At 29.8% G+C, this 115343-nt stretch carries 95 protein-coding genes, 4 tRNA genes, 1 other RNA gene and 2 riboswitches (2 of these 102 running past the window's edge); of the genes, 28 read left to right on the forward strand and 72 right to left on the reverse strand.

The window, feature by feature from the left end; translation table 11 throughout:
- The 14 genes from BUA86_RS11175 to mfd form a co-directional block, all read right to left on the reverse strand.
- A protein-coding gene (locus tag BUA86_RS11175) for a complex I subunit 4 family protein (protein ID WP_072932687.1) crosses the window boundary here: on the reverse strand, nt 1-806 show its 5' portion. The gene continues 613 nt to the left of window position 1, outside the view; 806 of the gene's 1419 nt are visible here — the first part of the coding sequence; the start codon lies at nt 804-806; its stop codon lies off the left edge, out of view.
- A 7-nt stretch (nt 807-813) separates the two neighbouring features.
- Complete coding sequence (nuoL, locus tag BUA86_RS11180; protein WP_072932689.1) at nt 814-2706, reverse strand: NADH-quinone oxidoreductase subunit L; 1893 nt, start codon at nt 2704-2706, stop codon at nt 814-816.
- Nucleotides 2707-2708: 2 nt separating this feature from the next.
- On the reverse strand, nt 2709-3035 hold the full coding sequence (gene nuoK / locus BUA86_RS11185; protein ID WP_072932691.1) for an NADH-quinone oxidoreductase subunit NuoK: 327 nt from the start codon (nt 3033-3035) through the stop codon (nt 2709-2711).
- Between the two features lie 15 nt (nt 3036-3050).
- On the reverse strand, nt 3051-3569 hold the full coding sequence (locus BUA86_RS11190) for an NADH-quinone oxidoreductase subunit J family protein (protein WP_072932693.1): 519 nt from the start codon (nt 3567-3569) through the stop codon (nt 3051-3053).
- Nucleotides 3569-4069, reverse strand: coding sequence for an NADH-quinone oxidoreductase subunit NuoI (gene nuoI / locus BUA86_RS11195; RefSeq protein WP_072932695.1), 501 nt, complete (start codon nt 4067-4069; stop codon nt 3569-3571). The genes BUA86_RS11190 and nuoI overlap by 1 nt, the downstream gene beginning before the upstream one ends.
- Nucleotides 4070-4091: 22 nt before the next feature.
- On the reverse strand, nt 4092-5141 hold the full coding sequence (gene nuoH / locus BUA86_RS11200; RefSeq protein ID WP_072932697.1) for an NADH-quinone oxidoreductase subunit NuoH: 1050 nt from the start codon (nt 5139-5141) through the stop codon (nt 4092-4094).
- A gap of 25 nt (nt 5142-5166) precedes the next feature.
- Nucleotides 5167-6249 carry an NADH-quinone oxidoreductase subunit G gene (locus BUA86_RS11205; protein ID WP_072932699.1) on the reverse strand — a complete coding sequence of 361 codons (1083 nt, stop codon included), beginning with the start codon at nt 6247-6249 and terminating at the stop codon, nt 5167-5169.
- A gap of 7 nt (nt 6250-6256) precedes the next feature.
- Nucleotides 6257-7615 carry an NADH-quinone oxidoreductase subunit NuoF gene (gene nuoF, locus BUA86_RS11210; protein ID WP_072932701.1) on the reverse strand — a complete coding sequence of 453 codons (1359 nt, stop codon included), beginning with the start codon at nt 7613-7615 and terminating at the stop codon, nt 6257-6259.
- Nucleotides 7615-8106 (reverse strand): NADH-quinone oxidoreductase subunit NuoE family protein, encoded by a 492-nt coding sequence (locus BUA86_RS11215; RefSeq protein ID WP_072932859.1) that lies wholly within the window; start codon nt 8104-8106, stop codon nt 7615-7617. Before BUA86_RS11215 ends, nuoF begins: the two co-directional genes overlap by 1 nt.
- A gap of 16 nt (nt 8107-8122) precedes the next feature.
- A complete protein-coding gene (locus BUA86_RS11220) occupies nt 8123-9364 on the reverse strand; it encodes an NADH-quinone oxidoreductase subunit D (RefSeq protein WP_072932703.1) in 1242 nt (413 codons plus the stop codon).
- 2 nt (nt 9365-9366) lie between these two features.
- On the reverse strand, nt 9367-9906 hold the full coding sequence (locus BUA86_RS11225; RefSeq protein WP_072932704.1) for an NADH-quinone oxidoreductase subunit C: 540 nt from the start codon (nt 9904-9906) through the stop codon (nt 9367-9369).
- 9 nt (nt 9907-9915) lie between these two features.
- The gene (locus BUA86_RS11230) at nt 9916-10488 is read right to left on the reverse strand and encodes an NADH-quinone oxidoreductase subunit B (protein ID WP_072932706.1); all 573 of its coding nucleotides are present in this window, start codon (nt 10486-10488) and stop codon (nt 9916-9918) included.
- A gap of 26 nt (nt 10489-10514) precedes the next feature.
- A complete protein-coding gene (locus BUA86_RS11235) occupies nt 10515-10880 on the reverse strand; it encodes an NADH-quinone oxidoreductase subunit A (protein WP_072932708.1) in 366 nt (121 codons plus the stop codon).
- A gap of 230 nt (nt 10881-11110) precedes the next feature.
- Nucleotides 11111-14476: a transcription-repair coupling factor gene (gene mfd, locus BUA86_RS11240; protein WP_072932710.1), complete on the reverse strand. Its 3366-nt coding sequence runs from the start codon at nt 14474-14476 to the stop codon at nt 11111-11113.
- A gap of 467 nt (nt 14477-14943) precedes the next feature.
- Here mfd and ilvD point away from each other — a divergent pair, with 467 nt between their 5' ends.
- From ilvD to thrC, 10 genes are all read left to right on the forward strand, one after another.
- Entirely contained in the window at nt 14944-16635 is a 1692-nt protein-coding gene (ilvD, locus tag BUA86_RS11245) for a dihydroxy-acid dehydratase (protein WP_178300417.1), read from the forward strand.
- The gene (ilvB, locus tag BUA86_RS11250) at nt 16568-18328 is read left to right on the forward strand and encodes a biosynthetic-type acetolactate synthase large subunit (RefSeq protein ID WP_072932714.1); all 1761 of its coding nucleotides are present in this window, start codon (nt 16568-16570) and stop codon (nt 18326-18328) included. The genes ilvD and ilvB overlap by 68 nt, the downstream gene beginning before the upstream one ends.
- 6 nt (nt 18329-18334) lie before the next feature.
- Nucleotides 18335-18928, forward strand: coding sequence for an acetolactate synthase small subunit (ilvN, locus tag BUA86_RS11255; RefSeq protein WP_072932715.1), 594 nt, complete (start codon nt 18335-18337; stop codon nt 18926-18928).
- A gap of 39 nt (nt 18929-18967) precedes the next feature.
- Nucleotides 18968-20449, forward strand: coding sequence for a ketol-acid reductoisomerase (ilvC, locus tag BUA86_RS11260; RefSeq protein WP_072932717.1), 1482 nt, complete (start codon nt 18968-18970; stop codon nt 20447-20449).
- 50 nt (nt 20450-20499) lie between these two features.
- Nucleotides 20500-21960: an ATP-binding cassette domain-containing protein gene (locus BUA86_RS11265; RefSeq protein ID WP_072932718.1), complete on the forward strand. Its 1461-nt coding sequence runs from the start codon at nt 20500-20502 to the stop codon at nt 21958-21960.
- 1 nt (nt 21961) lies between these two features.
- Nucleotides 21962-23227 carry a threonine ammonia-lyase IlvA gene (ilvA, locus tag BUA86_RS11270; protein ID WP_072932720.1) on the forward strand — a complete coding sequence of 422 codons (1266 nt, stop codon included), beginning with the start codon at nt 21962-21964 and terminating at the stop codon, nt 23225-23227.
- 102 nt (nt 23228-23329) lie between these two features.
- On the forward strand, nt 23330-23767 hold the full coding sequence (locus BUA86_RS11275) for a hypothetical protein (protein ID WP_072932721.1): 438 nt from the start codon (nt 23330-23332) through the stop codon (nt 23765-23767).
- A 211-nt stretch (nt 23768-23978) separates the two neighbouring features.
- Complete coding sequence (thrA, locus tag BUA86_RS11280) at nt 23979-26432, forward strand: bifunctional aspartate kinase/homoserine dehydrogenase I (protein WP_072932723.1); 2454 nt, start codon at nt 23979-23981, stop codon at nt 26430-26432.
- 5 nt (nt 26433-26437) lie between these two features.
- The gene (locus BUA86_RS11285) at nt 26438-27421 is read left to right on the forward strand and encodes a homoserine kinase (protein WP_072932725.1); all 984 of its coding nucleotides are present in this window, start codon (nt 26438-26440) and stop codon (nt 27419-27421) included.
- 4 nt (nt 27422-27425) lie between these two features.
- A complete protein-coding gene (gene thrC / locus BUA86_RS11290; protein ID WP_072932726.1) occupies nt 27426-28736 on the forward strand; it encodes a threonine synthase in 1311 nt (436 codons plus the stop codon).
- A gap of 307 nt (nt 28737-29043) precedes the next feature.
- Here the strand turns inward: thrC and BUA86_RS11295 are convergent, their stop codons facing one another.
- Together BUA86_RS11295 and BUA86_RS11300 are read right to left on the reverse strand one after the other, a co-directional pair.
- Nucleotides 29044-29415 carry a DUF779 domain-containing protein gene (locus BUA86_RS11295; RefSeq protein WP_072932728.1) on the reverse strand — a complete coding sequence of 124 codons (372 nt, stop codon included), beginning with the start codon at nt 29413-29415 and terminating at the stop codon, nt 29044-29046.
- 37 nt (nt 29416-29452) lie between these two features.
- Nucleotides 29453-30958: an aldehyde dehydrogenase family protein gene (locus BUA86_RS11300; RefSeq protein ID WP_072932730.1), complete on the reverse strand. Its 1506-nt coding sequence runs from the start codon at nt 30956-30958 to the stop codon at nt 29453-29455.
- A gap of 139 nt (nt 30959-31097) precedes the next feature.
- On the opposite strand from BUA86_RS11300, the gene ssrA reads away from it, so the two are divergent.
- The 7 genes from ssrA (at nt 31098) to BUA86_RS11335 (ending at nt 42041) form a co-directional block, all read left to right on the forward strand.
- Nucleotides 31098-31496: a transfer-messenger RNA gene (gene ssrA / locus BUA86_RS11305) on the forward strand.
- 360 nt (nt 31497-31856) lie between these two features.
- On the forward strand, nt 31857-33095 hold the full coding sequence (locus BUA86_RS11310) for a DNA cytosine methyltransferase (RefSeq protein ID WP_072932731.1): 1239 nt from the start codon (nt 31857-31859) through the stop codon (nt 33093-33095).
- A gap of 103 nt (nt 33096-33198) precedes the next feature.
- Entirely contained in the window at nt 33199-34653 is a 1455-nt protein-coding gene (locus BUA86_RS11315; protein WP_072932733.1) for an ATP-binding protein, read from the forward strand.
- Nucleotides 34654-34733: 80 nt separating this feature from the next.
- Complete coding sequence (locus BUA86_RS11320) at nt 34734-37481, forward strand: Z1 domain-containing protein (RefSeq protein WP_178300418.1); 2748 nt, start codon at nt 34734-34736, stop codon at nt 37479-37481.
- Nucleotides 37482-37484: 3 nt separating this feature from the next.
- Nucleotides 37485-38456: a PD-(D/E)XK motif protein gene (locus BUA86_RS11325; protein WP_072932737.1), complete on the forward strand. Its 972-nt coding sequence runs from the start codon at nt 37485-37487 to the stop codon at nt 38454-38456.
- A gap of 3 nt (nt 38457-38459) precedes the next feature.
- Nucleotides 38460-40835: an AIPR family protein gene (locus BUA86_RS11330; protein WP_072932738.1), complete on the forward strand. Its 2376-nt coding sequence runs from the start codon at nt 38460-38462 to the stop codon at nt 40833-40835.
- A gap of 513 nt (nt 40836-41348) precedes the next feature.
- On the forward strand, nt 41349-42041 hold the full coding sequence (locus BUA86_RS11335) for a hypothetical protein (protein ID WP_072932740.1): 693 nt from the start codon (nt 41349-41351) through the stop codon (nt 42039-42041).
- An 85-nt stretch (nt 42042-42126) separates the two neighbouring features.
- On the opposite strand, the gene BUA86_RS11340 is transcribed toward BUA86_RS11335, so the two are convergent.
- Complete coding sequence (locus BUA86_RS11340) at nt 42127-43548, reverse strand: hemolysin family protein (RefSeq protein WP_072932742.1); 1422 nt, start codon at nt 43546-43548, stop codon at nt 42127-42129.
- A gap of 209 nt (nt 43549-43757) precedes the next feature.
- Here BUA86_RS11340 and BUA86_RS11345 point away from each other — a divergent pair, with 209 nt between their 5' ends.
- Nucleotides 43758-45461, forward strand: a complete 1704-nt coding sequence (locus BUA86_RS11345) for an ABC transporter ATP-binding protein (RefSeq protein ID WP_072932861.1) — start codon at nt 43758-43760, stop codon at nt 45459-45461.
- 128 nt (nt 45462-45589) lie between these two features.
- Here BUA86_RS11345 and BUA86_RS11350 read toward each other — a convergent pair.
- From BUA86_RS11350 to BUA86_RS11370, 5 genes are all read right to left on the reverse strand, one after another.
- Nucleotides 45590-45661, reverse strand: a tRNA-Glu gene (locus BUA86_RS11350).
- Between the two features lie 88 nt (nt 45662-45749).
- Nucleotides 45750-45821, reverse strand: a tRNA-Glu gene (locus tag BUA86_RS11355).
- Between the two features lie 286 nt (nt 45822-46107).
- Nucleotides 46108-46179, reverse strand: a tRNA-Glu gene (locus tag BUA86_RS11360).
- A gap of 14 nt (nt 46180-46193) precedes the next feature.
- The gene (gene rpsT, locus BUA86_RS11365) at nt 46194-46448 is read right to left on the reverse strand and encodes a 30S ribosomal protein S20 (protein WP_072932744.1); all 255 of its coding nucleotides are present in this window, start codon (nt 46446-46448) and stop codon (nt 46194-46196) included.
- Nucleotides 46449-46543: 95 nt separating this feature from the next.
- A tRNA-Glu gene (locus tag BUA86_RS11370) sits at nt 46544-46615 on the reverse strand.
- A 216-nt stretch (nt 46616-46831) separates the two neighbouring features.
- On the opposite strand from BUA86_RS11370, the gene BUA86_RS11375 reads away from it, so the two are divergent.
- On the forward strand, nt 46832-47464 hold the full coding sequence (locus BUA86_RS11375) for a C40 family peptidase (protein WP_072932746.1): 633 nt from the start codon (nt 46832-46834) through the stop codon (nt 47462-47464).
- 211 nt (nt 47465-47675) lie between these two features.
- On the opposite strand, the gene BUA86_RS11380 is transcribed toward BUA86_RS11375, so the two are convergent.
- Genes BUA86_RS11380 through BUA86_RS11395 form a run of 4 tightly spaced genes read right to left on the reverse strand, consistent with a single transcriptional unit; the run spans nt 47676 to nt 53354 of the window.
- The gene (locus BUA86_RS11380; protein WP_072932748.1) at nt 47676-48389 is read right to left on the reverse strand and encodes a rhomboid family intramembrane serine protease; all 714 of its coding nucleotides are present in this window, start codon (nt 48387-48389) and stop codon (nt 47676-47678) included.
- On the reverse strand, nt 48389-50959 hold the full coding sequence (locus BUA86_RS11385) for a DNA gyrase/topoisomerase IV subunit A (RefSeq protein ID WP_072932750.1): 2571 nt from the start codon (nt 50957-50959) through the stop codon (nt 48389-48391). Before BUA86_RS11385 ends, BUA86_RS11380 begins: the two co-directional genes overlap by 1 nt.
- 1 nt (nt 50960) lies before the next feature.
- Entirely contained in the window at nt 50961-51464 is a 504-nt protein-coding gene (locus BUA86_RS11390) for a hypothetical protein (protein WP_072932752.1), read from the reverse strand.
- A 39-nt stretch (nt 51465-51503) separates the two neighbouring features.
- Nucleotides 51504-53354: a DNA topoisomerase IV subunit B gene (locus tag BUA86_RS11395; RefSeq protein ID WP_072932754.1), complete on the reverse strand. Its 1851-nt coding sequence runs from the start codon at nt 53352-53354 to the stop codon at nt 51504-51506.
- 108 nt (nt 53355-53462) lie between these two features.
- Between BUA86_RS11395 and BUA86_RS11400 the strand changes: the two genes are divergently transcribed.
- Complete coding sequence (locus tag BUA86_RS11400; protein WP_072932755.1) at nt 53463-54602, forward strand: methionine aminotransferase; 1140 nt, start codon at nt 53463-53465, stop codon at nt 54600-54602.
- Between the two features lie 58 nt (nt 54603-54660).
- Here the strand turns inward: BUA86_RS11400 and BUA86_RS11405 are convergent, their stop codons facing one another.
- From BUA86_RS11405 to BUA86_RS11420, 4 genes are all read right to left on the reverse strand, one after another.
- Entirely contained in the window at nt 54661-55947 is a 1287-nt protein-coding gene (locus tag BUA86_RS11405; RefSeq protein ID WP_072932757.1) for a dicarboxylate/amino acid:cation symporter, read from the reverse strand.
- Nucleotides 55948-56082: 135 nt separating this feature from the next.
- On the reverse strand, nt 56083-58581 hold the full coding sequence (locus BUA86_RS11410; RefSeq protein ID WP_072932758.1) for a TonB-dependent siderophore receptor: 2499 nt from the start codon (nt 58579-58581) through the stop codon (nt 56083-56085).
- A gap of 192 nt (nt 58582-58773) precedes the next feature.
- Nucleotides 58774-59865, reverse strand: a complete 1092-nt coding sequence (gene ychF / locus BUA86_RS11415; RefSeq protein ID WP_072932760.1) for a redox-regulated ATPase YchF — start codon at nt 59863-59865, stop codon at nt 58774-58776.
- 84 nt (nt 59866-59949) lie between these two features.
- Entirely contained in the window at nt 59950-60351 is a 402-nt protein-coding gene (locus tag BUA86_RS11420; RefSeq protein WP_072932762.1) for a hypothetical protein, read from the reverse strand.
- A 70-nt stretch (nt 60352-60421) separates the two neighbouring features.
- Between BUA86_RS11420 and BUA86_RS11425 the strand changes: the two genes are divergently transcribed.
- Nucleotides 60422-60931, forward strand: coding sequence for a thioredoxin family protein (locus tag BUA86_RS11425; protein ID WP_072932763.1), 510 nt, complete (start codon nt 60422-60424; stop codon nt 60929-60931).
- A 94-nt stretch (nt 60932-61025) separates the two neighbouring features.
- On the opposite strand, the gene BUA86_RS11430 is transcribed toward BUA86_RS11425, so the two are convergent.
- The 4 genes from BUA86_RS11430 to BUA86_RS11445 all read right to left on the reverse strand — a co-directional run bounded on the left by BUA86_RS11430 (nt 61026) and on the right by BUA86_RS11445 (nt 63725).
- Nucleotides 61026-61523 carry a hemerythrin domain-containing protein gene (locus BUA86_RS11430; protein ID WP_083580355.1) on the reverse strand — a complete coding sequence of 166 codons (498 nt, stop codon included), beginning with the start codon at nt 61521-61523 and terminating at the stop codon, nt 61026-61028.
- A 61-nt stretch (nt 61524-61584) separates the two neighbouring features.
- A complete protein-coding gene (locus BUA86_RS11435; protein WP_072932765.1) occupies nt 61585-62019 on the reverse strand; it encodes an RrF2 family transcriptional regulator in 435 nt (144 codons plus the stop codon).
- A 142-nt stretch (nt 62020-62161) separates the two neighbouring features.
- Nucleotides 62162-62746, reverse strand: coding sequence for a 50S ribosomal protein L25/general stress protein Ctc (locus BUA86_RS11440; protein WP_072932766.1), 585 nt, complete (start codon nt 62744-62746; stop codon nt 62162-62164).
- Between the two features lie 43 nt (nt 62747-62789).
- On the reverse strand, nt 62790-63725 hold the full coding sequence (locus BUA86_RS11445) for a ribose-phosphate pyrophosphokinase (protein ID WP_072932768.1): 936 nt from the start codon (nt 63723-63725) through the stop codon (nt 62790-62792).
- A 204-nt stretch (nt 63726-63929) separates the two neighbouring features.
- On the opposite strand from BUA86_RS11445, the gene BUA86_RS11450 reads away from it, so the two are divergent.
- The 4 genes from BUA86_RS11450 to BUA86_RS11465 all read left to right on the forward strand — a co-directional run bounded on the left by BUA86_RS11450 (nt 63930) and on the right by BUA86_RS11465 (nt 70377).
- Entirely contained in the window at nt 63930-65195 is a 1266-nt protein-coding gene (locus BUA86_RS11450) for an OmpA family protein (protein WP_072932770.1), read from the forward strand.
- 98 nt (nt 65196-65293) lie between these two features.
- Nucleotides 65294-67234, forward strand: a complete 1941-nt coding sequence (locus BUA86_RS11455; RefSeq protein WP_262891204.1) for a polysaccharide biosynthesis protein — start codon at nt 65294-65296, stop codon at nt 67232-67234.
- Nucleotides 67224-67997: a polysaccharide biosynthesis/export family protein gene (locus BUA86_RS11460; protein ID WP_072932774.1), complete on the forward strand. Its 774-nt coding sequence runs from the start codon at nt 67224-67226 to the stop codon at nt 67995-67997. The genes BUA86_RS11455 and BUA86_RS11460 overlap by 11 nt, the downstream gene beginning before the upstream one ends.
- Before the next feature lies 1 nt (nt 67998).
- Nucleotides 67999-70377 carry a GumC family protein gene (locus tag BUA86_RS11465; protein WP_072932776.1) on the forward strand — a complete coding sequence of 793 codons (2379 nt, stop codon included), beginning with the start codon at nt 67999-68001 and terminating at the stop codon, nt 70375-70377.
- A gap of 64 nt (nt 70378-70441) precedes the next feature.
- Here BUA86_RS11465 and BUA86_RS11470 read toward each other — a convergent pair whose 3' ends face one another.
- From BUA86_RS11470 to BUA86_RS11590, 25 genes are all read right to left on the reverse strand, one after another.
- Nucleotides 70442-71575 (reverse strand): DegT/DnrJ/EryC1/StrS family aminotransferase, encoded by a 1134-nt coding sequence (locus BUA86_RS11470; RefSeq protein ID WP_072932778.1) that lies wholly within the window; start codon nt 71573-71575, stop codon nt 70442-70444.
- 65 nt (nt 71576-71640) lie between these two features.
- Nucleotides 71641-72192 carry a sugar transferase gene (locus BUA86_RS11475; RefSeq protein ID WP_072932780.1) on the reverse strand — a complete coding sequence of 184 codons (552 nt, stop codon included), beginning with the start codon at nt 72190-72192 and terminating at the stop codon, nt 71641-71643.
- 2 nt (nt 72193-72194) lie between these two features.
- On the reverse strand, nt 72195-73097 hold the full coding sequence (locus BUA86_RS11480; protein ID WP_072932781.1) for an NAD-dependent epimerase/dehydratase family protein: 903 nt from the start codon (nt 73095-73097) through the stop codon (nt 72195-72197).
- Entirely contained in the window at nt 73094-74206 is a 1113-nt protein-coding gene (locus BUA86_RS11485; protein WP_072932783.1) for a glycosyltransferase, read from the reverse strand. The genes BUA86_RS11480 and BUA86_RS11485 overlap by 4 nt, the downstream gene beginning before the upstream one ends.
- Nucleotides 74207-74215: 9 nt before the next feature.
- A complete protein-coding gene (locus BUA86_RS11490) occupies nt 74216-75400 on the reverse strand; it encodes a right-handed parallel beta-helix repeat-containing protein (protein ID WP_072932785.1) in 1185 nt (394 codons plus the stop codon).
- Nucleotides 75397-76116, reverse strand: coding sequence for a glycosyltransferase family 2 protein (locus BUA86_RS11495; protein ID WP_072932786.1), 720 nt, complete (start codon nt 76114-76116; stop codon nt 75397-75399). Before BUA86_RS11495 ends, BUA86_RS11490 begins: the two co-directional genes overlap by 4 nt.
- Entirely contained in the window at nt 76110-76958 is an 849-nt protein-coding gene (locus BUA86_RS11500; RefSeq protein WP_072932788.1) for a glycosyltransferase family protein, read from the reverse strand. The genes BUA86_RS11495 and BUA86_RS11500 overlap by 7 nt, the downstream gene beginning before the upstream one ends.
- Entirely contained in the window at nt 76946-78016 is a 1071-nt protein-coding gene (locus BUA86_RS11505) for an EpsG family protein (protein ID WP_072932790.1), read from the reverse strand. Before BUA86_RS11505 ends, BUA86_RS11500 begins: the two co-directional genes overlap by 13 nt.
- A 35-nt stretch (nt 78017-78051) precedes the next feature.
- Entirely contained in the window at nt 78052-79113 is a 1062-nt protein-coding gene (locus tag BUA86_RS11510) for a glycosyltransferase (RefSeq protein ID WP_072932792.1), read from the reverse strand.
- 7 nt (nt 79114-79120) lie between these two features.
- Nucleotides 79121-80032, reverse strand: coding sequence for a glycosyltransferase family 2 protein (locus BUA86_RS11515; protein ID WP_072932793.1), 912 nt, complete (start codon nt 80030-80032; stop codon nt 79121-79123).
- A 68-nt stretch (nt 80033-80100) separates the two neighbouring features.
- Nucleotides 80101-80763, reverse strand: coding sequence for a CatB-related O-acetyltransferase (locus tag BUA86_RS16365; RefSeq protein ID WP_072932795.1), 663 nt, complete (start codon nt 80761-80763; stop codon nt 80101-80103).
- Complete coding sequence (locus BUA86_RS11525; protein ID WP_072932797.1) at nt 80760-82001, reverse strand: glycosyltransferase; 1242 nt, start codon at nt 81999-82001, stop codon at nt 80760-80762. Before BUA86_RS11525 ends, BUA86_RS16365 begins: the two co-directional genes overlap by 4 nt.
- Before the next feature lies 1 nt (nt 82002).
- Entirely contained in the window at nt 82003-83106 is a 1104-nt protein-coding gene (gene glf, locus BUA86_RS11530) for a UDP-galactopyranose mutase (protein WP_072932798.1), read from the reverse strand.
- A gap of 2 nt (nt 83107-83108) precedes the next feature.
- Nucleotides 83109-84413 (reverse strand): flippase, encoded by a 1305-nt coding sequence (locus BUA86_RS11535; RefSeq protein WP_072932800.1) that lies wholly within the window; start codon nt 84411-84413, stop codon nt 83109-83111.
- A 30-nt stretch (nt 84414-84443) separates the two neighbouring features.
- Nucleotides 84444-84785: a phosphomannose isomerase type II C-terminal cupin domain gene (locus BUA86_RS11540; RefSeq protein WP_072932801.1), complete on the reverse strand. Its 342-nt coding sequence runs from the start codon at nt 84783-84785 to the stop codon at nt 84444-84446.
- A 44-nt stretch (nt 84786-84829) separates the two neighbouring features.
- Nucleotides 84830-85996 carry a nucleotide sugar dehydrogenase gene (locus BUA86_RS11545; RefSeq protein WP_072932803.1) on the reverse strand — a complete coding sequence of 389 codons (1167 nt, stop codon included), beginning with the start codon at nt 85994-85996 and terminating at the stop codon, nt 84830-84832.
- 13 nt (nt 85997-86009) lie between these two features.
- Nucleotides 86010-86555: a dTDP-4-dehydrorhamnose 3,5-epimerase gene (gene rfbC, locus BUA86_RS11550; RefSeq protein WP_072932805.1), complete on the reverse strand. Its 546-nt coding sequence runs from the start codon at nt 86553-86555 to the stop codon at nt 86010-86012.
- Nucleotides 86555-87853 carry a nucleotide sugar dehydrogenase gene (locus BUA86_RS11555; protein WP_072932806.1) on the reverse strand — a complete coding sequence of 433 codons (1299 nt, stop codon included), beginning with the start codon at nt 87851-87853 and terminating at the stop codon, nt 86555-86557. Before BUA86_RS11555 ends, rfbC begins: the two co-directional genes overlap by 1 nt.
- 96 nt (nt 87854-87949) lie before the next feature.
- Nucleotides 87950-88369, reverse strand: coding sequence for an adenylyltransferase/cytidyltransferase family protein (locus BUA86_RS11560; protein ID WP_072932808.1), 420 nt, complete (start codon nt 88367-88369; stop codon nt 87950-87952).
- Between the two features lie 99 nt (nt 88370-88468).
- A complete protein-coding gene (locus tag BUA86_RS11565) occupies nt 88469-89461 on the reverse strand; it encodes a mannose-1-phosphate guanylyltransferase (RefSeq protein ID WP_072932809.1) in 993 nt (330 codons plus the stop codon).
- 143 nt (nt 89462-89604) lie between these two features.
- Nucleotides 89605-91047 (reverse strand): pyruvate kinase, encoded by a 1443-nt coding sequence (gene pyk, locus BUA86_RS11570; RefSeq protein WP_072932811.1) that lies wholly within the window; start codon nt 91045-91047, stop codon nt 89605-89607.
- A gap of 33 nt (nt 91048-91080) precedes the next feature.
- A complete protein-coding gene (locus BUA86_RS11575; RefSeq protein WP_072932813.1) occupies nt 91081-91539 on the reverse strand; it encodes an IPExxxVDY family protein in 459 nt (152 codons plus the stop codon).
- Nucleotides 91540-91542: 3 nt separating this feature from the next.
- Nucleotides 91543-92217, reverse strand: coding sequence for a ribonuclease III (rnc, locus tag BUA86_RS11580; RefSeq protein ID WP_229731946.1), 675 nt, complete (start codon nt 92215-92217; stop codon nt 91543-91545).
- A gap of 80 nt (nt 92218-92297) precedes the next feature.
- A complete protein-coding gene (gene fabF, locus BUA86_RS11585) occupies nt 92298-93551 on the reverse strand; it encodes a beta-ketoacyl-ACP synthase II (protein ID WP_072932816.1) in 1254 nt (417 codons plus the stop codon).
- A 15-nt stretch (nt 93552-93566) separates the two neighbouring features.
- On the reverse strand, nt 93567-93803 hold the full coding sequence (locus tag BUA86_RS11590) for an acyl carrier protein (protein ID WP_072932818.1): 237 nt from the start codon (nt 93801-93803) through the stop codon (nt 93567-93569).
- A 229-nt stretch (nt 93804-94032) separates the two neighbouring features.
- Between BUA86_RS11590 and pckA the strand changes: the two genes are divergently transcribed.
- Nucleotides 94033-95604: a phosphoenolpyruvate carboxykinase (ATP) gene (gene pckA, locus BUA86_RS11595; RefSeq protein ID WP_072932820.1), complete on the forward strand. Its 1572-nt coding sequence runs from the start codon at nt 94033-94035 to the stop codon at nt 95602-95604.
- A gap of 230 nt (nt 95605-95834) precedes the next feature.
- Here the strand turns inward: pckA and BUA86_RS11600 are convergent, their stop codons facing one another.
- The 4 genes from BUA86_RS11600 to BUA86_RS11615 all read right to left on the reverse strand — a co-directional run bounded on the left by BUA86_RS11600 (nt 95835) and on the right by BUA86_RS11615 (nt 101206).
- Nucleotides 95835-98174 carry a transglycosylase domain-containing protein gene (locus BUA86_RS11600; RefSeq protein ID WP_072932822.1) on the reverse strand — a complete coding sequence of 780 codons (2340 nt, stop codon included), beginning with the start codon at nt 98172-98174 and terminating at the stop codon, nt 95835-95837.
- Nucleotides 98175-98180: 6 nt separating this feature from the next.
- Entirely contained in the window at nt 98181-98624 is a 444-nt protein-coding gene (locus tag BUA86_RS11605; RefSeq protein WP_229731945.1) for a gliding motility lipoprotein GldH, read from the reverse strand.
- A gap of 1 nt (nt 98625) precedes the next feature.
- Complete coding sequence (locus tag BUA86_RS11610) at nt 98626-100251, reverse strand: PSP1 domain-containing protein (RefSeq protein WP_072932826.1); 1626 nt, start codon at nt 100249-100251, stop codon at nt 98626-98628.
- Between the two features lie 85 nt (nt 100252-100336).
- Entirely contained in the window at nt 100337-101206 is an 870-nt protein-coding gene (locus tag BUA86_RS11615; protein WP_072932828.1) for an MBL fold metallo-hydrolase, read from the reverse strand.
- 117 nt (nt 101207-101323) lie between these two features.
- On the opposite strand from BUA86_RS11615, the gene gltX reads away from it, so the two are divergent.
- A complete protein-coding gene (gene gltX, locus BUA86_RS11620) occupies nt 101324-102832 on the forward strand; it encodes a glutamate--tRNA ligase (protein WP_072932830.1) in 1509 nt (502 codons plus the stop codon).
- A 113-nt stretch (nt 102833-102945) separates the two neighbouring features.
- Here the strand turns inward: gltX and BUA86_RS11625 are convergent, their stop codons facing one another.
- The 3 genes from BUA86_RS11625 to BUA86_RS11635 all read right to left on the reverse strand — a co-directional run bounded on the left by BUA86_RS11625 (nt 102946) and on the right by BUA86_RS11635 (nt 105955).
- Nucleotides 102946-103533 carry a hypothetical protein gene (locus BUA86_RS11625; RefSeq protein ID WP_072932832.1) on the reverse strand — a complete coding sequence of 196 codons (588 nt, stop codon included), beginning with the start codon at nt 103531-103533 and terminating at the stop codon, nt 102946-102948.
- A 35-nt stretch (nt 103534-103568) separates the two neighbouring features.
- Complete coding sequence (locus tag BUA86_RS11630; protein WP_072932834.1) at nt 103569-104249, reverse strand: hypothetical protein; 681 nt, start codon at nt 104247-104249, stop codon at nt 103569-103571.
- A 191-nt stretch (nt 104250-104440) separates the two neighbouring features.
- Complete coding sequence (locus tag BUA86_RS11635) at nt 104441-105955, reverse strand: GH3 auxin-responsive promoter family protein (protein ID WP_072932836.1); 1515 nt, start codon at nt 105953-105955, stop codon at nt 104441-104443.
- Between the two features lie 51 nt (nt 105956-106006).
- Here BUA86_RS11635 and BUA86_RS11640 point away from each other — a divergent pair, with 51 nt between their 5' ends.
- A complete protein-coding gene (locus BUA86_RS11640) occupies nt 106007-106798 on the forward strand; it encodes a DUF2797 domain-containing protein (protein ID WP_072932838.1) in 792 nt (263 codons plus the stop codon).
- A 90-nt stretch (nt 106799-106888) separates the two neighbouring features.
- Here the strand turns inward: BUA86_RS11640 and metE are convergent, their stop codons facing one another.
- The 6 genes from metE to BUA86_RS11670 form a co-directional block, all read right to left on the reverse strand.
- On the reverse strand, nt 106889-109210 hold the full coding sequence (metE, locus tag BUA86_RS11645) for a 5-methyltetrahydropteroyltriglutamate--homocysteine S-methyltransferase (protein WP_072932840.1): 2322 nt from the start codon (nt 109208-109210) through the stop codon (nt 106889-106891).
- Between the two features lie 135 nt (nt 109211-109345).
- Nucleotides 109346-109486: riboswitch (cobalamin riboswitch) on the reverse strand.
- 177 nt (nt 109487-109663) lie between these two features.
- A complete protein-coding gene (locus BUA86_RS11650) occupies nt 109664-111235 on the reverse strand; it encodes a DUF5074 domain-containing protein (RefSeq protein WP_072932841.1) in 1572 nt (523 codons plus the stop codon).
- Between the two features lie 136 nt (nt 111236-111371).
- Nucleotides 111372-111465: riboswitch (adenosylcobalamin-variant (AdoCbl-variant) riboswitch) on the reverse strand.
- A gap of 83 nt (nt 111466-111548) precedes the next feature.
- On the reverse strand, nt 111549-112397 hold the full coding sequence (locus BUA86_RS11655) for a DUF4465 domain-containing protein (protein ID WP_072932843.1): 849 nt from the start codon (nt 112395-112397) through the stop codon (nt 111549-111551).
- Nucleotides 112398-112453: 56 nt separating this feature from the next.
- Nucleotides 112454-113152, reverse strand: a complete 699-nt coding sequence (locus BUA86_RS11660; protein ID WP_072932845.1) for a TIGR02117 family protein — start codon at nt 113150-113152, stop codon at nt 112454-112456.
- A gap of 21 nt (nt 113153-113173) precedes the next feature.
- Nucleotides 113174-114325 carry a PKD-like domain-containing protein gene (locus BUA86_RS11665; RefSeq protein ID WP_072932847.1) on the reverse strand — a complete coding sequence of 384 codons (1152 nt, stop codon included), beginning with the start codon at nt 114323-114325 and terminating at the stop codon, nt 113174-113176.
- 6 nt (nt 114326-114331) lie between these two features.
- Nucleotides 114332-115343 carry the 3' portion of a YncE family protein gene (locus BUA86_RS11670; protein ID WP_072932849.1) on the reverse strand. It continues 125 nt past the right edge of the window, so 1012 of the gene's 1137 nt are visible here — the last part of the coding sequence; the start codon falls outside the window, past its right edge — the gene reads right to left on this strand; the stop codon is at nt 114332-114334.

Consider the following 115343-nt stretch of genomic DNA (forward strand, 5'->3'; position numbering starts at 1 on the left):
AATAATTCTGAAACTGTAGGAAATAAACCTAAATACCATGTTACAACGGCAAACAATCCCATCTTCGCCATTAAAGCTGAAAGAACAACTGTAAGTGGTGTTGGTGATGTTTTATAAATTGTTGGTTGCCATGTATGAAATGGGAAAACTGGAATTTTTATAACAAACGCTATCAAAAATAATAAAGCTAGAGCTGTATTTGTTGAATAAGCTGCTGCTGTTACTTGTTGTACATCTGCTAATAAAAATGAAGCTGGTTTTAAATAAAATCCGATATAAATAATACCTCCTAACATAAACATCGATCCTAAAATCGTGTATAAAAAGAACGTCATATTTGCACGTAATTTATCTTTTCCTAATCCAAATAATCCTATTAAGAAATAAACAGGAATAAGAACAACCTCCCAGAAGAAGTAAAATAAAATTAAATCTTGTGCTAAGAAAACTCCATTTAATCCTGCTAAAGTGATTAATAATAATCCGTAAAAAGTGTTGGTATATTTTTGTTTAGTTGTTGCCAAATAAACAAATAATGCCAAGTAAGTAAAATTAGATAAAAGCAACATTAAGCCACCTAAACCTTGAGCATTTAACGCAAAATATGTTTTAACGTTATTGAAGTTGAACCATTCCGCTTTAAAAACTAATTCGTTGTTACCGCTTTTACACGTAACGAAAAAGTAAATAGCAAGCAATGCTCCACCAACGAATGCTCCTAACCATCTTTGTGGTTTTTGACCTTGCATTAATAGCATAAAAACTCCTACTATTAATGGTAAAATGATAAATAAAGATAAAAGCATTCCTAACTTATTTTGAAATTAAATAACCCATAAAAAAGATTGCTATTCCTGCAACAGTTCCAATAACCATTAACATAATATAGAATCCGACATTTCCGTTTTGTAGTTGACGTACATTTTTAGATGCGCGACCAGAAACAGTTCCAACTCCTACAACAAAAGCTGCAATACCTGCTTTCTCTACATATTTTTTCAAGACATCTCCTAATTCAAACAATGGCTTAACTACTGCATTGTCATATAATTCGTCGATGTACCATTTATTTTCAAAGAATTTTGCAATTCCTGTTGCTTCTTCATCTACATAATTTGTGTATTTCTTAATCGCAAAGAAAATTGCTCCAAGCACACAAATTAATAATGCTCCCATCATCATATATTCTGTTGAATGTGCAATGTGGTGAACTTCTTCAATTGATACTACTCCTCCTAAGAATGATTGTAATTTATGTCCATTTTCCATAAATAATGCTGGAATACCAATATATCCTGCAAATACAGATAAAAATGCCAATATAACTAATGGAATTGTCATTGCAGAAGGACTTTCGTGCGGATGAACATGTGTATCACGTAAATCTCCTAAGAAAGTCATTGCATATAAACGGAACATGTAGAATGCTGTCATTACAGAAACTATAAATCCTAAACCATAAACTAATGGATTAGAAATAAACATTCCTAATAACATTTCGTCTTTAGAGAAAAATCCTGATAAACCTGGTATACCTGCAATTGCTAAACATCCTATTAAAAATGTGATATGTGTAATTTTCATGTACTTACCTAATCCTCCCATTTTACGCATATCTTGCTCATGATGCATTCCGTGGATTACAGAACCTGCTCCTAAGAATAATAATGCTTTAAAGAAAGCGTGTGTCATTACATGGAACACTGCAGCAATATAAGCTCCAGATCCAATTGCAGCGAACATTAATCCTAATTGAGAAACTGTAGAATAAGCCAATACTTTTTTAATATCATTTTGGCGCATTGCAATTGTAGCAGTTACAAACGATGTTGCTATACCTACATACTGAATAATTTCTAATGTTAAAGGTGCAGCAGAAAATAACTCATTACAACGCGTAATCATAAAGATACCTGCAGTAACCATTGTTGCAGCGTGTATTAATGCAGAAACTGGTGTTGGACCAGCCATGGCATCTGGTAACCATGTAAATAAAGGTAACTGTGCCGATTTTCCTGTTGCTGCTAAGAATAACAATAATGTAATTCCTGTTAATACAAATCCTGTAAATGCAGATGGATCAACCGCTAATTGATTGAAAACTTTTACATATTCTAATGTTCCAAATTCTTTGAAAATCCAAAACATTGCTAATAAAAACCCTACATCTCCAATACGGTTCATAATAAAGGCTTTCTTTGCAGCTTTGATATATTCTTTATTTGTAAACCAAAATCCGATTAACAAGAAAGAACATAATCCTACTCCTTCCCAACCAATAAACATCATTACAAAGTTATTTCCCATAACAAGGATTAACATAAAGAAGATGAATAAGTTTAGGTATGAAAAGAATTTTGCAAAACCTTTATCTTCGCTCATATAAGCAGAGCTATATAAATGAATTAAAAATCCAACTCCAGTAATTACCAACAAGAATAAACTTGTTAAGGCATCTATCTGGAATGCAAATGGAACTTGCATTGTTGGAAGATTAATAATATTAAATGCTTTAAAAATTAATGGTTGCGCTTCTGCTCCTGAAGGAACAATCATAAAAACCATTATTGATAGTATAAAACTTGCTAATACAGCACCACTTCCTATAAAAGTAACTAAACTTTTAGAAAGTACATTTCGTCCTAAACCATTTATTAAAAATCCTATGAATGGAATCAAAGGAATTAACCATATATACTGCTCCATCCTTATCCTTTTAAACGATTTAACACATTAATATCTACTGAATACACTTTTCTGAATAATAATATAATGACAGATAAACCTACAGCTACTTCGGCTGCGGCAACTACCATAATAAAAAATACTAATAATTGTGCATCGGTTCCTTTTTCTAATGCTGGATTTGCATGATAATGCATTTTAGAAAATGCGACTAACAACAAATTCACCGAGTTTAACATTAATTCTATACACATAAAAATAACTATTGCATTACGACGAATCATAACACCAGCCATTCCTATTGAAAATAGGATTAATGATAAAGTAATATAATAACTAATTGGTAACATGTTTACTTTTTATATTTAATCCAATAATTCTTCATCTTTCTTTGATAACATCACTGCTCCAATCATTGCAGAAATAAACAAAATACTGCTTAACTCAAATGGTAAAACATATTCTGAATATAATAATGATCCTAAGTCATGAATTAACCCTATTTCTCCTGTTCCTAACTCTACAGCTGTATTAGCAGAAGCAGGATTTTGAGCAAAAATTCCGATTGTTAATCCTATAAATAATAAAGAAATTAAACTTGCAGCTAATAATTTAACTGGGCGACCAAAGGAATGTTTTTCGTTATTTAAATTCATTAACATCACCACAAAAAGGAACAATACCATAATGGCTCCTGCGTAAACAATTACGTTAACAATTGCTAAAAATTGAGCATTTAATAAAATATAATGTCCACTAATGCAGAAAAATGTTACAATTAAATATAAAATGGAATGTACAGGATTTTTACTGAATACCATTAATAGAGCACTTAACACCGTTAAGCTCGATAAAACATAAAATAAAATTAGAGATAATTCCATTAGTTAACAGCTTTTTTCGGGATTAATAAATCTTCTTTAGAATAGATGAAGTTTTTACGATTAAAACTTGCTGGTGGAACTGTTTGAGATAAATAAACAGCATCTTTTGGACAAGCTTCTTCACAGAATCCACAGAAGATACAACGTAACATATTAATTTCATATTTCGCTGCATATTTTTCTTCACGGTAAAGATTCTCTTCACCTGGTAATCTTTCTGCCGCTTCCATTGTAATTGCTTCTGCAGGACATGCTAATGCACATAATCCACAAGCTGTACAATTTTCACGATTTTCTTCGTCTCTATTTAAAACGTGTAATCCTCTAAAAACAGGACTAAACGGTCTTTTCTTTTCTGGATAACTAATTGTTGCTTTTTTAGAAAAAAAGTGCTTCAATGTAATCATCAATCCTTTTGCGATAGAAATCAAATAGATACTTTCCCAAAAAGTTAAGGGTTTACGTTCTACTTGTTTTAATCTATTTGTAATTGGTTTCATACTTTTAATAATTTTGATGATTCTACTTGTTTAATAATAAGATTACTAAACCTGTTATCAACATATTAATTAATGCTAATGGTAATAACTTTTTCCATCCTAAATTCATTAACTGATCGTATCTGAAACGAGGAATTGTCCATCTAACCCACATATAGAAAAAGATGAAAAAACATGCTTTTGCAAATAATGATAGGAAATTAAGAATAGCTAATCCATTTACTCCAACTGTATTTACTAATGTTGCATCATCTACAAATGGAATATCATATCCTCCGAAATACAATGTTGAAATAACAACAGAGCTAATAAACATATTTGTATACTCAGCAAATAAATAGAATCCCATTTTCATCGAAGAATATTCTGAATGATATCCTCCAACTAATTCATTTTCTGCTTCAGGTAAATCGAAAGGTGTACGATTTGTTTCTGCGAAAGAACAAACTAAAAAGATTATAAACCCTACTGGTTGTAAAAGAACAAACCAAGCATGGTCTTGTTGATAATGTACAATATCTGTTAATCTCAAAGATCCCGTCATCATTAAAATTGTGATTAACACAATTCCCATTGGTAATTCATACGAAATAATTTGAGATGCTGCACGCAATCCTCCCATTAAGGAATACTTATTATTCGATGCCCAAGCACCAATCATAATTCCGTAAACTCCTAAACTTAAAACTCCTAAAATATATAAGAATCCTATATTTACATCTGCTACTTGTGGAACTACTAAACGATCTCCCCACTCAAATGCTGTACTCCAAGGAATTACTGCTCCTGTCATACATGCTACAATCATGGCTAATGCAGGTCCTAAAACGAACAAGAATTTGTTAGCATCTTTAGGGATAATTTCTTCCTTAGAAAATAGCTTTAAACCATCTGCTAAAGGTTGTAATAATCCAAAAACACCTGCTCTATTTGGTCCAATACGATCTTGTAAAAATGCTGCTACTTTACGTTCTGCCCATGTAGAATATGCAGCCACTCCTAGAGCTAATGCTATCAATATTCCTACTAAAGCCAACTTTTCTAATGCATCAGCAATAAACTCTTCTGTCATCTTTGTTACTATTATTTAAGATTGATTAATCTTTGAAATCTTTACTCGTTGCTGGACCATCTATTTTAGATAAATCTCTATTTGGTTCGTTCACTTTAGAAACCGAATGAATATCTAATAAAATTTTAGGATCTCTTTTGATAACTTTCGGAAGTGTTTCGTTTGGACTAACTTTATTTTCGAAGTAATGACCTTGACGAATAACTGAATCTTTAGAAACTGTTGATGGTTTTTCTAATGTCCAATCGTTAATATCTTTTTTATCGAAACGACAAGTATTACAAATCCAATCTTCTACTTCGTTAAATTCATCTTTACGTGCTGTTACACGATAAACCTCATCTCCACGGAACCAAACTTGTGCTTTTCCAGAACATGTAGGGCAATCTCTATGTGCATCAACTGGTTTTAAAAACCATACACGGTTTTTGAAACGGAAAGTTTTATCTGTTAATGCTCCTACTGGACAAACATCAATTACATTTCCAATGAATTCGTTATCTAAAGCTTTATGAATATGTGTTGAAATTTCTGCATGATCTCCACGATTCATTACACCATGTTCACGGCAACCCGTAATTTGATCTGCAGTTTTTACACAACGGTAACATAAAATGCATCGGTTCATATTCAGTTGAATATTTGGACCTAAATCTTCTTTTGGAAATGTACGACGATCAAATTCGTAACGTGTAGCTTCTGCTCCATGTTCGTAACTTAAATCTTGTAATTTACATTCTCCGGCTTGGTCACAAACAGGACAATCTAAAGGGTGATTAATTAATAATAATTCTACAATTCCTTTACGTGCCTCAACTGTACGTTCTGATGTTTTATTTCCTACAACCATTCCGTCCATTACTGTCGTACGACAAGATGGAACTAATTTTGGCATAGGACGAGGATCTGCTTCACTACCTTTTGATACTTCTACCAAACATGTTCTACAGTTTCCTCCTGTATTTTCTAATTTTCCATAGTAACACATCGCTGGAGGTGCTACTTCTTTACCAATCATACGAGCGGCTTGAAGGATTGTTGTTCCTGCTGGTACTTCAATCGTTTCGTTATCGATGGTAACTTTAAATAATGGTGTTTCTTCTGCCATCTTCGTATTAATTTGCAGTTTCTTTAATCTCGATTGGATCAGCATAATGAGCCAAACCAAAATTGCGTGTTAAACACTCTTCTGGGTTGTTAATATGCCATTCAAATTCATCACGGAAATGACGAATAGATGCCGCTACTGGCCATGCTGCTGCATCACCAAGAGGACAAATAGTATTTCCTTCTATTTTACGCTGTACATCCCATAACAATTCAATGTCAGACATTTTTCCTTGTCCTTCATCAATTCTCTTTAGGATTTTTTCCATCCAACCAGTTCCTTCACGACAAGGTGAACATTGTCCGCATGATTCATGACGATAGAAACGAGCTAATGTATAAGTATGGTAAACAACATCTTGATCTTCATCTAAAACGATAAATCCTCCAGATCCCATCATTGTTCCTGTTTGGAATCCTCCTTCCGATAAACTTTCATAGTTCATGTAACGAGGTTTTCCTTCTGCAGTTGTTAACAATAAATTTGCTGGTACAATTGGAACTGAACTTCCTCCTGGAATACAAGCTTTTAATCTTTTACCGTTTGGAATTCCTCCACAATATTCATCAGAATAGATAAATTCTTCAACCGTAATTGTCATATCAATTTCGTAAACTCCTGGTTTATTAATATTACCACAAGCCGAAATTAATTTTGTTCCTGTAGATCTTCCTACTCCAATTTTAGCATATTCTGCTCCTGTTATATCAATAATTGGAACAATTGCAGCAATTGTTTCAACATTATTTACAACTGTTGGTCTTCCCCATAAACCTTTTACAGCTGGGAAAGGTGGTTTAAGACGAGGATTTCCTCTTTTACCTTCTAAAGATTCTAATAATGCTGTTTCTTCTCCACAGATGTAAGCTCCACCTCCACGTTGAACATAGATTTCTAAATCGAATCCTGTTCCTTGAATGTTTTTACCTAACCATCCTGCTTCTTTAGCTTCATCAATTGCTTCTTCTAAAATTTCAGCAATCCAAGCATATTCTCCTCGGATATATATAAATGAAGTGTTTGAACCTAAACAGAAAGATGAAATTAAAACTCCCTCAATTAATAAGTGAGGAATGTATTCCATTAAAAATCTATCTTTAAATGTTCCTGGTTCAGACTCATCTGCATTAACAACTAAATGTCTTGGAACACCTTCTGGCTTTGCCAAAAAGCTCCATTTCATTCCTGTAGGAAATCCTGCTCCTCCACGTCCACGTAATCCAGAAGTTTTTACTTCTTCTAAGATTTCATCAGTAGTCATTTTAAATGCTTTTTCAGCACTTGCATAACCACCATTTTCGCGATACGCTTGATAGTGACGGATTCCTGGAACATCAATATTTTTTAAGAGTAATTTCTGTCCCATTATGCTAATTTTTTCAATTCCTCTAATAACTCATCAACTTTCTCGATTGTTAAATTCTCTCGATAAGTTTTTCCTAATTGCATCATTGGTGCATAACCGCACGCTCCTAAACATTCTGCTGGTTTAAGTGTAAATAAACCATCTGCAGATGTTCCTCCTGCTTTTATATCTAATTTAGTTTTGATATGCTCTATAATTTTGTCTGAACCTCTTAACATACAAGGTCCTGTTTGACAAACTTCTAAAACATATTTACCAACTGGATTTAAATTAAACATCGAGTAAAACGAAGCAACTTCGTAAACTTCGACTGGTAATATCTCTAAAACTTCTGCAACATAATCTAAGTGAGGTGTATCTAACCAACCTCCAAACTCTGCTTGTGCCACATGAAGTAGAGGAATTAAAGCACTTTGTTTTTTATCCTCTGGATAACGTGCTATAATTTTATTTACTTTTTGTTGTGTCTCTTCTGAAAATTGAACTGCCATTTTTAATATTTTTATATTAAGCATCTAATTCTCCAGCAATCAAATTCAGACTACTCATTGTAATAATGGCATCTGAAATCATTGATCCTTCGATTAATTCTGGATATGCTTGATAATAAATGAAACAAGGTCTACGGAAATGTAAACGATAAGGTGAACGTCCACCATCAGAAATAAAATAATAACCTAATTCACCGTTTGCAGCTTCAATAGAATTATAAATTTCTCCTTTTGGCATCTCTACTTCTCCCATGATAATTTTGAAATGATAGATTAACGCTTCCATTTTTGTGTAAACGTCTTTTTTAAGAGGCAAATAAAAATCTGGTGCATCTGCATGATGTAATTTTGCTTCTTCTCCTTCTAATGCATCAATTTTATCAATTGCTTGTTGTATAATGCTTAAACTCTGCCACATTTCTTGTCCTCTAACTAAGAATCTATCATAGCAATCTCCTGTTGTACCAACTGGAATTTCAAAATCAAATTCTTCGTATCTAGAGTATGGCTTTGCTATACGAACATCGTAATCTACACCTGCTGCACGTAAATTTGGTCCTGTAAAACCGTAATTTAATGCACGTTCAGCTGAAATTCCTCCAACTCCTTGTGTACGATCCATAAAGATTCTATTTCTTAAAAATAAGTTTTCAAACTCTGTTAAGACATCTGGAAACTCTTTTAAGAAAAGATTAATTTTAGTCCATGCAGTTTCAGAGAAATCTCTTTCGAAACCTCCAATTCTACCAATATTTGTTGTTAAACGAGAACCACAGATTTCTTCGTAAATTTCATAAATTAATTCACGATACTTCATCATGTAAAGGAATCCTGTAAATGCTCCTGTATCTACTCCAACAATAGAGTTACATACAATATGGTCTGCAATACGAGCTAATTCCATAATAATTACACGTAAATAAGAAACTCGTTTTGGAATTTCAATTCCTACAAATTTCTCTACCGTCATGTGCCAACCTAAATTATTTAATGGAGCCGAACAATAATTTAATCGGTCTGTTAAAGGTGTTATTTGGTACAGCGGTCTACGTTCTGCAATTTTTTCAAAAGCACGATGTATATACCCAACTGTAGATACCGCAGATTTGATGATTTCACCATCAATCTCTAATATATTTTGAAATACCCCATGTGTTGCAGGATGCGTTGGTCCTAAGTTTAAGGTAATCGTGCTTTTTTCTAATGAACCATCAGGAAGTTCTACGTGTTTTGATTTTTTCGTTTTCTCTTTTCCCATGGTTAGTTTTCTTTAATGTTTAAATTTCCGAAGTTAAAGTTTCCTCCTCTTCCAAACATTTCATCGTCTTTATCTTTACGCGTTTGATCCTCTAAAGGAAACTCTTTACGAAGTGGGTGATAGTCCATTTCTGGTACATTCATCACTCGAATTAAATTTGGATGTCCAATAAAATTCACTCCGAAAAAGTCATAAGCTTCACGCTCTAGCCAGTTGGCTGTTTCGAAAAGTTTTGTTGCTGTAAATATTGATGGATTATCTATTGGTAAGCTAAAGTTTAAACGAAGCTCAACATTTGTATACATATTATATACTAGATAAGTTACCACCATTTCTTCTCCTACTCTATCAGGATAATGAACGGCTGTTAAATCTTTCATGAATTTGAAAGATAATTGCTCATCATCATATAAATATTGAAGAATTTTTAGATTAAAATCTTTATTTGCATAAATAGATAGTACACCAAAACTTTCTTCGTATCCAAAAATATTTTCTTGAAATTTCTGAACCAAACGGTCTTTTATAAATGAATTGTCCATTATTTCAAATTATTTAATTCCATAACTAGCTAAAAGTTGTTGGTATTCATCACTACTTCTACGACGAACACTTTCTGTTTCTACCAATTCTTGAATTCGCATTACACCATCAATAATTGCTTCTGGACGTGGAGGACAACCTGGTACATAAACATCTACCGGTATAACCTCATCTATTCCTTGTAAAACAGAATATGTATCAAAAATACCTCCCGAACTTGCACAAGCTCCAACAGCAATTACCCAACGAGGCTCTGCCATTTGTATATAAACTTGTTTTAGTACTGGTGCCATTTTTTTAGAAATTGTTCCCATTACCATTAATAAATCACATTGACGTGGAGTAAATGCTAAACGCTCTGAACCAAATCTAGCCAAATCGTAAGTAGATCCCATTGTCGCCATGAATTCTATCCCGCAACAACTTGTTGCAAATGGCAATGGCCAAATAGAATTTTTACGCGCTAAACCTACAACTTTAGAAAGTTGCATAGCCATAAAACCCTCACCCTCGAAACCTCCAGGAGATTCTACAACCTTTACATTTGTATTATGTGTTACTGGTCTTTTATTATGAATCATTGTGTAGTTTTTAAATATTTATTACTCTATTTTTCCCAATCTAGAGCTCCCTTTTTACGAACATATAAGTACATCACAAAAAATAATCCGACAAACGTGACTACTGCTGTGAAGCCTTCCCAACCTAATTCTTTAAAATTTGCTGCATACGGATAGAAGAAGATAACTTCCACATCGAACAACACAAAAAGAATAGCAACTAAGAAATATTTAATCGCAAATGGTTGTCGTGCATTTCCTACTTTTTCAATACCTGACTCAAAATTCTCTAATTTTTCATCTGTTTTTCTTGATGGTCCCAAAAAATGAGTTGCGACAATTGTAATTACCACAAAGCCAAAAGCTACAATAAAAAGGATTAAAATAGGAATATAACTTGATGCTGTTTCCATAATTGATTTATATTTTTTCCAACTAAATATTATCGATAAAATTAATAATTATTTATCATAAAGCTTATAAGCTTTAGGAGTCAGCAGATTAAAACTACCATTTGAGATAAAAATAACATTTTTTATCAATTACAGTAAAAGTGTAGATTTTATAAAAAAAGAGAACTAACAACTTAGCTAGTTCTCTTTACTATTTTTGTAATATTGAAAATATTACACCTCTAATATTATTAATTCAATAAATTTAGTAGATTTTTTAGGGCTTCGTGAATAGTTTTCACTTGTTCGAACCTTAAGTACAAGGTAGGATATTCTTCTCCTTTTTTGGGTTGTTTTTCTTTAAAACTTATATTTTTAGCGTTATTTTGGACATAATTTAAAATTAATCTAAATTCTTCAGACTGATAAAATTCGCTCTGTGGCTTGTTAATAAAATAAGCCAAAAGGACTCCATTTTTCATAACTAAACGTTCAATACCTAATTTTTTACAAATCCATTTTAATTGAATAGATTCTAATAAACTTTCTGCTTCTATGGGAAGTTTACCAAAACGATCGATCAAATTACTTCTAAAAGTTGACAAACTTTCTTCAGTTTCGATGTCTGCTAATTCTTTGTATAGCAATAAACGTTCCTCAGAACTTTCGATGTACTCATCTGGTAGCATTATTTGCAAATCAGAATCAATCTGTACGTCAGAAACATAAGATTTAACCTCATTCGATTTTTGATCTTCAAATAAATCTTTAAAATCAGTTTCTTTTAACTCCTCAATTGCTTCATTTAAAATCTTTTGATAAGTTTCAAAACCTATATCCATCATGAAACCTGTTTGCTCGGCGCCTAACAAGTTTCCTGCTCCACGAATTTCAAGGTCTTTCATTGCAATATTAAACCCGGAACCTAAATCAGAAAACTGTTCTATTGCTTGTAATCTTTTACGTGCTTCTTCCGTTAAAACAGAAATTGGAGGCGCAACTAAATAACAGAACGCTTTACGATTACTTCGTCCAACTCTTCCGCGCATTTGGTGTAAATCTGCTAATCCAAAATTTTGTGCATCGTTAATTAAAATTGTATTGGCATTTGGCACATCTAAACCAGATTCTATAATCGTTGTGGATACAAAAACATCATAACGACCATCAATAAAATCTAACAGAACAGCTTCTAAAGCTTTTCCTTCCATTTGTCCATGACCAGTTGCAACACGTGCATCAGGAACTAATCGCTGAACCATTCCGGCAATATCTTTAAGCGATTGCACACGATTGTGAATAATGTAAACTTGTCCTCCTCTTTGCAATTCATACATAATTGAATCTCGAAACACTTCTTCATTAAAACCAACTAATTGTGTTTCTACTGGCTGACGATTTGGTGGTGGAGTTTTTATCACAGACAAATCTCTTGCTGCCATTAACGAAAATTGTAACGTTCTTGGAATTGGTGTAGCTGTAAGTGTTAGTGTATCGATATTCTCGCGAAGCGACTTTAACTTCTCTTTTACTCCAACTCCAAATTTATGTTCCTCATCAACAATTAATAATCCTAAATCTTTGTATTCTATTTTTGGATTTACTAATTGATGTGTTCCTATTACAATATCTACTTGTCCTGATTTTAAACCGTCTAATACAGCTTTCTTTTTTGCACCAGTTACAAAACGATTAAGATAAGCAACTTTTACAGGCAAATCTCTTAAACGTTCTGAAAAGGTTTTAAAATGCTGAAAGGCTAAAATAGTTGTCGGAACCAAGATTGCAACTTGTTTTCCATCTACAGCAGCTTTCATTGCTGCACGAATTGCTACTTCCGTTTTTCCAAAACCTACATCGCCACAAACCAATCTATCCATAGGACGATCAGATTCCATATCAGCCTTTACATCTTGCGTTGCCTTAAACTGATCTGGTGTATCTTCGTAGATAAATGACGCTTCTAATTCGTTCTGTAAATAAGTATCAGGAGAATATGCAAATCCTTTTCTTGCTCTACGCTTAGCATATAATTTTATTAAATCGAACGCAATTTCTTTAACTTTTGCTTTCGTTTTATTTTTAAGATTTTTCCAAGCTGGTGAACCTATTTTAGAAACTTTTGGTTCAACACCATCCTTTCCTCTAAACTTAGCAATTTTGTGTAATGAATGAATATTAACATACAATATATCATTATTAAGGTAAATCAATTTAATTGATTCTTGCATTACGCCATTATTATTTAATCTTACCAAACCAGCAAACTTACCAATTCCGTAATCTATATGTGTTACGAAATCTCCTACTTGCAAAGAATTAATTTCTTTTAATGTAATGGCTTCTTTCTTTGAAAAAGAATTACGAAGATTGAATTTATGGTAACGTCCAAAAATTTGATGGTCTGTATAACAAGCTAATTTTATTTCTTCATCAATAAATCCTTGATAAATAGATCCTAAAACTGGAATATAAGAAACCTCTTTTCCTATATCATCAAATATTTCTTCGAAACGTTTTATTTGATTTTCACTAGAACAGATTAATGCATTTTTAAAACCATCTATCTTATGTTCATTTAAATCATCAATTAATAATTCGAATTGTTTATTAAAACTTGGTTGTGGTTTAAAGGGTGATTCAATAATATCTATGGTTTCAAAATAAGATTGCATCGCAACCTCTATCAATCCAAATGTTGATATTTGATTGAGAAAAGCATTCTGACTTAAAAATAACTGATTAGGTTCTGCTTGTTTTATCTCTCCTTTTAAATTAGAGAAAGATTCTTCAGCGTACTCAAAATTCTTATTGATTTGTTTGGCTAAAACAGCTATATTTTTTGTTATGATTAAACTATCTTTTGAAATATATTCTAAGAAACTTTCTCGCTTTTCATCTATCGCTTTACTTTCTAAATTAGGAATAATTGTAATTTCTTTTGTCGTTGCAATAGAAAGTTGATTTTCTATATCGAATGTTCTTATCGTTTCTACCTCATCTCCAAATAATGAAATACGATAAGGATGTTCGTTAGAAAAAGAAAAAACATCTACAATTCCTCCACGAATAGAAAACTCTCCTGGCTCGGAAACAAAATCTACACGATGAAAATTATATGACGTTAAAATTTCAGTCAAAAATTCAATCCCTAATTCATTTCCTACTTTTACTTTTAGTGTATTAGTTGAAAGCGCTTTTTTTGTTACCACTTTTTCTAAAAGAGCCTCAGCATAAGTAACAACAATTTTTGGTCTTTTAGAATTGGATAAAACATTTAAAACTTCTGTTCTTATTACAACATTAGCATTATTTACTTCCTCTACTTCATAAGGTCGTTTATAAGATGCTGGAAAAAATAAGATTTGATCTTTATCAAATAAATTTTCCAAATCATTCAAAACATAAGCCGCTTCTTCTTTATCATCAAAAATTAAAATTGTATTGCGAGCAACTCTATCATATAAATGACCAGTTAAGATACTTAAACCGGATCCTAAAAAACCTTTAACGTTAACTTTATAATGATGATCTTTCTTGAAATTGGCAATAAGCTTCTGTACGAAATCAGACGAATCGTATAATTCAAAAACATTTTGAATAACTTTTTGTTTCAAAATTTTGTAAATATATAATTAAATGAATGTATTTTTAAATAATATGCATTTAAAATATTATAAAAATACGAATAATCTATTTGTTATATTTTTTGTAAAAAATATTTGTCTAAATTAAAAAAATAATTCTAGCTTTGATTCATCAAAAAAAAGAAAAATGAATTTAGTTCACAACTTTATTAACATTATTATTTTAGTCATTCTTTCGTAAAGGAGTGGTAATTAGTTGTGTACATACAAAATAACAATTAAAGCCACTTCGAGAAGAAGTGGCTTTTTTTATAAGTAAAAATTACAATATCATTATTATGAAAAATTTATTTGTCATTATTATCATTATTATTTTAGTCTTAATCTGGAGTTAGGAAAGGTGGTATATTGACAAATTTTTAAAAAATAATTTTAATTGAGCCACCTTAAAAAAGTGGCTTTTTTTATAAGTAAATCCCAATAATTAAATAAAAGTTATGAATAATAACGAACAAACATTAAACAAATTCAGTAGAACCATTACGCAAGATCCTACTCTTCCTGCTTCTCAGGCTATGCTACATGGAATTGGTTTAACAACCGACGATTTAAAAAAACCGCTCATCGGAATTGCAAGTATGGGCTACGACGGAAACACGTGTAACATGCATCTTAACCAGTTTGCACAATTGGTGCAAGATGGAATGAAATCTGATGATTTAATTGGTTTAAAATTTAACACAATCGGAATTAGCGATGGAATTACAAATGGTACTTCTGGAATGCGCTATTCTTTAGTTAGCCGAGAGGTCATCGCAGATTCTATAGAAGCTGTTTGTGCAGCTCATTTCTACGATGGTGTTATTACCATACCAGGTTGCGACAAAAATATGCCAGGATCTATAATGGCAATGGCACGTTTAAATCGTCCTTCTATCATGGTTTATGGAGGAACTATTGCTCCAGGTCATTATAAAGAAGAAGAATTAAATATTGTTTCTGCTTTTGAAGCGCTTGGAAAAAAACTGAATGGAAATCTTGATGACAAAGATTATTGTGGAATTATACAAAATGCTTGTCCCGGACCAGGAGCTTGTGGCGGAATGTACACAGCAAACACAATGGCAGCAGCTATTGAGGCGCTTGGAATGAGCTTACCTTATTCTTCTTCTTATCCTGCTATGAGTGAAGAAAAGAAAAATGAATGTTTAACTGCAGGAAAATTCTTAAAAAATCTATTAGAAAAAGATATAAAACCAAGTGATATCATCACTAAAAGTTCTTTAGAGAATGCAATAAAAATAATTGTTGTTCTTGGAGGAAGTACAAACGCAGTACTACATTTACTAGCTATTGCAGCAACAATGGAAATTGAATTAAGTTTAGATGATATTCAAGCAGTAAATGACAAAACTCCTGTTATTGCAGATCTTAAACCTAGTGGAAAATATTTAATGGAGCATTTAAGTAAAGTTGGAGGAATACCAGCTGTTATGAAATATATGCTTAGCGAAGGTTTATTAGATGGTGATTGTTTAACTGTTACAGGAAAAACAATTGCAGAAAATTTAAAAGATTTACCAGACCTTGATTTTTCTACACAAAATATTATTCGTCCACTAGACAATCCTATTAAAGAAACTGGTCACTTACAAATGTTATATGGAAATCTTGCTCCAAAAGGATCTGTGTCTAAAATATCTGGAAAAGAAGGTTTTTATTTCAAAGGAACTGCTCAAGTTTTTAACAGCGAAGTTGAAGTTTTAAAAGCAATTGAAGATTTACAAATAAAAGCAGGAAGTGTAATTGTTATTCGTAACGAAGGACCAAAAGGAGGTCCAGGAATGCCTGAAATGCTAAAACCAACTTCTGCGATTATTGGTGCTGGATTGGGAGATAAAGTAGCATTAATTACTGATGGTCGATTTAGTGGAGGAACGCACGGTTTTGTCGTCGGACATATTACGCCAGAAGCATTTGATGGAGGTCCAATTGCATTAATTGAAAATGGTGACCTTATCGAAATTGATATTGATAAAAAACAACTCAACTTATTAGTTGACGATATAACACTAAAAGAAAGAAAAAACAACTGGAAACAACCTAAATTAAAAGTAAAAAATGGAATCCTTTACAAATACGCAAGACAAGTTAGGGACGCATCTGAAGGATGCCTTACCGACAGATAATTTAACCGAAATATCAGGTTCTCAAGCTATTATTAATGCTTTATTAGCCGAAGGAGTATCAACAGTTTTTGGATACCCAGGTGGTGCTATTATGCCCATTTATGATGCTTTATATGATTATAAAGATTTATTAGAGCACATTTTAGTTCGTCATGAACAAGGTGGTGTTCATGCTGCACAAGGTTATGCAAGAACTTCTGGAAAAGTAGGTGTAGCTTTTGCTACAAGCGGACCTGGTGCTACAAACTTGGTTACAGGAATAGCAGATGCCATGATTGATAGTAATCCTATTGTATGTATAACAGGGCAAGTTTTTGCTTCTCTTTTAGGAACAGATGCTTTTCAGGAAACAGATGTAATTAACATTACTAATCCCATTACAAAATGGAATTATCAAATTACAGATGCAGAAGAAATAAATGATGTTTTAGCAAAAGCATTTCATATTGCGCGTAGTGGAAGACCTGGACCTGTTTTAATTGACATTACAAAAAATGCTCAAATTCAACTCATAGAAAAGAAAAAATATGAGAGATGTACGCACGTTCGTAGCTATAAACCAGAGCCAGAGATAAGATCTGAATATGTAAAAGCTGCTGCTGAAGTTATTAATGAAGCGAAGAAACCATTTGCAATAATTGGTCAAGGAATTATCCTTGGAAAAGCAGAACAAGAATTAAAAGATTTCTTAGAAAAATCTGGAATTCCTGTCGCTACAACTTTAATGGGGTTAAGCGCTTTAGATACAGATCATCCTCAATATGTAGGATTATTGGGAATGCATGGTAATTATGCACCCAATGTAAAAACCAATGATTGTGATGTGTTAATTGCTATAGGTATGAGGTTTGATGACCGTGTAACTGGACGCTTAGATAAATATGCTAAACAAGCAAAGGTTGTTCATCTTGATATTGATCCTGCAGAAATTGGTAAAAATGTAAAAGTTACTGTACCTGTTTGGGGAGATTGCAAGAAAACACTTCCAATGTTAACAAACTTAATTAATACAACTCAGCACAAAGAGTGGTTAAACGAGTTTAGAGAATTAGAAAAAGAAGAACGTAAAGAAGTTATTGATAAAGAATTTTATCCAACATCTGATGTAATGTCTATGGCGGAAGTTATTAACACATTAAATGAGTTAACAAATGGTGAAGCAGTAATCGTTACAGACGTTGGACAGCATCAAATGTCTGCTTGTCGTTATTCAAAATTTAAAGAATCTAAACTTATGGTTACATCTGGTGGTTTAGGAACTATGGGATTTGGTTTACCAGCAGCAATTGGCGCTTGGTACGGCGCTCCTGAAAAAGATGTAATAATGGTTTGTGGAGATGGTGGTTTCCAAATGACTTTACAAGAAATGGGAACTATTATGCAATTTGGAGCTAAAGTTAAAATGCTAATCTTAAACAATAGCTTTCTAGGAATGGTTCGTCAATGGCAAGAATTATTTAATGAGAAGCGCTATTCTTTTGTAGACATTACTAGTCCAGATTTTGTTGCTATTGCAAAAGCATATCAAATAGAAGGTAAAAAAGTAGACTTAAGAAGTGAATTAAAAAATGCGTTGAAAGAAATGTTAGAACACGATGGTTCTTATCTTTTAGAAGTTGTAGTAGGAAAAGAAAACAATGTATTTCCTATGGTACAACAAGGCACAAGTGTTTCTGAAATTAGACTAAAATAATTTATTATGGACTCAAAACAAGAATATACAATTACGCTATATACAGAAAATTCCATAGGAATTTTGGGTAGAATCGCAGGGATTTTTACTCGAAGAAAAATTAATATAGAAAGTTTAAGTACTTCTCCATCAGAAATAGAAAACATACACCGATTTACAATTGTTATTGTAGAATCTGAAGAAGTAGTACGAAAACTTTGTATGCAAATTGAAAAACAAATAGATGTCCTAAAAGCTTATTTCAACAGTAATGATGAACTAATTTGGCAGGAACAAGCGTTGTACAAAGTTCCTACAAATATCATCGTAGAAAAGGCTTATGTGGAACGTTTATTACGTCAATATGGTGCAAATACAGTTGTAATTCGTAATGATTACACGGTTTTTGAAACAGCTGGACATCGCGAAGAAATAGACAACCTTACACAAGAACTTACAAAATATGGTTTAATAGAATTTGTAAGAGGTGCAAGAATCGCTATTATAAAAGCAAGTGCTGGTTTCCACGAAAAATTAGTGCAATTCGAAAAAGATGAGCCATCAAAAGAAATTATAGAAAATGAATTCCTTAACGAAGGAAACTCAGTTTTCACAATGTAACAACAAACAATTCAACAAATAATATTATAAAAAAACAAAATGACTAATTACTTTAATTCAATATCACTAAGAGATCAATTACATCAACTAGGACAAGCAGAATTTTTAAATAACACCGAATTTTCAAAAGGTACAGACGCATTAAAAGGAAAAAAAATCGTTATTGTTGGTTGTGGCGCACAAGGGCTAAACCAAGGATTAAACTTACGAGATAGTGGTTTAGATGTTTCATACGCACTACGTAAAGAAGCTATCGATCAACAAAGAGATTCTTGGAAAAATGCAACAAGTAACAATTTTACAGTTGGTACTTTCGAAGAATTGGTTCCTTTAGCAGATGTAGTTGTTAACTTAACACCAGATAAACAACATACACCAGTAATTAATACAATTCAACCTTTTATAAAAGAAGGTGCTACATTATTATATTCTCACGGATTTAATATCGTAGAAGAAGGAATGCAAATTCGTAAAGATATAACAGTTATAATGGTTGCTCCTAAATGTCCTGGTTCTGAGGTTCGCGCAGAATATTTAAGAGGATTTGGAGTTCCTACATTAATCGCCGTTCACCCAGAAAATGATCCAGAAGGAAAAGGATTAGAACAAGCAAAAGCATATTGTGCTGGAACAGGTGGTCATAGAGCAGGAGTTTTAAAATCATCTTTTGTTGCCGAAGTAAAATCTGATTTAATGGGAGAGCAAACTATTTTATGTGGTCTTTTACAAACAGGCTCTATTCTTTCTTTCGAAAAAATGACTGAAAATAGGATTGATGCTGGTTATGCTTCAAAATTAGTTCAGTATGGTGTGGAAGTTATTACAGAAGCATTAAAACATGGTGGTGTTAGCGGTATGATGGATAGATTAAGTAATCCTGCTAAAGTTAAAGCTTTCGAATTATCAGAAGAATTAAAAGATATTATGCGTCCATTATTCCAAAAACATCAAGATGACATTATTTCTGGTGAGTTTAGTAAAACAATGATGGAAGATTGGGCAAATGATGATAAAAACTTATTAAAGTGGAGAGCTGAAACTGGAGAAACTGCTTTTGAAAAAACACCAGCTGGTGATGCAAATATTGCTGAACAAGAGTATTTTGATAACTATACATTAATGGTTGCATTTGTGCGTGCTGGAGTAGAATTAGCTTTTGAAACAATGGTAGAAGCAGGAATCAAAGCAGAATCTGCTTACTATGAATCATTACACGAAACACCATTAATTGCAAATACAATTGCTAGAAAAAAATTATTCGAGATGAATCGTGTAATTTCTGATACAGCAGAATATGGTTGTTATCTTTTCGACCAAGCTTGTAAACCTTTATTAAAAGAGTTTATGACAAAAGTAGACGTAGACGTTGTAGGGAAAAATTACAACGAAGGAAAAGATAATTCTGTTGACAATGCTACATTAGTACATATCAATGATGTTTTACGTAACCACCCAGTGGAAATCGTAGGAAAAAGACTTCGTAAAGATATGACTGCAATGAAATCTATAAAAACAGCATAATCTTTTGAATTAAAGAAATACCTGTTTCATAAAATTTAGAGAAAAGTAAATTGGAAAATGCAATTCTGAAAATAACAAATCTATCATTCGGATATCAACAAAATTCCGTTTTAAAAGATTTTTCATGGCAAATAAATGCTGGAGAAAACTGGATGATAAAAGGTATTAGTGGAAGTGGTAAAACTACTTTAGCTAAAATAATTTCGAACGAAATTAGCAATTATGAAGGTTCTCTTGAGATTAATTTTTCAGAAAAAAAATCTTTACCAAAACAAGTTATTTATGTTCCGAATTGGTTCCAATTTACAAGTCTCGACGGGCAACAAAATTTTTATTATCAGCAACGATATAATAAAATAGAACAAAATGATACTTTAACGGTTTTAGCTGAATTAAAACGATTTGAAAAGAAAGAAAACTTAACGTTTGAAAAAGCTGAAACCTTATTGAACATTTTTGGATTTGATAATTTTAAAAATCAACAATTAATTGAACTTTCAAGTGGTGAACATAAAAAATTACAACTCATAAAAGTTCTTTGGTTACAACCTCAATTGTTGATTATAGATCAGCCATACACAGGCTTAGATATTGAAACAAGAAGGAAACTCAATCAATATATTGATGAGTTGACAACAAAAGGAGTTACGTTTATTCTAATTAATAACGACAATGATAATCCAGATTCTATAAAGCATTTTGCAGAAATTAAAGATGGAAAATTAAATGAGATTTCGTTATCAGATGATACAATCAAAAACGTAAAAAAAGAATCAAAACCATTGCCTTATTTTTTACAAACCAACCAACAAAGTTCATCAGAAAGTATGATACAAATGAAGAACGTTGAGGTAATTTATGGAACTAAAAAAGTATTAGAAAACATCGATTGGGAAGTAAAAAGTGGAGAAAAATGGTTGGTTTATGGAGCTAATGGATCTGGGAAATCAACATTATTAAGTTTAATTAATGGCGATCATCCTCAAGCCTATGGTAACGATATATCGCTGTTTGGAAATAAACGTGGAAGTGGTGAAAGTATTTGGGAGATAAAAGAAAAAATTGGAATGATTTCCCCTGAATTACATTGGTATTTTGATATGAATACAAATGTAAAACAAGCTATTGCTTCTGGATTTTTTGATTCGATGTCTTTGTATCAAAAATTAGATTTTGAACAACAACAAAAATTAGAACAGCTTTTATATTTTTTCAATTTACAAGAAGATCAATCAAAAAAATTAAAAACACTTCCCATTGGTCAACAACGTTTAGTGTTATTAGCTAGAACCTTAGTCAAGAATCCTAAACTTTTGGTTTTAGATGAGCCTTGTCAAGGATTAGACAACGAACAAATTCATCATTTTAATCAAATAATCGATGATTTGGCTGCCAGTGGACAAACCTTAATTTATGTTGCACATTTCCACTCACAAATCCCAAATTGTATCTCGCATCAATTGCATTTAGAAAAAGGGAGAATAATAAACAAGACAAATAAAACAAATTAAAATGAACGAAGTTGCATATTTTCCTCAAATAGAATCTATAAAAAAGGCGAAAGAAAACATCAAAAAAATAATATCAGAAACACCCATACAAAAAAACTTACGTCTTTCTAATGAGTTTAATTCTAACATTTTTCTAAAAAGAGAAGATTTACAAATTGTTCGCTCTTATAAATTAAGAGGTGCATTTAACAAAATCCAAAGTTTACATTCTCAAAGTAAAGTTAACAACGGTGTTGTATGTGCTAGTGCAGGAAATCATGCACAAGGTGTTGCATATTCTTGTAGCATTCTAAAAATAAAAGGTGTCATTTTTATGCCAATTACCACACCTAAACAAAAACTTGAACAAGTACAAATGTTTGGAGGCGATTATGCTGAAATAAAATTAGTTGGTGATACTTTTGACGATTCTAAAAATGCTGCTATCGCTTATAGCCAAGAAACCAATGCTGCATTTATACATCCATTTGATGATCCATTAATTATAGAAGGACAAGCAACTGTTGGACTAGAAATCTTACAACAATTAGAGAATAAAATAGATTATGTTTTTATTCCAATTGGTGGTGGTGGTTTAGCTGCTGGTATTTCATCTGTATTTAAGCAACTATCTCCTGAAACAAAATTAATTGGAGTAGAACCAAAAGGTGCTCCTTCAATGAAAACATCTATTAAAAATGATTGCAATACAGAATTAGATAAGATAGATAAGTTTGTTGACGGTGCAGCAGTTCAAAAAGTAGGAGATTTAACATTTGATATATGCAAGAGTAACTTACACGACTGTATTACTGTTGATGAGGGGAAAGTTTGTGATATAATTCTACAAATGTATAACAGAGATGCTATTGTGTTAGAACCTGCTGGTGCATTATCTGTTGCTGCATTAGAAAAATATAAAGAGGAAATAAAAGGAAAAAATGTTGTTTGTATTCTAAGTGGAAGTAATAATGATATTACTAGAATGGAGGAAATAAAAGAACGTGCCTTGTTATACAATGGTTTAAAACACTATTTTATTATCAATTTCCCTCAAAGAGCTGGAGCATTAAGAGAATTAGTAAATGAAGTATTAGACGCGAGTAACGACATAAGTTATTTTCAATATATAAAGAAAAATAACAAAGAAACTGGACCTGCTGTGGTTGGGATAGAATTAGATAAAAAAGAAGATTTTGATAGTTTAATTTTTCGTTTAAAAAATCATAATTTCGAATATCAATACCTAAACACAGACAATAAATTATTCTCGTTAATGATAGGTTAATTTAAAAATTCAGTTTATATCTTATTGATTTATAAAAAAATAATTGCTTAATATCAATTTATTTCTTACATTGTTATAACAATTCACACAAAATAAAATGATATGAAAACAATTAAAACACTTATGCTAGGAGGAATTTTAATACTTGCTTCTTGTGGTGAAAAATCTGATTTACCACAATACAAAGTAGAAGAAGCAATATTAGACGTTTATAAATACAGAGCAGAAAAACCAGATTCTTTATTTGCTAAGATGGAAGGTGTACAAGTAAATGATGTAATGGCTCCAGTAAAACAATTTGGTCCAGTAGATGTTTATAATCTAGAAAAAGTAACGCCATTAGATGATGGTGATAAAACAGTTTACGAGGCTGTGTATAAAGTTTCTTTTAAAGGAGCAGAAGGAACAGAAACGTTTAAAGTAAAACGTATTAAAAAACTTGACGGAATAGTTGTTGGTTATTCAAGCGACATTAAACCTGTCACTGCAAAAGTAGATTCAACTAAGACAACTGTAGATTCAGCTCAAGTAAAAAAATAATTATAACAAAATTCAATTTTTGTTATTAGTTTTTCAAAAAATTTGTATATTCGTTGAAAATAATGAAACAAAATAGTTTAAATACAATCACAATTACGATTATCTCTGGTAAAAACACTTAGGGAAGTATCTTTTTGTATTTAAGAATCATATAAAGAAAGCATCTTCTCAGAACTGAGAAGATGCTTTTTTTATGTCAAAAACCTAACTTATGAAAATTTTAAAATTTGGAGGGACATCTGTCGGAAGTGTAAACAGCCTTAAAGCGGTTGTGGAAATTGTTAAAAAAGAAAAAGAACAAAACAATCCTATTATTATGGTTGTTTCTGCTGTTCATGGAATGACCAATTTATTAACTAAAATGGCAAAAGATGCTTCTTTAGGAGAATTAGACACAAATGATTTAGATCTTTTTCAAGAAAAGCATTTCGAAATTATTAGAGCATCTATTGATGTAAAAAATCAAAATCCAATCATTACAAAACTTAAATTATTAATGAATGAATTGGAAGAGTTATTACATGGTATTGCAGCATTAAAAGAACTAAGCGCACAATCTAAAGATTTAATAATTAGTTTTGGAGAGCGCTGTAGCACACTAATGATTTCTAAAATTTTAGAACAATCTATAAGTAATGTACAACCAATTGATGCATCTCAATACATTTTAACAGACAATCACTTTGGACAAGCGCAAGTTAACGAAGAAGTTACTTTTAGCAACATAAGAAAATTAGTTGAAGAAAATTCTGATAAACTTTTAGTTGTTACAGGATTTATAGCTGCTAATAAAGATGGGCGATTAACAACATTAGGAAGAGGTGGTTCTGATTATACTGCTGCCTTAATAGGTGCAGCACTTCATGCAGAGGAAATTCAGATTTGGACAGATGTTGATGGTATGATGACTGCCGATCCTCGTTTAGTGAAGAAAGCATTCTCTTTAGAGAATTTATCGTACACAGAGGCTATGGAATTATCTTATTTTGGTGCGAAAGTTATTTACCCACCAACAATGACACCTGCTTTTAAATTGAATATTCCTATTGTGATTAAAAATACATTTAATCCAAATTTTCCTGGAACTAAAATTCAGTTAGAATCTTCTGTAACAAAATTTCCAATAAAAGGAATTTCTTCTGTAAATGAAATTTCATTAATCAATATAAAAGGAAGCGATTTAGTTGGAAAATTAGGTTTCAGTGGACGTTTATTTTCTTTGTTAGCACAACATCATATTAATATTGTATTAATCACGCAATCTTCTTCGGAACATAGTATCACATTGGCTATTCATCATAACGATTTAGAAGATGCAAAGCATTTAATAGAAAACGAATTTTCTTTAGAAATACAAGCAAAAAGATTAGAACCTGTTGAGGTTGAACAAAACCTTGCAATTATTGCAATTGTAGGAGAAAATATGAAAAGAACTACTGGTGTATCTGGTAAGTTATTTTATGCATTAGGTCGAAATGGAATAAATGTTAGAGCAATTGCACAAGGATCATCTGAATATAATATTTCTGTTGTAATTAACGAGAAAGATTTATCAAAAGCATTAAATGCTGTTCACGATGCTTTCTTTAACCATCTAAATAAAACAATTCATGTTTTTAATGTTGGTGTTGGAAACATTGGTTCTACTTTCTTAAATCAATTAGAAAAACAGAAAGACTTTTTAGCTGAGAATAACGACATCGAAATAAAACTAGTTGGATTAGCCAATTCTAAAAAAATGGTTTTTGATGAAAATGGAATTGATTTATCAAATTGGAAACAAGCATTAAAACAAACAGATAGAGTTGTTGATTTAAATGATTTTATTTCTACAATGAAATGTTTCAATTTACCAAACTGTGTTTTTATAGATAATACTGCAAGTTCTGTTTTACCATCATTCTATAAGCAAATATTTCAGCATAGTATTTCTATTGTAACATGTAATAAAATTGCGAATTCATCTAGTTACAAAGACTATTTCGAATTAAAGCAAACTGCTCGCCAACATGGAGCAAAGTTTATGTACGAAACAAATGTTGGTGCTGGATTACCAATTGTAAATGTTTTAAAAGATTTACAAATGAGTGGTGATAAAATTGTAAAAATTGAAGCTATTCTTTCTGGAACTATCTCTTACATTTTTAATCATTTTAAAGGCGAAAATTCTTTTGGAAATGTAGTAAAAGAAGCACAAGAATTAGGTTATACAGAACCAGATCCTCGAGATGATTTAAGTGGTGTTGATTTTATGAGAAAAATGCTGATTTTAGCTCGTGATGCTGGGCATCATGTAGAAGCTGAAGATGTTGAAATAGCATCAATTTTACCTCAAAAATGTTTAGAGGCAGAATCTGTAGAAGACTTTTATAAAAGTTTACAAGAAGAAGATGCCTATTTTGAAGAAATAAAACAAAGAGCTGAAAAGGAACAAAAAGTAATTCGATACATCGGAATTTTAGAAAATGGAAAAATTTCTATTTCATTGGATTTAGTAAATGACCAACATCCATTTTATTCGTTATCTGGAAGTGATAATATTATTTTATTTACAACAGAACGTTACAAAGAAAGACCACTTGTTGTAAAAGGACCTGGTGCGGGAGCAGAAGTTACTGCTGCGGGAGTTTTTGCAGATTTAGTAAATGTTAGTTCTATAAAATAAAAAACATGGAAAATATTTTAAAACAAGATTATAAATTAGATCAAACTAAATTTTTAAACCAAGTCCATGTATTTGCTCCTGCTACCGTAGCTAATATGATTTGTGGATACGACATTTTAGGTTTTGCTGTAAATGAACCAGGAGACGAAGTAATTTTAAGAAAAACAGAAGAACTTGGTATCACAATTTTAAACATAACGGGTGATGATGGTAAATTACCATTAGATCCATTTAAAAATACTGTTTCACATTCTGCATGGAAATTATTTTGCGATTTAGGATTAGATGAATCGTTTGGTTTATCTGTAGAATTACATAAAAAAATGCCTATTGGTAGTGGACTAGGATCTAGTGCTGCAAGTACAGTTGCTGGTGTTTTTGCACTAAACGAATTATTAGGAAAACCTCTTTCTAAAGATCAATTATTACCTTATTGTATGGAAGGTGAACGTTTAGCATGTGGTTCTGCTCATGCAGACAATGTTGCTCCTTCTTTATTTGGTGGTATAACATTAATTCCTTCTCACGAACCGCTTATAGTTCGTTCGTTACCAGTTCCAGAAGAATTATATGTTGCATTAATTTATCCAAAGGTAGATGTTCCTACAAAAGAAGCTCGCCGATTAATTAAGAATAACGTTCCGTTAGAAAAAGCTGTAAAACAATGGGGAAATATCGCCAGTTTAATTGCGGCTATATACGAGAAAGATTATGATGAAATTGGACGCTCTATGCAAGACGAAGTTATAGAACCTCATCGTTCTTTGCTTATTCCATATTTCGATGAAATGAAAAAAATTGCATTAGAAAATAACGCATTAACATTCGGAATTTCAGGATCTGGACCTACTGTAATGGCACTTACAAAAAGTGAGCAAATTGCCGAAACTATCGTTTCAGAAATCGAAGAATTTCTAAATGAAAAATCGATAGAATATTTCTCTTACGTTTCTAAAATAAATCAACAAGGACCCTACCTAAAAAAATAATAAAATGAAATTTTACAGTACAAATAATTCAGAAAATAGTGTAAATTTTAAAGAAGCTGTTTTTCAATCTTTACCAAAAGACAATGGTTTATATATGCCTCAAAGTATAGATGCATTAGATGAAGAATGGTTAAATTCTATCGAAAATTATTCTTTTACAGAAATCGCTCAAAAAATAAGTTATCAATTATTAAAAGACGATTTTACAGAAGATGAAATAAATAAAATTATAAACGAAGTTGTTAACTTTCCTGCTCCATTACAATTCTTAGAAAAAGACTTAGCTGTTTTAGAATTATTTCACGGACCTTCTTTTGCTTTTAAAGATTTCGGCGCAAGATTTATGAGTCGTATTATGGCTCATTTCTCTAAAAAAGAAGATCAATTGTTAGATGTTTTAGTTGCGACTTCTGGCGATACAGGAGGAGCTGTTGCATTGGGCTTTCTTGATGTTGAGGGAACACGCGTAACAATTCTATATCCTAAAGGAAAAGTTTCTCCTATACAGGAATTACAATTAACAGCAAATGGAAAAAACATTAGAGCAATAGAAGTTGACGGAACTTTTGATGATTGTCAGCATTTAGTTAAACAAGCATTTCTTAATGAAGAATTACAACAGCAATTAAATTTAACCTCTGCTAATTCTATTAATATTGCGCGTTTAATTCCACAATCTTTTTATTATTTCGAAGCATTTGCTGAGGCAAAGAGACAAGGATTCGAAAATGTATCTTTTGTTGTCCCAAGTGGAAATTTCGGAAATATTACGGCTGGTGTATTAGCCTCTAAATTAGGTTTAAAAGTTGACAAATTTATTGCTGCTACAAATGCAAACGACACAGTTCCTGCTTTTTTAGAAACCAATATTTATCAACCAAAACCATCTGTGCAAACATTATCTAATGCCATGGATGTTGGGAATCCAAGCAATTGGACACGTTTAATGGCTTTCTTTAATAACGATGTCAATCTATTAAAAGAGAAAATAGAATCTTATTCTTTCTCCGACGAAGAAACACAAAAAGCTATAGAAGAAATTTACCAAGCCTATACTTATATTGCATGTCCACATACAGCAATTGCGTGGTTGGCTGCGAAAGATTATCAAGCAAAAAAATCGAATGATAAAGAAGCTATTTTATTTTTATCGACTGCTCATCCTTGCAAATTTCCTGAAGTTTTCTCGGAAGAAATTCGTTCTAAAATAACTTACCCAGCATCTTTAGAAGAATTAAAAAATAAACCAGCCAATAAAGTCTTAATGAACAATGACTTTGATGCTTTGAAAAATTGGTTAATTAACAACAAGTAAAAACATAAGTTTTATTTGGGCGACTGCCAGGCTTTCCACTTTATCTTTTGTTCGCTAGAACGCTACACAAAAGGATATCGTTACAATCCTTGTCGCATGAAGAGTTATAATAAAGAAAATTAAATTGAAAGCGAATTTACTTGAATAAACAAATGCCAATTGCGTTAGTGATTGCAATGGAAATCCTTTTTTAAAACGAAGTTCTACGTAGTTTTTAAAAAAGATTGTAATGGAAAGCACGCCCGAAGGGAACGCCCAAAACAAGATAAATTAATAAAAGCTGTTTCTCACGAAACAGCTTTTATTGTTATAAGTTAATTTTAACTTCGCTTAATTGCTGAAGCTCATCTTGTGTAAAAATCCTATAATTTACTTTGAATGTTTTTCCCAAAGGAACCTCTAAAGAGAACCCACCAGCACCAATTGCATCTATAACATCTAATTCGAAATGCGCATGTTTCCAATATTCAAATAAATCTTTGTCTACCCAAAACTCAACTCCTTCTATTTCGCCGATGCAAACATCTTTGTAACGAAGGTAAAATTCACCTTTTCTGAAACATTGTGGTTGCGTACCTTCGCAACAACCACCAGCCTGATAAAGCATTAAATCTCCGTGTTTTTCTTTTAATTCTAACAGAAGATCTTTTGCTTTGGCTGTTAAATCAACTCTATTCATAATTCATATTTTTTGTTGATTTTAATGAGATTATTCTCTAAAAGAATCCTAATTTTTTCTTGCTATAAGAAACTAACATATTCTTTGTTTGACGGTAATGATCTAACATCATTTTATGATTCTCACGTCCAATACCAGATTGTTTATAACCTCCAAATGGAGCTCCTGCTGGGTAACTGTGGTATTGATTTACCCAAACCCTACCTGCTTGTATTGCGCGAGGAACTTGGTATAATTGGTGTGCATCTCTAGTCCAAACACCAGCACCTAAACCATAGATAGTATCATTTGCTATTTTGATAGCTTCTTCCTCATCTTTAAAAGTTGTAACGGCTAATACTGGTCCGAAAATTTCTTCACGGAAAATTCTCATTTCGTTTGTACCTTTAAATAATGTTGGCTTAATGTAATATCCTGCTTCACATTCTCCTTGTAAGTGGTTGGCATCACCTCCAGTTAATACTTCTGCTCCTTCTTCTTTTCCTAATTTTATATAACCTAAAATTTTGTCATATTGAATTTGAGATGCTTGTGCTCCTATCATAGTTTCTGGATCTAGCGGATTTCCTGCTTTTATAGCATTTACACGCGCTACAACTTTCTCTATAAATTTATCGTAGATAGATTCCTGAATTAACAAACGAGATGGACATGTACAAATTTCACCTTGGTTTAAAGCGAATAATACTGCTCCTTCTACAGCCTTGTCTAAGAAATCATCGTCATGATCCATTACAGATTCAAAGAAAACATTTGGTGACTTCCCTCCTAATTCTAATGTAACTGGAATAATATTTTCTGTTGCATATTGCATTACGAAACGACCTGTTGCTGTAGATCCTGTAAATGCTGCTTTAGATACTTTAGGATTTGTTACCAAAGGACGTCCTAATTCTCCTCCGAAACCATTTACAATGTTTACTACTCCTTTTGGAATTAAATCTCCGATAAGCTCTATTAAATATAAGATAGAAATTGGTGTAGATTCTGCTGGTTTTAATACTACACAGTTACCTGCTGCTAAAGCTGGCGCTAATTTCCAAACTGCCATAAGAATTGGAAAGTTCCATGGAATAATTTGTGCTACAACACCAAGTGGCTCATGAACAATAATAGAAACAGTGTCTTTGTCTAATTCGTTTATAGAACCTTCTTCTGCTCTAATTACCGAAGCAAAATATCTGAAATGATCTATTGCTAATGGAATATCCGCATTTAATGTTTCACGAACTGGTTTTCCATTATCGTATGTTTCTACAGCTGCAATTTCTTGCAAATTTTCTTCTATACGATCTGCAATTTTATTCAGAATAATACTACGTTCTGTGGCAGATGTCTCGCTCCAAGATTTAAACGCTTCATGCGCTGCATTAACAGCTAATTCTAAATCTTCTTCCGAAGAATGTGCTGCTTTTGTAAATACTTTTCCTGTAATTGGTGTAACCACATCAAAATATTTTCCATTTTTAGGTGCTACGAATTCACCATTAATATAGTTCCCATATTCCGATTTAAAACTTGGAACATTTACTAAATTTCCCATATTTATATTATTTTTATTTGATTAATCTCTCTAAATTAATCCATTATAAAATCAATAACTGTTTACAAAAAGTTAATTTTATTTGGTATAAATTTTGTAGATTTGCCATCCGTCCGTAGTGATACGGATTTTACTTTATGGGGCTGACTGGTTTTGACAGCAGGGCCAATGGGTAAGTAAGCATGCAGTGATATGTTGTGTACTCACTTTAATCAGGCACTTCAACCTTTTAACTGGCAACGAAGAGTACGCTTTAGCTGCATAATTCTGAATTTTAGTAGGAATTCGCTTACATCTATACAAGGTATAGAAGCTGAATGTCCCTCAAAAGCCTTGACTTACGGCGTTTGATTAAGGGACACGGGAAAGTAAGAATAGGAATCTTGGCGTTTCGAATAGATTCCGAAATTTAAGAAACTAAGCGTTTGACAGAGTGTTTATTCTCAGGATTTCGCCGACAATTAAAAATAAACTAAGCATGTAGAAAGCTTATTTGTTGCTTGTTTGGACGCGGGTTCGAATCCCGCCAGCTCCACAGATAATATTAACCCAGACCATTTAAATGGCCTGGGTTTTTTATTGTTATTTCTTAATCTGTTAATATAGTTGACTAATAAAAAATATTTTTTTTCATTATGGTTTTCCATAAGGATAAATTATTTAAATATTATTAATTTGTGTTAATAATATTTAAATAAATGATTTTTATTCTAATGTAACATTGTGTTATGTATCCAATGATGAATATATTTTTTGTTATTTTTGTATAAAACAAAAATATATTCATTTCATTAAATAAATAATAAGCTTTTGTTTCATAAAAAGTTTATAAAAAGATGAATATAAATAACATTTTATAAAACATACAATGGTAATTATTAGAATTGAGATATAAAGAATGAAAGAATTAAATTACATAGATTTATTCGCAGGAGCAGGAGGACTTTCTGAGGGATTTATACGTGCTGGATTTAAACCTATTGCTCATGTTGAAATGAATAAAGATGCATGTGATACTTTGAGAACGAGAACAGCTTTTCATTGGCTAAAAGATAATGGTCGCATGGAGGAATATTATGATTATCTTAAAGGAAAAATTACAAGAAATGAGCTTTGGGAAAAAGTTCCGGCAAATCTTATAAAATCAGTTATAAATAAAGAAATATCTCCAGAAACATTACCTTATATTTTTGATGAAATTGATAAAGAACTGAAAAATAACACTATCGATTTAATCATTGGGGGGCCACCATGTCAAGCATATTCTGTTGCCGGAAGAGTAAGGAAAGATATGACTAATGATCCACGAAATCATCTATATAAACACTATGTAAAATTTTTGATAAAGTATCAACCAAAAATGTTTGTTTTTGAAAATGTACCAGGTATTCTTACAGCAAAAAATGGTCATTATCTTCAATTAATTTTTGAAGCTGTTCGAGAAGCTGGTTACGAATTGGATAAAAGAGTTTTAAATGCACAAGATTTTGGTGTTTTACAAAATCGAAAAAGAGTTATTATAATTGGATGGAAAAAGAATTTTAAATTAGAATACCCTGATTTCAACAAAGTTGAGGTTCAATTTGAAATAGGAAAACATCTTTTTTCTGATTTACCTAAAATAAAAAGTGGGCAAGGAAATTGGGGTGTTTCTCAATATGAAAAAAAAACTAATAATTATTTAGATTCTTTTGGAATTCGTAATGGAATTGATTTTACAACGCAACATATTTCGCGTTTCAATAATGAAAATGATCTTGAAATTTATAGAATTGCTGTTAATAAATGGGTTAATGAAGGTAAAAGATTAAATTATGGAGAATTACCAACTAGATTGATAAAGCACAATAATATAAAAACATTTACTAATCGTTTTCAAGTAGTCAATCATAAAGGCGTTTCACATACTGTGGTAGCACATATTTGTGCAGACGGACATTATTACATTCATCCTGATATTTCTCAAAATCGTTCTATTACTGTGAGAGAAGCTGCAAGAATTCAATCTTTCCCTGATGATTATTTTTTTGAATCTAACCGTACAGCAGCATTTAAACAAATTGGAAATGCTGTACCTGTATTGATGGGAGAAGGAATTGCTAAAAAAATTAAAAATATTTTAAAGTCAAATCAATAAAATATACCTCTCTTATTTAGAAATCTACTTATAGAATATTATCAAATAGACAAGCCATTACAACATTAAAGAAATTAAATATTAGTAGAAAAAACAGATTTAAATGAAGGAGTTCAAAGCCGAAATAGCCCAGCCAAATCCAAAATCAACAATTAACTCGTATCGGAGTTTTGGGTATAATTTATCGACAGCAATTGCTGACATTATTGACAATAGTATTTCTGCAAATGCAAAAGAAATTTCTATCTCGTATAAATGGAATGGTCAGGATTCATTTATTTCCATTAAAGATAATGGAGATGGAATGAATAAAGATGAATTGGTTTTAGCAATGACTCCCGGAAGTAAAGATCCAGAAGATGAACGCTTGGAGAAAGATTTGGGACGTTTCGGAATGGGGCTAAAAACTGCCTCTTTTTCACAATGTAAAAGATTAACTTGTATTTCGAAGCGAGTAAATTTTTCAACAGTTAAAAGATGTTGGGATATTGATTTTATCAACAGTGAAGAAAAATGGCAACTTTTAGATTACATTTCTGATTCAAGTTTACTTGATGAAATAAATAGGCAAAAATCTGGCACTTTAGTTTTATGGGAAAAACTAGATAGAATTGTTGGCAATGCTGAGAGCAATAATGAAAGTGTAAAAAATGCTTTTTACCAAGAAATGGAAAATGTACGAGAACATTTGAGTTTGGTATTTCATAAATTTGTTGAGAGCAAAAGAATTAAAATATTTTTTCAGAATGAGCAAATAGAAGCATACAATCCATTTTTATTAAATCTCGACCCAAAACCAGAAATGGGTTTGTCTGAAAAGTTTGAAAATGTTGAAATAACTTACTTTATTTTACCGCATATGTCAGAAATTGGTAAGGAAGATTACGATAAAACGGGCGGTTCTTTGGGTTGGTTTCAGCAACAAGGCTTTTATATTTACAGAGGAGATAGATTATTAGTTGCTGGAGATTGGCTTAGGCTTGAAAAAAAAAGAGATTATGCAAAACTCGCAAGAATTTCTGTTAATTTTTCTAATTCAAATGATTTCAATTGGAATTTAGATATTAAGAAATCTACTGCAACACCACCAATTGAAATTAGAAGAGAGCTTTTAAGAATTGCAAAAATTGCAATAATGAAATCTGCTAAAATCTACAATTGGAGAGGGCAAAAAACTTTTTCTGAAAATAAAAATTCAACTTTTGAACCTTTGTGGATGGATGAAATTACTCGTGAAGGAATCAAAAAATATAAAATCAACAGAAAGCATCCAATAATTAATTCATTGCTGACAGACAAAAACAAGTTAATGTCAAAAGCACTACAACTTCTGGAAGAAAATATTCCTATTGAATTGATTTTAACCAATCAAAATGAAGACCCAGCTTTTCATGAACTAGAAAAACATTCAGAAATACCGAGCGATGATTTGTTAAATCTTGCTGTTGAGTTGTACAAAATATATGTTCAGCAAGGCATTCCAGAATCTTTGGCGAAACAACAAATTATGTCATCCATGCCTTTTAATTTATTTCCACTAATTAACGATTATCTATAATGAATACATTACTACAATCTGCAAGAGCAATATCACATACTTTACTGTCTCTTCATCAGGGAGAAATCACAGACGATATTTTGCTCAAAGTAATTGAGAAAACTAAAGCAATGAATATTGTTGAAGGACAAATATTCGATAAAGATGAATTATTTGAAATTCTTCGTGCAGATTTTAGTATTGGAAATGGAGCAATTACAGAACTCTACGATGAAAAAGTAACGCCTTGGCTAAATGATGAAAAAGTAAATATCAATTTTGATTTGTGGGATAGATACAAATTGGATATGCAGAAAAATGACCCGTCATTTCCGGTTAATGATTTAGATGATTTTACAGATAAAATTTTAGATAAGTGCGTAAATCCTAAAGAAACAAAATCGTTTGACAGAAGAGGTATGGTTGTTGGCCACGTTCAATCTGGTAAAACTTCAAATTACGTTGGTTTGATAAATAAGGCTACAGATGCGGGTTACAAAGTAATCATTGTTATTGCTGGAACAATCAGTTCACTTAGAAGGCAAACACAAGAGAGGATTGATTCCGGATACATCGGTAGAAACAGTTCTGCATTTATCAGAGAAAATGAAAACAAAATTATTGGCGTTGGAAAATACAAAGTCAATACTGATATTTATTCTTTAACATCATCATATTATAAATCAGGAGATGAAGGCGATTTCAGTCAGTCTGTTGCCAACAGACTAAATATTCCAATAGGAAAAAATCCAGTCGTTTTTGTTATCAAAAAAAATAAAAGCATCCTTGAAAATCTAATTGATTGGTTTTCTAAAGATGTGAATGCAAAAATTATTGATGGCTCCACAAAATTATTTGATGTACCCGTTCTTGTGATTGATGATGAAGCAGATGCTGCTTCTGTAAACGCAAGTAAAAGTATTGAAGACATCAAAACGATTAATAAGTTAATCAGAACGTTACTTAATTTATTCAATCAGAATACGTTTATTGGTTACACTGCAACGCCGTACGCTAACTTGTTTATTTCTCAGACACACAATGATGAATTAACGACTATTGTAAAAAATAAAGAATATAAAATTGGTGAAGATTTATTTCCAAGAGATTTTATCATCAACATAAAAGCCCCAACCAATTACATCGGTGCAACAAAAATTTTTGGTTTTGAAAACCCAAATGGAGAAACAAAAGAACCTTTGGATATTTTCAGGGCAATTGATGATTATGACCCTCCGTTTTTCAAAACAGTAAATAAATTTAACAAAGAAGATTTACCGGAATACCTTCCAAAAAGTCTGGAAAAAGCCATAAAATCGTTTATTCTTACTTGTTCAATCCGCAGACTGAGAGGTCACGAAAATAAGCATAATTCAATGTTAGTTCATGTTGCCCTCTTGGTAAAATGGATTGACAAAGTTGCGTATTTGGTTAACGAAAAGACGAGAGAATATGCAAACGCAATCAAAGCTGAAGATACTGGAATTTTGCAGGAACTGAAAGAATTATTTGAATCTGATTTTATATCAACTACCGACAATGTTTTAGAAAATTTAGATTATAAAGACATCAGAATCAAGCAACACTCTTGGGAAGAAGTAAAGGACGAACTGAAAAAGGCCGTTTCAAAAATTGATGTCCGCTCTGTTCACGGAACACGTTCTACAGCCAATCTGGAGTATCATAATATTGAAGAAATAGATTACAACAGACATGAAAATGGTTTGTCTGTCATTGCAGTGGGTGGTAGCAGATTGTCGAGAGGAATTACTTTAGAAGGATTATCTGTGAGTTATTATTTGCGAACTACCAAAATGTACGATTCGCTGATGCAAATGGGCCGTTGGTTTGGTTATCGCCCTGGTTATGTCGATTTGTGCAGATTATACACCACCGAACAAATTTTTGAATGGTTCAACCACATAACAATGGCAACAGAAGAAATGCGGAATGATTTTGATGAAATGACTACTTCGCATCAACGACCGAAAGATTTTAGATTGAAAGTGAGAAACCATCACGGTTTGATGACTATTACAAGTTTAGCAAAACTAAATTTTTCCAAGAATATTGAAATTTCATTTTCAGGAACAAATCCACAGACTTATCAATTATTGAAAACAAAATCGGCGATTGAAAGTAATTTCAAAAACTTCCAATCATTGTTGGATATTGGAAATAAACCTTTTGAAATAATCAAGCATAAAGAAAGTGACACCATCCCAAGATATGTTTTAATTAAAGATTTTGATAAAGAGAAAATAGCAACATTTTTAGATAATTTCAAAATAGATTTATTACGAATCAAAAATGCAAGCCTTGGTGAATATGTAATGAATCAAAATGAAATTAAAGAGTGGTCTATAGCAATAGTTTCAAATACTGATAAAGAAACTTTTATTGATTTTAAAGGCGGTTCAAAAAAAGGGGAACGAAGCAATAATGCAGAAGTAAAAACTTATGAAATTAAAATTGGTAACAAGAATTTAGAGTTGGGGTGTAGTGTACGTAACCAACAATTGTTAAGAGACGGTGAATATTATTTAATTTCTAAAAATCAAATTGATGATACAGTTGACCGTCAAGTTGATTTAAAGGTTTCCAATTTGAAAAAAAATGATGTTATAAAAATTGAAAGAGAAAAAGAGAAGAAAGGTTTGCTTTTAATTTATGCTTTGGACGAAAGAGGTACACCAAATGTGAACAACGAAATTCCTATTATTGGCTACAGTCTCCACTTTCCAAAAATTGAAAACGAAGTTAAAACTTCTTACACAACTACAATCTATGATAGTTTTGATGAAGAAATGCAGGAAGATGATGATTCTCCAAATGATAATAATTTGTAAGCTATGATAAATATTAAAACCATCTGGGAAGCCCAAAAACCAACCGGTGACATCATTATTATAAAAACAAGGATTGAAGATATTTTACATCTTAATTGTTATGCAGCAACCAATCATATTACCGGGCAACATTTATACATAATGTCGGTTTCCAAAAATGTGGAAATTCCGGATCTTAAAAATTATCGTTTCAAAGGTGTGGAGATCTTCATTTTAGAAATAGGTGATTTTTGTGAAATGAACATTTATTTGTTAGACAATGATTTAAAAGATATATTTTCTCTATTTATTCAAAATATTCTGGAGAATATTGCTGAAAGCGTTACAGAAAGTGAAGCGGTTACAAAAACACTGAACGTTATTTCTAAATGGAAAAAACTTTTTGATAAAATCAATTTCAACGGTTTAAGCATCGAACAACAAAAAGGGTTGATTGGCGAATTGCTTTTTATCAACCATCTTCTAGATAACCCAAAATCTTCATCAACTATTTTAAACGCTTGGACAGGACCAGATTTTGAGGACAAAGATTTTGTTTTTGGAGGAACTGGAATTGAAATTAAATTAACATCTTCAAAATATCCGAAAATAAAAATTACTAACGAAGGACAATTAGATTCTCAAAATCTAAACGAATTATTTTTGATTCTCTATACGGCAGAAGAAGTGAAAGAAAATGGTTTTACACTTAATTCTTTAATCAGTCAAACCCAACAAAAATTGTCTGCCAATATTGATGAACTAAAGTTTTTCAACGAAAGGCTGATGCTTCTAGGATATTTTGAAGATGATAATGAACATTATAACAAAATGTTTTCTTTAAAAAGAACTTATTCTTATTCTGTCTCAGAAGAATTTCCAAAGATCATCGAAAGTGAGCTTCCTAATGGCGTTTACAATACTTCTTATTTCATCGAACTTTCCGCTGTAGAAAATTTTTCGATCGAATTTGATGAGATTTCTCAAAAAATTTAATAAATGGAAAAAGCATTACAAAATTACATTGAAGAACTAAAATCTGATGTGGCATCTTTGGTTTATTCAGACGGAGATGGTGTAAGTTTTGAAGATAAATTTACCGAATATTGTATCGAAGTTTTTGAATCAATCGGAAAGTCTGAAGGTGCAAGAGTTCTGTCTTACATTCACCCCAATAACCAGGGCGGAATAGACTGGAAAATAAATGGTTATTGTCTGAAAGACCAATTTAAAGATGAAAATAATAAAACATATTTTGAAACCTTAGACTTGTTTATTACAAGTTTTAGAAATGACAGTTTTGAATACAATATTCCAAAAGATGAATACACAAAATCGCTGAACCAAATCAAAAGATTCATCAATTCTTCGCTCAAAAGACATATCGATTATATCGACCATTCACATACCGAACTCAATGAATTAATAAAAATTATTGGAAAACAAGGCAAAGATTTCGATAGGATTAATGTATATTTTCTTATTAATGGCTTTTCTAATCACGATAAAGAAAATCTAGAAATAAATGATAAAAGTGTTTTCGTACATACTTGGGATGTTTCTCGTTTGTTTAAAATCAATGAAACTAATAGTGTTCATGAACCAATAGAAGTTGAATTTGAAAAATTTTCTAAAGAAGGTAAAGGTTTGCAATGTTTACAAATTCCAAACATAGATGAAATGTACGATTGCTACTTAGCAATTATTCCTGGCGAAGTTTTAGCTAATTTATATAAAGAATTCTCAAATGAATTATTAGAAAGTAATGTGCGAGCTTTCTTAGGTCAAGCAGGAAAATTCAATAAAGGAATTAGAGATACTATTCGTACAAAACCACAAATGTTTCTACCTTATAATAATGGAATTACTGCTACTGCTGAATATGTCGAAACAAAATTAGTTGATGGGCAAATGGTAATAACTAAGTTAAATGATTTTCAAATTGTAAATGGCGGGCAAACTACAGCTTCACTTTATCACACTCAAAAAAAGTATAAAGAAGCAGATTTGAGCAAAATTTTCGTTCAAATGAAACTCACTGTTATTAAAGATACTGAACAGAAAAATATTGAAGTCCCTAATATTTCAAGATTTGCAAATAGTCAAAATAAAGTTTCTGAATTAGATTTGTCATCTAACAATCCTTATTTTGTACATATAGAAAATCTCTCAAGAAAGAAATATGTTGTTAATCCTGAGAATCGAAATCAATCTTTACTTTGGTTTTTTGAAAGAGCAAATGGGCAATATCGTGAAACTTTGAACAAACAAACTACAAGTCAGCAGAAGAAATTTAAAGAACAAAATCCATCTCATTTGAAGTTTGTTAAATCTGATATTGCTAAGTTTATTAATCTTTGGGAATTGGAACCACATTTTGTATCTCAAGGTTCACAGAAAAATTTCATCCATTTTACAAAAAAGATAAATATACTTGTAAGTAAGAATAAATTTCCAGGAGAAAATTTTTATAAAAAACTTATTGCAAATGCTATTTTATTCAAATCAATTAATAAATTATTTGGTCGTAAAAATGTAGATGCAATTGGTGATACCAACTTGAAATCTTTTACTGTTGCTTATACTCTTTCTTACTTTCATTATTTAACTAATAATAGATTGGATTTATGGAAAATCTATGAAAGTCAAAAAGTGGATTATGTATTGATGGATCACTTGAAAAAATTGTTATTTTTTGTTTATGAAAATTTGATAAATGAAGCGAATAACAGTTTAATTTCTGAATATGCTAAAAGAGAAACTTCTTGGATAAAATTAAAACAAATTCCTTATAATAATGATTTAATTAATATATTATCAGGATATTTAATTTCTTCAGAAGAAAAAGAAGAACGTGAAAAGGAAAAGGAAATTGATTCTGCTAATGTTGAATCAGGAGTTTTCCTTGTTAGTGAAATTCAAAAAATTGGTTTGAAATTTTGGGATGGCTTCAGAATTTATATTGATAAAGAAAAGTCTGTTGACTTTAATTGGGATATTGCTTTTGATTTAGTTAACAAATTAAGAAATAATAAAAATTTATCTACGAGGGAAATTAATTTTGGTAAAAAAGTTCTTGAACTTGTTCAAGAAAAACCAGAACTTATTGATGAAGTAAGAGCTTTATCAAAACTTATGGAAACTGAAATAATTGAAGTTAAATTCATATATGATAAACTTTTATTACTTTCAAAAGATGAATGGAATCGAATTATAGATGTAGCAAATCAAACAAAAATATTTAATGGACTTGAATTAGCTAATGTAAAGTCAGTTCAAATTTCATTATTGAAAAGAGAAAATATAAAAGAGCAAGCTCTAATAAAAGCTTTTGAATCATTAAAAAAGCTAAAGAAATTTGGAATAAATATGTAGATTTTATATTCATTAAAATCGTCCCCTTAATAATTCTTATTAAAGAATAATAAATTAAGTAAGTATTTAAATCTCCTTAATATAAACCCAGACCATTTAAATGGTCTGGGTTTTTTATAATTTCATGACATCGATCATAATTAAAATATAACACTAAAAAATGTCTTTTTCATCAAAACTATTTGAATTTTCATAAAATCAATATATCTTTATAGTAACGAAATTTATAAAAGGACTATTTTATTTCTATCAAAAAAACTATTTATAATGAGAATTTATCCCATAAATAGGGCGATTAAAAGAAATTTCATTTTAAAAAAACAAATGAAAATAGTATCTTTCGTAGGTTTTAACACCGTTAAATACGTCAACCTTTGTATAAAATTGGCTAGCTGAAACTGCTAAATTTATATAATTATCTATGAATTAAGCTTTACGAGTTTTTTATATACAGTTTTCTAATAGAAGACTGATGTAAAATATTGTTTTTAACGAAAGCTAATTTGATAGACAATGGAAGTATTTGAATTAACATTAAATGAATTGAATGAGTTCGCAATTGATTTTCACAAATTAATTGAGGATACGGATTTAGCTTCTAAACATGAAGAAAAGATTTTCATTCGCCCCGACTCAAACAAAATGAACTTAGCTAGAATAAATTTGTTGTATAATATCAATTATAGTAAAATAGACGAAATTGAATTAAACAACCATATTATTAATTTAGTTAATTTATGTTTTTACGATAATATAAATGAAGAAACTGGATTAACAGATAATTCGTTGTACTTCTTTTATTACATTATTAAATACTTTTATAAGTGTGATTATAAAAATGAAATAAAAGCGGAATGTACAAATAGCTTTAGCCATTTAAATAAACAAGAGTTTATTATTACTATTTATAGATACATTTATGATAAAATAGAATTATTGTCTGTTAATGAGAATAAAAACTATCAGTACAAAAAACGATTAACAGAAATTCTACAAGAAGTAAATAGCTATATGATTCGTTTTAAAATAAAAGATATTAAAACGATTAATAAATATAGAGATCAGATTTTAAACAATTTAGGGAATATAAACAACCTAAAGAAAATCTATTTCGAATTGTCTTGTCGTCAATATTCAGATCAAAATGATTCACAGCAAATTCTTAATATAATGAAAGGGCAACCTAATAAATTAAGAAGTATTTAGAACATGTTTCAAATTTTATTTATAAAAAAATCCTGCTAAATTATTTCTTAGCAGGATTTTTTGTTTATTTTCTATTCACAAAAAATTAGTTTTCGTCATCTTCAGCAGAATCTGGTTCATCTCTAAAATCTTCGATGAATTCTTCTTTAACTTTCAATTGAATTTGCTCTACAGAGTTTCGGTACATTTTTATAATTGTTCCCGTATATTCATTTAAATCAATTAAATCTCCTTCAACTAATTCTTGGTCATGGCAACATTCAGATATTAATCCAGCTAATGTGTCATAATGTTCGCTTTCATCAAATCTAAAAGGAATTAAGCGGTTTATATCACTAATTGCATTGTGCGCATTAACATTATAAACACCTTCAGAAACACGAGAAACTATAGGATCTTCGTTGTCATACTCATCTTGTATTTCTCCTACTAATTCTTCTAAGATATCTTCTAATGATACAATTCCTGCAACTTCTCCAACTTCGTTTGTTACAACAGCAATTTGCATGTGTCTTTTCTGAAATTGTTTCATTACATTTTTAATCAACGCATTCTCTGAAATAAAAATAGGCTCACGTAATAAACCTTCAATATCTGTTTGGTTTGGATTCTCTAATAATTGCTTAATTAAATCTTTCGCATAGATAATCCCTTTTATATTATCAAATTCTTCTTCGTAAACAGGGTAACGAGAATATCCCTCGTTAATCGCAAAGTCTAATGCTTCTTTTACAGTTGTATTGATATTAATTGCCGAAACATTTTTACGTAATGTTTGAATATTCATTACACGACGATCATCAAACTCGAATACATTTTGAATAAGGTTACGCTCAGATTCTTCTATCGCTCCTCCTTCTGTACTTTCTGTAATAATCATTTTTAACTCCTCTTCTGTATGAATTTCACCTCCATGAATAGGATGAACTCCAAAAGCACGTAAAATAACATTTGCTAAACCATTCATTAAAATAATTAAAGGTTTACAAACAAAATAAAATGCACGAAGTGGCCAAGCTACAGTAAATGTAGTTTTTGCAGGATATTGAATTGCTAAAGATTTTGGTGCTAATTCTCCAAAAACAATGTGTAAAATTGTAATAATAACAAAGGCAGCTGGAAAAGCAACATTTTGTGCAATAGCTATCCAAGATGGAGAAGTTAAACCTACAACTTCAAAAAGTTTGATAATAACCGGAGTTAAAGAGCTTTCTCCTACCCAACCTAAACCAAGCGAAGCTAATGTAATACCTAGCTGTGTAGCGGCAAGATAAGAATCTAAATGTGTAACAATGATTTTTGCAGCATTAGATGTTCTCTCGTTAATGTCTTGGTTAACCTCAATTTGAGAAGAACGTACTTTTACAATTGCAAACTCTGCTGCAACAAAAAATCCATTTAATAGGACAAGGAAAATAGTTAGCAAAAGTTTTGCTACTGAAATTTCATCTGTGACATTGTGATTAGCAACTAAAAACAATGTCGAAATCTGGGAGTATGTATCCATTCGTTGAATTTAATAACTGGCTTCGTTTTAGTTTTTTATGAGCCAGCAAATCATTACATCTAAATTAATAAATATTTTTAAAAATACAATGTTTTGATTTGAAGCAAATTTAAAAAAATTATCAATACAAAATTTATCTATTTCATTGCATTAAATAAATGATTAAAAAAATCACTAAATTTCCATTTCAAAAGAAGCTTCATAAATACATGCAAAATCAGGATTCAAATTATATCATTCAAGTTAAAAATCTTTCTATTTCCTTCGGAGATAAACAAGTTCTTAACAATGTAAGTTTTAATGTAAAAAAGGGTGATACTTTAGGTATTGTTGGTGAATCTGGTTCAGGTAAATCTCTTACATCGTTAGCTGTAATGGGTTTATTATCTCCAGCAGCTAAAATTAATCCGGAAAGTGAGATTCTATTTCGCTTACAAGATGAAATGGTTGATTTATTAAAACTTTCTCCAAAAGAATTAGAAAAAATTCGTGGAAATGAAATGGGTATGATTTTTCAAGAACCTATGACTTCTCTTAATCCAAGTTTACGTTGTGGTGAACAAGTTGAGGAAGCGATTAAACTTCATTTAAAATTACCTAAAAGTCAACTTAAAAAAGAAGTTATTTCTCTTTTTGAACAAGTAAAATTGCCAAATCCCGAACGTATTTATAAAGCTTATCCGCACGAGTTATCTGGTGGACAAAAACAACGTGTAATGATTGCAATGGCCATTTCTTGTAAGCCAAAATTATTAATTGCTGATGAGCCAACTACAGCATTAGATGTAACCGTACAAAAAGCAACATTGGATTTACTTAAAGAGTTACAAGAAAAAAATGGAATGAGTATGTTATTTATTTCTCATGATCTTGGCGTAATTGCAAATGTTTGTGAAGAGGTTTTAGTCATGTTTAGAGGAGATGTTGTTGAGCAAGGAAATGTAGCTACCATTTTTAATAATCCAAAAGAAAATTATACCAAAGGATTAATTGCATGTCGTCCTCGTTTAGAAGAAAGAGCAAAGCGTTTACCGACAGTAAAAGACTTTTTAACTAATCCTGATTATAAAACAGAAGAATATACAACAGAAGAGCGAAAAGCATTTCACGAAAAAATATATCACCAAACTCCAATCTTAGAAGTTAAAAACTTAAAAAAGTATTTTTATCCTTCTTCATTTTTTGGAAATAGTACAATACCAAATGTAAAAGCGGTTGATAATATTTCATTTAAAGTTTATCCTGGAGAAACAATGGGATTGGTAGGTGAATCTGGTTCTGGTAAAACAACATTAAGTAGAACAGTTTTATTATTAGAAAAACCCACAGAAGGTGAAATCTTTTTTAATGGAGTTGATATTACAACTTTAAAAAAGGAAGAAGTTAGAAAATTAAGAAAAGAAATTCAGATTATCTTTCAAGACCCTTATTCTAGCTTAAATCCAAGACAAACTGTTGCACAAATTATCACAGAACCTATGCAGGTTCATAAAATAGGTAAAACGAAAGCAGAACGCATAGAAACAGCTTCTATCTTGTTAGAAAAAGTTGGTTTATCTGCACAGGACTTAGAAAAGTATCCTCATGAGTTTTCTGGAGGGCAACGTCAACGAATTGGTATTGCGAGAGCATTGGCATTAAATCCTAAATTTATTATTTGTGATGAGTCTGTTTCAGCTTTAGATGTTTCTGTACAGGCACAGGTTTTAAATTTATTAAATGACTTAAAATCTGAATTTGGTTTTACATACATTTTTATTTCGCACGACTTAGCTGTTGTAAAGTATATGAGCGATCAACTATTGGTGATGCAACATGGAGAAATGAAAGAATTAAACGATGCTGACGAAGTTTATTCTAATCCGTCTACTTCTTATACAAAAGAATTGATTGAAGCAATTCCGAAACTGTAAGTAGCAAGTTTATATTATAAGATACCTATTAAGATTTCTGAAATATATTAAACTCTTAAATTTTATACCTTATTATATATAGTGAAGAAATAAAAAAAGCATCTAAAAAATTTAGATGCTTTTTTTTGTAGTCCCTAGGGGAATCGAACCCCTCTTTCTAGAATGAAAATCTAGTGTCCTAACCGATAGACGAAGGGACCGCCTTTCGAATTATTGTGGTGCAAAATTAATAGAATAATTCTTATCACCAAATAATTTTTATATTTTTTTTAATTAAATCAAATTTTGTAGTCCCTAGGGGAATCGAACCCCTCTTTCTAGAATGAAAATCTAGTGTCCTAACCGATAGACGAAGGGACCACTATACTATGAATTAATTATTCTAATATTCTTTTTGAATGAACGTCAAGTTGTGAATTTCCTTGTAGAAAAGTCGTTGTATAATTCTAAAAAATTGAACCAAGTTGAATTATACAGCGACATTTTCATTCCCGATTAATCAAGTAAACAAATTTGATTAACCTTTACAAACAAAACACAAAAAACAATTTCCTTTACACAGTATTCTACTTGTTGTTTAATAAACATCAACAACTATGAATAAGGAAAAAAAAGATTGCAATAATGCAATCCATCTATTAATTTGTAGTCCCTAGGGGAATCGAACCCCTCTTTCTAGAATGAAAATCTAGTGTCCTAACCGATAGACGAAGGGACCACTTATATTTTTGATTAAGCTAATCCCGCGATATGCTTAGCTAACTTTGATTTTAAGTTTGAAGCTTTATTCTTGTGAATAATGTTTCTTTTAGCTAATTTATCAATGATTGAAGAAACTTTTGGAAAAACTGTTTCTGCTTCATTTTTATCAGTCTCACCTCTTAAAGCTTTGATTGCTGTACGAGCAGACTTGTGATAATATTTGTTACGATCGCGTCTAACCGCTGATTGTCTAATTCTTTTTAATGCTGACTTATGATTTGCCATAACTTTAAATCTCTTTCTATTTTAGTTCGGCAAAGATAAAAACAAAAAGTTTATCTTACCAAATAATTTAATTAATTTTCTAAAACACTTTTATGTAGCCCATAGGAGAATCGAACTCCTGTTTCCAGGATGAAAACCTGATGTCCTAACCACTAGACGAATGGGCCGCAAAACGGCTCTACAGTTCTTGTGAAAAGCGAGTGCAAATGTAGCACTATTTTTTATATACACAAATTATTTTTGAAATTTATTTCATAATAATTATGTTAAAAAGTGTTAAGGAAGTTAATATTTTGTCAAAATAGTGTTTATATATAATTACTTACACTATTAACATATATTTTAGCAATCGTTAAAAAACACATTAGTACAAAATATAACATATGAAGGCATCGATCTTAGGTGTAGTTGCGATAGTATCCACGATGTTTATTACATCGTGTTCCTCATTGACCCCTGTTAATGAAGCTACAGAATATTCTTCGAGAAGTTTCATCCCAAAACCAAGAGCATTTGAAGCTCAAGCTAAAATAATCAATAAGCAGGCCAATTTAGATGTTTCTCCTATTGAAATTAATAGCGAAGCAAAATCAATGGTAGTTTTAAATAGCGTTCTTGAAGAAACAAATGAATTATTTGCTGGATTTTTATTAAAAGAAGCTGAAACATATATTGGTACACCATACCGATACGGAGGCACAACAAGAAGTGGTATTGATTGTTCTGCCTTTGTTAGAAATGTTTTTGAAAGCTTTGATAAAAGTTTACCTCGTGTTTCTGCTGATCAAGCAAAAGAAGGCGTTACAATTTCTAGAGAAGAAGCAAGAGAAGGAGATTTAGTCTTTTTTGCAACTAGAGGTCGAGGAAGAGTTTCACATGTTGGAATTATTCACGGAAGAAATGAAGATGGCGAATTAGAGTTTATTCATTCTTCAACATCTAAAGGAGTAATGGTTTCATCTCTTAATGATAAGTATTGGGGACCTAAATTTCTTTACCTTAAAAGAGTATTATAAAAATTTAATCTAATATATAAAAAAACGCTTCAAATGTATTTGAAGCGTTTTTTTATATCTGTATAAATTAAGTTATTAAAGTATTTTCTTAATTCTTAATTCTTAATTCTTAATTCTTAATTCTTAATTCTTAATTCTTAATTCTTAATTCTTAATTCTTAATTCTTAATTCTTAATTCTTAATTCTTAATTCTTAATTCTTAATTCTTAATTACTTTCTATTTCTATTATCTCGTAAAATCATCACAAATAATATAATTAAAGGAACTACCATTCCTAAGATATAATAAGTGTTAAGCTGTAACAATGCAGGATAAAAAAGTATTGTACTTAACATACCAACAATTGCTCCTCCTAAATGCGCTGAGTGTCCTATATTACCTAGATTAGTTTTCATTCCATAAACAGAATAACCTAAATATAAGATAGCAAAAGCCCAAGCAGGAACATCTATTATAAAATACAATCCTATTTCCTGTTCTGGAAAAGCAGCTATTGCAGCAAATAACACTCCAGAAACACCTCCAGAAGCTCCTACAGCAGAATACCAATTATCTTTTTTATGTACCAATAAAGACAGTAGATTACCCCCAACTATTGAGGCAAGAAAAATTAACAAGAACATTCCGTAACCTACATTTATTTTTGCATTAGAGAAATCTCCAAATAAAAAACCTTCTGGACTTGCAAAGAACGTTATAACTGAGTTTGCAAAAAAGAACAGCGTTAACATATTAAACAACAAGTGTGTAAGATCAACATGTAGAAAACCTGAACTTAAAATTCTGTGATATTCTTTATTATGAAGAATAGAACCTACTTGAAATTTATATTTATCAAAAAAACTGTAATCATTAAACCCTTTCCAACTTACTAACACATTAATACCTATAATTATTAATGTTACAATTGAAATATCTCCCATTATTCTCCTTCTTCTATATTTGTTTCTTTCTCTTCAACCTCATCAAATAATGTTGGTTGTTGATCTTCTTCATTTTCTATTTCTTCCTCCTCTGTTTCTTCGAATGGTAAAGGAGCTAAAACATTAATTTGTTTTAGTTTACTTGTTGTTAATTGATTTCCTTGAGCCTTTATTCCTTTAACAGTTATAAACTCTTCTAAACTAATAACTTCAGGCTCTTTTTCTTCTCCTTTTACTTTAGGATAAATTAGCTCAATTACTGGTAAATAATCTGTTGATATAACCTTTATCGAAGATTTAGCATCCTCTAAATTATAAAATACTTGAGGCGAAACTGTATCTTCTAAAAGGAAACGTTTTACAAAATATCTTTCTTTTTCTGCATCGAAATAAACACATGAAATTGGTTTATTTGGTCGCCATTTTTCAATAACTTCTAACTCTTCATCAAAACGATTACTTAAGTCAAATGAAACTAATTTAGCTTCACCTTTTTTATTGATTGTTAATATTTTATCTTCTCCTTTAAAAGAACCCAATAAGACTCCTAATCCGTCTGCATTTAAACGTTTTATATCTTCATCAAACCAAATCTGACGAGGTGCTAAAGTAGAGACCCCATCTTCTTTAAATTCGACTTTTTTAATTGGATATTTGGTAACTAAATTTCCTTTAGATGCTCTACCTTTTATAGCTAAATCTGCAAAATCTAAATCGAATTTTAATTTTTTAATTCGTTGATGTGATTTTAAGATTACCGAAACTACTTGCGCTTCACCATTCGGATTTGCAGTAAAATACAATACTTCCGATCCTTTATTACCAGCAGTTAAATCGTACTCTTTATCTCGTGTAATTCCAGTAACAGCAAAACGTTTTTGATAAGCTGGACCATTCTTACCATCTCGATAAATTAAATTATAAATCGTTCGTTTATCGTTTTTATGCCAAACTGCAACATGCATAATTCCTTTACCTACAAATGTTTTTGCATCTGCTTTTGTTACAATCATAGATCCATCATCTTTAAACACGATGATATCATCAATATCAGAACATTCAAAAAGAAACTCATCTTTCTTTAATGATGTTCCTATAAACCCTTCTGTTCTATCAATGTAAAATCTTGTATTGGCAACAGCAACTTTTGTAGCATCAATCGTATCAAAGGTTCTGATTTCTGTTTTACGTTCTTTACCTTTTCCGTATTTCGCTTTTAATGCTTTAAAATACTCAATCGCATATTCAATTAAATTTGCTAAATGATGCTTAACATTTTCTATTTTCTCTTCTAAAGATTCTATGAATTGTTGCGCTTTATCTAAATCGAATTTAGAAATACGTTTAATTCTTATTTCTGTTAGTCGTGTAATATCCTCTTCAGTAACTGGACGAATTAAATGAGCTATATGAGGTTTAAGCCCCTTATCTATTGCAGAAATAACACCTTCCCATGTTTCTTCTTCTTCTATATCGTGGTAAATTCTATTTTCAATAAAAATTCTTTCTAAAGAAGAAAAATGCCACTGCTCTTGTAATTCATTCAACTCGATTTCTAATTCACTTTTCAGTAAATCGACTGTGTTATTCGTGTTATGAATTAATATTTCTGAAACAGTTAAGAATTCAGGTGTTTGCTTATTAATTACACACGCATTTGGAGAAACAGAAATTTCACAATCTGTGAATGCATACAAAGCATCAATTGTTTTATCTGTGCTACTTCCCGGTACAAGATGAATTAAAATCTCAACCTCAGCTGCAGTATTATCTTCAATTTTTTTAATTTTTATTTTGCCTTTATCATTGGCTTTTAAAATTGAATCTATTAACGAACCTGTTGTTGTTCCGAAAGGAATTTCGGTTATTTTTAATGTTGTTTTATCTTCTTGGACAATCTTTGCTCTAATTCTTACTTTTCCACCTCTTAATCCATCATTATAATCAGAAACATCGACTGATCCTGCTGTTAAAAAATCTGGAAATATTTGAAATTTCTTTCCTTTAAGATGTAGAATAGAAGCATCTATAAGCTCAATAAAATTATGCGGTAATATCTTAGTTGATAAACCGACAGCAATACCTTCCACTCCTTGTGCTAAAAGCAAAGGAAATTTAATAGGTAAATCTATTGGTTCTTTATTTCTACCATCATAAGAGGGCTGCCATTTTGTAGTTTTTGGATTAAAAACAACTTCTAATGCAAATTTTGTTAATCTTGCTTCTATGTAACGAGACGCTGCAGCTCTATCTCCAGTGTAGATATTTCCCCAGTTTCCTTGCATATCGATTAACAATTCTTTCTGCCCAATTTGTACCATAGCGTCAGAAATTGCCATATCTCCATGTGGATGATACTTCATTGTATTTCCAACAATGTTAGCAACTTTGTTATATCGACCATCTTCTAATTCGCGCATAGAATGTAAAATTCTTCGTTGCACAGGTTTTAAACCATCGTAAATAGAAGGAATTGCTCGTTCTAAGATTACATAAGAGGCATAATCAAGAAACCATTCTTGATACATACCCGAAACTTTTTTGATGCTCTCTTGATTGTCTTGCGTCATTTTAAATTGATACTTCCAAATTATTTTTGACTAACCGATTAGTCTTTACTATTTGTTCTAACTCATTTATAATATTATCCATATCTTGTTCTGAGATAAAAGCTAATCGAAATCTTGTTTTTGATAAATTCACTTTGTTTTTACTGTTAATATAAAACACCAATTCTTTAGATATTAAACCTTTGTGGTATTCATAGTTAATCAGCTTATATTTAGGCAGGTCTATTTTATTTGTTTTTGAATTGATAAAAGAAAAAAATCCAATATTCTTTGTTTCAAAAGTTATTGTTTCTCCTTTGGTATCAATTGAGTAAAATTGATTCCCAATTCTAGAACTTATAAATATTAATAACATTATAAGTCCAGTTATAAAAAACTTTGGTACAGAATGATAACGATGTAATGTTACATCTATATACATTAGAATATTAAAAATAATTAGCAAAAGAATAACTATATTGAATATCTTAAAATATCTAATAATATATTTATTATTTGTTTTCATAATATGGCTGGTTGTAGGTTGTAAAAGTTTGTAATATTTCTAATTTTTTATGGTTTCTATAGCTAAGTTATTAATAATAAACTCTTGTCGAGTTGGAGTATTTTTCCCCATGTAAAATTCTAATAATTCATCTATAGTCTGATCTTTACCGATCATAACAGGCTCTAATCTAATATCTTTACCTATGAAGTGTTTAAACTCGTCTGGAGAAATTTCTCCTAACCCTTTAAATCGGGTTATTTCTGGATTTTTAACTTCTTCTAAAGCTTTTAATCTTTCTTCTTCTGAGTAACAATAGCGTGTTTCTTTCTTATTCCTTACACGAAAAAGTGGTGTTTGTAAAATATACAAATGTCCTTCTTTTATTAACTCTGGAAAAAATTGCAAGAAAAATGTAATTATCAATAAACGAATGTGCATTCCATCCACATCGGCATCCGTAGCAATGACAACATTATTGTATCGTAAATCTTCTAAACCTTCTTCTATATTAAGTGCGGCTTGTAAAAGATTAAATTCCTCGTTCTCGTAAACAATTTTCTTTGATAAACCGTAAGAGTTTAAAGGCTTTCCTCTTAAACTAAAAACGGCTTGCGTTTCTACACTTCTACTTTTTGTGATAGATCCACTTGCTGAATCTCCCTCTGTAATAAAAATTGTAGAATCTAATCTTAACTCAGCTTTAGCATCATTATAATGTTGGCGGCAATCACGTAATTTTTTATTATGTAAACTTACTTTCTTTGCTCTATCTCTTGCTAATTTTCTAATTCCAGAAAGTTCTTTTCTTTCATTTTCCGATTGTTTAATCTTTCTTTCTATAGCTTGTGCTACTTCAATATTCTTATGCAAGAAATTATCAAGATTTGTTTTAATAAAATCGTTAACAAAAGTACGAACAGTTGACAAACCTGGACCTATTTCATTAGAACCTAATTTTGTCTTTGTTTGAGACTCAAAAACTGGTTCGATAACTTTAATAGAAATTGCTCCAATAATTGATTTACGAATATCTGCAGGATCGTAATTTTTATTATAAAACTCACGAACTGTTTTAACTATAGCTTCCTTAAAAGCAGCTAAATGCGTTCCTCCTTGTGTTGTATTTTGTCCATTTACAAAAGAATAATATGTTTCCGAATAAGATTTAGAACTATGAGTCATCGCTAACTCTATATCTTCTCCTTTTAAATGGATAATATCATAAATCGTTTCTTCTTCTATATTATCTTTTAATAAATCTTTTAATCCATCTTTTGAAAAGAACTCTTCTCCATTGAAAATAATTTTTAATCCTGGATTTAAGTAAACATAGTTTTTCAACATTTTGTCTACATATTCTTTTCTAAATTTAAAGTTTAGGAAAATAGATTTATCTGGGACAAATGTAATTTTTGTTCCTTTTCTTAAAGAAGTTTCTTTTTCATCTTCTTGTTCAATTAAAATTCCTCTTTCAAATTCAGCAACACGTGTTTTTCCATCTCGAACAGATTGTACTCTAAAGTTAGTTGATAAGGCATTAACAGCCTTTGTACCAACACCATTTAACCCGACAGATTTTTTAAATGCCTGAGAATCATATTTACCTCCCGTATTCATTTTAGAAACGGCATCAACCATTTTTCCTAATGGAATACCACGTCCATAATCTCTTACAGTTACTTCTTCATCGCGTAAATTAATCTCAATTGTTTTCCCTGCACCCATAACAAATTCATCGATACAGTTATCCACAATCTCTTTAAGTAAAATATAAATTCCATCGTCCTGAGAAGAACCATCTCCTAATTTACCAATATACATCCCAGGTCGCATACGAATATGTTCGCGCCAATCTAGGGTTTTTATATTATCTTCTGTGTAATTTGCTTGCTGATTTAGTTCTGACATTTGATTATCTGAGTATTAAAACGAGTTTTACAAAAATACTATTTTTTTTTATAATTTTTTTAAGGTTTACTATTTTGATTTTGAGTAAAATCAATATAATTTAACGACATGATAAAATCTAAATTACCAAACGTTTCTACAACTATTTTCTCTGTTATGAGCAAATTGGCAATCGATTATAATGCAATTAATCTTGCGCAAGGTTTTCCCGATTTTGATACTGATGAAGAATTGATTAATTTATTAAATCACTACTCTTCTAATGGGTATAATCAATACGCACCAATGATAGGAATTGAAAAATTACGTCATTCTATTACAGATAAATTCCATAAACTATATAAGAGTAATTATGATTATCAGACCGAAGTAAATATTACAAGTGGTGCAAGTCAAGCAATTTTTAATGTAATTTCGACTTTAATACATCCAAATGATGAAGTCATTATTTTCGAACCAGCTTACGACATGTATCAACCGTGTGTTGAATTATTTGGTGGAAAAGTAGTTCCTATCGAATTAAAATATCCTGAATTTTCTATTGATTTTAACGAGTTAGAGCAAAAAATAACTTCTAAAACTAAACTTATTATTGTTAATAACCCTAATAATCCAAGTGGAAAAATCTTAACAGAAAATGATTTAAAATCTTTTGAAGATATTTTAAAAAAAACAGATTGTTATTTATTAGCAGATGAAGTCTATGAACATATTACTTTTGATGAGCAGGAACATCAAAGTTTTGCAAAACTACATTCTTTAAAGGATCGTATTTTTATAGTTGGCTCTTTCGGGAAATTATTTCACATAACGGGTTGGAAAATAGGTTATATTTTAGCTGAAGAAAGTTTTATGAATGAGTTTAGAAAATGTCATCAATTTAATACATTTTCCACGCATACTCCTTCTCAATACGCACTTGCAGATTATTTAGAAAATGAGAGTAATTATTTAAATCTAAGTAAATTCTTTCAAGATAAAAGAGACTTATTTATTAATGGCTTATCTCAGACTAAGTTTGATGTTTTACCATCTGAAGGAACATATTTCGTAAATGCAAATTATTCTAAAATTAGTGATTTACCAGATAATGAATTTGCAGAGTTTTTAACAAAAGAATATAAAGTAGCAACTATTCCACTTTCAGCATTTTATAATCAGAAAAAAGATTATAAAATTGTTCGATTCTGTTTTGCTAAAAAAGATAAAACTTTATTAGATGCAATTAATAACTTAATGACGTTGTAATAAAAAGAGAACCTCCGAAAGTTATTTCGGAGGTTCTCTTTTTATAGTTTCCTAACAATTAGTTATTGTTTAATACTTTCTTCATTTGTTCTTTATCTAATTGTCCTTCCCAATTAGATACAACAACTGTCGCAACACCATTCCCTATAACATTAGTAAGCGCTCTACATTCTGACATAAATTTATCTATCCCAAGAATTAATGTCATTCCAGCAATTGGAATATCAGGAACAACTGCTAACGTTGCAGCTAATGTTATAAAACCTGCACCAGTAACTCCTGCTGCTCCTTTAGAACTTAATATTGCTACACCTAAAAGGATAACCATTTGTTCTACAGACAAATCTATATTACAAGCTTGTGCAATAAACAAAGCTGCTAATGTCATATAAATATTTGTCCCGTCGAGATTAAAAGAATAACCAGTTGGTATAACTAATCCTACAACACTTTTTTCACATCCCATAGCGGTTAACTTTTGCATCATTCCTGGTAAAGCAGGCTCAGAAGAACTTGTTCCTAAAACTAAAAAGACTTCTTCTTTTATATAATATATAAATTTAAAGATGTTAAAGCCATTCATTTTTGCAACAAAACCTAAAATTACAGTTACAAATAAGAAAGATGTAAAATAGAATGTTAACACTAATCCGAAAAGATTTTTCAAGGAGTCTATTCCAAATTTACCTATTGTAAAGGCTATTGCTCCAAAGGCTCCAATTGGTGCTAACTTCATTAATAACTCAACAACTTTAAATACAGGAATCATACAAGTATTTAATAAATCAATTACTGGTTTGCTACGATCAGCAGTAAGAGCTAATCCAATTCCAAACATAATTGCAACAAATAATACTTGTAAAATAATATCGCCAGTAAGTGGCTGAAATAAAGAGTCTGGAATAATATTAAATACAAAGCTTTTCAAATCGCTTTCTTCTGCAGCTTTTACATATTTTGTAATTTGACTTGCATCTAATTTTTCTGGATTAATATTTAATCCTTTCCCTGGTTGAATATAATGACTAACAACTAATCCTACTATCAACGCTAGAGTTGAAAAAAATATAAAATAGGCAAATGCTTTTCCCGCAACTCGACCTACTTTTTTTAGGTCATTCATTCCTGCAATTCCTGTAGAAACAGTTAGAAAAATTACAGGTGCAATTATCATTTTTACTAATTTTATGAAACCATCTCCCAATGGTTGCATTTTTTCTCCAGTTGATGGATAATAATATCCTAATGCAACACCTAAAATAATTGCGAATATTACTTGCACATATAGCAGTTGATAAAACTTTTTTGGTTTTCTTTCTTGTACTTGATCTAAATCAATATTCATAAGGTAGTAGTTTTTAAAATTTTCTAAATATAGAAATCCTTTTTATATAATAATTAATTGTAACTAATTATTTGGGAAAAAAAATGCTTAATTAAAAATTAATTAAGCATTTTCATATATCACACTTTTATTAGATTAAAAACTATAACCTACTGAAATCATATAATTTCTTGGTGTTCCTGGAAATAATCTAGCATAACTAAATCCTCCAACCCAATATGTTTTATCAAAAACATTATTAACATTTAACGCTAATCTAAAGTGATTCTGCTGATAAAATATAGCTGCATTACTTACAACGTAACCTGGCAACTCTAAAATAGTTTCATTTGTTAAACGTTTTGTAGCATAATTCATTCCACCAGCAATTCCAATTCCATCTAAGAAAGAACCTGTTTTAAAGTTATATCTCACCCAAACATTCCCTTGACTTTTTGGAGCATTAGCCATTGTTTGCCCTATTTCTTCTGCATTATCACTTTCTGTAATTTTAGCATCATTATATGAGAAAGCCGCTACTACGCTTAAGTTATGTAAAATCTGACCACTAATATCTAGCTCAACACCTTTTGCCTGCTGTTGCCCAACCTGTCTTAATAAATCAGGATTTGAAGGGTCTAAGGCATTTATAAGAATGTTATTTTGTTCTATATAATAAGCCGATGTCGTAAGAGAAAGTCTTTTATGGAAAAATTCAAATTTTGCCCCGGCTTCAACCATTTTACTTTTTAAAGGATCAAAAGGACCTCCAAATGTTGCCGGATCACCGATTGTTCCAGCACTTTGAGGTTGATAACCTTGGTTATAAGTTGCGTATAAACTTGTATTTTTACTTGGTTCAAAAACTAATCCTACTCTTGGTGTTAAAGCTTTCTGTTGAATATTTCTCTGTTTATTTGTTGTATAACCTTGCACATCTGTATAATACTCTTGTCTTAACCCTAACAATGCTTTCCACTTTCTCCAAGAAATTTGCTGTTGAATATAAATACCATTTAAAAAGTATTTGGAAGGAGTTTCTTCTTTACTTACATTAATATAATTAGATATTTCTGATATTGAATAATCAGGGTTTTCTAAATTAAAATAAGGAACATTCGGTACAGGCATTCCATCTTTTATCATATATAATTCTGGATGTTTTGGATCGTATTTACTAATAACTTTTGTTCCATCAGCAGATAAAAACCCAGAAGCATTGTATGTAGAATTTCCTTTCGGGAAAATTTCTTGGATATGATCGTACCCTACTAATGTTTTATGTTTTACCTCACCAGTATTATAATCAAAAGTGAAATAACCAGAGAAATTATCAATATAATTCTTTCTCAGTCTTCTTATTGTATTCATTCCCATTAATGTCGGAATTGTATTTCCTTCAACATCTGTAGCAAATGAATTAGAAGTTCTGTGTTCTAATAAATCTTCATCATACATTGATCTCAAGTACGATGCATTGAATGAAATATTATCATTAAACTTATGCTGTAAAGATAGAGTTGTAAAAATATTTGCCTCTTTTTGATAATCATTTTCTTTACCTATGGCAAATGAAATAGGAACAGAATATAAATCAGTTCCCTGTGTTGCTCCAAAAATTGGTTGTCCACGATCTAATCTTCCATCTGTATTTTGATAAACAAAATCGAAATTTACACTTGTTTTCTTATTTGGTATAAATGAGAAAGACGGCGCTATTACCAATGCTTTCTGATCCTGTAGAATACGAAAAGAACCTGCATTTTGATATGCTAAATTTAATCTATAAAGCAAGGTTTTATCTTCATTCATTGCTCCTGTAAAATCTCCTGTTAATCTATACGTATTAAAACTTCCTGTAGAAAAATTAACTGAGTTTCTTGTTTCTTTTAATGGTTTTTTAGTAATTGTATTTATTGTACCACCCGGATCTGTATTTGCAAATAATGCTGAAGCAGGTCCTTTTATCACCTCAATTCTCTCAACATAAGGTGTTAAGTTTTGTGCCCAACCTCTTGTGGAAATTCTTTGACCATTTACTAAAGTATTAGAAGCTCTAAAACCACGTAAAACAAAATCATTATTATTGTAAGAAGCTTGATTTACACCACTAATATTTTTTACAGCATCACTCGTTTTAAATGCTCCCTGATCATTAAGTGTTTCCTTTGTTACATAATTAATAGATTGTGGAATATCCATTAAATCCGTATTTGTCTTTGTACCACTAAATGTTGAAGAATTTTTATACCCTTTCTCTGTTCTTCCTGTAATTTCTACAGTTTGTAGATTTTCTACATCATTTTGTATAGCACTTACCTCATCTTTCTCTGTCTGAATGATAAAAGTATTTCCTCTTGAAGTAATTTTCTTAATAGAATTATCATCTAAAATAATATTTAATAGTTCTGTTAATGTGTAATCAACTGGATCTATTTCTACTGTTTTATTTAAATTTACCACTGAACTATCTACAAACACAAGTTTTGTATTTGTTTCTTTCTCATACAGTTTTATTATTTCCCTAACCGAAATTTTCTGATTGTCTATTTTAACAACTTTTGTAGAGTAATCTAAAGTCTGTGCTTTTACAACAACAGTTGATACCAAGAGACAACATAGCGAAAAACCTATTAAACCGCTTCTCTTTTTCATAATTTTATATCTAATTTCTAAACCTTTCTTTCCTTTCGTTTTTTAATAAAAACGAACAAATGTATTTATTTAGATTAAATAAATATAACGTTGCAATAGTTTTATCACTAAATACTTTCAAAAGTCATTTTTTTGCATAAAAAAATGCTGAGTTATTCACTCAGCATTTAAAAAGTATCTTTAAAATATATTTTAAACATTAAATAAGAAGTGCATAATATCACCATCTTGTACAACGTAAGCTTTACCTTCTACGTTTAATTTACCTGCCTCACGACATTTAGATTCTGAACCATAAGTTACATAATCATCAAATTTGATAACCTCAGCACGAATAAATCCTTTTTCAAAATCTGTATGGATAACACCTGCCGCTTGTGGAGCAGTAGACGCTTTCTTAATTGTCCAAGCACGAACTTCTTTTACTCCAGCAGTAAAATATGTTTCTAAATCTAATAATGTATATGCTGAACGAATTAAACGATTTACACCTGGTTCTTCTAAACCTAACTCTTCTAAAAAGATTTGACGCTCGTCATAAGTTTCTAACTCGTTAATATCAGCTTCAATTTGTGCAGCTAAAACTAAAACTTCAGCTTGCTCATTTTTAACAGCTTCTTTTACTTGCGCAACAAATTCATTCCCATCTTTTGCAGCTGACTCATCTACATTACATAAATATAAAACTGGTTTAGCTGTAATTAGTTGTAAAGAATCAACAATTTCTTGTTCTTTTTCATCTAACTCCATTTCGCGAACATTTTTCATTTCTTCTAAATGAGCAGTTACAGCCGTTAAAACTTCAACAACTTTTTGTTCGTCTTTATTACCAGCTTTAGCAGCTTTTTTAGATTTATCTATACGTTTTACAACTGTATCTAAATCTTTTAATTGTAATTCAAGATCTATCGTTTCTTTATCACGAATAGGATTTACAGTTCCATCTACGTGTGTAATATTTTCATTTTCGAAACAACGTAAAACATGAATAATTGCATTACACTCACGAATGTTTCCTAAAAATTGATTCCCTAAACCTTCACCTTTACTCGCTCCTTTAACTAAACCTGCGATATCTACAATCTCTACAACTGCAGGTACAACTCGTTCTGGATTTACAATTTCTTCTAATTTATTTAATCGAGCATCAGGAACAGAAACAGTTCCTACGTTCGGTTCTATTGTACAGAAAGGATAGTTTGCCGATTGTGCTTTTGCATTCGATAAACAGTTAAATAAAGTAGATTTACCAACATTAGGTAATCCAACAATTCCACATTTCATATATGTTGTATCTTATTTTTTAATATTGAAAAATTAGAACAATGTTCTAAAAATTTTGTGCAAAGATAATGAATTCCTTTCAAACTATTTATGCACTAAAATTCTAGTTAATTTTATATTCAAAATATTACCAGAAAAAGATTCCATTTCTCCCAAAAAACAATCACATGACTGATGATAAACTAAGTCATAATAATTTGCTTGCTTATCTAAATTGATCTTTTTAAACTTTAATTGAGGAAATTGAAATTCAATAGAGTCAGTTTTATCATTATCATAACCATCATTAAAATTAAACTCTATTAATAATTTTGATCGTTTTTTAGCAATATCTATTAAAGGTTCATCATTTGGAGCTAATATAATTGTTGGATTTGATTTATAACTTATAAATTCTTGTTTCCAACTTCCTTTTATCGTCCTAATATCATTAGAAGCACAACTAGAAAAAAATATAGCTATCAAAAAATAAGAAAAGTATTTCATAAATTGTTAATTAGTTATTGAATTTACTATTTATTTTTTAAATTTACTTGAATACATTTTCTAAAGATTTATGAAAAAATTATTGATATTTGGATTACTGATAGCATTTTCAGGATTCTTAAATGCACAAACTGCAACTGAAATTTTAACAAAAGCGCAGAAAGAAGCAAAAGCAGAAAATAAAAACGTTTTCCTAATTTTCCATGCTTCTTGGTGTGGGTGGTGTAAAAAAATGGAAAAAAATATGGATGACCCTAGTGTAAAAACGTTTTTTGATTCAAATTACGTAAAAACGTTTATTACTGTCCAAGAAAGAGCTGCTAAGAAAAATTTAGAAACTCCAGGCGGCGATGCTGTCAATGAAAAATTAGGAGGAAAAGATCAAGGTTTACCATTTTGGGTAATTTTAGATGCTAATGGAAAAGTTTTAGAAGATTCACGAGTTAATGGGCAAAATATTGGAGGGCCTGCATCTGAAGAAGAAGTGAATAATTTAATAGCTAAGTTAAAAACAACTTCTAAAAATGATAAAATTAACGAAGAAAAAATAAAAGAAGTTTTTATTCTTAAAAAGGATTAATTTTTAAAAAGAAAGAAGCTCGACCTACAACAATCGAGCTTCTAAAACAAAAATCATCTAAAAAATTATATGTAAAAATTACATTATTCTAATTTTATAGCCAAAATCGATCGTGCCAATCCATGTTAGTTAACAAGGTATTGAAACGTTCGTTTATTTTTTTCAACTTTGTTGGAGTTGCATTTTTTTCTAGTTCAGGAAATATTTGTTTTTCTTCAAAACGAATATGTAAATCCAATTCCTCTTCAATGTAAATTAAGTTTTTCATCGGATTTTTAACATCTATTTTAAATAACCTTTTTATTCTACGATGCTCTTTTAAAGCTCTTTTTATTAAATAATGATCTTCATCTAACAAAGCAAAAAGATAATTTTCTTCAATCTCAAATTTTTTAAATAAAATCTCTTCACCATACCAATTTACATAATCTATCATGCGTTGTATATCAACACCTCTATCTATACCTGTTCGTATATTAGAACAGAAAAATAAAGTTTTATGATGTCTTGCACACGCTTCATTTAAATTAATCGCAACCGAAAAATTTAAGTTTTTCGGGTTTTCATTTGGTACTTTTACTGTTAATTTCATCTCTCAATTATTTAACTCGGATATTAAGATATTTTTATCTTATTTAATTTTAAAACTTTTCTTAATGTTTAAGAAATGCTAAACCATTTTCTAAATCATTAATTAAATTAGACATTGATGTATCTTCTAGCATATTTCTTAAATCTTGTCTTATAGAATAAATTCTATTATGCAAAGCACATGGTTTTTTAGAATCACATTCTACTAACCCTAATATACAACTGTGGTATAATCCATCACCATCTATTGCCTTTATAATGTGAACCAATTTTATGTTTTCTAAATTTGTATTATTCATGGTAAAACCTCCTGTTTTTCCTTTAACAGAAGAAATAACATCTGCTTTAACTAATTGCTGTAATATTTTTGCAGTATAGGCTTCTGGAGAATTAATTGAATTTGCAATTTGTTTTAAATTGACCCTATTACCAGAAACAGATTCTTGAGCAATAAATACACAAGCTTTTATACCATATTCGCACGCCTTAGAAAACATTATTATCTTTTACCCATTATAAATTATGAAGCAAATATAAATTAAAAATTTAAATCGGACAAATTTATCTTTATTATATTTTTTAAAATAAAAAACCACTCAAAAAATTTTGAGTGGTCAATATAATTAAGATAAAAAAATCTTATTCTTCGTCTTCGTCTTGATCTGCATCCTTAACTGCATTACGAGAAGTACGTATAGCAACTACTACTGCGTTATCTGGATGAGCAAAAGTGTAATTATCATTTTTCAATGTTTCTACATACATTTTGTGACCAATTCTCATTGGAGTGATATCGATTTCGATTTCGTCTGGTAAGTTAGCTGGAATAGCACGAACTTTTAATTTACGCATGTTAAAACGTAAAACCCCTCCGGCTACTAAACCACGAGCACGTCCTACTAAACGAACAGGAACTTCCATAGTAACAACTTTATCATCGCTTAATTGGTAGAAATCTACGTGTAAGATACGATCTGTTACTGGGTGAAATTGAATATCTTGTAAGATAGCTTCAATTTTAGTTCCATCTGCTAATTCGATAGAAGCTGTATGAGCATCTGGAGTATAAACTAATCCTTTGAATGCTTTCTCATCAGCTGAAAAGTGGATAGGCTCTCCTGAACCATAAACCACACAAGGTACTTGTTCAGCATTACGTAGGTTACGTGTTGCCACTTTACCTAAGTCTTCTCTTTTTACACCTTGAATTGTAATTGACTTCATAATATATATTAAATAAAAATAATTTTAATTTTTAGCTAAACCATTAAATAACAAAACGTTGACTTATTGATTTATTGCTATGTACTAAATGCATAACATCAGCAAAAAGCGGAGCGCAAGATAACACTTTTATTTTACTTATGGAATTATTTTTTAATGGAATACTATCAGTTATAGCAATTTCCGCTAACATAGAGTTATCAAGTCGCTCATAAGCTTGTCCAGATAAAATTCCGTGTGTTGCAATTGCACGAACAGATTTCGCACCTTTCTCCATTATTAATTCTGCAGCTTTAGCTAAAGTTCCAGCAGTGTCAATCATGTCATCTACTAAAATGACATTTTTTCCTTCTACTTCTCCAATTAGCATCATACTGTCTACTTGATTGGCTACTTTTCGCTCTTTATGACATATAACAATATCTGCATTTAGATATTTAGCATAAGTATTAGCTCTTTTTGCTCCTCCCATATCTGGTGAAGCAATACATAAGTTATCTAAACCTAAACCATTAATATATTCTACAAAAATTGTTGATGCAAATAAATGATCAACAGGAATTTCAAAAAATCCTTGAATTTGATCTGCATGTAAATCCATTGTCATTACACGTGTTGCACCTGCTGTCATTAGCATTTTCGCTACCAATTTTGCACCAATAGGTACACGGGGAGCGTCTTTACGATCTTGACGTGCAAAACCAAAATATGGGATAACAACAGTAATACTCTTTGCTGATGCTCTCTTTGCTGCATCACACATTAAAAGTAATTCCATTAAGTTATCTGTAGGTTGCATTGTAGATCCAATTAAAAATACACGAGCTCCTCGTATTGGTTGTTCAAAAGCAGGCACAAATTCGCCATCGCTGAACTCTACTATTTTAGATTTACCAAGTTCTTGTCCATAATAATCAGCAATTTGCGTTGCTAAACCTATTGAACCTCTAGTTGAAAAAAGAAATGCTGATTGTTCCATTGTTTGTTTTGGGAAATATTTGTACAAAAATACTTTAAATGAATCAAAATAGAAATAAAAAACTCGAAAATTAATTTCGGCACAGTAATTGAAGTAATAAAAACCAACAATTTTGTATAATATTAACATAATTAACTTATTTAAGTGTTAATATTATTTTATTAACTAAAAATGTATATAAATCGTAATTAAATATATTTTCTCATGAAAAAAATTTCGTACTTATTAAGTATAGTAGGTTTGGGTATTTTTGCTCAAGCGCAAGAAGTAACTGAAACTAAAAGTAACGACGATTACAACAAATGGTCTATAGAAGCTAACGGAGGTGCTACAAAAGCAAGAAAAGCATTAACTCCTGGTTATTTTTCTGAAACACCTAGTTTTTACCACGCAGATTTTGGTGTACGTTACATGTTCAACCCTAAATTTGGTTTAAAATTAGATGGTGGTTATGACCGTATTAAAGAAGGTGAAGGAGTAGAAAGATTTAGATCTAACTATTACCGTGTAGACTTACAAGGGGTTGTAAACTTAGGTAGAGTTTTAAATTTTGAAACTTGGACAAGCCGTATCGGTTTATTAGCTCACGGGGGTGCTGGATATTCTTGGATGAATAATGAAGCAACTAAAGGTGTTGATGGAAAACTTTTCGATGATAACGATAACATGGTAAATGTTATGGCTGGTATTACTCCACAATTAAGATTAACTGATAGAGTTGTTTTAACTGGAGACTTATCATACATCAGAAATATTCGTCAAGATGTTGCATTTGATGGTAATTCTAAAACTTCAGGTTCTGGATTTGGAGGTGAATTATGGAATGCTACATTAGGTTTAACATTTTACTTAGGTAAAAATGAAAAACATGCTGACTGGGTTTATGAACCAAAACGTTCTGATTTAGAAGATCGTATTGCTAACATCGAAGAAATGTTAAAAGATACTGACGGAGATGGTGTTGCTGATTATTTAGATCAAGAGCCAAATTCAGCTCCAGGAGCAGTTGTTGATACTAAAGGTGTTACAATTGACCACAATGGAAATGGTATCCCTGATAACATCGAAGAATACATCAAGCAAAATGCACAAAACAATTCAACAGTTGTTAATGATGCTGATTTCTTAGAGCAAATGATTAACTCTGGAATTATCAATGTATATTTTGACTACAATTCTGATAAACCATATCAACAATCAGTTGGAGGTATCAAATTTGTTTCTGAATACTTAAAATCTAAACCAGAAGCTCAAATTGAGATTTTAGGTTATGCTGATCCAGTTGGTGGAGCTGCTTTCAATAAAGATTTATCTCGTAGAAGAGCTGAGAATGTTAAAGCATTATTAGTAAGTCAAGGAGCAAGTGCATCTCAATTAACTGCAATTGGAGAAGGTGAAGACGCTGAGTTCAAAAAATCTCAAGTTTCTTCTCACCAATTAGCTAGAAGAGTTGTATTTAGAGTAAAATAAATACTATAAACAATAATAATCAGGAATAGTTTAACCATTATAATGGAATTCTATTCCTGATTTTTTTATATATTCGCATTACTAAATTTACTATAATATTGAGCCCTTTTAATCAACACTTTAATGCACCACGTTGGGTTGTATTGTTAATTGACATTTTTATTGTCTTATTTAGCTATGTTTTAAGTAATTTTATCTTAAATAGTTTTTTAAATACATTTAGCATTGAGCGTTTAATTTATAAATGTCCATTAATTTTATTTACATTTATATGTTGTTTTTTATACTACAAAACATATAAAGGAGTAATTAAACAAACAGGGTTAAAAGATGCAGAAAATGTATTCTTATCTAATGCTACAGCTTCTTTATTTTTATTTTTATTATCTTTTACTTTTAGACAATTTATAGAATTAAAATTTAGTGATTCTTCATTTTTTAATATGGCATTTAGAATGTCATATTCTATCATATTTGTTCATCTGTTTGTTTGTACTGTAATTATGGTTATTGCAAGATTATACTACAAATGGTTATATGAATTTCTTATTATTAGAAAAAGAAGAATTAAAAAAGTATTAATTTACGGTGCAGGAAACGCAGGTTACGTTACCCGAGATATTTTACAAGGTGAAACTGAAGTTAATTATAAAATTCTAGGTTTTATTGATAATAATCCAAATAAAATAGGAAAAACAATAGATGGAATAAAAATTTATTCAGTAGATGAAATCAATGAGCAATTTATCGTGCGTCATGAAATTTCTGAAATTATTATCTCAATCCAAAATATTAGTGCTAATCAAATTTTAGAACTTTCTAAATCTTTAGAAGATTTCCCTGTCGAAATAAAAATAACTCCTCCAATTACGAAATGGATTGACGGAACTTATAAATCTAGTCAAATTAAGCAATTGAAAATTGAAGATTTATTAGGAAGAGAATCTATAAAAGTTAAGAATCCTATTTTAAATGAGCATATAAGAGGAAAAAGAGTGTTAGTAACTGGTGCTGCTGGTTCTATTGGAAGTGAAATTGCTCGTCAGCTTGCAAGAATGGATTTCGATAAATTGATTGTTTTAGATCAGGCAGAATCTGCAATCTATGATCTTCAACAAGCTTTAAAAGTAAACATTTCAGAAGAAAGGTATAGTGCTATTGAATATGTTGTTTCTGATGTTCGAGATTTACATAGAATGGAAAATTTATTTAGGGAACATAATCCTCAAATAGTATTCCATGCTGCAGCTTATAAACATGTTCCTTTAATGGAAAAATTCCCATCTGAAGCGATTAATACAAATATATTAGGAACTAAAATTATAGCTGATTTAGCAAATAAATATGAAGCTGAAAAATTTGTAATGATTTCGACTGATAAAGCTGTAAATCCTACAAATGTAATGGGTGCTACAAAAAGAGCTGCTGAAATCTACGTTAGTTCAATTAATTGTATTTCTAAAACAAATTATATTGTTACACGTTTTGGAAATGTATTAGGATCTAATGGATCAGTAATTCCATTGTTTAAAAAGCAACTTGAAAATGGGGGTCCTTTAACAGTAACACATCCAGATATTACACGATATTTTATGACAATTCCAGAAGCTTGTAATTTAGTTTTAGAAGCTGCTGTAATGGGACAAGGTGGAGAAGTTTTCGTTTTTGATATGGGAAAATCCATGAAAATTATTGATCTTGCAAAAAGAATGATTCGATTAAGTGGTTTTAAATACCCTGAAGAGATTGACATAGAAATCGTTGGACTTCGACCAGGAGAGAAAATTTATGAAGAATTATTAGCAAATGATGAAAACACAATAAAAACTCATCATGAAAAAATAATGATTGCGAAAGTAAATACATTAAGATTCTCTGAAAATAAAATAATGATTGATGATTTGTGCAAAATATCATCAAAAATAAACAATAAAGAACATGTAATTCTGTTAGTAACAAAGCTGAAAGAAATTGTTCCAGAATTTAAATCACAAAACTCAGAATTTGAAAAACTCGATAATTATATTTATGAAAGATAAATACCTGAAATTCTTAATCTTAACTTTTGTATTAATTATTTCATCTTGCGCCAAAAGAGAAGAATTAGTTTATTTTCAAGGCAATCAACCATCTGTTACAAAATACGAAGAATTTATTCCAAAAATACAGTCTTCTGATATGCTAGCTATAAGCGTAACTGCTGCTGATATGAAGGCTACAGAACCTTTTAATCAGCAAAGTATTTATCAGATGAATTCTGGAATGCAAAATAATCCATATGCGAAAGTTTATACAGTTGATCAAAACGGAAATATAAATTATCCATTACTTGGTCAAATTAAAGTTGGAGGTTTTACAAGAGTTGAGGCGGAAAATATATTAAAAGAAAAATTATCAAAATATATTGTTAATCCAGGTGTAAATATCAATTATACTAATTTTAGAATTAGTGTTATAGGTGAAGTTACAAGACCTGGTTATTTTACTATTCCAAATGATCGTGTAACTATTTTAGAGGCACTAGGTATGGCTGGAGATTTAACAATTAATGGTGTTAGAAAAAATATTATGGTGATTAGAGAACAAAATGGAGTAAAAAACACCTACAATGTAGATATAACATCTAAAGATATTTTAGATTCACCAGTATATTATTTAGCTCAAAATGATGTAGTATATGTAGAACCTAACAGGGCTAGAATGTCAGGTTCTAAGGTTGGACCAAACTATTCAGTGTTGATATCAGTAGCTGGTATTATTATATCAGTAACATCTACCATTGCAATTATTTTAAGAAAGTAATATGAATACTCAAAATAAATACAAAGAAAATACCTTCTCTGAAGAAATCGAAGAAAACATAAATATTAGACAACTTATAGAACAATACTTATATTATTGGAAATGGTTTGTTTTAGGATTAATATTAGCTATTACAATAGCTATTATTTATGTAAAAACAGTTGAAAAACAATATAAAGTTTCTTCTAAAATATTATTGAATGATAAAGATGCAGGAGGAAAAGGAGATATTGCTAGTATGATGGATCAAGCTTTATTAGGTGGATCTTCACTAAATGCTGAAGTTGGTGATCAAATAGATATCTTAAAATCAAAGCGATTAATTACTAAAGTAGTTCAGAAAAATAATTTAAATATTGAATATTTTGATTCAAAGGGCATAGTAAAAAAACAATTATATGAGACTAATTCTCCTGTAAAAATCATTTTAATTCATAAAAGAAATGAAGAGGTCTTAAACGATGACAATTTTATCATCAAAGTCTTATCAAATACTAAATTTAAATTAGAAAATAAGCAAACTAAAGATGAAAAAGAGTATTCTTTTGGACAAAAAATCACTGGAGAATTAGGGAACTATATTATTAGTCCAAATCATAATATTTCTGAAAATATTGATAAAAAAATTATTTTATCAATTACAACAGTTGATAAAAAAGTTGCGCAAATTCAAAAAGCTATTGTTATAGAACCAAATAGTGAATCAAGTTCAAAGATTATTAATTTTTCTTTAATTGGAGCTGTACCAGAAATATCTAAAATAGTTATAAATGATTTAGTTACTGCTTATAATAATGATATTGTTGAAGATGAGCAAAAACTAACTCAAACAACTTCAAAATTTATTAATAGTCGTTTAGAAATTGTTTCTAAAGATTTAAGTGATTCTGATAAGAATATTGAAGATTATAAAGTTAAAAATAAAATTACCGATATAGGTTCAGAAGCTGGAATATTCTTAGAAAGTGCTGCTGAAAATGATAAAAAACTTTTAGAATCAACCACTCAGGTTCAGTTAGTTAATTACATGTCAAATGAATTAAATTCATCAAAGACAAATTTATTACCTTCAAACATTGGGTTAGATGATAAAGCTATTTCAGCAGAAATTAGTTCATATAATGAATTAATTTTAACAAAAGAGGATATGCTAAAATCTGTAACAGTAGAACATCCTAATGTAATCAAGTTACAAGAACAAATAAATGATGTAAAAAGGAATTTGAAGAATAGTTTGAGATTATATAAAAATAACACTCAGACAATGTTAAATTCCATTCAGAGCAAACAAAATCAAATCGAAGGAAGAATTCAGAAAGTTCCAACACACGAACGTGGTTTTAGAAATATTGCCCGTCAGCAACAAATTGTTGAGTCTTTATATTTATTTTTATTACAAAAGCGTGAAGAAAATGAAATAAAATCTGCTTCAACTCCACAAAATATTAAAATTGTTGATTATGCATATGAGGACAAAATTCCTGTTGCTCCTAAAAAAATCATAATTCTTGGAGCTGCATTAATTTTAGGTTTTTTAATTCCTTTTATTATTATTTACATCTATAAATTATTAAATAATACTGTTCACTCTAAAGAAGATGTCGAAAAAGCTGTAGGTGCTCCAATTGCAGGACAAATACCTAAAAGTAATATATCAATCATTGAAAACAATGATAATTCAAGTGCATCAGAAGCATTTAGAATTTTAAGAACGAATATCAACTTTTTGTTGAAAAATACAAATGATTCTAAAGCAATTTTTATTACCTCAACAACAAGTGGAGAAGGTAAATCTTTTGTATCTACAAATTTTGCTCAAATCTTAACCATGTCTGGAAAATCTGTCTTATTAATTGGTGCTGATATTCGTAGTCCTAAAGTTTTAGATTATTTAGGCATTACAAGCGAATATAATCATAGATATGGTGTAACTGAATACTTATCATCTAAAGATGTTTCAATGGATGATATTATAATTAAGAAGCCTGCTAATTATAAATTTGATGTAATCTATTCTGGACAAATAGCTCCTAACCCATCAGAATTATTAATGAACGGACGTTTTGACGAAATAGTGCAATATGGAAAACAGCATTATGATTATGTTCTTGTTGATACAGCTCCTGTTAGCTTAGTTACTGATACATTGCTATTGACTGAAAGTGCTGATTTAACAATGTATGTTGTAAGAGCTCACTATTTAGACAAACGTATGTTAGCTGTTCCGCGAGAAATGTATACTGAAAACCGTATTAAAAATATGAGTATGGTAATCAATGATGTAGACTTCTCAAAAGGTTATGGTTATGGTTATGGTTATGGTTATGGTGACCATCATAATGGGAATAATTTTTTTAAGAAATTATTTAAACGAAAATAGGTTTTAATAAAAACCCAGAAGTAAAAACTTCTGGGTTTTTATTTAATATCTTAATTAAGTAATCTTACTTAAAGAAATCTACAACTACTTTTGATATTCTAAATCTATCTTGATCAGTTAAATTAGAGCCAGAAGGTAGACATAGTCCGTTTTCAAAAAGTTTTTCAGAAACATTACTACCATAATAAGGCAAATTCTTAAAAATAGGTTGTAAATGCATTGGCTTCCATAAAGGACGAGATTCAATATTATCTTCTAAAAAAGCTAACAGTAAATCTTCTCTTGTTTTACCTGTTACTTTTGAATCAATCAAAATAGCGGATAACCAATGATTAGAATAAAAATCTGTAGATGGTTCTTTAAATACTTCTACTCCATTAATATCAGCAAATAAATTTTGATAAAAACTATTCATCGCTCTCCGAGCAATTATTCTATCTTCTAAAACCTCCATTTGTCCCCTTCCTATACCAGCTAAAATATTACTCATTCGATAATTGTAACCAATCTGTGAATGCTGATAGTGTGGAGCATCATCTCTTGCCTGAGTCGCTAAAAAAATTACTCTTTCTTTTTCTTTTTTTGATTGACAGATTAAAGCTCCTCCTCCTGAAGTTGTAATAATTTTATTCCCATTGAACGATATCGTACCGAATCGACCAAAAGTTCCTGTAGCTTTACCTTTATATGTAGAGCCTAATGCTTCTGCAGCATCCTCAATAATAGGAATATTATGTTTATGTGCAACTCTATGAATCTCATCTATTTTATAAGGCATTCCATATAAATGTACAGCAATAATTGCTTTTGGTTTAACCCCTTTAGAAATTCTATCTACAATAGCTTCTTCTAAAGCAATTGGACAAATATTCCAAGTATCAGATTCTGAATCTACAAAAATTGGAGTAGCTCCACAATAAGTAATTGGATTAGCGGAGGCAGAAAATGTCATCGACTGACAAATTACCTCATCTCCATATCCGATTCCACATTCTATCAAAGCTAAATGTATAGCTGAAGTACAAGTATTAAGTAAAATTACGTATGAATCTTCACCTAAATATTCTTCAAGTTTATTTTCAAAATCATTTAAATTATCACCTATTGAAGTAACCCAGTTTTTTTCAAAAGCATCTTCAATATATTTTATCTCATTACCAGAAAGATGAGGAGAAGATAACCAAATTCTTGAATTCATATAGTTTGTGTTGATTTAGCAACAAGATAAAAAAAGAAGTTCAAATTTTGAACTTCTTTTAAATTTTATTTTCCAACTTTATCTCCCTGTCCACTTCCTGTAAGTGTTGCTAATATATATTTAAAATAATTTGAAATTGAAATTGTCTGGTACATTTCAGCATCTAATTTTGCTAATTTTTCAGGAGTTGACATATCAACATTATTGATTTGACCTAAACCTGTTATTCCAGGCAAATGATTAAACACACCTCTCTTTTCTCTTTCAGCAATTAATTCTTCTTGATTAAATAAGCATGGACGAGCACCAACTAAACTCATGTCTCCGATCAATACATTAATTAATTGAGGTAATTCATCTAGTTTAGATTTTCTAAGAAATGATCCAAATTTTGTTACTTGAGCTTGGCTAGCTAAATGAGAAGCAACAGATTTGGTATTAATATCCATTGTTCTAAATTTTATAAGTTTAAATGCCTTTTTATTTTTTCCAACTCGTTCTTGTAGAAAAATAGGAGATCCAGTATCAAATAAACCTATGATATATAAAAGTATTCCTATTGGCCATAAAAATAGTAATCCAAAAAATGAAAATATGAAATCAAATAATCGTGTCATTGTTATTTATTTTTAAAGCTTTTTATTGTTTTTATTAAGCCTGCTTCAGCTGTTAAAGGTAATTTATCAATACCTAAAGCTGTTTTTATTTTTTGGTTGGATACTTCTAAATCACTTGTCATCTTTTTCAATCTAATACTATTTAATGGTATAGGAATATAATCTCCAATTATAGCAATTCCTTTAATAACGAATTTAGGAAAAGCTAAATTTATTATACTTTTATTCTCAACTTTTTTAATTACACTTATAAGCTCATTTGTAGACAAAGACTCATCATCCGCTACATGATAAATTCCTGAATCTAAACTTTCATAATTCTGGACTATCTTCTCTATAAAGAAATTAAAATTATCTATAGAAAGAAAAGATCTTTTATTTTTAAAAGATGATAACGGGTAAGGTATTCCTTTAGATATTAATTTATATAACAATCCTAAATTTCCTTTATCTCCAACTCCATGAATCATAGGCGGTCTCAAAATTATTATTTTTTTATGAGGTGGAATATTTTGGTTCATCAACCATAATTCTGCTTCTAGCTTTGATTTTCCATACCAAGAATTTGGATTACATTTTTCTTCTTCATCCAACGGTTTTATAGATTCAAATTCTTCTAATGCTGCTAAAGAACTTACATGAATTAACAATTTTGCTTCAGAATTAATAAACTCGTTAAAAATATCTTTAGTCAGACTAACATTCACATAAAAAAATTCTTGTTCAGTTGCCAAATTTTGATGATCATGTGCTTTACCTATAAGATTTATAAGAATCTCAGAATACTTGATTTGAGAAGACCAATCAGTTTGTCTTAATGAAACTTTAATAATTTCATGTGATGAAAAAAATGAAAATAAATTATTTCCAATGAAACTATTTGCTCCAAGAATAGAAATCATCATTGTGATAAAATATTTTTATATATCGAAATTGTTTCTTTTATCATTTTATCTCTAGTAAGAAATTCTCTATACCTCTCCAGGCTATTTTTTGAATATGTATTATACAATTCTTCATCATATAAGATATTGTTTATTGCATTTGAAATGCTTTTAGAATCCATAATAGGAACTGTTATACCAGTAATACCATTAACATTTACCCAATCAACACCAGATCCATGAATTTGTGTTGATATAATTGGAATACCATAAGATAAAGCTTCAACTTGAACTATAGCATAAGCTTCGGTTTTAAAAATAGAACTCAAAACAAAAATCTTAGCTATTCTGAAAAAAAAATCTTTTTCTGTTTCATTAATCTTACCTATTAAAAAAACTTTATTTTTTAATTTATGTTTTTCAATAATAGCTTCAAGTTTTTTTTGCTCATCTCCTTCACCAGCAATTACAATATTCACATCATCTGGTAAATCTATTCCTGCCTCTATTAAATACTGAAATCCTTTATAATAAGCTAATCTTCCTAAAGAAAAGATAATTTTTTTATTTTCAAAAGACAAAAATCTATTATTTTCTTCAGTTCTCTTATGTGTATCAATACCAATGGGAACAACTTTACATTTTTCTACAAATAGATTTAATAATTTCGAACCTTCAATATAATTAGGGCTTGTTGCTATTATAACTTCTGATTTTTTCATTAACCATTTAAGTAAAGGTTTATAAAAAAACAAAAGAAGCTTTTGTTTTAATATATCACTATGCCAGTGAAGTACTATAGGTTTCTTAGGTTTTATTAAGAATAGAGCTATAGCTGCCATAGGATCAGGTGAATGAACATGAATTATATCATAGTTATCTTTTATTTTATTTAATTTTCTTACAACTTGAAATGAAAAAAGAGTAGAAAATTTTTTTAAAACCAATTTACATCTAAATATAGTTCCATTTTTATACTTATCCTCCTTATATATTCTTTTATCATTAACCCCTAAAGTATCACACAAAACTTCATTATCATTTAATCCTTCCATTAATAATTGTATGACAACCTCTACTCCTCCTAAATTTGCAGGAGGATACGCTTTCCCAAATTGTAATATTTTCATTATAAATTTTTATAATTTTTCTTTATCAGTTCTATAAGAATTATTATCTATAATTTTTACTTTTTTATTGTTCTCAACTATTTTAATTGCCTTTCTTTTTTCTGAAGGATTATACGTTCCTGCTGAAAAAAACCCATTTCCTATAGTTGTTACAGTATTATCAAAAAAATCAGGTACTGATGAATCTATTTCAACAAAAATATTATGATCCGTGAATTTATCTTTTGAAACTCTATTAAATGTATTTCCATAAAAGTTGTGACTTCCTTGGCCATATGATTTTAAATAAATATCGTAGCCCTTATTAGCTTCAAAGTAAGAATTGTTAACATTAATTGATACAGCTCCATTAGAGTTATTATATGTTGTATATATTCCTCCTTTACCATTATCTTCAAATAGTGAATTGTAAAAGTTCACATTATGAGCATTATCAATTTTTATTCCCCATTCCAAATTTGAATTAAAAATACATGATCTAAATTCTATTAGATTTGGATTTGACATACCATTTGGCTCCATTGTAAGTATAACACCATTTTCTCCCCATCTTCCATTAACATTTTTGAAGCTTGAAGATGAAACATCATTTGCTAACAATGCTGTTTTAAAACGAAAAATATCTATATTTTCAAAGTTTGAATAAACCAGTTTGTTTAATTTTATACCAATTCCTCCACTAGGTTTTTCTCCATCTATTCTTTCTATACTAAAATCTTTCATAGAAAACATATCATAATAATTACCATTGACATTTAATACGATTTCCGTTTTTTCACCAATATTTAAAATAATTGTGTTTGATATTCCATTTCCAATTAATCTAAATTTAGTTGATGCATTTTTATCTAAGTTTATATTTAAATCTCTAGAAGTTATAATTTTACCTGTGGGTAGAAATAATGTTAATCCTTTTTTAGTACAAAAATTTATTGCATCTTGTAAATTAGTCGTATCATCAGACACTCCATCTGCCTTAACACCAAAAAATTTTGCATTTATTTGATTACCTAATAGAAAATCATTTAATATATAAATTTTATTTTCAAATTTTACAACAATTTTACCATCAATATCTGATGAATTTGATTGCTCTACTTCTGTATAATAATGATTTAAATATTCCTTGCTAAATTTCTGGCCAAAACCATTTATACTTATGAAAAATATAAAAGTTAAAATCAGTTTCTTCATACTATTCTTTTTAAAAAAGCTTTTATAAATATTATTCTATATAGAACTTTAAATAAAAAACTATTTCTACTTTTTTCTCCTGAAGGAGATAAATTATTACCATGCCTTCTATATGAAATCAATTTTTTATCCGTAATAATTGATTTACCAAAATAATCATAAATGATACCAATCCACATATCATGAGGAACAGATTCTTCTGGAAAAGGTAATATTCTATCAATATATTTTTTATTAATAGCCATACAACATCCTAAATATGAATTTTTTAATATATTTTTAAAAATACCTTTCTTAGAATTATTTACAGAAAAATATGAGTTTATTATTACTTCATTATTTTGGTCAATTATATTACAATCATGCAAAATAGCATCATATCCTTGATTAAAAATTTTTAAACATTCTTCAACTTTGTTATTTTCCCAAATATCATCTTGATCTGCAAAAAAAATATAATCCCCTTTGGCTTCTCTTAATGCATTTTCAAAATTATTTGTTGTTAGGGTAAATTTATATTTACTTTTTTTAGGCTTATGATGTAAAACTTTTATTCTGTTATCATTATAATGCTCAAGAATTTGTAGTGTTATATCACTTGATCCATCATCAGAAACAATAATTTCATCATTCTCATCTAGCTGCATTATAATAGAATCTAATTGTTGTTTAATAAACAAACCTCCATTATATGTTGTTATACAAACACTTACCATTTTTTTAATCTTATTTTAATGAAATCGAAAGATTTATATTGAATTACTAACTTTACAAGCCTTCGTAAATCTGCATTGATAAAAAGAGAAAGTCTATTTTCTTTCTTTATTTTAAATGCTTTTAAGTCTCTTAAATAAAGAGAATATCTTTTAATTGCTTGCTCCTTAGTATTCGTTATGGATGAAAAATCTTGTACTAGCTTAATAGGTAATACCTCAAATTTATTAATAAATTTCTTACATTTATATATAAAATCATGATCACTAAAATCCAGTTTAATATTTTCATTATATCCTTTTATTTTTATAAAGAAATCAGTGTTAATAAACATTCCTGTATTAATAAAAGAATGACCATTTAAATTCATAATCCCTTTATTTAAATCATTATACAAGATAGATCTATAATTAATATATTTAGCAGGAGATAAAATTTTATCATTATCAATTAATATTAACGGAACCTTTAAAGGTATGTTATCATCATTATTAATTGCATCATTATATTCATCAAAAAAATTTGTAGGAAGCATTGTATCTTGATCTAGTAGGACTAACCATGAATAATTATTCTCTTTTGCAAATTCAGCACCTTTATTATATGCAAAAGACAGCCCTGGATTATCATATTTTTGATAATTAATAAAAATATTATTATCAGGTTTTATAATGCTACATTCCCATCCTTCTATATCTGTATTATCAGCAATAAAAATATTAAGCTTTTTATTTTCAAGAGATGAGCTATTAAAACTATTTATCAAAGTTGTATAAGAATTACATTTATAGAATTCTTCTTTATAAGTTACTATGATAAATAAAATTTGATTTAAAAAAACCATGATTTATAAGGTTTAAAAATGTCTTGTATTGAAATAATATAGTAAAGTTGTATTACAGAAAAACCTAAAACAATTGCATATCCAATCCATCTAGATTTTAAATCGAATAGATAAATTAACATAGGAGCTAAAAATATTTGAATGATTGATAATAATTCAAATGACCTTAAAGAAAATACAATATTTGTGGGACTAAGAGCATAAAATATTGCTATACTAATGATATGTATCTTGAATAATACATCAAAATACTTTTTTTTAGACAAGAATTTATAATTATAACAAAATATTATAAATATAAATAATGAAAATAATATTTTGAAATTAAATAAATTAACTTTTGCTATTTTCATTGAATCGGTCATCTCAATGTATGCTTTTATTTTAGGAAATACTCTATCTAAAAACAATAACTGAAGAATATTAATTTTAAGAATTCCTATAATAATACTAGCAATTAATATGTAATAATAATATTTGATATTTTTAATAAATCTTAGTACAATATAAAGTGGTATTAATAATATACTTGAATAATGAAAAATTAATGATATTAATAGTTTTATAGAAAATAGTTTATCATTTTCTTCTTCGAAATCATTAATCATTAATAATAATATTCCTGCAGAAACTCCTGCTCTTATTGTTGTTAGCTCATGCATAAAGTATAAGCTTGTTACATAGAAAATTGTACTAAGTATAAAAAAATTAGAATATTTATATATACTGTACATTTTCAATGAAACAGCAATTAATGCAAATGAGAAAAAACTAGCATTTATAATATCTGATTGTGTAGAAAAAAATAGTTTACTAGAATTAACTATAAAAAAAATACATAATTCTAAGTTTTTATAATTTACTTTAAAATATTCATAACCAAATTTAATAGTGCTAAAAAAATATTTATAAAGATAATAATCATTATCTACGTTTAATCTAGTCCCTGCAAAAAAGATTAAAATTACTGATAATAATATTGTTGCTAATTTTTTACTGAAAAAACTCAGTAATAATATCGGTATTAAAATAATTACTAGTAAATAATATGATTCCAAAGTTATAAAATAATAATTGTTAATTTTTCAATAAATTAGTCTATTACCAATTTATTAAGTATTTTGTTCCAACTAAAAATAGGCATTATTTGGTTTACATTTTTTTTCTTGTCATAGATTTTTTCCTTTGTTAAATTATTTATCTGATCTACAAATTCATCTTTATCTAAAAAATATGCTACATTGAGACTATTCAATAATTGATATGATTCTCTTAGTTTAGTTGATAAAAAAGGTATTCCAGAACATATATAAAAAGAATTTTTAGTTGGATAACATAGATTATAATAAAATCTATTATCATCATATGGAACAATACCAAGATCACAATGACTTGCAATTATTTGGGCCTCATCTTCACTAAACTCTCCTAAGTAAGAAACATTATTGCTTTTTTTGAAACTATTTATCCAATTCCCACTTTCACCCAATAATAATAAATTAGATTCTAAGTTGTTAAATATATCAATAAGCCACTCTATTTGCCTGCCTTTATTTAAACTACCAGCATAAATAATGTTAATTTTTGAACTATCAATTTTTATATTCAATTCTTTAATCGAGATTGAATTATTCTTAAGCTCGTTTCCACCATTAATAATAACTTGATTATTAGACTTATTTTGACTATATTTTAGTCTATTGTACTTTTCCATCTCATAAGAGGCATATATATAATGTGTATCTTTTAATGAATATATCACATCTTGAAAGTAAACATAGTTATTATTAATTATTAAATCTAAATCTTTAGCTTGTTCAATTGGCAAATCATTTACTTCTATGTAAAGCTTATTTTTTGAAGAAATTTTTTCTAGATATAATTTATAAATATTTCTCATAATTTTCCAAGTAAAAATTGGAAATAATAGGATTATTGAACTTTGATGAATAATAATTTTTTTATCTCTAACATAAAATAATTTTAAAAGGAGTATAAAATTATTTATAAATCTTATTAAATATATTTTATGATACGCGTTAATAATTAAAAAATTTTTCTCTTTGAGATGATTATAAAATGCAACGTTTCTAGACATACCACCTTCTCGTACAGTATTTCTATAATTTGATATGTAAATGTATTTGCCTCTCATTGTATATTTATATAGTTTTTTTGAATAAATCTTTTTTTATAAAATTTAGAAATTTAATACAAACTTCCTTTTTTGATTTATTATCTGTAATTAATCCAAAAAATAGGCTTCTTAACATGCTTAAATATAGTAGATACTGAGAAATTTTATAAAATGATGTTCTTGTTTTTCTATAATATAATTTTTTACTCTCAAACAACCAAGAAATCTTAAGATCACTGAATCCTTCTTGTGAACCACCTTCCAAATGTATAATTTTAGCTTCTGGTATTGAATAGAATTCATACCCTAAGTTTTTAATTCTTTTTGATAATTCAGTTTCCTCAGAATACATAAAGAAATCTTCATCGAAAGTTCCAGATTTCTCAAAAATATCTTTTCTAATAAAAAAGTCTGCACCATAGATATAACCACCTATTTTTTTTATTTCAAGGGTTTTGTTAAAGCGCAGATAATTTCTATATTTCAATTTAAATATTAGATCATTAAATAACAAATTAATATCTGACATAAGCCCTGGAAAAGTATTTTCATAAGAACCTATTGCCTTTAAATCTTCTGAATAAAGATTAGCTCCAACAACTCCAGCTTTGGGAAGTTTCTCGAAATTTATAGTCAAAATACTAATTGCGTCATTAATTAAAATAGTATCTGAATTTAACAAAAACAAATATTTTCCTAGAGCATGTTTAGCACCTATATTATTTGCTGCTCCAAAACCTGCATTTTTATTATTTAAAACAAGCTTTACATCTGGAAATAATAAATTTAATTCTTCTATCTCTCTATTCGGAGATAAATTATCAACTACAATAATTTCAAACTTTGTGTCTTTAGTTTTCTCATATACAGAACGTATACAATCTACAACAAGCTGATATGTATTATAGTTTACTATTATTATAGAGACCTCTACCATTATTTATCTATTCATATTAATGATAAAATCATTAGAAAATTCATTTTTAACTAATAAATTACAAATTCCTAAGATTTTTCAATATTCTTTATTTTGCTTAAAATATCCGTTGATAAGTCTTCATAAAAAAGATTTATATTATCTATAAATTTTTCTTTAGAAATATCATTAATATCAACATCCTCTCTTAATTTAATTAGGTTTTCAGAAAAACGATATTTAATAAATTTAGCAGGATTTCCTCCAACAATAGAAAAAGGCTTCACATCTTTTGTTACTACACTTCCTGCTGCTATTATTGCTCCTTTTCCTATTGTAACTCCAGATAGAACAATTACTCCATTTCCTATCCATACTTCATCATCAACTATAATTTTACCTTTTGACTTAGCGTCTACACTAGGTGTTTTTTCTATAAAAGATGATTTTAAAGGATAGCTTGTAAATGTATTAATTTGATGATTACCTCCTAAAATGAATTTGACACCTGATGCAATACTAACATAATTTCCAATAACTAAACCTTCTATTTCATTCTCGAAAGACTCTACATTTATATTTCCGTAAGAATTATTTCCTACTTTTATCATATCGTAGTTTTTCAATAATGTTTCTATGACTATTGAATTATGTTTGTTTTTAGAACGCCATTTAACAATTTTGTATTTCTTTTTTAAATAGATAATGATATCAACTCGAATACTATTTAAAACTTTTAACAATATTATCATATACTATTATATATATTTAAGAGTTCTGTCATGTGTTCTGCAGCTTTTTTTGTTCCTTTAATTTTATTTATCCTTTCATTATAAAAGTTATAAATTTCATCTGAATCAATAAAAGATTTCATATTATCTATCTCATTTGGGGTGTTTTCAAATAACCTTCCATTCTGATCATTAATAAAGTCAGGTAACCCTCCCATTCTAGTTCCTATAATTGGTATTCCAGAATTTAAAAATTCAAAAACAACTTGTGGAGCATTATCTTCCCAAACAGGTAGAACTAAACCTATATCAATATTCATTAAGATATTTTTTAAATCTTCATGATTATATTTCCCATGATAAAATATATTAGGTTCATTTTTTATTCTATTTAGTACTGAATCACTAATATTACCATATATGTGAAAATCATGATAACTATTTTTTGCAAATTCTATAAAAATTTCAGAACCTTTATAAAAATCTAAAAAACCAATAAATCCAAATTTTATCTTTTGTTCAATCTCTATATTATCTTTTCTTCCAAAAGAACTTCTAAATTCTTCTTCTGCTGTATAATTACCTATGTGGTTAACAAAAAAATTATCATTAGTAAATCCATTTGACAAGTATATTTCTTTTACTCTATTAGAAACAGCAGTAATTCCATTTATCTCAGAGAATAGTTTTTGACTATACTTCAATCTTTCATGATGATAACTTGAATTTGATAATTTATTTACTCCTAAAATTTTAGCTGTTTTTCTCAAAACACCAGCAATTATTCTATTATCAATTGTTTCTTCAAAAGGAATACAACTTTCACATTTTCTATTTTGATTATTATTTATACAATTATTTCCTTCTCTATCCATTAAAATTATGCGATTACATATATATGAATAATCATGAAGAGAAATAACAACTTTACTATATTTTTTAAAAATTTCTAAAATCCCTGCTGGTAAATCAATCATCATATGAACATGAATAATATCAGGATTTAGTTTTTTAATTATTTTCTCAACCTTTTCAATATCAGTATTAGATATAACACTATTTAAATGAAAAGGTTTTAAAATTGGATGAATATTGATTAAATTAAAGTTATAGTCTTTCTCTTGATTATTATCTTGAGAATATAAAACTGTTACTTTATGCCCAAAATCTACTAAAGTAGATGATATATTTCGAACATAATTTGTTATTCCTCCATTATGAGAAATATCAAATCCTGTTGAAACCTGTAAAATATTCATTTTAATAATTTTTATCTATTAAATCTAGTGCTTCTCCTATTACATGATGCATATCCATATAACGATATGTAGCCAACCTTCCCAAAAAAGTGATGTTATTTAGATTATTGACATCATTTTGATATTTCTCATAAATATCCATATCTGATTTTAAACGCTTAGGATAATACGGTACATCAGTCTCTAATGTTTCTTTACTATATTCTTTAAAATATACTGTTTTATCATGACTTTCCCAAGGAGTGAAATGTTTGTGTTCATGTACTCTAGTGTAAGAAATTTCTGGATCAGCATAATTAATTACTGGATTGCCTTGATAATCTCCGTCTGAAACATATTTTTCAAAATAAACAGTTCTATAAGATAATCTACCGTATTTAAAATCAAAAAAAGAATCTATAGGTCCTGTATAAAAAGTATGTTCATATTCAGATAAATCCCAAGAAGAATCAAATTTAGTATTTAATTTAACTTCAATATTTGAAGCTGAAAGCATATTTTCAAAAATTTCAGTGTAACCATTCTTTGGTATTCCTTGATAAGGATTTACATAATAATTATCATCGTAATTAAAACGCACCGGTAATCTTTTTAAAATTGTTGCAGGCAATTCAGTAGGCTCACATCCCCATTGTTTTTTTGTATAACCATAGAAAAAAGCTTTATATAAATCCTTACCTATAAATTTCATCGCTTGCTCTTCAAAATTTTTAGGCTCATCAATTGTTTTATCAGAAATAGAATTTATAAATTCTTTAGCTTCTTCTGGATTAAATGATTTATCAAAAAATTGATTGATTGTATGTAAGTTTATTGGTAGCGAATATACTTTTCCTTTATAAATAGTTTTAACACGATTTATAAATGGAATCATCTCACAAAACTGCTGAATATAATCCCAAACTTCTTTATTATCTGTATTAAAAATATGAGGTCCATATTTATGAATCATCACATTGGTTTCTGAATCTCTTTCAGTGTAACAATTACCCCCTATATGATCTCTTTCCTCAATTATTGTTATTTTATTTTCTGGATTTTTACTTAATTTTTCTGCTATTACTGCACCAGAAAATCCTGAACCTATTATTAAATATTTTTTCATTTTTATTTTTTTAAATTAATGAACATATTATAAATATATTTTAAACGAAAATTTTCTAAAACAAAGACATTAATTCCTTTATTTCTTAATGCTATATACATTAAAAATGTCACAAATGATTCTACTATAAGACAATTCCATGCAGTTCCAATATATCCAAAAGTTATACTCATATATATATTAAGCAATATTCCTAATAAACTTGCTATTGTAGTTAACAATAAAAACAATTTATCTAATCCCATATTTAACATTAATTGAATTCCAAATATATTAGATAGGCATATTACAAAAGGTAAAAAAGATATGATTTTCAATGTTATAATAGAATTGTAAAATTTCGATCCATAAATTATATCTATTAAATGTGGAGCTAAGAATAATAGACAAAATGAAGCAAATAATGTAATATAAAAAACTAAAGGTATTATTCTTTGAACTGTTTTAATTCCCTCTTCTTTAGAAGACGCAAAAGACTTGCTAATATATGGAAATAAAGCTGTTGACAAAGGCATTGCAAGAATGGAAATTATAATATTAAGAAAATTTTGACTTGTTGTATAATATCCAACTTCTTCTTTTAATACAAAAAAGCCTAAAACAACTACGTTTGTAGTTGTATACAAACTAATAACTACAGTTGAAAAGAATATTATTCTCTCTGAATAAATTATTCTTAGAATTTCTTTTAAATTTATTACTATTAATTTTATTTTGTATTTTTTTAGTGCATATAGGAAAAGAAATAGATTAATTCCAATTAAAAAACTAGAACTTATAATTGGTAAAATAATATAATCTGATGTTTTTTTTATTAATAAAAAAATTAAAATTGCATTTAACAAACCCTTAAAAAAATTTATCTTGGCAAAAATTATCAAATCTTGAAACCCTTGATATAAATACTGTGGAGATATAACCGTACCTAAGCAACCTATAAATAATATTATAGCAACAAACGGATCGCTATTTAAAGGTTTTGAAAATAGAAATGTTACAATGAATAAAATTGTTGATAATAAGAATAAAATAACTCTTGAGAAAAATACTTCTGAAACAATCCTATTAATATCAATTTTGTTATCAGGATTTATTTTTGCAATTTTTCTTGTTGCCGTTAAATCAAATCCGTAAGAAACTAATAGCGTAAAATAAGCTATAAAAGCTGTTGCATAATTAATTATACCATATCCTTCTGGTCCAATTATACGAGAAATATAAGGTATAGTAATCAATGGAAAAATATAGTTAACAATTTGTACTATACCTAAAGATGCTATATTTTGAATTAATTTACTCTTACTCAATTTAATAATTCTAAAAAACACATAAATTAATTATTCTCTACCATAATCATCTTCAATACGAACAATATCATCCTCACCGAAGTATGTCCCGTATTGTACCTCAATAAATACAACGGGTTCATTAGTTTTATTTTCTATCCTATGATGAGCTCCTTGTGGAATTTCTGCAACTTGACCAGCTCTATAATCTTTTATTTCTTCATCTATAGTTATTGTACCTACTCCAGAAACTATCGTCCAAACCTCACTTCTTTTATAATGATATTGCAAAGATAACTTACCTCCTGGATTTACTTTTATTCTTTTTACTTTATGAGTTTCCGAATCTTCTAAAACCCAGTATTCACCCCATGGTCTAACATCATGTTCCATTTATTCTTTAATTTTTTAATTTTATTTCAAAAAAAGCATCCATATCAATCATTTCCAAAAAGATCTCTAGTGTAAACTTTTTCTTGTACATCAAACAATTCTGGAGCATTTCGGTTAGAAATAATTATATCACAATCTTTTTTAAATTGCTCCAAGTCTCTAACAACTTTCGAGCCAAAAAACAATTCTTCCTCTAAAGCTGGTTCAAAAACCTCAACTTCAATACCTTTGGCTTTTATTCTTTTCATTACACCTTGTATTGCAGAAGCGCGAAAATTATCAGAACCTGATTTCATAATCAGACGATAAACACCCACTTTTTTAGGTTTTTTAGCTAAAATAGAGTCTGCTATAAAGTCTTTTCTAGTTCTATTGGCATCTACTATTGCTTGAATTATATTATTAGGAACTGTGTTGTAGTTTGCTAATAATTGTTTTGTATCTTTTGGTAAGCAATAACCTCCATAACCAAAAGATGGATTATTATAATGCATTCCAATTCTTGGATCTAAACCAACACCTTCTATAATTTGTTTAGAATCTAAACCATATATCTGTGCGTAACTATCCAATTCATTAAAATACGCAACACGCATTGCTAAATAAGTATTCGAAAATAATTTTATAGCTTCTGCCTCGGTAGAATTTGTAAAAAGAGTTTTAATATCTTTCTTAATTGCACCTTCTTCTAATAGCTGAGCAAAATCTCTTGCTCTTTCACTTTGCTCTCCAATAATTATTCGTGATGGGTATAAGTTATCGTATAAAGCTTTACCCTCTCTTAAAAATTCTGGCGAAAAGATAATATTATCTGTATTAAACTTTTCTCTAGCATCTTTTGTAAAACCTACAGGAACTGTTGATTTTATAATAATTACCGCATTCGAATTATATTCTAAAACATCTTCAATTACAGATTCAACACTATTTGTATTAAAATAATTTGTTTCAGGATCATAATCCGTTGGAGTAGCAATAATTACATAAGATGAATCTTTATAAGCATCTTTTTTATCTAAAGTTGCTCTAAAGTTTAAATCTTTTTCAGATAAAAATTCAGTTATCTCTTTATCTTCTATTGGAGATTGTCCTGCATTCAGCATTTCCACTTTAGCTTCAATAACATCCAACGCAACAACTTCATTGTGTTGAGCTATCAAAACCGCATTAGATAAACCAACGTATCCCGTTCCTACAACTGTAATTTTCATTGATAGTTGTTATTTATTTTCTAAATTCTTCAAAAGATTGTGCCTCTTGATCTTTTTCAGAAATAATCATTTTATCTACTGGAATTCCCCAATCTATATTAATTTGCGCATCTAATGGATTAACTCCATTTTCTGACTCTTTATTGTAACCATTATCGCATTTATAAAAGAAAGTCGCTTTCTCTGTAATTACAGAAAAACCATGTAAAAATCCTCTTGGAATAAACAATTGTTTTTTGTTTTCTGCTGATAATTCTACTGCAACAGATTGTCCAAAAGTTTCTGAATCTGGACGTGCATCAACAGCTACATCAATAACAGCACCTTCTACAACACGTACTAATTTTGCTTGTGAATGGTCCCCTGCTTGCATATGTAAACCTCTAATTACTCCATAAGAAGAATTAGATTGATTATCTTGTACAAAGGTTGGTTTGTATCCTAAAATTTCTTCTAACTTATTTTCATTATAAGATTCGAAAAAATATCCTCTTGAATCTTCGAAAACCGTTGGTTCTAGGATAAAACATCCTTTTAATTTTGTTTCTGTTGCTTTCATTATAATCTTTTATCAACTTGTTCTTTCGGTAAAACTCCTTTTACATCATAGATTACTCCATTATCATTAAGAAGTTTTGATAAATCTAAATTTAAAAATTCTTTATGACCAACTGTTAATACAATTGCATCAAAATTTGATAATTGAGAGATATCTGAAAAACAAGAAATATTATACTCTTCTTTTACTTCATCTAAGTTTGCCCAAGGGTCATACGTTATAACTTCTATCCCGTAATCTTCTAAAGATGTAACGACATCAATCGCTTTAGAGTTTCTAATATCAGGACAATTTTCTTTAAACGTAATTCCTAAATTAAGAATTCTCGCTCCTTTTATTTTCACATCATTTTGTATTAATAATTTAACAACTTGTGATGCGACAAATGATCCCATCGAATCATTTAAACGTCTTGCTGCTAGTATTAACTCTGAATAATAGCCTATTTCTTGTGCTTTTTGTGCTAAATAAAATGGATCAACACCAATACAGTGTCCTCCAACTAATCCTGGTTGAAATTTTAAGAAATTCCATTTTGTTCCAGCTGCTTCTAAAACATCATTCGTATCTATATCCATTAAAGAGAAAATCTTCGATAACTCATTAATGAAAGCAATATTAATATCTCGTTGAGAATTCTCTATTACTTTTGATGCCTCTGCTACTTTAATAGTGGGAGCTAGATGTGTTCCAGCCGTAATTACTGATTGATATAATTCGTCAACAACTTTTCCTATTTCGGGAGTTGAACCAGAAGTTACTTTCAGAATTTTTTCTACTGTATGTTGTTTATCTCCTGGATTAATTCTTTCAGGGGAATAACCTGCGAAAAAATCTTTATTAAAAACTAATCCCGAAATTCCTTCTAAAACAGGAATACATTCTTCTTCTGTTACACCAGGATAAACTGTAGATTCATAAATAACAATATCATTCTTAGACAATACTTTTCCTACTGTTTCTGATGATTTTAATAATGGTGAAAGATCTGGACGATTATTTTTATCTACAGGAGTAGGAACTGTTACGATATAGATTGTAGCATCTTCAATATCATCTAGTTTTGTTGAACAGTATAAACCATTTTTATTTTGTTTAAATGGATTATCATTCATTAAAACATCTTGTAAGACTTCATTATCAACTTCTAAAGTTGAATCAATTCCTACATTTAATTCATCAATGCGCTTTTGATTAATATCAAATCCAACAACTTGATATTTTGTTGCAAATAATCTCGCTAAAGGTAAACCTACGTACCCTAAACCAATAATTGCAATTTTATATTGTTGACTCATTTATTTTAGTATATTTCGTGCGTTTATTTATAAAAAACGATACATCATTTCTTATATTATTTAAAACAACACATTACTTTTGTATTTTATGATAACTTACTTTTCGTTTTCTGAAGTTGCAACAACTTTTCTTAGTCCAGAACTAGAAAAACGATGTGTACGTTTATTGTAATACAATTGTATGTTATTATCTATACAATACTGTTTACCATTGAAGTTTTTATCTCGATATTCTTCCCCAATAATTCTAATATTTACTGGCAAAGCACTCAACATATCAAATAAATCTTGAGAAGTTTCGTAGGGAATAATTTCATCAACATAACGACAACCCTCTAATTGAACATAACGCTCAACAATTGATTGTGTTGGATGATTTTTTGATGGATCTATTTGTGTAGGATCTGTATTTAGACCTACAATTAAATAATCACATTGTCTTTTTGCTTCTTCAAGCATCATAATATGCCCTGCATGAAGTAAGTCAAATATTCCAAAAGTTATCCCTATAGTCATTTAAAATAGTATTGTTGTTTAGCAAAATTAGTTAATATAATTCAATTTTATCTAAATTAAAACATAAAAAAAGCTCTCAAAATAGAGAGCTTTTTCAAATTATATTAATTCTGAATTTCTTTTTTCTAAATGCGTGTAAACATTTTTTACCTCTTGAGAATATTCTTTTTGTAAAATAAGATTCGCTGTCGGTGTATTAACAAAAATACAATTTTGTAAACCTACAAATGATGTGTAAATATCTGTTCCAATCACCATATTCCCACTTCTATCTACATAATGACCATTCATTACAAAGTAATCATATAAAGACTCAAAAGACCCTAAATCATTCCAAATAAAACTAGCTGGAACAACTTTTATTTTTTTACTTCGCTCCATTACAGCATAATCTATACTATTTGATGGAATATCCATTGAAAGTTTCTCATCCAAAACTCCATCTTCATTATTCTTCCAAGCTATTACTGATTTTTCGTAAATCTCTTTTTCAAATTTTTTCAACTCTTTAAGTAATACTCTTGCTTTAAAACAAAACATTCCACTATTCCATAAAAAATTTCCTTGTTCGATAAAATCTTGAGCAGTAATATGATTTGGTTTTTCACGAAAAGAAATTACATTTTCTTTGCTATGTTCAATGTATCCATAACCAGTCTCTGGTCGCGTTGGTTGAACTCCAAACGTTACAATGAAATCATTCTGTGCTAACTCAATTGCTTTTTGCATTGCCTCTTTGTAAGCTTCCATATCCTCAATCAAATGATCAGAAGGCGTTACAATCAAAATATCATCTTCGTCAACTGCAAGCGCAGCAAAAGCTATTGCTGCTGCTGTATTACGAGGCACAGCCTCAACAACTTTGGAATAATCGATATCAAATTTATCTAAAATCTCTTGACTTAAATGGTCATTGTCCTTATTTCCAATCACCATTAATTTATCTGCTACAAAACGATTTCTTTCTATTGTTAATTCAAACAATGACTTACCGTTAAATAAAGGTAAATATTGTTTAGGATGTGTTTTTCTAGAAAGAGGCCAAAGACGACTTCCTACACCTCCCGACAATATAACATTGTGTATGTACATAATTATTCTTATTCAAGCTAGCTAAGATATAAAATTTATTTTAGATTGTACTTTTCATTTCATAGCTTAGTAAGCAATACTTAACTAAAAAGTCCTATCAAAAAATTGATAGGACTTCTATATTTATCTTTATAAAGATTTTATTAGATCATTGAGAAACGAACTGTATTCGTAATACCTTTTTCAAACGCTGGCATTGCATTTAAATTGATAATGAAATCTCCATAATCTACAAAACCTGCATTTTTAGCTAAAATATTAACCTCTGTAATAGTCTGATCTGTAGACGTATCACGTGGGTCATAATTAATTGCTTTAACTCCCCATAATAAATTCAACATACGGTTAATTCTTTTACTTGGGTTAAAAACCAAGATAAATGAATTTGGACGGTGTGAAGAAATTTGGAATGCTGTGTAACCAGAATATGTTAATGTAGCAATCGCTTTAGATCCTGTATCTTGAGCCATTTTTGCAGCACTATAACAAACCATATCTGTAACAAAACGTTCATTTTGAACTTTTGGTTTATGTTCTGGTACATTAATATGATCATCATCTTCAACAGTTTGAAGAATTTTTGTCATTTTCTCAATTACTTGTACTGGGTATTGTCCAACTGAAGTTTCTCCAGATAACATTACCGCATCAGCTCCATCAAAAACAGCATTTGCAACGTCAGAAACTTCTGCACGTGTAGGTGTTAAACTAGAAATCATTGTTTCCATCATTTGTGTTGCAACGATAACCGGTTTTCTAGCTAATTTAGATTTATCAATTAATTGTTTTTGAGCTTTTGGTACAATTTCAAAAGGAACCTCAACTCCTAAATCACCTCTAGCTACCATTAAACCATCAGAAAATTCTAAAATATCATCAATATTTTCTAATGCTTCTGGTTTTTCAATTTTAGAGATAATTGGAATTTTAATAGATCCATTTTCTTTTATAAAATCTGCTAAATCTTTAACATCTTGTCCAGAACGAACAAATGATAATGCAAACCAATCTACTCTTTGATCAATTGCAAATTTTGCATCTTCTTTATCTTTCTCTGTTAACGCAGGTAAAGAAATGTTTGTATTTGGTAAATTAACTCCTTTTTTAGAACGTAATGGACCTCCTTGTATAGTTTCTGCTTTTACAGTATCAGTTCCATTTGTTTCGATAACTTTCAAAATTAATTTTCCATCATCAATTAAAATGTTTTCACCAACTTGTACATCTTGAGCAAATCTTTGGTAAGTCATAAAAACTTTTTCATTAGTTCCTACCACTTCCTCATTTGTAAATGTTAAGATATCCCCGTTGTTGATAACAAAGTCTTCATGTTCCATTTTACCAATACGTAATTTTGGACCTTGTAAATCGGCTAAAATTGCTGTATTGTATCCATGCTCTTCATTTAATTGATGAATTGTATCTATTTTACGTTTCACATCTTCATAATCTGCGTGTGAAAAATTGATACGGAACACATCTGTTCCTTTTTGCATCATCTCTAATAAAATTTCAGGACGTTCTGTAGCTGGACCTAATGTTGCTACAATTTTTGTCTTTTTTAGAAATTGTTTATCGTAAACCATAATTTTTTCCCTTTTTTTATGCACAATATTTTGTTAGAAAACCAATCTATCAGCAGTGCTAATTAAATCGATTTCTGTTTTTTTGATCACTTTTATAAAATCCTTTTCTGTAAATGGAAGTGAAAGATTTTGTAAATCATCTTCCCAACCAGATATTTTTACAATATAATTACAGTCCTTATAATTTGGGACAAGAATAATACTCTCTTTGAAAAGATTTGTTAAATCTACTTCATTTTTTTGAGAATTTGACTGATTTGGAATATTTTTAATGATATGATAATCTATTTTATTGGCTTCATCTAACCATTCATATGTCTCGAAATAATATGTATGATCGTCTAGCCAAATATCCAAATCCTTGATACGTTGAAAATGCGTATCAAAAGTTGAGTTAAGATGGAATATAAATTGTGTAGAAGTACTGTAAATAGAATTTACCCCTATTAGATGAAAATCTATCCAATCATCATACAAGAGTAAATCTGCCATTTTTTATACTTTTTCTATTTTCTTTTGTAGGGAATAATATGCTCTTTTTGCTGCACTTTCTTCCGCTTTTTTCTTGGAAGTTCCTCTTCCTTTTGAAATAACTTTGTCATTTAGACGAACTACAGAAACAAAAATTTGCAAATCTTCTGCGTTTTGCTCATCAAAAGTATTGAATCTTATCGTATTTCTTGTTTTTTGACTCCATTCCAAAATCAATGATTTATGACTTGTAATAGTATGTTCTAAACGATCTAAATCCGCGTAAGGGTCAATAATTTTAACTTGAATAAATTCTTGTACTGCGTTTATACCTCCATCAACATAAATTGCTCCAACCAAAGCTTCCAGAATATCACCATTTACATCTTCTCCAAGATTATGGTGATTATTTAGTGGTTCTAAATGATCTAAAAGTCCTAACTGTTTAGAAACAGCATTTAATTGTCTACGTGAAACAATTTTTGAGCGCATTTTAGTTAAATATCCCTCTTGTTGACCTGGTGCTTTATAATATAAGTGCATTGCTGCAGAAGCACCAAGTAATGCATCTCCTAAAAACTCTAATCTTTCAAAATTAATACTATTTCCGTTTTCGTCTTTTTTTTGAGCCGATCTATGAGTAAATGCTTCTTTAAATACCTCAATATTTTGAGGATTGTAACCCAAGATTGATTTCAAAAATTTCAAAAATGAATCAGATGAATTCTTATTATCATCACGACTATTTAGAAAAGAATATATTTTTTTTAAGAAAGACATTACTTATACTTCTTAAATATCACGCAAGCGTTGTGTCCACCGAAACCAAAAGTATTACTTAATGCATATTCTACATTTTTCTCTTTTGCTTTGTTAAATGTATAATCAATTTTTGGATCTAGATTTTCATCATCCGTAAAGTGATTAATTGTTGGTGGTACAATGCTGTTATTAATTGCTCCAATAGTCGAAATCGCCTCAATAATTCCAGCTCCACCTAATAAGTGTCCTGTCATTGATTTAGTTGAATTGATTTGAATATTATAAGCGTGTTCTCCAAATAATTTTTGAATTGCTTTAGATTCTGCAATATCTCCTAATGGAGTAGAAGTACCGTGCATATTAATATGATCGATGTCTTCTGCATTGATATTTGCATCTAATAAAGCTTCTCTCATCACATTTAATGCTCCTAATCCTTCTGGATGTGGTGCAGTAATATGATGTGCATCTGCTGTCATCCCTGTCCCTACTAATTCACCGTAAATTGTAGCTCCTCTTGCAATTGCATGCTCGTATTCTTCTAAAATAATACATCCTGCACCTTCTCCCATAACAAAACCGTCTCGGTCGTTGTCAAATGGACGTGAAGCTGTTTGTGGATCATCATTTCTAGTAGATAACGCATGTAAAGCATTAAAACCTCCAATACTAGAACCAGTTACTGCTGCTTCTGAACCTCCAGTTACTATTGCTTCTGCTTTTCCAAGTCTTAATAACATGTAAGCATCTATAATAGCATTTGTTGATGAAGCACAAGCTGAAACAGTTGTATAATTAGGTCCCATAAGACCAAATTCCATTGATATATGACCAGGTGTGATATCTGCAATCATCTTAGGAATAAAGAACGGATTGAAACGTGGTGTTCCATTTCCTGTTGCGTAATTAGAAACTTCTTCTTCAAAAGTTTTAATTCCACCAATTCCTGACCCCCATATAACACCGATACGCTCTTTGTTTACATTAGTAGCATCTAAAATCCCACTGTGTTTGATTGCTTCTCTTGCAGCAACTATTCCTAGTTGAGCACAACGATCAATTTTACGTGCTTCCTTACGGTCAAAGTGATCTTCGATATTGAAGTTCTTAACCTCACAGGCAAATTGTGTCTTAAACAGAGATGCATCAAAAAGCGTAATAGGCGCAGCGCCACTTACACCATTCACTAATCCATCCCAAAATTCTTGGTATGTATTCCCGATTGGTGTTAGCGCGCCTAAACCTGTTACTACTACTCGTTTTAATTCCATAAATAGAAGGAACTATTACTTGTTTAAGTCTTCGATGTATTTTACAGCTTGACCTACAGTAGAAATTTTCTCAGCTTGATCGTCTGGAATTTGGATATCAAATTCTTTTTCGAATTCCATGATTAATTCTACAGTGTCTAATGAATCAGCACCTAAATCGTTTGTGAAGCTTGCTTCTAAAGTTACTTCTGTCTCGTCAACTCCTAACTTATCTACGATAATTGCTTTCACTCTTGATGTAATGTCAGACATAATTTTCTAATTTTAATTGTTGTAAACTAGTGCAAAAATATAAAACTTATATTAAATACAAGCTTTTTTTTATATGCACGCATAAGAACTAGCTAAAATAATTTAAATTAACATGAACGAAATCGTTGTAGTTGATGATATAAGTCAAAGTTTTTGAGTAACTTTTTGTTGTACTTTTGCATAAAGTTTTTAACTTTATTATTTAAAAAATCACTATAAAAATCTAATAATGAGTATTGAATTGGCATCTTACGGAATAAAAAATTCCAAAATCAACTATCAATTATCTTCTAAAGAGCTTACGGAAAAGATGATTGAAACTGGACAAGGAGAAGTTAGTTCTTCTGGAGCAGTTAATTTTTTGACAGGTGAATTTACTGGTCGTTCTCCGAAAGACCGTTTTATCGTTAAGGATGATATAACATCTGACAACGTTTGGTGGGACGGAAATATTAATATTCCATTTGACTCTGATAAATTTGATGCCTTATACGATAAAGTTGTAGAGCATTTAAGTAATCGTGAAGTCTATGTAAGAGATGCATTCGCATGTGCTGATGATGCTTATAAAGTAAAAATTAGAGCTATTACAGAAACTCCTGGAGCAAACCTATTTATTTATAATATGTTTATTCGCCCAACTGAAGAAGAGTTAAAAAACTTTGGTGATGCTGAATGGACAATTATTAATGCACCTACATTCCTTGCTGAAGCAAATACTGATGGAACAAGACAACACAATTTTTCTATTTTAAATTTTAAACGCAAAATTGTTTTAAATGGAGGAACGGGTTATACAGGTGAAATGAAAAAGGGAATTTTCTCTGCTTTAAATTTCATTATGCCGGTATTTAAAAATACATTACCTATGCATTGTTCTGCTAACTCTGGTAAAGATGGAGATACAGCAATGTTCTTTGGTTTATCTGGAACAGGTAAAACAACTTTATCTGCAGATAAAAATAGACAATTAATTGGTGATGATGAACATGGTTGGACTGAAGATAATACAGTATTCAATTTTGAAGGTGGATGTTATGCGAAAGTAATTAATTTATCTGCAGAAGGTGAACCTGAAATCTTTGGAGCAATTAAAGACGGTGCTTTACTAGAAAACTGTAAATTAGTTAAAGAAACAAACGATGTAGATTATACAGATGGTTCTATTACAGAAAATACGCGTGTTTCTTATCCTATTGATTATATTGAAAATATCGCTACACCATCATTAGGAAAAAATCCTAAAAATATTTTCTTCTTATCATTTGATGCTTATGGTGTTTTTCCTCCAATTGCTAAATTAAATCCAGACCAGGCAGCTTATTTATTTATTTCTGGTTATACTTCTAAAGTTGCTGGAACAGAAGCTGGTGTCACAGAACCACAAACTACATTCTCTTCTTGTTTTGGAGCTCCATTTATGCCTTTACATCCAACAAAATATGCTGAGATGTTAAGTAATAAAGTAGAAGCTACTGGTATCAACGTATGGTTAATTAATACGGGATGGAATGGTCAGAAAAAACGTATGTCTTTAAAAGATACTCGTGCAGTAATTAATGCAGCATTAAATGGAGATTTAGACAACATAGAATATAGACAAGATCAATATTTTGGTTTTGAGGTTCCTGTTTCTATCAATGGTGTTGAAGCTGATAAATTAAATCCAGCTACATCTTTTGAATCGCAAGAAGCATATGAAGCAAATGCTCAAATATTAGCTGACAAGTTTAAAGAAAATTTCAAGAAATTTGAAGAATTTGCTACGGCAGATTTATTAGCTGGTGGTCCTAGAATCTAAAGCTAAATCAATTATTAAATAGTTTTTCCCTTTAAGAGATTTTATAATCTTTTAAAGGGATTTTTTATATAATAAATGTAATCTTGTTTTAAAGTATATTATTTTTTACTCACTTCAATAATTTTATCACTCATAAACATCTATTACTTTTTATTTACAAACTAAAATAATTTCTGCATAAAAAAAGCCCGATTATTATCGGACTTTTAAATATAAACTTGTATTATTTTCTAGTTTTCTGGCTCTTCTGTAGGAGGTTCATAATTTTCTCCTATACTTTCGCTACCACTACCTTCTACAATTGGTCCTGGATCATAAATTTGATCTTGTTGATGGAATCCATATGTATTTGTACAATCCCAACGTTTTTCAATATCTTTTGGCTTGTCGAATTTATCACTCGCAGTAACACCAAATTTACCTCCTTCCTTATAAACACCTTGCATGTAATAAGCCCAAATTGGTAAAGCAGTGTTTGCTCCTTGTCCAGTGGCAGTACTTATAAAGTGAGCAAAACGGTCTTCGGCTCCAACCCAAACTCCTGTTACTAAGTTTGGTGTTAATCCCATAAACCAACCATCAGAGTTTTCATTCGTTGTACCTGTTTTACCAGCAATCTCTGCTGTTAAACCATAGCGATTTCTTAAACGTGCTCCAGAACCTCTGTCAACAACACCTTTCATTAAATCAACCATTGTATAAGCTACATGCTCATTAACAACTTCACGTGTTTTTGGCGTATAATCTTTAATAACTTTTCCTTGTTTATCTTCTATTCTAAGAATTAACTGAGGCTTAATGTAAATTCCTCCATTTGCAAAAGCGCTCATTGCTCCTACCATTTCATACAATGATAAATCTGCAGAACCTAAAGCAATTGTTGGATCATTTACAATAGGAGATTCAACTCCTAAGTCTCTTGTCATTTGTATAACCGGTTCAGTACCTGTTTGCATAATTAATCTAGCAGCAACAATATTTGTTGAGTATGCCAAGGCTGTTCTTAAATCTTGAGAACCTCCATAACGACCATTTGCATTACGAGGAGACCAATTTCCTGGAATACGTTCGTTAGATACAGTATGACATGGTGTTAAACCTAACTGATTAATCGCAGTTGCATAAACAAAAGGCTTAAATGTAGAACCTACTTGACGACGCGCTTGTTTTACGTGGTCAAACTTGAAATAATTCCAATCAATTCCACCAACCCATGCTTTTATAGTTCCGTCTTTAGGATCCATTGACATTAATCCAGCCTGTAAAATATGCTTATGGTATTCGATAGAATCCATTAATGTTTTTCCTTTCTTATACTGAATTCCATTCCATGTAAAAAATTGTACAGAATCTCTAGGTGTTGTGAATACAGTTTCTATTTCAGCATCCGATTTCCCTTCTTCTTTCATTTTCTTGTACAAATCTGTACGTTGCATAGCTTGTTTAAAGATACCTTGTCTTTTCGCTACAGAAACATTATAGAAAGGTGCTAAACTACGACCTCTTTGTTCTCCAAAGAATTGATCTTGTAAAACTTTTAAATGTCTTTTTACAGCTTCTTCAGCTAAAGATTGTAATCTAGAATCTAATGTTACATAGATTTTCAATCCATCTTTTTCAAGATTATATGATTTTCCAGTTTCTTTTTCATATTCAACCATCCACTCTTTGATTTCTTTTCTCAAAGCAGATTTAAAATAAGCAGAGTGTGCATCGCCACGCTCCATAATATCTTGTTTATCTGTTACCAAAGGAGCAGCTTTTGCAGCCTCAGCTTCAGCTTTAGAGATTTTGTTGTATTTCATCATCTGATCCAATACAAGATCTCTTTTCTGTTTAGATACTGCAGGATATTTTACAGGATTATATGCAACTGGATTTTGGAACATTGAAACTAATGTCGCAGACTCATCCAAATTTAACTCTTGTGTCGTTTTATTAAAATAAACTTTAGACGCAGATTCAATTCCTTTAGCTCCATAAATAAAATCGAACTTATTAAAATACATTGCAATGATTTCTTCTTTTGTATACAATTTTTCTAATTGCACAGAAGTAACCCATTCTTTGATTTTTTGTAAAGCTCTTTTTACTTTATTAGAAGACGGATCTTTTGTATAAAGTTGTTTTGCTAACTGTTGAGTAATAGTAGAACCTCCTCCCGATTCTCCAGCAGATGATATAGCACGGAATGCCGCTTTGATATCAACCCCAGAATGATCAAAGAATCGCACATCTTCTTTTGCCAACAACGCATCAACCAAATGTGGTGGTAAATCTTTATAATCTACTGGTGTTCTTCGTTCTGCTTCAAAACGATCTAACAAAACGCCATCAGAAGAAATAATTTCTGATGCAACATAAATATCTGGATTCTCTAAATCTCTTACATTTGGTATTTCACCTAACCAGCCGTTAGATGCTCCCCAAAAAATAGCAAAGATTCCTAATATTCCAGCAAAAAATAATACCCAAATTGTGATAATTATTCTTTTAACGATTGAAAAGCTTAAAAACTTCTTTTTTGCTTTTGAAGTTGTGCTTTTTTTAGGATTTTTTTTATTTTCCATTCTGTTTTATTCAGCTTTATCTACAATCAAACTAATATCTTCAATTCCTTTTAAATTGTTTGTTCGCATTCCTTGCCAAACTTTTAATTGGTATTTACCAGAATCTTTGATTGGTAATTTTTCTCGATAAACCAACATCATTTCTTTTGTTGTCATTCCTTTTCCTATCCAACTTCCATCAGGATTTGCGATATAATACTGTAATGTATCAATCATTTCATTTCCTTTTGGATCAATAAATTTCGTGAACAAGTATAAATTACTAAACTCGTACGATGTGTTATTTCTCAATACAAATCCAATGTTTACAGCACTTGGAATAGAATCTTTTACATCAAACGTAAAAGTTTGAGGTTGATTCTTTTTCCATTCATTTTTAACATTCTTTGTATCTTGATAATAATGTTTTGCTTCGCAACTAAACAGTAAAACAATTACAATAAAAAGCAAGCTAATCTTGCGTATTATCTGGTTTTGGTCCACGATTAAATCTTTTTTTATTTGGATTTTTCGATTTATTTGGATTCGGTTGAGAAGAATTATTTTTATTCTCTCCCGAATTATTTGTCTTTGCTTCAGCATTTACATTATTCTGCTGATTTGGTTTTTGGTTGGGTTGACTATTTTTATTATTCTGATTCGGATTATTTTGATTCGGATTATTCGGTTTTCGCTTTTGTTGTGGGCGATTACGAGGTTTTCCTTGTTTATTTTCCTGACCTTGAGATTGCTCTTGATTAGGAACTTTTTGAGAATCCTTTACCTGATCTTGTTGTTTATTTTGATTCGGGTTATTCGGTTTTCTATTTGGTTTATTTTGATTATTCTTTTTATTCTGATTTGGATTATTAGGCTTTACTTCAGATTTATTTTGAATATTTTTATCATCAACTTGCGGTTTATTTTTCGCTTGTTGAGGACGAGTATTATTCGCATTTGCTTTGTCTGAATTTGGCTTTTTAATCTTTTTACGTTTACGATTTTGCTTTTCTTTACGCTCAAATCGTTCTAAAGAATCTTCTCCAATTACATCTGAAAAATCTGGTTTTGCTTCTTCTACATTTTTAGCTAAATCTTCTAAAGGCTCAGTTTTTTTACCTTTCGCACTCATTGCTAAAAATTCTTGAATATCATCCACAGAAAATTTATACCAAACAATTCCTCCTTTTTCGTACGCAAACCACATTTCTCTTTTAAAAACGTCTACTTTAACACAGTGAGTCCAACCTTTTTCTGTTTCAAAGCGACTTTCCATAGAAGGAAATGCATTTAATGCATCTAAATATGAGTCTAACTCAAAATTTAAACAACATTTCAATTTACCACATTGTCCTGCTAATTTTTGCGAATTAATAGACAATTGTTGATAACGAGCTGCTGCTGTACTTACAGAGCGAAAGTCTGTTAACCATGTAGAACAACATAATTCTCGTCCACATGACCCTATTCCTCCAACTTTTGCAGCTTCTTGACGGTATCCGATTTGCTTCATCTCAATTCTTACGCCAAACTTTCCTGCGTAATCCTTAATTAACTGACGAAAATCTACACGTCCTTCTGCTGTATAATAAAACGTTACTTTGGCTCCATCTCCCTGATATTCTACATCAGAAATTTTCATCTCTAAATTAAGGTTTTTTGCCATAATTCGAGAATCAACCATTGTTTGTTTTTCTCTATCTCGAAACTCTTGCCAAGTTTCTATATCTTTTTGGTTTGCTTTACGATAAACCTTTTTTACATCTTCCGCTGTCCACGAAAGATTCTTCTTTTTCATTTGGATCCTAACAAGCTCACCCGTAAGTGTAACAACCCCAATATCATGACCGGGGCTTCCTTCAACAGCGATTACATCGCCAATATTTAGAGATATGTTGTTTTCGTTTTTATAATAAAACTTTCGATCATTTTTGAATCGCACTTCTACAAAATTGAACTTCTCTTGTCCATTTGGAAGTTGCATATTCGATAACCAATCGAAAACTGATAATTTTCCACAACCATCAGTGCCACAAGCACCATTATTGTTACATCCTTTCGGAAGGCCATTAGAAGTTCCACAAGATCCACATCCCATGCTTCTATATTTTTATTAATGACAACACAAAGGTATGAAAATATTCTTCTGTATTTGTGAAATCATTTTTATTACTAATTTCTAATTACATAGAATCAAAAACTTCTGAAAATGAATACGTTTCATCTACTCTAACACCTTTTTCTGTTTGCTTTAAAGTCGCTAATTCGTTCACATGATCATGCTCAAAAAATAAAATGTAATCATTTTCAATTGCATTATTCAAAAAAGTAGCTTTTTCATCTATTGTTATTAAAGGTCTTGTATCAAACCCTACTACATATATCAAAGGAATATTTCCTACAGTAGGTATTAAATCAGCTATATAAACAATTTTCTTTCCTTTATAATGGATAATTGGTAACATTTGTTTATCTGTATGTCCATCTACAAATAGGATATCAAAACCAAGAGGAGAATTTTCTAATAAATTTCCATCCTTAGGCACATGAATAAAATTTAATTGTCCACTTTCTTGCAATGGTAAAATATTTTCTTTTAAAAATGAAGCTTTTTCTCTTGGATTTGGGTTAATTGACCAATCCCAATGATCTGCATTCGACCAAAATTTTGCATTTTTAAAAGCAGCTTCTAAATAATCTTTCTCTTTATTGTACTGAATTGCGCCTCCGCAATGATCAAAATGTAAATGTGTTAAAAATACATCTGTGATATCATCTCTATGAAACCCGTGTTTAGCTAATGAATTGTCTAATGAAAAATCTCCCCATAAATAATAAAATCCGAAAAATTTAGCATCTTGTTTCGTTCCAATTCCAGTATCAATCAAAATTAATTTATCACCATCTTCTATTAGTAAACAACGCATCGATAAATCAATTAAATTTCTTTCATCTGCAGGGTTCGTTTTATTCCAAATTGATTTCGGTACAATTCCAAACATTGCGCCTCCATCTAATTTAAAATTCCCTGTTTCTATTTTATATAATTTCATTGTATCATGATTAAATTTTATTCTTCCTTACTTACGAAGATAAAAAAATAGAAGATTATCTGAAATAAATAGTTAATATAGAACGGAAGAACTTAAATTTGCATAAATTTTAATACAATGGCAAAAGAAGTTCGTGTAAGATTTGCGCCTAGTCCAACTGGTGCATTACACATTGGAGGAGTTCGTACAGCGTTATACAATTATCTTTTCGCAAAACACCACAACGGAAAGTTTTTATTAAGAATAGAAGATACAGACCAAACACGTTATGTGGAAGGAGCTGAACAATATATTATTGATTCGTTGAAATGGTTAGGATTAACTCCAGACGAAGGAGTTGGGTTTGGAGGAGATTTAGGATCTTATCGCCAATCTGAAAGAAAAGAAATATACAAACAGTATGTAGACGAATTGCTAGCTAAAGGAAAAGCATATTATGCATTTGATACTGCTGAAGAATTAGATGAAGCTCGTGCAAAAGCAGAAGAAAATAAAGAAACTTTTATCTATAATTGGTCGACAAGAGGAAAATTAAAAAATTCTCTATCGTTTTCTGAAACAGAAACAAAAGAATTATTAGCAAATAATACACCTTATGTTATTCGTTTTAAGATTGATGATTCTCGTACTGTTTTATTAGATGATATGATTCGTGGAAAAATTTCAATTGATGCATCTACTTTAGATGATAAAGTGTTATTTAAATCGGACGGAATGCCAACTTATCATTTAGCAAATATTGTAGATGATCATTTAATGGGAATTTCGCACGTTATTCGTGGAGAAGAATGGTTACCATCTATGGCTTTACACGAGTTATTATATGATGCATTTGGTTGGGAAGCTCCTCGATTTGCTCATTTACCTTTAATCTTAAAACCAGAAGGTAAAGGAAAATTAAGTAAACGTGATGGTGACAAACATGGTTTCCCTGTTTTTCCTATGGAATGGAAAACAGAAGAAGGAACTGCAAAAGGATATAAACAAGAAGGTTATTTCCCAGATGCTGTTTTAAATATGTTAGCATTATTAGGATGGAATCCTGGTACAGATCAAGAGATTTTTACATTAGATGAATTAGTACAAGCTTTTAGCTTAGAAAAAGTTTCTAAATCTGGTGCTCGTTTCTCTCCTGAGAAAGCAACTTGGTTTAATCACCAATATTTACAACAAAAATCAACTGAAGAATTACTTCCAGCTTTTGAAGAAGTTTTAAAAGAAAAAGGAATTAATGCTTCTTCTGATTTAAATATAAAAGTGATTGAATTATTAAAAGAGCGTGCAAATTTTGTACAAGATATTTTTACTCAAGGTGAATTCTTTTATATAGCTCCATCTTCTTACGATGAAAAAGCAGCTAAAAAAGCTTGGAAAGATGATTCTAAAGAAATATTGAACAAATTTATTGAAGTTTTAAATACATCAGATTTTAATGCTGAAACATTACATGATGTAATGGCTAATTTTGTAACAACTCAAGAAATTGGTTTCGGAAAAATTGGAATGCCTTTACGTCTTAGTTTAGTTGGTGCATTACAAGGTCCTGATGTTCCTGTTATTATGGCAACTTTAGGAAAAGAAGAAACAATAGCGCGTATCAATAAAATTATTGAAGTTTTAGGATAGATTTTCTATCTACAATAAAATAAAAAAACTCCTCAACTTTCGTTGAGGAGTTTTTTGTTATGTTTTTAAAATTTATAAAATACTTTTTGAATTATCTTTTTAAATTATAGTAATTAAAAATTATAACCTAAAGACATTGTAATTCCATATATACTATAATTGTAATCTATATTATCTTTTCTATTCTTTAGATTAGACATATATGTCAGATTAACTCCTGAATAAAATGAATTAAAATTATATATAGCACCTGCCTCAGATTTGTATCCAATAAAAAAGGATGGAAATTTAAGAGAATCCTTAAAAATAACACTATTAAAAGATGTATTGGTTATATAATCTATTTTTGGGCCTAGACCTACATAAAAAATATAATTATTATTTGTATTTAACTTATATCTAAAAGTTGTATTAAATTGAATTATATCAAATTTCTCTTTTTGACTTATAGGTTCGTTATTTAATATATAATCTCCTTTTGATCCTATAGAAACATATCCTAACTCACTTGATAAGCTAATTTTTTCTTTATCAAGATAGTCTATTCCCAAAAAAACAGGAACACTTGTTAAGCTATTTTCTAGAATCTTATTATCGTTAACTTTCAAGTTAGAAACATATATTCCTGTTGATACTTTAAGTTTTTGAGAAAAAGAGAAAATAGGTACTAAAATCAATAAAATTATTATTCGTAGTTGCATATATTTAGAGTTTAGGAAAGATTTTCTTTTATTTTTTAATAAGCTATATATTGATATGGAAAAGTTAATGTTCCCATATTCGCGAATGAACTATCAGGAATAGATCTATTAATTCTTTGTCCGAAAGCATTGCTGACAACTAAAATATATTTAGTATTTATTAATAATTTCCCATTGCTTGACATTGAATAAGTTACTCCGAATTCTTCAGAATTTTGATGAGGAGTGAAACCTATGTAACCTCTAGGAGTAGACTCTAAAGCTCTAGCAACTAAAGTATTTGGTGGCAATTGAACTTCAGCAGTAAAAGACCAAACTTCACAGTTATAATAACCTGCAGATAACCCATATTTTCTTGCTATTTCTGGCCTAAAACCGAAAGAGAATACTCTTAGAGGATGCCCTGAACTCATTCTAGTTTTTGTACCAGTAACATAAAGAACTTCCCTTCCATTCCAAGGGTTACTCCTTGTAGAAATATTTTCTGAATTTCTATTTAAAACTGAAGGCATATCAGTATTACTAGTTAGATAATTATTTCCTAAAATATTTAAATCAATTTTTTTAAAAAATAATGAATTTTCTGTTGATTCTCTAAACTTAATTTGATTATTTTCTATATTGGTTGCATCTGGAGAAAAAGATTCGTCTTCATTACAACTTTGAATAAATAATGATAAAATTAGGAGTTTTGAGAATAAAATGATTTTTTTCATAATTAATGTTTTTTTGTTAATAAAGCTGTTTTTCAGCTTACATATACAAATATATTTATCAATTATTAAAAAACACATTATTAAGTACTTAAAACCGAATAAATAAAAACAACAATGCTTTTTATTTATAAATAATTAGAAAATTTTAATAGAGGATAAAATTCATCTCATTACTTAATTATAGATTTTTCTTAAAATACTTGCTTGTTCAATTCAATTAAAGGATCTATAAATTCTCTCGTATTTGATAAACGAGGAACTTTATTTTGTCCACCTAATTTCCCACGAGAAGCCATCCATTCTACAAATAATTTTTTACGAGCTTTATGAACTACTGGAGGATTAAGTGTCATATTATTAAATCTTTTTGCTTCATAATCAGAATTAATATTCTGTAAAGACTGATCTAAAACAGAAATAAATAACTCAAAATTCTCTGGCTCTTGGTCAAATTCTATCATCCATTCATGTGCTCCTTTTTCTTTCTGCTGCATGAAAACTGGTCCAGCTGTATATTCAGAAACTCTCGCATTTGTACGCTCACAAGCTATTTTTAAGGCTTCTTCTGCATTTTCAATTACCAATTCTTCACCAAAAGCATTAATATAATGTTTTGTTCTACCAGAAACTACAATTCTATGTGGATCTGTTGAAGTAAAACGTACGGTATCACCAATAATATAGCGCCACAAACCTCCATTTGTCGTAATTACCATGGCGTAATTTTTACCAACCTCTACCTCAGCAATTGTTAAGAAACGTTGTTTGTCTGATCCAAATTCTTCCATTGGAATAAATTCGTAGAAAATTCCATTGTCTAATAAAAGCAACAAATCTTTACTATGAAGCTGATCTTGAACTCCAAAAAAACCTTCGGAAGCATTATACAACTCAAAATAATTTAATTGTTTTTGCGTAATCAGATTATAATTTTCCTCGTAAGGTTTAAAGCTGATTCCTCCATGAAAAAAAACTTCTAGATTAGGCCACAACTCATCCAAATAATTATTTCCTGTTTCTTCTAATAATTTATTCAAAACAACTAACATCCAAGATGGAACTCCTGTTAAAGAACCAACATCTTCATTTTTTGTTGCATTAATAATTGCATTCATCTTTAGGTTCCAATCCGACATCAACGAAATTTCTCTATTCGGAATGTTTTTCATTTCTGCATAGAAAGGTAAATTATCAATCAGAATTGCAGATAAATCACCAAAACGAGTATCATATTTTTGATATAATTCACTACTTCCTCCAATTCGTAAATTTTTACACATAAAAATTTCGGTTTCTGGAAAAGCATTTAAATACAATGCAAACATTGTTTTACCTGCTGCATAATGACAATCTTCTAAAGACTCTTTACTAATTGGAATAAATTTACTTTTGGCATTTGTTGTACCAGAAGATTTGGCAAACCATTTTATCTTCCCATGCCATGTTACGTCTTTTTCTCCTTTACGTGCTAATTCTATATAGTGTTGAAAATCTTCGTAGAAAACAGCAGGAACACGTTTCTGAAATTTATGAACTTTCTTAATCTCATCAAAATGAAACTCTTTTCCATAAATAGTCGTTTTGGCTTTTTTGATATTCTCAAAAAGCACGCGTTCTTGTGTACCAATTGGATCTTTGATGCTAGCTTCTATTACATTCATTCGGCTTCGCATCATGACTTCCATAATCTTATTGACTATTCCCATCCAATAAAAGTTTTGTAGATTTACACAAAATTAATAAACTTTAGTTAGCAAATGCAGTTTGAAGGGCAAATTCGTAAAATGACGACAGAAAATGGAAGTCCAATTCAATATTATTGGAATTTCAAACACGATTTTATTGTGATGAATCAGTTGTTGGGAAAGAAAATTAAAATAAATTTTGATCATTACGAATGCTTAGGTTGTCATGAGGATAAAGAGATTTATCAAATGGGATATTGTAAAAATTGTTTTTTTACTTTACCACAAGCTAACCCAAGTATTATTAGTCCAGAATTATCAACTGCACATTTAGGAATTGCTCAACGTGATTTAGAGTGGGAACAAAAATTCGAATTACAACCACATATTGTTTATTTAGCTAATTCATCAGGAATAAAAGTTGGTGTAACGCGCTTAACACAAATTCCGACTCGTTGGATAGATCAAGGTGCTTCGGAAGCTATTGTAATTGCTAGAACAGACAATCGTTATGAAGCTGGAATGATTGAGGTTTCTTTAAAAAATGTGATTGCTGATAAAACAAATTGGCAACGAATGTTGAAAAACGACGTTCCTGAAATTGATTTGTATACTCAATACCAAGAAATAAGAAAAGAGGTTAACGAAGAATTTAGACAATTTTTGGTTGAGGAACCAGAAGTATTAAAATTAGATTATCCTGTTTTAAGCTATCCTGAAAAAGTAAAATCGACAAACCTAAAAAAGATGCCAACAGTAGAAGGTGTTTTGAAAGGAATAAAAGGTCAGTATTTAATTTTCGAAGATAATACTGTTTTTAATGTTCGTGCACACGAAGGTTACTATGTAACTTTTGAGGTTTAAATAGTAAAATTATTTTTAAATATATCCAAAAAAAATTCCCAATCTTAAAAAATTGGGAATTTCATTTTTAATTAATTTTAGAGTCAAATATTATATACTTGTCGGTTGATATATTTCTCTTAATTCTTTTGTTGCTGCGACCATTTCAATTAATGCCTTTTCTGTTTCTTCCCAATGGCGTGTTTTTAGCCCACAATCTGGATTTATCCACAACTGATTGGTTGGAATTACATTAGAAGCTTTTTTAATTAAATCTATCATTTCTTGTTTTGTTGGTACACGAGGAGAATGAATGTCATAAACACCAGGACCAATATCATTAGGATAGTTAAAATCGGAGAATGCATTTAATAATTCCATCTGACTACGAGAACATTCTATCGTAATAACATCTGCATCTAAAGCAGCTATGCTGTCTATAATATCATTAAATTCTGAATAACACATATGTGTATGAATTTGTGTAGAATCTGAAACATTACTCGATGATAATTTAAACGAATCTACTGCCCATTTAAGGTATTCTTGCCATTCTGTTTTTCTTAATGGTAAACCTTCTCTAATTGCAGGCTCATCTATCTGAATAATTTTTATACCTGCTGCTTCTAAGTCTTTTACTTCGTCTTGTATAGCCAGTGCAATTTGTTGACAAGTAGTAGATCTTGGTTGATCATCTCTTACAAAAGACCATTGCAAAATTGTTACTGGACCAGTTAACATTCCTTTTACCCATTTATCTGAAATTGATTGTGCATAACTTGACCAATAAACTGTCATAGCTTCTTCACGGTAAACATCGCCATAAATTACTGGAGGTTTTACACATCGGCTACCATAACTTTGTACCCAACCATTTTTAGAAAAAGCAAAGCCTTTTAGTTTTTCACCAAAATATTCTACCATATCATTTCGTTCATATTCACCATGAACCAATACATCTATTCCTATTTCTTCTTGCCAACGAATTGTTCGTTCCGTTTCTTGTTTTAATAAATCGTCGTATTGTTCTGTAGTTAGTTCGCCTTTTTTATATTTAGATCGCCAACTTCTTACTTCTTGTGTTTGAGGAAATGATCCTATTGTTGTTGTTGGATATAAAGGAAGATGAAGCACATGTTGTTGAGTTTCTTTTCTATCAATAAACGCACTGTCTCGAGAAAAATCTGAAGGTTGTACTTCATCTAATCTATTTTTAACATGTTCTTTATGAATTAATTTTGATGTTGTTCGTCTATAAATTGCATCTTGATTCTCTTTATATTTTTCAACCAATGCATCATTTTCAGGATTATTTACAAAATCTCGTAAAAAAGCAATTTCACTTACTTTTTGTTTAGCAAATGCTAACCAATCTTTTATTTCTGATGGTAAATTATCTTCGTTTGTTTCTAAATCTAAATCGTAAGGAGAATGAAGAAGTGAACAAGATGAGGCAATAATAACACGTTCTTCTCCTATTTTTTGAACTGCATTCTGAATAGTTTCAATTGATTTTTTGTAATCATTTTTCCAAATGTTTCGTCCGTCAACTAATCCTAATGATAGATTTAAATGTGCTGGAATTTCATTTAAAACAGTATCTAATTGCTCTAAATTTCGAACTAAATCTAAATGCAAAATATCAATAGGTAAATTAACTGCAAGTGAAGTGTTATCTTTTAATCCATCAAAGTAAGTAGCAACTTGTATAACAAGTTGAGGAAATTGTTTTCTAATTTTCTGATAAACATTTTGATAGATTTCTTTTGTCTTATCGTTAATATCCAATGCTAAAAAAGGTTCATCGAACTGAATAACTTTCGCACCATGTTTTACTAAATCTTCTAAAATTTGTGTGTAAACAGGTAATAAACGATCTATTAAATCTAAACGATCAAAATTTTCTTCTTTTTCTTTTCCTAATAATAAATAAGTAACAGCTCCTATTAAAACTGTTTTTGGCTCGAATCCTTCTTTTTTAGCTGAAATAAATTCATTTAAAATTGATTGAGAAAAATAATTAAAATTCTGATTTTTTGTAAACTCTGGTACAATGTAATGATAATTCGTATCGAACCATTTTGTCATTTCCATTGCAGTAATATCTAAATCATCTTTTTGATAACCTCTTGCCATTGCAAAATATAAATCTAATTCAGAATTCTTTTTATTTAATGCTACTGCATTAAATCTTTCTGGTATTGCACCTAAGGAAAGTGTTAAATCTAAAACTTGATCATAAAAAGAGAAATCATTACATGGAATTAAATCTATGCCAGCTGCTTGCTGAATGTCCCAATTGTTTTTTGTAATTTCTCGTCTACATTTTAGCAATGTTTCTAACTGAATTTTTCCTGCCCAATAATTTTCACAGGCTTTTTTTAATTCTCTGTTTGCTCCAATTCGTGGATAACCTAAAATTTGTGTTTGCATTTTTGTTTTGGTTGTTTTTAATTTTACAAAAAATACAAACGCGAAGTGATGAATAAATACAGCATACTTATTCCCTTTTAACTACAACTTAATTTTACTTAATGTTATATGATAGACTGACTTCAAATCGCGAAAGTATCATCTTATGTTTTTATTGGTAATCTGACTTGTAATTCATCATTACTTACAGTTGCGCGACAGTTCGTGATTCTCACACGATTCTCCAATTTTTTAACTCATAAATTCTATACAAAGTTAATAACTCAAAACAAATAACTTCAATAGTTTAAAAAATAAGTTATAATATCTTATATATAATCTAAAAACAAAATATTAAACTTTAAACAGCCTATATTTAATCACTGAAAAGAATAATATTTGGTCGTGATAAAATTATTTTAAATAAAAAAAGGTTGAGCAATGCTCAACCTTCATAACAAATAAATAATAACACTACTTTTTAATAATCTTATAAGTTGTGTTGTTGGTTTTAATGATATAAACACCTTTTGATAGGTTGTTAACATCTATATTATTTTTACCTTTTTGTAATACTTTTTCTGCAACTTTTAATCCAGCCAAATTATAGATTTCAGCTTTATCCGCTTTATCCGTCTCTATAAATAAAGTATTAGTTACTGGATTAGGATAGATATTTGTTCCTGATTTATTTGCATCAATTAATCCTAAAACTGCTGTAGAAATTGTAATTGGTTGTTCAACAACTTTTCCATTAGAATTAAATGATAAATTGATTGTTGCTGTTCCATTTTTTAATGGTTTGATAATTAACTCTTCCTCAGCATTAATTGATATATCTACTACTTCTTCATTTTCTATAATAGTTAACTCTTTTAAAATCGCTGATGATAAATTATCTTCATCAAAAACTTTATCTTTTAAATCTATTTTCGTTTCAGAATTAATATGATAAGTTGCTTCTAATCCATTTATTTGTGGTGCACTTACATCAGGAAAAACAGGTAAAGCTTGAAACCAATAGTAATCATTTAATTGAATTGTTTTTACCAAATTACCTTGATTATCATATCTATGTACCCAGTTTTTTTCATAATGAGCTCCAAAACCACTTTCTGTTGTCGTAATAACTAATTCATCAGAAACAGGATCTACTCTTACTCCTGCTCCATAAGCTGTTTGTTTATATTGATTTTCTTGACCTGGAATTGTTAAAAAGTTTTCATTGAATTGATTATTATCGATGTCATATTTCACCAAATTAGGTTTTCGTGACCAACTAGAACCTGTAAAGAAATAAAGTACATTACTTTTTGTAGAAGCACAAAAATTACCTGCGTTCCATGCACTTGCATCACTTGAAATATTAGTAGGAACAGTAATTTCTAATGTTTCTAATGTTACAGGATTAATTTTTATGATTTTATTCGATTGTGCTGCCCAAACGTTCCCATCTTTTGATTGAACAACAGAATTAAAAGAACCTAAGATTGTTTGTTTAATTTTATGAGATTTTGGATCTATAATTAGCATACCTCCAGATTGAGAAACTGCAAAAACATAATTTTGAGTTCTAACCATATTTCCTATTTGTCCTTTCTTATTTGTTCCTTCTATTAATGTACCTACTTGTAGATTTTTAATATCAAATAAATATATTCCTTCTGATGTTCCGATGTAACCTGTTTTAGAATCTACTCCTAGAAATGATCTCCCGTCCCCACCAATTGTTGTAAATGAAGCTTCCTTTGTTAATGTTTTAGCATCTGCAACAACTAAACGATTTCCTTGCTTTGAAACGAAGTAAAATTTATCACCATAGATTGTTCCAGATTGAGTAGTTACACCAAACTCTTCTCCAGGATTTACAGTTTTATAGGCATTATAATCTACCGTATTATCTGAATTAATAAAATTAACTGAACCGTTTGAGTGACCAAACCAGTCTTCGTTTACGATAAATACGCCATTATTAAATTCTTTTGTTTGAGCAAAAGAGTAGTGAAGTGCACAAATTGAAACGATAGAAAGTAAAGTTTTTCTCATAATTATATATTCTTTGTTTGTTTTTTAATGAAAAATACAAACGCAAATTGAGCATGAATTAATTTCTAATTCATCTTTCTATCTATTAAGAATGAGATGTAATAGACTGCTACTTCAATCGCGAAAGTATGATCTTATAAGTATTGGTAATCTGACTTTGTAATTAGAAATTACTTACAGTTGCGCGACAGTTCGTGATTTACACACGATTCCCCAATATTTCTAGTTGCCAAAAGTACAACATTATTCGGTTTATAAACAATAAAGGTTGAGCGCTGCTCAACCTTTATAAAAATTACTTATATAAAAAGTTTTATAATTTCTCTACTTTCAGTTTATCCATTGTAAAGTAAAGTGCTGTATTTGCATAACCTGCACTCATGTCTGTTGATTCTAAGAAGAATACTAAATATTTTACTTCTCCTAAAGTAGATAAATCAACATCTTGCCATGTTGTAGAAATATTACCTACTGCATTACGAAAATCAACAAAGTAATGCGTTACAGGTTTTGCTGTAGTAATTTGATTGTTTGCAGAAACACCGTAAATATGAATTGCAAAATAATCTCCTTTTACAAATTTTCTTGCAAACTGATCTCCATTTAAAACTCCATAATAAGACCAAGGACTAATTGCTAATTTTACACTCTTCGCCTTATACTTATTTGTAGTATCGTTGATCTTTACAACACTTGAAAATTTATTAACATCAATATTTTCTCCAACTTTTAATTCGCCATTCAAATTATATTGATCTGCATAAGAAACTAAAAATGGTGTTCCCACTCCATCTGCACCACCTTTTGGCATTGTTCCGTATTGATTTGGAATCCATCCTCCTTCAGACTTTATGTGATCTGTATTATCATTACTATTAGAAACTGTGAAACCTGTCCATGATCCCCATGAAGTTACATCATGGCTAAAATTAAAAATTCCTACATTTAATTCAGAGTTTGCTGTAAGTGTTTTCGACCATATTTTTCCTCCATTTGCATCTAATCCATTCGATAAATCAAATTTTGAGACATCTGCCGTCACAACATTTTGTTCAACTAATTCTGATGCATCGTCGTCGTTATTACATGATGCTAAAAATAGAATAGAAGATGAAACAAATAAAAGATTAAGAAAAATCTTTTTAGTAAAGTTAAATTTCATTTTATATGTGTTTAATTATTTAAATTTTTAATTATTAGAACCTATTTATATTCTAATTATTTCTGATTATCAGTATATTGATAAAGTATTCCTTTATCAAATGCAACCCATTTAGAAGCTTTCATTCCACTAAATTTTAATGCATTATTTGTCCAAGTATTACACGTATGAAAGATACTATAAGATCCTTTTGCTTCATAAAATGCATCATTACGTCCGTATTGAGCTGTAGTTTCAATTAAGATACTTTTATCATCAGCTCTTTTTTGTAATGAGTTACTTATAAATTGAATTAATTTTTTATACTGAGCTATAGAAATCATTGCTGTCTTCGACAGCTCATTTTCCTTCATCGTATCATAATAAGTAACATGCAAAGCTGTAGTACCATTACCAATTGCCGCATTTATTGCTGTTGAAGCTTTTAAATCTGACCATTCTGGTGTATCAAGATAAAACCCCTTATCTCCCCATCCTATTGCTACATATTTAAAATCTGTTCTCTTACCTATTGTGTTTTCAAATGGAAAAATAGTATTCCAATCTATTTCTTCTGTTTTTACTGGCAATACAATATCTGTATGTACACCATTAGATAAAAGATATACTTGTATACTTTTGACTTCTTCTTGTGGAATTTCTTCAACAGTAGATCGTGATAAAACTCTCTCAGTAATTAAATAAACTGCCAAAATAGAAACGATACCAAAAATTAAGTAAAGGATGTATTTTAAAGTCTTTTTAAGTATTTTCATTAAATATGAGCTTATTTATTATTACTTAATATGAAGATCATAAGCTCCTCCAACTTCAGTTGAAATCTCTCCTAACCAACCTGCTTCTTGATTAATAGCTGTATAAACCTTAATAAAATCTATTCCCATTAATTTTACTGGATTTCCATTTTTATCAACTGCCCAATCAATATCTATATTAGAATCTTCACTATCATTAGACGCATTATCTGCATATCCAAAAGCGTATTGCTTACCTGTCCAATATGTTCCATTTCCACTCTGATCTGTATAATTGTCTGGTAAACGAGTTCCTGTAAATTTCAGTTCATTTTGTGCAAACCATAAAGGATAGTAAGATTGTTTATGAAATGAGTTCTTTACTTTAAAACCAGAATTTCCTTGATTATCAGACCATTTAATATATTCATTATTTGGTTTTTCATCTTCAACAGTTGGTTTTTGATAAGTGATTGTATAGTTCTTTATTGCATTAGGATTTTTATACTCACTTCCTGCAATTTCATACCACTCATCTTCGTCTGGTTTTCCATTTTTATTTTTGTCATAAGCAACCATTATAATACCTGGTTCAGATGATCCAGCAAAACCATTTCCAAGAATTTTAAAATCTCTTACATTTGGTTTATTCACAATTGTATGATCAAATCCAAAAACAACATAACCTCCAAAACCTCCAAGACTGATTACTTTTGGCGCACTACCAACTAAATCTGCGGCAGCATTAGCCACCATTTCTGTTTGAGAATTTCCAGTTGTATAAGCTGGAAGTTTATTCACAAATTGTCCAACTGCTGGTAAAAAATCAAATACTTGAGCAATATGTTTACTATACGTTACTGTTTCTTGAGCTATATTAACTGTCGTTGTATATGTTTTTGTTCCTGCAGCAGTTTTAATTTCTAAACTCAAATTATAAGAACCTGCTTGTTCAGAAACAAAACCTAAAACTTTTTCGTTACCAACAACTTCATTACCCAATTTCCAAGTATACGCTGCACTATCATTTCCTAGCGCTTTAGGTACTATTGATAATGTTTTTAATCGCGTACCGTTATAAGAACTTTCTAATGCAACTTCATCATCTAAATGGATAATTGTTTCATCCTCACTACAGCTTTGTAATACAACTAAACTTAATGCGGTTAATAATAGATTTTTTGTGTTTTTCATCGTTTTTTATTTATAGACAAATGCAAAATGAGCAGGAATATTTCCTGTTGTTGTTTTCCACTTAAACATTCCATTCTTGTCAAAACAATAAACAAATCCCATCGAAACATAATCGCCAACATCTGTTAAGAAAATATCTTTCGTATTTGGATGTACAGCTATCCCATATGGTGTTCGTATATTGTTTAATTCTGCATCATTGATTAATTTATTATTGATAATTTCTTCTGTATTTGTATTAATTATACCATAAGATTTTGTTGACTGTGATGTGTTGTAATTAAATTCGTTTGAATAATAATATAACTTATCATCATCTATTGTAAAATTTGAAACAGGTATATTAAAGGTTTTCTTAATCTGATATGTTTGTGAATTGATCACATATAAATTTGATGGAACATCTCTGTAATCTCCTCTAGAAGTTACATATAAATCTCCTTGCGAATCTTTCTTTAATCGGTGAAGATTTATTCCTACTTCTATTTTTTCTGTTTCTTTAAATGTGCTTAAATCTACAACAGATATCGTTTTGTCATAATTTGGAGCTTTATAACCACCAGAATTAGCGACAAATAATTTGTTGCCAATTACCTCCAATTCTTCGGGTTGATAGCCTACTGTTACTTCTCTCATTACAGATAAACTCAATGTATCTATTTCTACAACTTTTCCTAATGGTGCTTTCGGATCAATTGATACTGGTCCTGCATAAGAAGAAGCATAGGCTTTTCCATTTGCAAAAGTTATATACCTTCCATTTTCTAATGGAATTGTTCCGATATGTTTAGCTGTTTTTAAATCCATTACTTCAATAAAATTAGACACATTAATTACTGCATATAATTTATTTCCATAAACTTTTATATCGTTCCCTACATCACCTAATTCTTTTACCATTGTGGGATTTGCAGTCGCATATATGTTTTTTCTATAAACACCTAAAGAGAAGTCCATAAAATCTATTGTAGCAGAATTACTTCCCATATTTCCTTCATTTAATAAGTAAAATCCTTTT

Origin of the sequence: Chishuiella changwenlii (genome assembly GCF_900142565.1) — a bacterium.
Taxonomy (GTDB): Bacteria; Bacteroidota; Bacteroidia; order Flavobacteriales; family Weeksellaceae; genus Empedobacter; species Empedobacter changwenlii.

Excerpts from the sequence above, each read along its gene's own strand:
- BUA86_RS11445 (WP_072932768.1), bottom strand. The coding sequence starts at position 63,725 with ATGGAACAATCAGCATTTCTTTTTTCAACTAGAGGTTCAATAGGTTTA.
- BUA86_RS11420 (WP_072932762.1), bottom strand. The coding sequence starts at position 60,351 with ATGAAATACTTTTCTTATTTTTTGATAGCTATATTTTTTTCTAGTTGT.
- BUA86_RS11410 (WP_072932758.1), bottom strand. The coding sequence starts at position 58,581 with ATGAAAAAGAGAAGCGGTTTAATAGGTTTTTCGCTATGTTGTCTCTTG.
- ilvN (WP_072932715.1), top strand. The coding sequence starts at position 18,335 with ATGGACTCAAAACAAGAATATACAATTACGCTATATACAGAAAATTCC.
- BUA86_RS11450 (WP_072932770.1), top strand. The coding sequence starts at position 63,930 with ATGAAAAAAATTTCGTACTTATTAAGTATAGTAGGTTTGGGTATTTTT.
- thrC (WP_072932726.1), top strand. The coding sequence starts at position 27,426 with ATGAAATTTTACAGTACAAATAATTCAGAAAATAGTGTAAATTTTAAA.
- BUA86_RS11395 (WP_072932754.1), bottom strand. The coding sequence starts at position 53,354 with ATGTCAGAACTAAATCAGCAAGCAAATTACACAGAAGATAATATAAAA.
- BUA86_RS11385 (WP_072932750.1), bottom strand. The coding sequence starts at position 50,959 with ATGACGCAAGACAATCAAGAGAGCATCAAAAAAGTTTCGGGTATGTAT.
- BUA86_RS11400 (WP_072932755.1), top strand. The coding sequence starts at position 53,463 with ATGATAAAATCTAAATTACCAAACGTTTCTACAACTATTTTCTCTGTT.
- pckA (WP_072932820.1), top strand. The coding sequence starts at position 94,033 with ATGAGTATTGAATTGGCATCTTACGGAATAAAAAATTCCAAAATCAAC.
- BUA86_RS11655 (WP_072932843.1), bottom strand. The coding sequence starts at position 112,397 with ATGAAATTTAACTTTACTAAAAAGATTTTTCTTAATCTTTTATTTGTT.
- BUA86_RS11300 (WP_072932730.1), bottom strand. The coding sequence starts at position 30,958 with ATGGGAAATTTAGTAAATGTTCCAAGTTTTAAATCGGAATATGGGAAC.
- nuoH (WP_072932697.1), bottom strand. The coding sequence starts at position 5,141 with ATGACAGAAGAGTTTATTGCTGATGCATTAGAAAAGTTGGCTTTAGTA.
- BUA86_RS11545 (WP_072932803.1), bottom strand. The coding sequence starts at position 85,996 with ATGAAAATTACAGTTGTAGGAACGGGATACGTTGGTTTATCTAATGCG.
- BUA86_RS11485 (WP_072932783.1), bottom strand. The coding sequence starts at position 74,206 with ATGAAAATATTACAATTTGGGAAAGCGTATCCTCCTGCAAATTTAGGA.
- BUA86_RS11600 (WP_072932822.1), bottom strand. The coding sequence starts at position 98,174 with ATGGAAAATAAAAAAAATCCTAAAAAAAGCACAACTTCAAAAGCAAAA.
- thrA (WP_072932723.1), top strand. The coding sequence starts at position 23,979 with ATGAAAATTTTAAAATTTGGAGGGACATCTGTCGGAAGTGTAAACAGC.
- BUA86_RS11660 (WP_072932845.1), bottom strand. The coding sequence starts at position 113,152 with ATGAAAATACTTAAAAAGACTTTAAAATACATCCTTTACTTAATTTTT.
- BUA86_RS11225 (WP_072932704.1), bottom strand. The coding sequence starts at position 9,906 with ATGGACAATTCATTTATAAAAGACCGTTTGGTTCAGAAATTTCAAGAA.
- ilvA (WP_072932720.1), top strand. The coding sequence starts at position 21,962 with ATGAACGAAGTTGCATATTTTCCTCAAATAGAATCTATAAAAAAGGCG.
- BUA86_RS11205 (WP_072932699.1), bottom strand. The coding sequence starts at position 6,249 with ATGGCAGAAGAAACACCATTATTTAAAGTTACCATCGATAACGAAACG.
- BUA86_RS11460 (WP_072932774.1), top strand. The coding sequence starts at position 67,224 with ATGAAAGATAAATACCTGAAATTCTTAATCTTAACTTTTGTATTAATT.
- BUA86_RS11435 (WP_072932765.1), bottom strand. The coding sequence starts at position 62,019 with ATGTTTTCTAAGGCGTGCGAATATGGTATAAAAGCTTGTGTATTTATT.
- BUA86_RS11630 (WP_072932834.1), bottom strand. The coding sequence starts at position 104,249 with ATGAAAAAAATCATTTTATTCTCAAAACTCCTAATTTTATCATTATTT.
- BUA86_RS11665 (WP_072932847.1), bottom strand. The coding sequence starts at position 114,325 with ATGAAAAACACAAAAAATCTATTATTAACCGCATTAAGTTTAGTTGTA.
- fabF (WP_072932816.1), bottom strand. The coding sequence starts at position 93,551 with ATGGAATTAAAACGAGTAGTAGTAACAGGTTTAGGCGCGCTAACACCA.
- BUA86_RS11610 (WP_072932826.1), bottom strand. The coding sequence starts at position 100,251 with ATGGGATGTGGATCTTGTGGAACTTCTAATGGCCTTCCGAAAGGATGT.
- gltX (WP_072932830.1), top strand. The coding sequence starts at position 101,324 with ATGGCAAAAGAAGTTCGTGTAAGATTTGCGCCTAGTCCAACTGGTGCA.
- BUA86_RS11315 (WP_072932733.1), top strand. The coding sequence starts at position 33,199 with ATGAAGGAGTTCAAAGCCGAAATAGCCCAGCCAAATCCAAAATCAACA.
- BUA86_RS11425 (WP_072932763.1), top strand. The coding sequence starts at position 60,422 with ATGAAAAAATTATTGATATTTGGATTACTGATAGCATTTTCAGGATTC.
- BUA86_RS11235 (WP_072932708.1), bottom strand. The coding sequence starts at position 10,880 with ATGGAAACAGCATCAAGTTATATTCCTATTTTAATCCTTTTTATTGTA.
- BUA86_RS11335 (WP_072932740.1), top strand. The coding sequence starts at position 41,349 with ATGGAAGTATTTGAATTAACATTAAATGAATTGAATGAGTTCGCAATT.
- BUA86_RS11470 (WP_072932778.1), bottom strand. The coding sequence starts at position 71,575 with ATGAATTCAAGAATTTGGTTATCTTCTCCTCATCTTTCTGGTAATGAG.
- rpsT (WP_072932744.1), bottom strand. The coding sequence starts at position 46,448 with ATGGCAAATCATAAGTCAGCATTAAAAAGAATTAGACAATCAGCGGTT.
- BUA86_RS11440 (WP_072932766.1), bottom strand. The coding sequence starts at position 62,746 with ATGAAGTCAATTACAATTCAAGGTGTAAAAAGAGAAGACTTAGGTAAA.
- BUA86_RS11495 (WP_072932786.1), bottom strand. The coding sequence starts at position 76,116 with ATGGTAAGTGTTTGTATAACAACATATAATGGAGGTTTGTTTATTAAA.
- BUA86_RS11330 (WP_072932738.1), top strand. The coding sequence starts at position 38,460 with ATGGAAAAAGCATTACAAAATTACATTGAAGAACTAAAATCTGATGTG.
- BUA86_RS11380 (WP_072932748.1), bottom strand. The coding sequence starts at position 48,389 with ATGGGAGATATTTCAATTGTAACATTAATAATTATAGGTATTAATGTG.
- BUA86_RS11635 (WP_072932836.1), bottom strand. The coding sequence starts at position 105,955 with ATGGGAATAGTCAATAAGATTATGGAAGTCATGATGCGAAGCCGAATG.
- rfbC (WP_072932805.1), bottom strand. The coding sequence starts at position 86,555 with ATGAAAGCAACAGAAACAAAATTAAAAGGATGTTTTATCCTAGAACCA.
- BUA86_RS11590 (WP_072932818.1), bottom strand. The coding sequence starts at position 93,803 with ATGTCTGACATTACATCAAGAGTGAAAGCAATTATCGTAGATAAGTTA.
- BUA86_RS11565 (WP_072932809.1), bottom strand. The coding sequence starts at position 89,461 with ATGTACATACACAATGTTATATTGTCGGGAGGTGTAGGAAGTCGTCTT.
- BUA86_RS11490 (WP_072932785.1), bottom strand. The coding sequence starts at position 75,400 with ATGAAGAAACTGATTTTAACTTTTATATTTTTCATAAGTATAAATGGT.
- BUA86_RS11640 (WP_072932838.1), top strand. The coding sequence starts at position 106,007 with ATGCAGTTTGAAGGGCAAATTCGTAAAATGACGACAGAAAATGGAAGT.
- BUA86_RS11525 (WP_072932797.1), bottom strand. The coding sequence starts at position 82,001 with ATGAATATTTTACAGGTTTCAACAGGATTTGATATTTCTCATAATGGA.
- BUA86_RS11375 (WP_072932746.1), top strand. The coding sequence starts at position 46,832 with ATGAAGGCATCGATCTTAGGTGTAGTTGCGATAGTATCCACGATGTTT.
- nuoL (WP_072932689.1), bottom strand. The coding sequence starts at position 2,706 with ATGGAGCAGTATATATGGTTAATTCCTTTGATTCCATTCATAGGATTT.
- BUA86_RS11555 (WP_072932806.1), bottom strand. The coding sequence starts at position 87,853 with ATGAGTCAACAATATAAAATTGCAATTATTGGTTTAGGGTACGTAGGT.
- BUA86_RS11325 (WP_072932737.1), top strand. The coding sequence starts at position 37,485 with ATGATAAATATTAAAACCATCTGGGAAGCCCAAAAACCAACCGGTGAC.
- BUA86_RS11475 (WP_072932780.1), bottom strand. The coding sequence starts at position 72,192 with ATGACACGATTATTTGATTTCATATTTTCATTTTTTGGATTACTATTT.
- nuoF (WP_072932701.1), bottom strand. The coding sequence starts at position 7,615 with ATGGGACAGAAATTACTCTTAAAAAATATTGATGTTCCAGGAATCCGT.
- BUA86_RS11625 (WP_072932832.1), bottom strand. The coding sequence starts at position 103,533 with ATGCAACTACGAATAATAATTTTATTGATTTTAGTACCTATTTTCTCT.
- BUA86_RS11275 (WP_072932721.1), top strand. The coding sequence starts at position 23,330 with ATGAAAACAATTAAAACACTTATGCTAGGAGGAATTTTAATACTTGCT.
- BUA86_RS11480 (WP_072932781.1), bottom strand. The coding sequence starts at position 73,097 with ATGATGATTTCTATTCTTGGAGCAAATAGTTTCATTGGAAATAATTTA.
- BUA86_RS11405 (WP_072932757.1), bottom strand. The coding sequence starts at position 55,947 with ATGAATATTGATTTAGATCAAGTACAAGAAAGAAAACCAAAAAAGTTT.
- glf (WP_072932798.1), bottom strand. The coding sequence starts at position 83,106 with ATGAAAAAATATTTAATAATAGGTTCAGGATTTTCTGGTGCAGTAATA.
- BUA86_RS11500 (WP_072932788.1), bottom strand. The coding sequence starts at position 76,958 with ATGGTTTTTTTAAATCAAATTTTATTTATCATAGTAACTTATAAAGAA.
- ychF (WP_072932760.1), bottom strand. The coding sequence starts at position 59,865 with ATGAAATGTGGAATTGTTGGATTACCTAATGTTGGTAAATCTACTTTA.
- BUA86_RS11230 (WP_072932706.1), bottom strand. The coding sequence starts at position 10,488 with ATGATTCATAATAAAAGACCAGTAACACATAATACAAATGTAAAGGTT.
- BUA86_RS11540 (WP_072932801.1), bottom strand. The coding sequence starts at position 84,785 with ATGGAACATGATGTTAGACCATGGGGTGAATACTGGGTTTTAGAAGAT.
- BUA86_RS11575 (WP_072932813.1), bottom strand. The coding sequence starts at position 91,539 with ATGGCAGATTTACTCTTGTATGATGATTGGATAGATTTTCATCTAATA.
- BUA86_RS11190 (WP_072932693.1), bottom strand. The coding sequence starts at position 3,569 with ATGGAATTATCTCTAATTTTATTTTATGTTTTATCGAGCTTAACGGTG.
- BUA86_RS11650 (WP_072932841.1), bottom strand. The coding sequence starts at position 111,235 with ATGAGAAAAACTTTACTTTCTATCGTTTCAATTTGTGCACTTCACTAC.
- nuoI (WP_072932695.1), bottom strand. The coding sequence starts at position 4,069 with ATGAAACCAATTACAAATAGATTAAAACAAGTAGAACGTAAACCCTTA.
- nuoK (WP_072932691.1), bottom strand. The coding sequence starts at position 3,035 with ATGTTACCAATTAGTTATTATATTACTTTATCATTAATCCTATTTTCA.
- ilvB (WP_072932714.1), top strand. The coding sequence starts at position 16,568 with ATGGAATCCTTTACAAATACGCAAGACAAGTTAGGGACGCATCTGAAG.
- pyk (WP_072932811.1), bottom strand. The coding sequence starts at position 91,047 with ATGGTTTACGATAAACAATTTCTAAAAAAGACAAAAATTGTAGCAACA.
- BUA86_RS11510 (WP_072932792.1), bottom strand. The coding sequence starts at position 79,113 with ATGAGAGGCAAATACATTTACATATCAAATTATAGAAATACTGTACGA.
- BUA86_RS11615 (WP_072932828.1), bottom strand. The coding sequence starts at position 101,206 with ATGAAATTATATAAAATAGAAACAGGGAATTTTAAATTAGATGGAGGC.
- BUA86_RS11465 (WP_072932776.1), top strand. The coding sequence starts at position 67,999 with ATGAATACTCAAAATAAATACAAAGAAAATACCTTCTCTGAAGAAATC.
- BUA86_RS11295 (WP_072932728.1), bottom strand. The coding sequence starts at position 29,415 with ATGAATAGAGTTGATTTAACAGCCAAAGCAAAAGATCTTCTGTTAGAA.
- BUA86_RS11430 (WP_083580355.1), bottom strand. The coding sequence starts at position 61,523 with ATGAAATTAACAGTAAAAGTACCAAATGAAAACCCGAAAAACTTAAAT.
- BUA86_RS11220 (WP_072932703.1), bottom strand. The coding sequence starts at position 9,364 with ATGGGAAAAGAGAAAACGAAAAAATCAAAACACGTAGAACTTCCTGAT.
- BUA86_RS11515 (WP_072932793.1), bottom strand. The coding sequence starts at position 80,032 with ATGGTAGAGGTCTCTATAATAATAGTAAACTATAATACATATCAGCTT.
- BUA86_RS16365 (WP_072932795.1), bottom strand. The coding sequence starts at position 80,763 with ATGATAATATTGTTAAAAGTTTTAAATAGTATTCGAGTTGATATCATT.
- BUA86_RS11560 (WP_072932808.1), bottom strand. The coding sequence starts at position 88,369 with ATGACTATAGGGATAACTTTTGGAATATTTGACTTACTTCATGCAGGG.
- metE (WP_072932840.1), bottom strand. The coding sequence starts at position 109,210 with ATGCAAACACAAATTTTAGGTTATCCACGAATTGGAGCAAACAGAGAA.
- BUA86_RS11215 (WP_072932859.1), bottom strand. The coding sequence starts at position 8,106 with ATGGCAGTTCAATTTTCAGAAGAGACACAACAAAAAGTAAATAAAATT.
- ilvD (WP_178300417.1), top strand. The coding sequence starts at position 14,944 with ATGAATAATAACGAACAAACATTAAACAAATTCAGTAGAACCATTACG.
- BUA86_RS11340 (WP_072932742.1), bottom strand. The coding sequence starts at position 43,548 with ATGGATACATACTCCCAGATTTCGACATTGTTTTTAGTTGCTAATCAC.
- BUA86_RS11285 (WP_072932725.1), top strand. The coding sequence starts at position 26,438 with ATGGAAAATATTTTAAAACAAGATTATAAATTAGATCAAACTAAATTT.
- BUA86_RS11390 (WP_072932752.1), bottom strand. The coding sequence starts at position 51,464 with ATGAAAACAAATAATAAATATATTATTAGATATTTTAAGATATTCAAT.
- BUA86_RS11310 (WP_072932731.1), top strand. The coding sequence starts at position 31,857 with ATGAAAGAATTAAATTACATAGATTTATTCGCAGGAGCAGGAGGACTT.
- ilvC (WP_072932717.1), top strand. The coding sequence starts at position 18,968 with ATGACTAATTACTTTAATTCAATATCACTAAGAGATCAATTACATCAA.
- BUA86_RS11345 (WP_072932861.1), top strand. The coding sequence starts at position 43,758 with ATGCAAAATCAGGATTCAAATTATATCATTCAAGTTAAAAATCTTTCT.